Consider the following 115,343-nt stretch of genomic DNA (forward strand, 5'->3'; position numbering starts at 1 on the left):
CCGAAGTAGCCTAATCCCCAGGCAAGAAAAGAAATAATGCTAATGACGGTCGTTCCTTTGAAGAAATCTAACAGGCTTGGTTTGACTTCTCCTATTGTATCAAATGTCGGTGTGATTCCACCCAAATCCGTAAAGGCAACGATCGGCACGAGCACTAGTGCGACAAACATAATCATACCTTGCAGAAAGTCAGTTAGACTGACAGCCAAAAATCCCCCAAACAACGTATAAATCATAACGACTGCAGCTGTTACAATTAAGCCAATTCTATAGTCGAATCCAAATGCCGTTTGAAACATTCGACCACCTGACACCATTCCCGCTGATGTATACAGCGTGAAAAACACGATAATGACGAGGGCTGATGACAGCCGTAAGATTCTTGTTTTATCATTAAAACGGTTTTCAAAAAAGTCAGGAATTGTAATCGCATCATTTGCTACTTCTGTATATGTGCGCAAACGAGGTGCGACAACCAAATAATTGACATAAGCTCCAACTGTCAAACCAATGGCAAGCCAACCGCCGGAAAGACCTGTAGTATACAAGGTTCCCGGTAGACCCATTAACATCCAACCGCTCATATCTGATGCGCCAGCTGATAATGCTGTAACAGCAGGACCAAGACCTCTGCCGCCAAGCATATAGTCATTCAGGTTGGTTGTTTTTCGGTATGAATACCAGCCGATTAACAACATAACGCCAAAATAAATCCCCAAAGCAATTATTATTTCAATTTTCACGTTTCTTATCTCTCCTCTTTACATTAATTTGGCATCACCTCTTTTGGATTTTAATCAACACTGATTTTTTGTGTACGAAGAATAAATGCAGAGCCTCTCTTTAAAAAATCAAGTATTGATAAATTCGGCGCTGCCAATATGGATCGTACTTAGTTACTTAAACTATCAAACAATTGCAAATCGATCAACCGTATAAAATGATTTCTTTTTCTGAAAAAATCTTGAATTTTACGATCAACAATACAATGAAAACGCTTACAATAAAATATAAAGTAAAAATATTCAGAAAATTAGTACATGCCATTTAAGAGAAATTGACTATTTGAAATAGGGTTTATCTACGGTTTTATTGCTTTGCAATGCGGAAATTTGGTATGATCAATATTATATGACTAAGGAAAGAATCATCTTGGAGGTGTTTTTTATGTCGCGTATTTCTATAGAAGAAGTAAAACATGTCGCCCACCTTGCTAGACTTGCGATTACAGATGAGGAGGCGGAAATGTTTACAAAGCAACTCGACAGTATCATTACGTTTGCAGAAGAGCTGAATGAAGTGGATACAGAGAATGTTAAACCAACAACACATGTATTGCAAATGAAAAATATGATGAGAGAAGATGTCCCGGGTAAAGGCCTGCCGGTTGAGGACGTTGTTAAAAACGCACCTGACCATAAAGACGGCTATATTCGAGTACCATCAATTTTGGACTAAAGGAGGGGGCGTAAAACGATGTCACTGTTTGATCACAAAATATCTGAACTTAAAACGCTCATACATAAAAAAGAGATCAGTATCTCAGATTTAGTCAATGAATCTTATCAACGAATTCAAAAAGTGGACGGAAAGGTGCAAGCCTTTTTACAGCTTGATGAAGAAAAAGCTCGCGCATATGCAAAGGAGCTTGATGAGGCGGTAGGCAGTCGAGATGAACATGGTCTGCTTTTCGGATTGCCGATTGGCATTAAGGACAATATTGTCACAAAAGATCTACGGACAACTTGCGCAAGCAAAATTTTACAAAATTTTGATCCGATTTATGATGCAACTGTTGTTCAGCGCCTTCACGAAGCTGAGGCTGTTACAATTGGAAAATTGAATATGGATGAGTTTGCAATGGGGTCTTCTACAGAAAACTCTGGATACCAAAAAACGAAAAACCCTTGGAACTTAGAAACGGTTCCAGGCGGTTCAAGCGGCGGCTCAGCGGCGGCAGTTGCAGCAGGGGAAGTACCATTTTCACTCGGATCAGATACAGGCGGCTCGATCCGTCAGCCGGCATCTTTCTGTGGTGTTGTCGGTTTAAAACCGACATATGGCCGTGTTTCAAGATATGGTCTTGTTGCATTTGCTTCTTCATTAGATCAAATCGGTCCAATTACAAGATCTGTTGAGGATAATGCCTATCTTCTCCAAGCCATTTCCGGGGTTGACGAGATGGACTCGACAAGCGCAAATGTCGAAGTGCCTGATTATCTGTCCGCATTAACAGGTGATATTAAAGGGCTTAAAATCGCAGTTCCGAAAGAATATCTTGGTGAAGGTGTTGGACAAGCTGCCAAGGATTCGGTTCTTGCAGCTTTAAAAGTATTGGAAGGCCTTGGGGCAACTTGGGAAGAAGTGTCTTTGCCGCATAGTAAATATGCGCTTGCCACTTATTATTTGCTCGCATCTTCTGAAGCTTCAGCCAACTTGGCTCGTTTTGACGGTATCCGCTACGGTTATCGAACTGATCGTACCGATAACTTGATTGACCTTTATAAACAGACGCGTGCCGAAGGCTTTGGCAATGAAGTCAAGCGCCGCATTATGCTTGGAACGTTTGCATTAAGTTCAGGATATTATGATGCTTATTATAAAAAAGCACAGAAAGTTAGAACATTGATCAAAAAAGACTTTGAAGATGTATTTGCAAACTATGATGTCATTATCGGACCAACAACGCCTACACCTGCGTTTAAACTTGGAGAAAAAACAAGTGACCCACTAACAATGTATGCGAATGACATTTTGACGATTCCTGTCAACCTTGCTGGTGTACCAGGAATTAGCGTGCCATGCGGTTTTGCTGATGGTTTACCGCTTGGTCTGCAAATCATTGGCAAACATTTTGATGAGAGCACAGTATACCGCGTTGCCCATGCCTATGAACAAGCAACAGACCACCATAAACAAAAACCTGAATTGTAAGGGGTGATAATCCATGAATTTTGAAACGGTAATCGGACTTGAAGTCCATGTAGAATTAAAAACAAAATCAAAAATCTTTTCAAGTTCACCAACACCATTTGGTGCAGAAGCCAATACCCAAACAAGTGTCATCGATTTAGGCTATCCGGGTGTTCTCCCTGTTTTAAATAAAGAAGCAGTCAATTTTGCAATGAAAGCGGCAATGGCTTTAAACTGTGAAATCGCAACAGAGACAAAATTCGACCGAAAAAACTATTTCTACCCAGATAATCCGAAAGCATATCAAATTTCTCAATTTGATAAACCGATCGGTGAAAACGGCTGGATTGAGATTGAAGTTGAAGGAAAAACAAAACGGATCGGTATCACTCGTCTTCATTTAGAAGAAGATGCTGGAAAACTGACACATACAGGTGACGGATACTCTCTTGTTGATTATAACCGTCAAGGAACACCGCTTGTTGAAATTGTCTCAGAACCAGACATCAGAACACCTGAAGAGGCATATGCCTATCTTGAAAAGCTAAAATCGATCATTCAATATACAGGTGTTTCCGACTGTAAGATGGAGGAAGGTTCACTCCGCTGTGATGCCAATATTTCCTTGCGTCCAATTGGTCAGGAACAATTCGGTACAAAAACAGAACTTAAAAATCTAAACTCATTTGCCTTTGTTCAAAAAGGTCTTGAGCATGAAGAAAAACGCCAGGCACAAGTCCTTCTTTCAGGCGGTGTGATTCAACAGGAAACGCGTCGCTATGATGAGGCATCAAAGACAACAATCTTGATGAGGGTTAAAGAAGGTTCTGATGATTACCGTTATTTCCCTGAACCTGATCTTGTAGAGCTTTATATTGATGATGAGTGGAAACAGCGTGTTAAAGACACCATTCCAGAACTTCCTGATGAACGCCGCAAACGTTATATCGAAAAACTTGGATTACCAGCTTATGATGCAAAAGTGCTGACATTAACGAAAGAGATGTCCGATTTCTTTGAAGCTGCTGTTGAAAAAGGTACTGACGCAAAACTTGCCTCCAACTGGCTAATGGGTGAAGTATCTGCTTATTTGAATGCACAGCAGAAAGAACTTGCAGATGTTGCACTGACACCTGAAGGTCTTGCCGGTATGATTAAGCTGATTGAAAAAGGAACGATTTCCTCTAAAATCGCTAAAAAAGTCTTTAAAGAATTAATTGAAAACGGCGGAGATCCAGAGAAAATTGTCAAAGAAAAAGGACTTGTGCAAATTTCTGATGAAGCAACACTAAGAAAACTTGTTACAGATGCACTTGATAACAACCCGCAGTCAATCGAAGACTTTAAAAACGGAAAAGACCGAGCAATCGGCTTCCTTGTGGGACAAATTATGAAAGCTTCAAAAGGCCAGGCAAATCCACCGCTGGTCAATAAGTTCTTGCTTGAAGAAATCAATAAACGTTAAAAAAGCAGCCGCAGGGCTGCTTTTTTAGTGTAATAACTCTATTCAATCAGTAGTACTGCCATCATCAATTGTCCATAAGAAAATGAGAAATCATCTCGAATAGTCCTTGCAAATTCTTTTGTTTTTCTAAGTTTGTCAGCATTCCTTTTATTACAGGTTTTCTGACCACATCTTTTTTCAGTTCTTCTTCAATGACTTCAAGTGTGATGATAATATCTTCTGGAAGTTCAACCTCTTTTTTTAGTTTGTCAATTTCCTGCAATATTTTCATTTGATCTGTGTGATTGTCGCCGTTTCGGTAAGAATAAAAGATATCTAAATTAAGCATTGGTTTCTCACCACTTGTGAGAAGTCCATCAATCATCTCATCGACTCTTCTGACGATGAAACTGGCCAGTTCATCAATATCAATATCAAGTTCGTGAAAGATAAATAAATTTTGATAGGACTGAACAATTCCTTGGACGATAATGGATAGATCAGCAAGATAAGGTTGGCAAGTGTCTCCATATGCTGAGAAAAGGACATCATAATAAGTTTCATGAAACTTATCACTGATCTCTTGAAAATATTCTTTGATTTTGCTGTTCTCTGGGATGCTATGTTCACTGATCATCACTAGAATAAAGTCGCGCTGCTCTTTGCTTTCTTTAAATTGATAAGCAATCTGTTCTTTGAAAATTTCTTTCGGGATTGCATGTTTTTCCTGAATTCTCTTCATATTGTCCATCATTCGATCGATATAATATTTAATGATATCTAATAAAAGTGCGTCTTTAGATTTAAAATGTAGATAAAAAGATCCTTTCGAGATCTCACATTCATTAACGATGTCTTGAACGGTTGTTGAAGCAAACCCTTTTTTTGCGAACAGGCGAAGACCTGCTTTAATAATTTTTTCCTCTTTTTCTGTCATAAAAGTGCCCCTTTTAACTTTAAAATTAGTTAAATTTTAATGGATATCAGTTGACCCTGTTTATCCGTACAGTTTATTATTATCTAGAATGACCAGTCAGTCAAATCTGTATTATTGATTATTTCAAGAAAAAAATGGAGGTTGTAATGAATTCTATCATCAATTTTGTGCTGAAGAACAAGTTCGCTGTATGGCTTTTAACAATCATTGTGACGTTGGCTGGCTTATATGCCGGCTTGAATATGAAACAGGAAACCATTCCAGACATTAATACACCGATCATCACAGTCACGACAACTTACCCTGGGGCAACACCTGACGAAGTAACTGAGAAGGTGACAAAGCCGATTGAACAGGCTGTCCAAAATATGAACGGTGTCGATGTTTATACATCAACTTCATTTGAAAATGCATCATCAGTTCAAATTCAATATGAGTTTGAAAAAGATATGGATGAGGCAAAAGATGAAGTAGCAGAAGCACTCTCTGATTTAAAATTGCCAGATGGTGCAGAAAAACCAAAAATTTCTCGAATGAGTTTTAATGCTTTTCCAATTATGTCACTAAGTGTTTCAAGTGAAAAAGATTCGCTTGAAGATTTAACCACGACCATTGAAAATGATATCGTTCCATCTTTAAAAGGACTTGATGGAGTCGGTACTGTCCAAATTGCTGGTCAGCAGGTAAAAGAAGTTCGTTTATCTTTTAAAGAAGACCAATTAAAAAAATACGGTCTTGATAAAGAAACTGTTAAAAACGTGATCAAAGCTTCTGACATCAAAATGCCTTTAGGTCTGCAAACCTTTGGAAATAAAGAAAAATCCGTAGTCGTTGATGGAAACATTATCAGTTTGAAAGATTTAAAAAACATGCGGATTCCGGTCACTGGGCAACCTTCTGGTGCAGCTCAAGCAGGCCAGGGTGCACAAGCTGGACAAGCAGCACAGACACCAACAAGCGTACCACAAAGTACTACTGGGGTGCCAACAGTTAAACTTTCAAAAATTGCTGATGTGAAGCTTGTCGGTGAAGCAAAATCGATTTCTCGAACAAATGGTAAGGAAAGTATCGGGATTCAAATTGTGAAAGCGGCAGATGCCAATACTGTTGTTGTTGCAGACCATGTGAAAGAAGAACTGAAAAAGTTTGAAAAAGATCATAAAGGCTTAAAATTCAATACAACTTATGATCAGGCTAAACCGATTGAAGAGTCTGTGAGCACGATGTTAAACAAAGCGATTTTTGGTGCATTGTTTGCAATTGCGATCATTCTCTTGTTTTTAAGAAACATCAAATCAACGATAATCTCAGTCGTGTCGATTCCATTATCACTGTTGATCGCGATCTTTATTCTTAATCAGATGGATATTACGCTCAACATTATGACTCTTGGAGCGATGACGGTTGCCATAGGCCGGGTCATTGATGACTCGATAGTGGTTATTGAAAATATTTATAGACGAATGGCTCTGAAAGAAGAAAAACTGAGAGGAAAACAATTAGTCCGCGAAGCAACAAAAGAAATGTTTATGCCTATCATGTCTTCAACAATTGTGACAATTGCGGTCTTTTTACCGCTAGGTTTGGTAGGTGGAATGGTCGGCGAATTATTTATGCCGTTTGCTCTGACAATTGTCTTTGCGTTGCTTGCTTCTCTGTTGATCTCAATTACGCTTGTACCAGCAATGGCGCACAGCCTCTTTAAAAAAGGACTGACAGGCCAAACGAAACTAAAAGAACATAAGCCAAGCAAATTGGCTGATGTTTATAAAAACATTCTCAACTGGACATTGAATCATAAATGGATCACTTCAGGAATCGCAACCTTAATGCTTGTCGGAAGTTTGCTATTGACACCATTTATCGGTGTTAGCTTCTTGCCAAGTGAAAAAGAAAAAACAGCGATGATCACGTATAGTCCTGAACCAGGCCAAACGCGAAGCCAAGCAGAAAAAGAAGTCAAAAAAGCAGAAGAGGTCCTTTTGAAGCGAGATCATGTCAAAAGTGTTCAGCTCTCACTCGGATCTGAAAATCCAATGAACCCGGGCAACACAAATGATGCACTCTTCTTTGTCTCTTATGATGAAGACACACCTAACTTTGATAAAGAAAAAGAGCGCGCTGTGAAAGCGATCCAGGAAAAGGCGAATAAAGGTGAATGGGAATCGCAAAATATGTCATCGTCCGGTGCAAACAATAAAGTCAGTTACTTTATTTATGGCGACAAAATTTCAAGTCTTGAAGGCACTGTAAAAGATGTCGAAAAGATTATGAAAAAAGAATCAGGGCTGAAAAATGTAGATTCCAGTTTAGCAGAGTCTTATGAAGAATTTACATTCAAAGCTGATCAAGAAAAACTCAGCAAACTAGGGCTTACTGCTTCACAAATTGCTGCTGAACTTATGCCTGAACGGAGCCAAACTGCACTGACTCAAATTGAAAAAGATGGAAAAGAACTTGATGTCTATGTTCAGACAGACAAAAAAGATCACAAAAAAATTAGTGATTTAGAGAACAAAATGATTCAAACGCCACTTGGGCAAAAAGTAAAAATTGGTGATGTTGTTGATCTCAAGAAAGGTAAAACGTCTGACACAGTGACAAGACGAGACGGCAAAATTTTCGTTGAAGTCAGCGGTGATTTAACAACAGATGATGTGTCAAAAGTATCGCAAGACATCCAGAAAAAAGTTGATAAACTTGACTTGCCGTCAAATGTTGACATCGATACTGGCGGAGTTACGAAAGATATCGCCGAATCATTTTCCCAACTTGGGCTCGCCATGCTTGCTGCAATCGCGATCGTCTATTTAATTCTTGTCATCACATTCGGTGAAGCATTGGCACCATTTGCTATTCTGTTCTCACTCCCATTTGCAGTAATTGGCGCGCTTGTCGGTCTCTTTATTGCAAAAGAGACGATCAGTTTAAATGCGTTAATCGGAGTATTGATGCTAATCGGAATAGTAGTAACAAATGCGATTGTCTTAATTGACCGAGTCATTCACAAAGAACGCGAAGGACTTTCAACGAGAGAATCCTTGCTTGAAGCAGGAGCAACAAGGCTTCGTCCGATCTTAATGACCGCTTTTGCAACAATTGGCGCACTTTTGCCACTTGCACTAGGATTTGAAGGCGGAAGTCAAATCGTCTCTAAAGGACTTGGTGTTACCGTAATTGGCGGTCTGACAAGCTCAACACTTCTAACACTTGTGATCGTTCCGATCGTTTATGAAGTATTAAGCAAATTCAGACGCAAGAGCCGGAAAACTGAAGAAGAATAAATAACAACAAAGCCTTAGTTCCCCGAATCGGTGGCACTAAGGCTTTTTTTTGAATTGTTCGGATTTACATTGATTTCTAATGACAATTTCTTCCGATCTAATGATGGAATATTACAGGAGTGTATGGATAAAATAAGCAAATCAAAAATGATATGTAAGGAGCAAAACATACTATGAAAAAAACAACAATCATTGCATGTTTTACAGCGCTGATGCTTACACTTCCGAACCTTGCAAACGCCCAATACTACGTAAAAAAGGGTGATACACTCACAGGCATCGCCAAAAAACATCATATGCGCTACGCTGATTTAAAAAGCTTAAACCCCCAATTTACAAATCCTAATTTAATTCGTGTTGGAGATTTTGTCGTTGTTCGCTCTAAAAATAAAGCAAAAGACCTTGTGGAATACGCACGCAGTTTACAGGATGTAACCACATATGTTTATGGAGGAAAGAAACCCCCAACAAAAACAGACTGCAGTGGGTGGGTACAACACGTTTACAAAAAATTCGGAGTGAAATTGCCAAGGACAAGCAGAGACCAAGCCAAAGTAGGTCAGCCAGTCTCCTTTAAACAATTAAAACTCGGTGACTTAATGTTTTTCAGCACAAGAGCTGACAAAGTCATTACACATGTTGGCATTCACATGGGTAAAGAATATTGGATCTCTAATTTAAGCGCTAAACAAGACGTTGAAATTTTAAGCACTTGGGGCAGTTGGACAAAAAAATACTTTCTTTGGGGACAAAGGGTTTTATAAACGTTTAAAGACTCAGAGTTAAGCCTAATCATGAGGACTAATCAGTGCTAACACTTGATGGTCCTCCCATTTTTCTTTAATTTTAACATTTTTCCGAGCAATTCCTTCTTTATGAAATCCGGCTTTTTCTAACACTCGAATCGATGCCAAGTTGTGAGGTATGACTCCAGCTTCAATGCGATGCAGTTTTAAATCAGAAAATGCAAACGCAGTTATTAATTTGACAGCTTCTGTCGTATAGCCTTTGCCATTATGTTTTTGGTCTAAAAAATAGCCGATAAAAGCACTTTGTAAAGAGCCGCGGCAAACTTGAAAAAGATTGATCGTTCCTAGCAGCACATCATTTGCCAACTGGAAAATACCAAATTCATATTGTTCATCATCTTGCCTCATAGTTGAGAACTCTTGAAGTCGTTTCTTTTGTCCTTCGACTGTATAAAAATCAGAAGACCGTTCCATGGAAAACTGTTCAAAAAAATCACGGTTATCCATCTGCAATTTAAGGCATGCTTCAGCATCATTTACAGTTAGTGGTCTGATATAAATGGATTTACCTATTTTCATGTCATTCGTCTCCATATTAGCTTTTTTCATTAATTCTTCCAAATACGCAAAAAACCTCTGTCGATCAACTTGATCAATGACTCTCATGACTCTGCCATCAGGATGTTCTTCTATCGTTCCTTGCCGCGGACTTTCTGTGTGAACAATGGCATTGACACTTTTAAAACGGATCAGATCTGTTGCTTCAAGTGACAATGTAGTGAGGACATCCCAAAGATAGTAAGTCGAATTTGTCTCGTTATGTACAAGCGGCGGACAGATTGCATAACATTGACCGACAAAGTCAATGCCGATATACTTCCGCAAGCTCGCCCAATGCATGCGGATCTCATTTGTTAGGGGCACTTGTCTTGTACTTTCAAGTGTCATCATATTGATTGGAATATTGTGATCAAACACCGTTTCCACACTAGCTGGATCCCAGAAAGCGTTCCATTCCGCCGTCCCGTCGTGTCCAGGTTCTTCCACATTCCCTTTTTTAAGAAAAGTACCACCCATCCAGACCAGCTTGTCAATCTGGGTTACAATCGTCGCATCTTTTCTCAGAGCACGGGCCAAGTCTGTCAATGGACCAGTAAACAGCAAGGTGACTGGCTTAGCACTCATTTTTAACAGGTTGATCAAATGAAGGTGGGCGGGAAGAACAGAAATTGGAGTCCTACCTACACCTTTTTCGTTTAAAATCGGTAGCGCATTAACATAATAGGAGTGCATCCGCCATTCACTTGGGAAAGAGTGCACCCCTCGTGAATTGGAAGCGGAAATTTCCAGAGGATAAGAACCGAAGCGGTCAATGATTTTTCTAGTGGCACCTAAAGCTGGCTCCAAGTAACAATCAGCAGGAATCACAGATGCTCCAATTAATTTAATGTCTTTCATTTGCAAGATGAGAAATAAGGAGACGAGGTCATCTACCCCTCCGTCATGGTTAAAATAAACAATTTTTTTCATAACTTCATCCTCCCTTATTGATATTTTACATTATTTACACTTGAAGGTGTTGGCTTTTTGTTCCAGAAAACAGGGGAGAAATATTTTAATGATTTGTTGCGATTTTTTAAACAACTAGTATAATTAAAGGTTGTTAGTGTGAAAAGATATGGATACTTTAATAGGATGATGAAATGATGAAAAGAGCAAGAATTATTTATAACCCGACCTCTGGTCGTGAGTTATTTAAAAAAAACCTTCCAAAAGTCCTGCAAAAATTTGAACAAGCTGGCTATGAAACATCATGCCATGCAACAACAAGTGAGGGCGATGCTGTTAAGGCAGCAAAAAGTGCTGCCGAGAGACAGTTTGATTTAATTATCGCAGCTGGTGGTGATGGCACTTTAAATGAAGTTGTCAATGGTTTAGCTCCTTTGGAAAAGCGCCCGAGGCTTGGAGTAATACCTGTTGGGACGACAAATGACTTTGCCAGAGCAGTCGGCATCCCAAGAGAGGATATTTTAAAAGCTGTTGACACAATACTAGAGGGTGAAACTCGCTCAATTGATATCGGTCGTGTTAATGAACAATATTTCATTAATATTGCTGGCGGTGGACGTTTGACTGAACTAACATATGACGTCCCAAGCAAATTAAAAACAATGCTCGGTCAACTTGCTTATTATTTAAAAGGGATGGAAATGCTTCCATCACTTCGACCAACTGAGGTTGAAATTGAATATGATGGGAAATTGTTTAGTGGAGAAGTTATGCTGTTTTTAGTCATGCTAACTAATTCAGTTGGCGGCTTTGAAAAACTTGCTCCTGATTCAAGTCTAAATGATGGCATGTTTGATCTCATTATTTTAAAACGGAGTAATCTCGCTGAATTTATCAAAGTTGCCGGGCTCGCGCTTCGTGGTGAACATATTCATCATGAGCATGTCATTTATACAAAAGCAAACCGTGTCAAAGTGACAGTCAAAGATAAAATGCTGTTAAATCTTGATGGTGAATATGGCGGACAATTACCGGGAGAATTTGAAAACCTTTATCATCATCTCGATGTCATTATGTCAAAAGAAAAAGCAGAAAAACTGAACTGAACGAACTTGGTCCAACATTGACCAAGTTTTTCTTCCCGTAGGTGAAAAACATGAAACAAAAAATCCCCGTTGAAAAAAATCAATATTATGATGTTGTCTTTGAAGATTTAACACATGAAGGTGCAGGAGTTGCTAAAGTTGACGGTTTTCCGATTTTTGTCCCCAATGCGCTCCCTGACGAGTCAGGGCAGATCAAGGTAACTCGGGTCAAAAAAGGTTTTGCTTTTGGCCGACTAGTTGACTTGAAAGAAAAAAGCGGATACCGCACAAATGCCCCATGCCCAATCTACAAACAATGCGGCGGTTGCCAGCTACAGCATATCGATTATAAAGGTCAACTCCTCTATAAACAAAAACAGGTCATAGATGTGCTTGAGCGAATTGGAAAGCTTGATCTGAATCAGATTACCGTCCATCCGACACTTGGCATGAAAGACCCATGGCATTATCGGAACAAAGCTCAAGTACCAGTTGCTGAAAGAGAAGGCGGACTTATCGCAGGTTTTTACCAGCAGAGGAGCCATGACATTATTGATATGAACAAATGCTTCATTCAGCAGACGGAAAATGACCGCGCAGTTCAAGTAATTAAGCAAATATGCAATCGCTATCGAATCAAAGCCTATAATGAAGAACGTCACAAAGGCTGGCTCAGGCATATTATGGTCAGGTATGGCGCTGTGAGTGGAGAAATGATGATCGTCTTCATCACAAAAACAAACGAATTTCCACACAAATCAAACATCGTTGAAGAGATGACCACCGCCTTCCCAAACGTCAAATCGATCGTCCAAAACATCAATCCTAAAAAAACAAACGTCATCTTTGGTGATCAAACAAGCGTCATTTGGGGAGAAGAATACATCTACGATTTCATCGGTGATGTTAGATTTGCGATTTCTGCTAGATCGTTTTACCAAGTCAATCCAGAACAAACAAAAGTTCTTTACGATAAAGCGCTTGAATACGCTGAATTAACTGGCGAAGAAACGGTTATTGATGCCTACTGTGGCATTGGTACGATTTCTTTATTTTTGGCAAAACGAGCGAAAAAAGTGTACGGTGTTGAGATCGTACCGGAAGCAATAGAGGACGCAAAGCGGAATGCTGAGTTAAATGGGGTTGCAAACGTTGAATTTGCAGTGGGTGAAGCGGAAACGGTGATCCCAAAGTGGTATGAGGAAGGTGTTAAAGCCGATACACTAGTGGTTGACCCACCTCGCAAAGGCTGTGATGAAGCTTTGTTGCAGACGATTATCGAAATGAAACCAAAGCGGGTTGTCTATGTGTCATGTAACCCTGGAACACTAGCGCGCGATTTGCGGGTGCTTGAGGATGGGGGATATGTAACGCGTGAGGTACAGCCTGTTGACATGTTTCCGCATACGGCACATGTTGAGTGTGTGGTATCGATGACCTTAAAAGTTGGGGGCAATTAAAGCCCCCATTCATTATGTTTTTTTGTTATGTGTCTTCATTAACTTCAATTTTACCCCTTCGGTTGGATTTTTCTCGAATTCACTATGATGAGATCATACGAATAACAGGTGAAGTATGTAAATTATTTAACGATTCATTGTGAAAAAATATAAGATGGGTAGTGAAAAATTGGCCATTTGGAATATAGGAGTACAAATGACGATTTCGATTACTGCGTGATGATAGAACTTGAATTTATTAATATATTTGAACATCATCCTTTAGTTGCAAAAGAAACAGACTATTGTAGACGGGCTATCTATGAGTAATACAACAATCCATTACAAGTAAGGAGATAGTCACTATGAAAATTGTCATAAAAGCAGGACTAATAATTGCATTATGCTTTTATTTGTTAGTTCTTTCAAAATTAATTCTGTTCAAACACATTACGATTCCAGATATCATTGCTCACTTTACATTTAGTAGTGACGAAAGCCAGATCTGGCGCAGTCATAACTATATTCCTTTTAAGACGATCACAAATTATTTATTTGTGGCAAATAATTTACATGTACGGGTTGAAAATCTAGTTGGGAATATAGTCGGGTTTATACCATTTGGATTTTTTCTTCCGTTATTATCAAGGAAGTTTATTAGTATTAAGAGAGTCACGTTAGCAACATGTTGTTTAAGTTTAACTTTCGAGCTGCTCCAACTTATTTTTGGTTTTGGAAGTTTTGATGTTGATGATTTAATTTTAAATACACTTGGCGGAATGATAGGGTATATCCCCATTAAACTGATTGGGATATACATAAACTATAGACAGGGACAACAAAAGAGTGAAGGATTTAATAGATAGCAATTTATGCATGAGAGGGATACTTGATAATGGTATCCCATTTTTGTGTTTAGTTATTCAGAAATGCCGTCTGTTTTATAGCGGAAAAATATAAATCTTTGTCATGAAGAAAAAGTTCAAATACTTTTATTTATAAAAACTTCTGATCCTTAAGATGTTTTAGCATCTGAGAATGGTGAAGCGTTTCATAATGATTTTGGGTAGTTGAATATTGTAATAGAAATCAACCATTCCCATCTAACATAAACGAACATAAATAAACATACCGTGTATTCTGTTATATTTAAACGTTTTATTTAAATTTACGTAAATTTTTTTAAAACAAATAATGATTATAATTGTTCGGTTATGTTGACAATTGTTTTGAATGCGTTTACAATCTAAGTGATATGAACAAAAAAGTCTGAAATAGTGGGGGGATATCATGCTGAAATTACCGGATGATTTTATTTTTGGTGGGGCTACAGCCGCATATCAAGTAGAAGGAGCTACAAAGGAAGGGGGAAAGGGAGCGGTCGCATGGGATGAATTTTTAGAAAAACAAGGCCGATTTAGCCCAGATCCTGCAAGTGATTTTTACCATCAATATGATAAAGATATCGAGTTGTGTGAGAAGTTTGGTGTGAATGGATTACGCTTATCAATAGCATGGAGCCGAATTTTTCCAAATGGAGTAGGAGAAGTTAATCCGGAAGGAGTCGAGTTTTATCACAATGTTTTTGCCGAGTGTAAAAAAAGAAATGTCACTCCATTCGTTACTTTACATCATTTTGATACGCCTAAAGTTCTGTTTGATCAAGGAGATTTTTTGAATCGAGAGAATGTCGAGGCTTTTGTTCAATTTGCTGAATTTTGTTTTAACGAATTTAAGGAAGTGCATTATTGGAGTACTTTTAACGAAATTTATCCGGTTGCTACGAATCAGTATTTGTTAGGGATTTTCCCTCCAGGAATCAAGTACGATTTTCCAAAGATTATTCAATGTTTACACAATATGATGTATGCGCATGCAAGAGTGGTCAATCTCTTTAAAGACAATGGGTATGAAGGTGAAATCGGAGTTGTTCATTCATTAGAAACGAAGTATCCAGCTTCAGAATCTGCTGAAGACAAACATGCAGCTTTTTTGGATGATGCATTGTCGATCCGCTTTTTACTTGATGCCACATATCTTGGCTATTACTCGGAAGAAACCATCAGTGCATTAGATGAAATATGTGCAGCAAATCATGCTACATATGCGTTTTCTGAAGATGATTTTCAAGAGATGAAAAAAGCATCCAAGCGGAACGATTATTTAGGAATTAATCATTACCAATGTCATTTTGTTAAAGCATATGATGGTGAAAATATGATTCATCATAATGGTACAGGAGAAAAGGGCACATCTGTTTACAAAGTCAAAGGGATTGGAGAAAGAATTGATAAAGAAGGAATTCCTCGTACGGATTGGGACTGGTTGATTTATCCAGAAGGGCTGTATGATTTACTTTTAAGAATTAAAGAAGACTATCCACACTACAATAAAATTTATATTACTGAGAATGGTATGGGGTATAAAGATGAATTCGAAGATGGAATCATTACTGATACACCGAGAATTGATTATTTACGAGTTTACTTACAATCTTTAAGTCAAGCAATCTCTAATGGAGTGAATGTTAAAGGATATTTTCTTTGGTCATTAATGGATCTATTTTCTTGGTCTAACGGCTATAACAAGAGGTATGGTTTATTTTATGTTGATTTTAAAACGCAAAAAAGATATCCGAAAGAATCCGCTTATTGGTATAAATTTGTGAGTGAAACAAAAACAATCATTTAATGGGGGAATGAGCAATGGGTAAAGAAGAATTGCAGATGTTGGGGTTTGAAATTGTTGCATATTCTGGTGATGCAAGGAGCACTTTGTTAAAACTTTTGCGAGAAGTTAGACAAGGAAATTTTGAAAATATAGAACAGGGGTTAAAAGAAGCTGATGAAAATTTAACATTAGCACACAATGCTCAAACAAAGGTTCTAACAGAAGAAGCTGGAGGAAAAGACATGGAGCTAGGGTTCATTTTTATCCATGGACAAGATCATTTAATGACAACATTGCTTTTGAGAGATCTCATTCAAGATTTTATTGAATTATATAAAAAAAATAATGACTAGGGGCGTAAAGCGATGGAGGCAATCATTAAACAAATCGAAAAAGGGAAACCGCTCTTTGAAAAGATTTCTCGAAATATTTATTTAGGTGCTGTTCGCGATGGTTTTTTATCGGCTATGCCTGCTATTTTATTTTCCAGTATCTTTATTTTGATTGCTAGCATTCCTGAAATATTTGGTATGAAATTACCTGAAGCAGTGTCCTTGTGGTTATGGAAAGTTTATGGTTATTCAATGGGAGTTGTAGGGCTGCTTGTTGCAGCTACAACTGCTCGTTGTTTGACAGATTCTATGAATCGTAGAATGCCAAAAAACAAATCGATCAATTCTACTTCAGTGATGCTGGCATCGATCGTAAGCTTCTTACTATTAAGTGTATCGCAAATTGATGGTGGCTTCTCAACAGATTTTATGGGAACAAAAGGATTATTAGCTTCTTTTATTGCGGCATTTCTTACCGTTAATGTTTATAAATTTTGTGTGATAAAAGATATTACCATTAAAATGCCTAAAGAGGTACCTGGAACCATTTCGCAAACATTTAGAGATATTTTTCCGTTTTCATTTTCTGTTTTTGCAGCCGTATTGATTGATTTAGTGATTCGCCACTTTGGCGGAATTTCATTTGCTGAAGCTGTCATTAAATTGCTCCAACCTTTATTCACTGCAGCTGATGGCTATTTAGGAATTGCGATTATATGGGGAGCGATGGCTTTATTCTGGTTTGTCGGTGTACATGGGCCATCCATTGTAGAACCAGCCATCGCTGCGATCATCTATGCAAATGTTGAGGCAAATTTACAGCTGTATCATGCAGGTGAACAAGCATCTAAAGTGTTAACTGTAGGGTTGGGGAACTTTGTAGGTACAATGGGGGGGACTGGTGCAACCTTAATTGTCCCGTTTATTTTTCTATTATTCGCAAAATCGAAGCAATTAAAAGCGGTAGGGAAAGCTTCGGTTGTCCCAGTATGTTTTGCGGTTAATGAACCATTGCTATTTGCTGCTCCAATCATTTTGAATCCGTATTTCTTTATTCCGTTTCTGATTACACCGATTATCAATGTTTGGGCTTTTAAATTCTTCGTTGATGTTTTAGGGATGAATAGCTTTATGTATGTATTACCATGGGCTACTCCAGGCCCAGTTGGACTTGTCCTTGGTACCGGAATGGGCTTATTAGCTTTTATTTTAGCAGCCGTTTTAATTGTGCTAGACTTTGCAATTTATTTACCATTCTGTAAAGCATATGATAAAGTGTTGCTCGAAAAAGAAGCTGAAAATACTGAGATGGTGAAAGAAGAAACGACTGATTCGACAGTTTCAGCAACACCTGAAGAAAATGTTACCCGTAAGCTTGATAAAGATATTCATGTACTTGTATTGTGTGCCGGAGCTGGTACTAGTGCGATGTTAGCGAATGCGCTTAAAGATGGTGCTTCACAATATAATGTTCCAATAAGTGCTTCAGCAGGTGCCTATGGATCACATTACGACATCATGAAAGATTTTGATATGATCATTCTTGCGCCGCAAGTCAACTCCTATTATAAAGACATTAAAGAAGATACTGATCGGTTAGGAATTAAACTAGTTGCGACAAAGGGTGTAGAATATATCAATTTGACACGAAATGCTAAAGAAGCCGTTGATTTTGTATCAGGCCAATTTTAATAATATGGAGGGAAGAAGTTGGCGAAAAAAAGAATATTGAGCGTATTTCTAGGTACTTTCTTAAGTCTGAGTGTCATTTTTACAGGTCATGTTTATGCTAGTGATCATTTTATTAGCGGTGCTGATATATCTACTCTGGCAGACATGGAAAAATCAGGTGCGAATTATTATGTTAATGGTAAAAGGAAAGATCCTCTACAAATTTTAAAACAAAGTGGGGTAAATTATATTCGTCTTCGGATATGGAATCATCCTTACGACAGATTGGGCAATCGTTATGGAGCGGGTACAAACGATTTATCGACAACGATTAACTTAGCTAAACGAGCTAAAAAATTAGGAATGAAAGTTTTACTGGATTTTCATTATAGTGACTTTTGGGTCGATCCTGGAAAGCAAAACTTGCCTAAAGCGTGGAAGAATAAGAGTTTTCCACAATTGACAAATGCCCTATATGATTATACTAAAGATGTTTTAAACAACCTGAAGAGACAAAACGCCTATCCTGATATGGTTCAAATTGGGAACGAACTAAATAGTGGGATGTTATGGCCGTATGGGAAAAGTTGGGGAGAAGGCGGTGGAGAATTTGATCGATTATCAACTTTTCTGAAATCTGGAATTAAAGCAGTAAAAGATACACAAATGTCTCATACTCCTATCATGTTGCATCTGGCTGATGGAGGAAATCATGACGTTTTTAAATGGTGGTTTGACGAAATCATGAAAAGAAATGTTGATTTTGATGTGATTGGTATTTCTTATTATCCATACTGGCATGGATCATTGCAAAACCTACAACATAATATGAATACGATAAGCTCCCGTTATAACAAAGATGTGATTGTCGTTGAAACTGCCTATGGTCATACGACAGGAAATGCAGATCATAAGAAAAATGCATTTGGAGAGAAAGAAGCTCAAATTGGCGGATATCCAGCAACTTCTGAAGGGCAAAAGAAATATTTACTTGATTTAATAGCATCAATAAAACAAGTTCCAAACGATAAAGGACAAGGTTTTTTCTATTGGGAACCGCTTTGGTATAATGGAAATGTTTCATGGGCTACACAAGCTGGCATGGATTATTTGAATGTCAAGGACGAGACTGGAAACGAATGGGATAATCAAGCTTTATTTGATTTTAATGGTCATGCCTTGCCTGGTTTACAGGCCTTTAAAACAGGAAAAAAATGAAGATTTCTTCTTTGTCAGCAACATGAAGATGGATGATGACAAAGAGATACCAATCAGGAGGTTTCATTTGCGATCAGCGATAACATTTGACAAAGAAGCAGAGTTAGGATATCTATATGTCTTGCCGCCATCTAGGAAACACAAGATAAAATCTACTGATGAATTAGAAGTTAATGAAGATATTGTGCTTGATATTGACACCGAAGATAGAATTGTGGGAATAGAACTATTCGGTTCTTCTGCAATTTCTGCTTCAAGCCTTGCTGGAGTTAAAAGAATTTACTCAAAATCCATCAATAACGGAAGTCTCATGTATAGCTTTAGGCTATCTGATAAAAAAACAACGAAAACGTTTAGCATTTACGGTATATCCTTTTGTTTCAGTGATGATCATTTTGAAGAATTTGTTGGATTTGATATTGTTGACATTTCAAAATATGATGAAATATTATTAGACAAAATGACAATCAAATAAAGTTATGTAAGGGACTAGCAGAAGTAATGTCATATGTTAGTCTCTTTTTGTTTTTTTTAAGGGTTTTTTGACTTTATGACCTTCCATTTCCGTCCTATCAATTCCTCTTTTATTGACACCATTTCCCCTCCATTATATAATAAGTTCAAACTCAATGAGTGGAGAGTCAACGAAATGACACGTTCAAAAAGACAAATACAAAAGAGTCAAACAAGACAGCAAATTATAGAAGCTGCCATCCATCAATTTGCAAAAGACGGTTTAACTGGTGCGCGAACTTCTGATATTGCATTAAGTGCAAACGTATCACATGGCACGGTGTTTGTGCATTTTCCGACAAGGGAGTTGCTTTTAGATACTGTTATAGAAGAGTTTGGGTTGCGCTTGGCCAAGCGTTTGCATGAACTGGTTGGCGATCATTGCGATATGAAGGATGTTCTTTTTGCTCATATTAGAGGAATTCGTGAGTATGAAACGTTTTACACCAGATTGATTTTAGAAGGTCGTTTTTTAAGTGAAAGCTCCCGTCATTCCTTCATCATGATTCAGTCCACGATTTCATTTCATATGATCCAAATCGCTGAAAAAGACATGCAGAATAACAAAATATGTTCTCAGCCTGTTGATTTATTATTTAACACATGGATTGGTCTCATCCATCATTATTTAATCAATGGTGATTTGTTTGCTCCCAATGGCTCAGTGTTGGAAAAATACGGTGAACAATTGATAGACCACTATTTAAACTTAATCAAAGGAGAATACTAATATGAAAATCTGTATTGCTTGCGGGATGCCTATGAAAAATCGGGAGGATTTTGCAATGGGAGATGAGGAAAAAGATTATTGTGCTTTCTGTGCCCGCTCTGATGGTACGATGCAGTCTTACGAAGAAAAAATAGAATCTATGACAGAGTTCATTGTGAAAACACAAGGTTTTGATAACCATGCAGCCCGTCATCTTGCAAAAGGAATGTTAGCAAAACTTCCGGCTTGGAAGAAACAATAGAATGGAGGTCCATAGATGGAATTTGTGAGCCATTCGTTTCAGACTTTTTTGAATGAAGCCCCAGAGCATGCGAAAGCTTGGCTGGAAGCTGTTGGCAAGCTTGATCAAGCGAGTAGTCTGGATCAAAAAACAGAAGAGATTGCTTATCTTGCCGTAATGGCCACAGTGGGTCTTGAAAGCGGAATCCCATTCCATGTGAAAAGTGCAAAAGCATCCGGTGTGACAAGGAAAGAAATAATCAGTGCAATATTACTTGGATTACCGGCTGTTGGAAATCAAGTTGTGAAAGTCCTGCCCATTGCACTCGCAGCTTTTGATGAGGAATCATCATGAAAAGACTCAGTAAACTTTCTAATATTGGTCATAAACTTGAGAAACGGCTTGCTGCAGTTGGAATTGAAGATGATGAAACTCTCATAAAAATGGGTAGCAAAGCAGCTTTTTCTAAACTCTATTTCTATGAAGGAGATACTTGCTTCAACTGTCTTTGCAGTTTAGAAGGTGCCATTCAAGGAGTTAGATGGCATTCTTTTGAAAGCCATGTAAAAATGGATTTAAAACAGTATTATGACTCAATCATTTAAAAGGGGCTTTTAAACAGCCTCTTTTTTTAATCAGATCAGCAGACGGTCCCCACTTATTGACTGTATGTTATTACCACCAATGACAAACTATGTTAACATCGAGGTGTCAGGTGATAGTAGGAAAAAGAAAGGGGGGATGTGATGAGCAAGGTCGCTTCTGAGGTTGTGGGTGGTATATTAAATGAATTTCATTTAGCTATTAAAATGCATGACATTGAACAGGCAAAAAGTCTCTTTGAGCGGGCGAAATCAACATTTGTTGATATGGAAGAAAATCAGGATGTATTGACTTACTTTTCGTTGCTTGAGGAAAGATATCGGATGATGCTTTATGATGCAAGAGGAGAACGGCCCCCTGACCGATCTTATTTTATTGCGTCGCAAAGCAAGTGTGTTGAAGAGACGAATCAGCTGATTGATTACTATTTTTACTTTTTTGAAGCCATGTATGAGTCTTATTCGAGGAATTTTGACCGGGCAATTAGTCTTTATAAAATTGCAGAGCAGAAATTAGCTGAAATTCCTGACAAAATTGAGAAGGCTGAGTTTTTTATTAAATTGGGTTGGCTGTATATGTCTCTTCGGCAAAATCAGGTCTCCCTCAATTATGCAAAAGATGCCATGACCATATTTAAGAGACATGAGGGTTATGAAAAGAGGTTGGCGGTATCCCTTGTTGTGATGGGTGCTAATTACATGCATATTGAACGTTTCAAAGAGGCGGAACATTATTTCAAAGAGTCTCTTAAGATTTCAGAAAAGATTGGGGATCCATTTTTAGAAGCGATGCTTTACCATGATGTTAGTATTTTTTATTCAACTATGAACAGATCAGAGGAGTGTATACATGCATTACAAAAAGCATTGAGTACTAAAGAATGGTGTGAGTCATGTTACTTTATCAATTCTCTTTATATGTTGACAAGGGAGCTGTTTAAGATTGGAGAAAAAGTAGCAGCAATGACTTCATATCAAAAAGGACAAGTGGAATTGTCTAAAAATGGTAATAATATTTATGAAAAGAAAATAAATATTATTTATGAATTGTATCGCTGTGAAACATCGGACAGTATGGCGATCTGCTTGAGAGATCTTCACGATTTAGAAAAACTTAATGATTTAGACGGTGTTCATGACCTTTGTTTGCTTATATCTGGGTATTATGAAGATAAAGGGCACTATAAGGAAGCGCTTGAATTTGTCAAAATGGCTGTCAAAGCCGAAAATAAAATGAAATCATTAGGGAGTGAAGTGTAATGAAAAAAATGATGATTTGTTTATCTTTAGTAACGATGGTTTTGGGTGGAGCTGCTTTATCTCAACAGCATAATCATATGGCATCAGGGGATATGAAAACAGCAGAATTGCCGGTTGGAGGCTAATGTTATGAAGAAGTCCTTTTATAGGGCTTCTTTTTTTTTGGAAATTTTATTGTTTCTATCGTAGCAAAAATACAGTTCTTATTGGTCATTGTTGCAAAGGAATTATTTGCTTTATAATAAAATATTAACAAAATATAGGGGGATGCTTATGGGTTCAACTCTACAAAATATTGATTATGTTTTAACCGTTTTATTGGCTGTTTTTTTCTCATATCAGTTTATTCAGGAAATAAGGAATAAAAAAAGAGTCTCATTTATCATAATTTTCTTGATCATTGGCGTCTATTTTATCATAAAATCTTTCTTTGTTTTGAGTGATGTGTTCAGATGAATCATTTTAGATGAATTAAGGATGCCTGGGCAACCAGACATCCTTTAAATTACTAAGCCATAAAGACTTCTTCTTTACTATAGTCTTACATATGACTACGACATTCTTGAATACATTCTTCTAAATCTCTTACAGCATGTTCCATTTTAGGTTTTGCTTGATCATGTACTTTGCGCAAGGCATGATTTAAATGAGTTAATGCACTTTCACATTCTGAAATGCATTCTTGAAGATCATTTTTATTCATATGGCAAGCTCCTTTCACTGAGAATGTTTATTATGTAGTGTTTGCTTGTAGCATTTTTTTATGCAAAAGTTTAAAAAAGTAATTTACAATGAACTCCAGATGTAACAGTTTTGAAAGTACTTGATTAAAAAGGGGTTGTCTGAAAAGAGTAAAATTGTTAAAACTTATAATTCAAGATCGAGGCTGTCCTGAAAGTCGTGTGGATGAATAAAAATTGGGGATTTTACTCCCTTTCCGCGAGCCTCCTCGGAGCTGGTTCCTTGCTCCTCTTGGGTCTCGCCTGACTCGCTGTTTCCGCGGGAGTCTCGCAATTCCCCCTGATTTATGTTGAAAAAGGACTTTTTAGACAGCTCCATTTGTTAAACGTGAAAAGGGCGTCCAGTAGTCAAAAATCAACTTACTGGGCAGCCCCTTGTCTTTAATGTTTGACAGAAGAATAAGTTTTCCAACCGCCATCCAAATTAATTGCCTGATATTCATTGCCATTCAAGATTCGAACGGCAAGATAACCCCTTAGCCCAACTTGGCAGGCGACATAGATTGGCTGATCTTTTGGAATTTCCTCAAGTCGATCGCGGATTTCGCTTAATGGAATGTTGAGTGAGCCTTTAATAAAACCTTGTTTTCTCTCATGTGGTTCACGAACATCAATTAAAAATCCGCCATTTTCAACAATTTCATCAATTTCATGCCACTGAACAGTCTCCAATCCATCTTCAAGCATATTTGCAGCAACATAGCCCGCCATGTTGACAGGATCTTTTGCTGATGAAAATGGAGGGGCATAGGCAAGTTCAAGTTCTGTTAGGTCAAATACTGAGAGATTGCCTTTGATTGCAGTTGACAGGATGTCAATTCGTTTATCAGCTCCATCTTTCCCAACTGCTTGTGCACCATAGATTTGTCCGTTGTCAGGGCTGAAGATGATTTTAAGTGCAAGCGGGTGTGCACCTGGATAATAGCCAGCGTGTGAACCAGGATGAACATGGACAACCTCGTAATCAATGCCAAGCCTTTGTAATGTTTTTTCATTACTGCCTGTCACAGCCGCTGTTAAATCAAAAACTTTAGCAATCGATGTTCCCAGTGTACCTTTGTATGCTTCTTTCTTACCGTAAATGTTATTAGCAACAATTCGGCCTTGGCGATTGGCTGGACCAGCTAATGGAATGAAAGCAGGCTGTTGATGGAGATAATCTGCTGCTTCGATCGCATCACCAATCGCATAAATGTGTTTGTCATTTGTTTGCAGAAACTCATTCACTTGAATGCCTCCACGTTTACCGATGTGAAGACCGGCTTCCGCAGCTAATTGATTCTCAGGTGTGACGCCAATTGATAAAATAGTAAAGTCCGTATTGATCATCTTTCCACTTGATAAAATCACTTCTTTTCCGTTGTCACGGAAGGCTTGAACACCGTCTTCTAAAATTAAATTGACACCTTTTTCGATAAGGTGTTTGTGAACAATTGCTGCCATTTCGTAATCTAGCGGTGCCATCACTTGTTTGGCCATTTCCACAAGTGTTACATTGACACCCCGTTCAACTAAATTTTCTGCCATCTCTAAACCGATAAATCCGCCTCCGATCACAACGGCTTCCTTAGGCTGATGATTGTCAACAAAGCCCTTAATCTGATCAGTGTCAGGAATGGTTCTCAACGTAAACACATTGTCTGCCTCAGTTAACCCGGAAATTTGCGGGATGATTGGTTTTGCTCCGGGTGAAAGGATAAGCACATCATAGCTTTCTTCATAGATACGATTTTCAGGTAAATGGTTGACAGTCACCGTCTTGCGGTCACGATTGATTTTAACGACTTCACTAAGGTTTCGAATGTTCAAATTAAACTTTTTGCTCATACCTTCAACAGTTTGAACAAGTAGCTTTTCACGCTTTTTAATCGTTTCACCAATATAGTAAGGAAGTCCACAATTAGCAAAAGAAATATACTCGCCTCTTTCAAACAGGACGATCTGAGATTGTTCATCTAATCTTCTGAGCCGTGCAGCTGCCGATGCACCGCCAGCGACTCCGCCAATAATCACAATTTTTTTGGTCATGTTGTAGTACTCCTTTCTCTTCTCTAAAATACATATACCCCTATACCTATAATAACGAATGTTGATTAAAATTTACATGATAAAAGTTACAGTTTTGTGACAGAAAAAGATGGAAAAGGTTTTATTGCCTTAATTAAATTTAATTGATTTTTTAACATAAGTATAATAAAAGGTGTGAATAGTAAATGCAACAATCTGAAATAATAGAATAAAAGAGGGCTCAGTCTTGAATAAAAAATTATATAGATGTTTAGTATGCGGGTATAAAGGTTTAACAGATAATCTTTTGTATAGGGGAAAGTATTATAAAACATTTGAGATTTGTCGTTGTTGTGGTTTTCAGTTTGGCTACAGTGAAGACCATGACGTGGAATTAGGCTTCATTGTAACACCAAAACATTTAATTGAAGCTACATTTCAATTGTATCGTAAGCAATGGATTGAGTCTGGAATGAAAATACCGCTTCACGAAAATTTCCCAAAGGAATATAGAAATGGTGATTGCTTAAAATTTGAAGTTTTATTGAGACAACTGAAAAGCCTAAAACTTGATTTAGATAATTTTGAGATCAACGGTTTTAATGACTAATATTTCATTACTGAACTGGCAACTGTAGTGAGGCTTGCCAGCAATTTGCTTGTGCAAAACAGCCATCATATTAGAGCTAAAAAGAGGTCTAGCTGAGATGGATTTCTCCTTTAACATGATATAAGTTTTCTCTACATGTTAAATACATCTCCAAAAAAATGTCGCAATTTCTCTGTTTGAATAACATAAAATCTCATCATCCTGCGTTATAATAGATTTTGTGAATAAAAGATTCAATGTTGAAAGAGAGTGGTTACATCATGGGTCGTAAATGGAACAACATAAAAGAAAAGAAAGCGGCAAAGGATGCGAATACAAGTCGGGTCTATTCTAAGTTTGGACGCGAAATTTATGTTGCGGCGAAACAAGGAGAGCCCGATCCTGAGTCAAATCAGGCATTAAAATTCGTGCTTGAGCGAGCAAAAACGTATAATGTCCCAAAAGCCATTATCGAACGGGCGATTGAAAAGGCGAAGGGCGGTGCTGAAGAAAGTTATGATGAACTTCGCTATGAAGGATTTGGTCCGAACGGTTCTATGGTGATCGTTGATGCGCTGACAAACAACGTTAACCGCACAGCGGCTGATGTGCGTTCTACTTTTGGAAAAAACGGCGGTAATATGGGTGTGAGCGGATCTGTTGCCTATATGTTTGATCCAACGGCAGTCATCGGTTTTGAAGGCAAAACAGCTGATGAAGTGCTCGAATTATTAATGGAAGCCGATATTGATGTTCGCGATATTCTTGAAGAAGATGATACAGTCATTGTCTACGCTGAACCTGATCAGTTTCATGCTGTCCAAGAAACACTGCAAAATGTCGGTATTACTGAATTTACTGTCGCAGAGCTGACAATGCTTGCGCAAAATGACGTGACACTGCTAGAGGATGAAAAGGATAAATTTGAAAAACTGATTGATGCTCTCGAAGATTTGGAAGATGTTCAGCAAGTGTATCATAATGTTGATTTAGATGCTTAATATTTAAATGCTCTATGTTTTGATTAAAGATTTTACCTAATCGTCGGTAAAATCTTTTTTTATTAGTAAATTTTAATTTCTTTAAAAAAAGCCGATATAAAAGTTGAATTTTTAATTTTCCTAAAATTGTCCTTGAGCGATTTTTTTAAATCATTTTCGAGTACGCAGGAATCAAATAAATCTTCGCAAATAATGACCAGAGAATCAGGAGGTTTAAGTATGAGTGGAATAGAACATAAAGAAATTCATCCTCTTTTGGACGCATTTGTAAAAGTAGCTCCTTTTTTAAATCAGTTAATTCAAGATGATGTGGCAATTAGCATTTATGATACAGAAAAACTTATCATTCATATTCCAGGAAAAACGTTGTCTTTGACTGCGAATCCCGGTAGTCCTTTGCAAGAAGGAGACGTGATCACCGATGCCATCCGGCAAAATCGGCAAAAAGTTAGTTTAGTGACAAAAGAAAAGTTCGGTATCCCACTTGCTGTAAGAGCGGTTCCACTCCATCATGAAAACGGTCGCGTCATTGGTGGAGTCAGCTTAAGTACAAACTTTGAAAAAGCAGATCAGCTCCATCAGGTCGCTGAGAGTCTGTCTGCAATCGTTGAACAGACTGCTATTTCTATTCAAGAACTTGCAAAATCAGTCAATGGGTTTTCCGGGCAGATGACAGATATTTCGAAACAGGCGAAAGAAGTGAGTGAGAGTGCTGGTGAAATTGAAAAAATTTCAGTCACAGTTAAGGGCATATCAGATCAAAGTAATCTGCTTGGATTGAATGCAGCAATTGAAGCTGCAAGAGCAGGAGAGTCTGGTAAAGGTTTTTCAGTTGTAGCGGATGAGATCAGGAAATTGGCGACACACTCGAAAGAAAATGTCGGACAGATCGATGAAATCACCAAAAAAATCCACGCTTTATTGAAAGGTCTTGAACAATCGATTCAAGTGATTAATGATACAACAGCTCAAGCAGCTAATGTAGAACAAATTTCGCTGACCATGCAAGAAATGAAGAAAAACGTGCAAAACCTTGCCAAAATGGCAGAATATCAGGTAGAAGACTAGGGAGAAGCTAAGGCTTCTCTTGTTTCTTTACAGTTTAGAGTTCGCAAAAGTGTTCGCATTATGAATGATTTTACTATACCTCAGTCTGTCTTTCTCTAAAGGAAATGCACTCAGGTCTAATGTTTTTACATTTCTGTTTGTAAGCGATCACTTGATCCAGGTTGATTATCTTTATGTCCCACCCTAATTCTTCAAGAAATCCCCTGTTCAGTGCCAATTTGGAACTTTTCCCCCAATCGTGTCTGGAGTTAAATGTCAGTTGTCTATTTCAAAACTAATATCTGTATCTTTGAACACATACATCCCCTTTTGGTGGATTGTATGTATTTGCTTTTTACTGCTAAGTCAAGGGGAATTAAATGATTGAATGATACTAGTACCCTTGAAGGTTCCTGCTATATAGAGGTTTTTTCCTGACAAATATAATGGGTCATGTTGGAGTTGAAGAAAACTTTTGTTCTATGATGCCTGTTTTTCAGAAGTGTTATCAGAAATTCGATTATTATCCTTTTAATGAAATAGGGATAGAAACTTGGAAGGAAATTATAATCATCCTAATCCTTGTTCATTAAAGGATGTTTTAGGGTTTCCGTTTGCCTATTCTGAGGCAGAGTTTATGGAAAATACGCATACAAATATCAAGCAGTTGATCTTGATGATAACCGATTTCAATCATGGATAGAGGAAAAAAGTTTATCAACTAAGTTCATTTCTGTTTTTTAGGAATGTAGTCATCAACAAGGAATTTTCCCCAGACAAATCGAAAGTGATGAAAATACTTTCGAAGGGGGTGGGTATATGAATGTTTATACACCAACAAAATTGACCGGCTTATCATTAGGACCCATCAGTTTTTTGCTGATCTTCGTTTTGATTCCAGAGACGGAGTTAGCAGACGCTCCTCGGATCGTTCTTGCTGTAACGGCTTGGACAGCTGTTTGGTGGATCACCGAAGCTGTGCCAATTCCGGCTGCATCTCTACTTCCGATTATCTTGTTGCCGACATTTGGCGGTTTAGATATGGAGATGACAGCTAAGGCATATGGCGATCCGATTGTGTTTATGTATATGGGGGGCTTTATCATTGCGATAGCGATTGAAAAATGGGACCTTCATAAACGGATCCCGTTGCATATTTTAAAACTGATTGGCACGGAAAGCCAACGGATTGTGCTTGGGGTCATGCTGTCGACAGCATGTTTATCAATGTGGATTTCCAATGCTGCTACCGCTTTGATGATGCTTCCCGTTGCACTTGCGGTGATTAAAGAAGTCGAGGAAAAACGCGTTTTAACAGGGGATTCCTTGCAGAAATTCAGCAAAAGTATTTTGTTGGCTGTCGCTTATGCTGCCTCAATCGGCGGTCTCGCCACTTTGGTGGGATCTGTACCGAACGCAGTGTTTGCGGCAATGTCCCGAAAGCTACTTCATCACGAAATCTTGTTTTTTGAATGGTTTTTATTCGGTTTTCCGGTTGCCGTTGTTTTTTTATTGATTCTCTATATTTATTTAACAAAGATTAAATTTAAAGTCAGCGACTTTGCAGAGAAAAAGTCTGGGTTTATCAACCGCGATCTTAAAGAGCTTGGCACCGCGACAAACGAGGAGAAATGGGTATTCAGCGTTTTTTTGTTGACCGCCTGTTTATGGATGTTCAAATTTTTGCTTCCCTTTCACATATCAGATTCATCAATCGCTATTTTAGGAGCTGTTTTGCTGTTCATCACTCCTAGTACAAAAGATGAAAGAATTTTAAACTGGAAAGATCTTGAGAGGTTGCCATGGGGTTTGCTGCTGTTGTTCGGTGGAGGACTGTCGCTTGCATCCGGATTTGCAGAAACCAACTTAACGGGTTGGATAGCCGGTAAGCTTCAGCTATTAGAAGGTCATCGATATCTGTTTGTTTTGATTTTCTTAACAGCGGCGATTTTATTTATGACAGAAATCATGTCCAATACAGCTGTCGCCAATATGGTGATCCCGATGTCTGTCGGCTTGGGGACGGCACTTCACGTAGAACCATCTGGACTGATGGCGGCAGCTGCACTTGCTTCATCTTGCGCATTTATGCTACCCATATCTACTCCACCAAACGCCGCCGTTTTCAGCGCTCAATTACTAGAGATGAAGGATATGATCAGGGCAGGTTTTTGGCTGAATATCACGGGAATTTTCATGATTGTGACTAGTGTTTATCTTTGGCTCCCTGCTGTTTTACAGTGATACTAGTTTTCTTTTCTAAACTGCATTAAAATATAATTATGACATGATGTTAGGATTGGTAGAATACATGAGTATTTTTAAAGCAGAAGGTTTATATAAAACATACGGAGAAAAAACATTATTTGATAATATTTCGTTTCATATTGAAGAAAACGAGCGAATCGGCTTGATTGGACCAAATGGAACGGGAAAAAGTAGTTTATTAAAAGTGATTGCTGGTTTTGAGTCAATGGAAAAAGGCGAGATCACGAAATCAGGCAGTCTGCAAATTGAGTATTTGCCACAAGAGCCGAAGATGGAAGGCTCTGAAACGGTGCTGGAGCATGTTTATTCCGGTGATTCTGTGATGATGCGAACCATGCGGATGTATGAACAAGCCTTGCAGGAGCTCAATATGTCTCCTGAAGATCCACAAAAACAGGAGAATCTTCTTGCGGCTCAAGGTAAAATGGACCAACATGGTGCATGGGATGCCAACACAGCAGCAAAAACGATTTTAACAAAGCTTGGTGTCACTGATCTGACAAAAGAAGTGAGAGCTCTTTCTGGAGGTCAAAAAAAGCGGGTCGCAATTGCCAAAACTTTGATCCAGCCCGCAGATCTTCTCATATTAGATGAGCCGACAAACCACCTTGATAATGAAACAATTGAATGGCTTGAAAGCTATTTAAGCGGATATCCGGGTTCAGTCGTTCTTGTCACACATGACCGTTATTTTCTCAATCGGGTGACAAACCGGATCTATGAACTAAATCGCGGACACCTTTATACGTATAAAGGGAATTATGAAGTATTTTTAGAAAAACGGGCTGAAAGGGAAGCACTTGCTGAGCAAAATGAAACAAAGCGGCAGAACTTATTGAGAAGAGAACTTGCTTGGCTGAGAAGAGGAGCCAGAGCCCGATCTACAAAACAAAAGGCAAGAATTCAGCGAGTCGAAGAGTTGAAAGAGCAGGATGGACTTGAGATGAATTCATCTCTCGATTTTGCAATTGGCTCACACCGTCTTGGTAAGCAAGTAATTGAGGCAGAAGGTGTTACGATCAGCCGCGGCGGAAACCAACTTGTCCGTTCGTTTCATGAACTGATTGTTCCGGGAGATCGAATTGGGATGATTGGGGCAAATGGTATTGGAAAAACGACCCTGTTACATGCACTGGCTGGACGCCTTGAACCTGAAGCAGGTCAAATCACCATTGGACAGACCGTTAGAATCGGTTATTATACACAGGATCACAGTGAAATGGATGAAACCGTGCAACTGATTGAATATATAAAAGAAACAGCGGAAATTGTCAAGACTGTTGATGGACAAGTAATCACCGCTGAACAAATGCTGGAACGGTTTCTGTTTCCGCGCAAGATGCAGCGCACCTATGTCAGGAAGCTATCCGGTGGTGAGAAAAGACGGCTCTATCTCCTCAAAGTGTTAATGGAAGAACCAAATGTTTTGTTTCTTGATGAGCCGACAAATGATCTTGATACTGAAACACTTAGTATTTTAGAAGACTATTTGGAGCAGTTTCCAGGTGTTGTCATCACCGTGTCCCATGATCGTTATTTCCTTGATCGTGTCATTGACCGTTTGCTGGTGTTTGAAGGAAACGGAATCATTTCACGCTTTCAAGGTTCTTACAGCGAATACATGGAGAAACAAAAGGAAATCAATCGCCAGAAACCATCTCAAGGATCGGTCGAAGCCGAACCTATTAAAAAAAAGAAACGAAAGAAACTTTCATATAAAGATCAGTTGGAATGGGAAGGTATTGAAGACAAAATTGCAGAACTCGAAGAAAAACATAAACAGCTTGAAGAGGAAATTGCAAAAGCGGGCAGTGATTTTGCTAAAATCCAGACACTAATGGAAGAACAAAATCAAACAGCCGAAAAGCTTGAAGAAGCGATGGAACGCTGGACAGAGCTATCGCTGATGATTGAAGAGCTTGAACAGTCGTAGATATCTAGGCAAAAGAGAATTTCTTAGTCTCTTTTGTCTTTTTTATTTTAATTGACATATTCATGAAAGAATACTAATATTCTATTTGTAATGTTAACCTAAAAAATAAATAAGTTAACAAATGGAGGGTAAGAGTATTAAGGGAGAAAAATATTACAGCGTCAGAATGAGAGCTTCCCAAAATGGATCTCATGAAGAAGGTGGAAAACATATATCCGGCGGAGAGCGGCTTACAACGTACAGCGGTTTAAAACAGGCCATCAATGCTTTGCTAAATAAAAGCCTTGCACATTCAAGAGGACAACCGGATTATATGCAAATTCAATTTGAAGCCGTAAATCAACCGATCAAATTACTTCATCCTTTACAAGTAAACACAAATCAAGTGAATTCAGTAGAAACAGGAAAGAAATTGGCTGTTGAACTTCTTAAATATGCTGGTGTTCCAAGCGCGGCGATTGAAACAGTACATCAACAAATGCCTGAATATTCAGAAGTAAGAGGTGCTGTTTTAATTGATATTCACTCAGGCAAACGAATTGACGGAAGAAAGGAACAAGGTGTGCGTGTCTCCCGAATCGATTGGTCTGACACTAATTTTCAGACGTGGGCTACAAACCACGACATTCCGCTAAAATCTCGAATAAAAGAGGCGCTAGCTCTTGCAACAAAAGTATGTGATCATCCTGCTGTCATTGCTGAATTTTGTTTTTCAGATGATCCCGATTACATAACCGGCTATGTCGCAGGCAAAAAACTCGGCTATCAACGGGTCACAAGATTGAAAGAGTATGGAGATGAAAACGGCTGTCGAATCTTTTTTGTTGATTCATCGAGAGATTTAGAAAACTGCATCAATGATTTGGAAAAACAGCCTGTTATGATTCACTGGGGGGATCAAGATGCTAATTGAAAAAAGTAAAAAACATCTTTGGCTGCCATTTACACAAATGAAAGACTATGATAAAGATCCATTAATGATTGAGAGTGGAAACGGAATTAAGCTAAAAGATATCAATGGCAAGGAGTATTATGACGGTTTTTCATCAGTATGGCTTAATGTCCATGGACATCGGAAAAAGGAATTAGATGAGGCGATTCAAAAACAACTTGGTAAAATTGCGCATTCAACATTGTTAGGAATGACAAACGTCCCAGCTACAGAATTAGCCGAAACTTTAGTCGATATCAGCCCTCAGCAGTTGACAAGGGTTTTTTATTCAGACAGTGGGGCAGAGGCAATGGAAATTGCTCTAAAAATGGCATTCCAATATTGGAAAAACAAAGGGAAACCAGAGAAAGAAAAGTTTATCGCGATGCAAAACGGCTATCATGGCGATACGATCGGAGCGGTCAGTGTTGGTTCAATTGAGCTGTACCACCATGTATATGGTCCGCTTATGTTTGAAAGTTTCAAAGCGAGGGTTCCTTATGTATATCGCTCTGAAAGTGGTGACGCTGACAAATGTCGTGATGAATGTCTTGCAGAACTCGAACAACTGTTAATCAAGCACCACAGTGAGATTGCTGCATTATCAATTGAATCTATGGTTCAAGGAGCATCAGGCATGATCACGATGCCTGAAGGGTTTTTAGCAGGTGTCCGCCAGCTTTGCACACAATATGATGTGCTCATGATTGTTGATGAAGTGGCAACTGGATTTGGCAGAACCGGGAAAATGTTTGCTTGTGAGCATGAAAATGTTCAACCTGATGTAATGGCAGCAGGAAAAGGTCTTACCGGCGGCTATTTGCCAATTGCGATTACATTAACGACAGAGGATATCTATCAAGCATTTTATGATGACTATCAAACACTAAAAACATTTTTCCATGGCCATTCATACACGGGAAACCAGCTTGGCTGTGCTGTTGCAATTGAGAATTTACGTTTATTTCAATCAGAAAACATCGTTGAACAGGTTGCCGCCAAATCAAAAGTTCTTCATGAACAACTTCATGAGTTAACATCACTCTCACATGTGGGCGATATCCGTCAACTCGGTTTTATGTGCGGGATCGAGCTTGTTCAGTCAAAGGAAACAAAATTAGCATACCCGTCAGAACAACGAGTTGGCTACCAAGTGTCTTTAAAAATGAGAGAACTTGGCATGCTGACAAGGCCGCTCGGTGATGTTGTTGCATTTTTACCGCCACTTTGCAGTACAACAAATGAGCTGGGAGCGATGGTGTCAATCATGAAAGAAGCGATTGATGAGGTTACAAGCCGTGAGTGTTGATGAATGGTTAAGCAAAAGGTTAGAAAGAACGAAAACAGCTGGTCTGTATCGGACATTACCAGCGACAGAACACAATAATCAAGTGTGGGCTTCCAATGATTATATGAATTTGACCCATCATAAACAAGTCATTTTGGCTGCAGAAACGGCATTACATGATGGTGGCACGGGAAGCAGTGGGTCACGATTAACAACAGGCAATACGGAATGGCATGAGAAACTCGAACAGAAACTTGCCAATTTTAAGGAGACAGAAGCGGCTCTCCTATTCTCAAGCGGTTATTTAGCCAACATGGGTGTGCTTCAATCATTACCCGAAAAAGGCGATATCATTTTCAGTGACCAATACAACCATGCTAGTATCATTGATGGCTGCCGCTTGTCAAAAGCTGAGACAGTCATTTATCAGCATATTGATGTTGATGATCTTGAAGAAAAACTAACGACAATAAAGGGTTTTAAACGGCGGTTTATTGTAACAGACGGTGTATTCAGCATGGATGGAACGATTGCACCGCTTGACAAAATCATGCCGCTTGCGAAACGGTTTCAGGCAATTGTAATTGTTGATGACGCCCATGCAACAGGGGTTTTAGGAAAAAACGGCCGGGGGACAAGTGAGTATTTTGGCGTATGTCCAGATATTGTGATCGGTACTTTAAGTAAAGCGATTGGTGCAGAAGGTGGTTTTGTTGCAGGTTCGAAAACGTTAATTGATTTTTTGCGAAACTATGCGAGAACGTTTATCTTTCAAACTGCAATCCCACCAGCAAGCTGTGCAGCAGCTTTTACCGCTTTGGAGCTCATCAAAAACAGCCAAGAAAAACGTCAACATTTGCACTCTATCATTACGACCATGAAAAGTGGTTTAAAGAGACTGGGGTATGCAGTGAAGGGAGATCTTACACCAATTATTCCGGTGATCATTGGTGATCCTCAAAAAACCGTTTTGTTTGCAAAACGCCTTCAGGAAACTGGCATTTATGCGCCAGCCATTCGTCCCCCAACAGTTCCCAAAGGAGAAAGCCGAATTCGGTTGACAGTCACTGCTGACCACAGTTTAACAGAAATAACGGCTTTGCTAGCAGCATTTGATTTTATCGGAAAAGAGTTGAATTTGAACAAATGAAAGGGATTTTTATTACAGGGACTGATACGGGAGTTGGAAAAACGATCATATCGTGCGGCATTGCTGCATTATTAAAAGAGAAAAACATTGATGTTGGAGTGTTTAAACCATTTTTAAGCGGAATATCACGCAACAATTCGCAAAGTGATACAGCTCTATTAAAACAAATGTCACACACATGTTTGACCGATGAAGAAATTACTCCTTTTGAATATAAAGAACCGCTTGCACCATATGTTGCTGCAAAGCAAGAAGGAAAAATGGTTAGCATCAATGAAGTGATCAATCATTGGAACAAAATAAAACAACAGCATGATTTTTTCATTGTCGAAGGGGCTGGAGGTATTGCAGTCCCATTAGGTGAACATTACTTAGTTGCTCATCTAATCAAAGCTTTGCAATTACCTGTTTTGATTGTTGCCAGACCTGATCTTGGAACGATTAACCATACTTTTTTAACGGTTCAATATGCAAAACAACTCGGTCTTCAGATTGCCGGCATTGTCATAAACGGCAGAAGTGACAGACCAAATCTTGATGAAAAAACCAATCCAAATATGATTGAAAAATTATGTGATGTGCCAATTGTCGGGATAACGCCAAAACTGAAAATTTTAACAGAAAAAACAGTTCAACAAATGGTCAAAAACCATATCGATGTTTCTCAACTAATCAAGCAAATGGGGGCAGGAAAATGAATCAGTGGATCGAACTTGCAAACCGAGTGTTGGAAGGAGCGGAAATAACAAACAAACAGGCATTGTCTATCTTGGAAAGTCCAGATGAAGACATTCTGATGCTGATGCATGCCGCTTTTCAAATTAGAAAACGGTATTACGGAAAAAAAGTCAAACTGAATATGATCATGAATGCAAAATCAGGGCTGTGTCCGGAAAATTGCGGTTACTGTTCTCAATCTTCCATCTCCAAAGCACCGATTGATGCTTACCGTATGGTAGATAAACAGACATTACTGCAAGGAGCAAAGCAAGCTCATGATTTACAGATCGGAACATATTGTATCGTAGCTAGTGGAAGAGGTCCATCAAACCGGGAAGTTGATCAAGTTGTTGAAGCTGTCCAAGATATTAAAAATACGTATGGATTGAAAATCTGTGCATGTCTCGGCATTCTCAAACCGGAGCAAGCTAAACGATTAAAAGCTGCAGGAGTTGACCGCTATAATCACAACCTCAATACATCAAAAAGCAATCATGCAAACATTACAACTTCCCATTCATATGATGACCGAGTCCATACAGTGGAGACAGTGAAAAACTCTGGAATGTCTCCGTGTTCTGGTGTCATCATTGGTATGAAAGAGACAAAACAGGATGTCATTGATATGGCAAAAAGTTTAAAAGCACTTGATGCTGACTCAATTCCGGTTAATTTTTTACACGCTATTCCAGGCACTCCATTGGAAGGAGTCCATGAATTAAATCCATTGTATTGTTTGAAAGTATTGGCATTGTTCCGTTTTATAAACCCAACAAAAGAAATTCGTATTTCAGGCGGTCGGGAAGTCAACCTTCGTTCACTTCAACCATTAGGATTATATGCAGCTAATTCTATTTTTGTCGGAGATTACTTAACGACAGCTGGTCAGAAGGAAACAGATGACCATAAAATGCTGACTGATTTAGGTTTTGAAATTGAAACAGCAAAGGAAATGGAAAGTCAGGAGGTATGAGATGACGCCAGATTTAGAGTTGATCAAACCAAGCATGCACACCCACGCAAATTTTTGGCAAAACCCATATTCTTTTTACGAAAAATTGCGAGCGATTGCACCAGTTTGGAAGGGAACAATCTTAAAACAATCCGGTTGGTATGTGACCGGGCATGAAGAAGCGACAATCATTTTAAGTGACAGCAAATTTCAAAATCGCATTCCTCTTCCAATCACATCGACAAAATACGAAGTCCTTAAAAATATACAACATCATATGCTATTATTTCAAAATCAGACTGATCATCGCCGTATCAGAACGTTAGTAAGTCAAGCATTCACATTAAAACAGGTTGAATCTCTTCGTCCGACTATTCGTGCAATCGCAGATGAGTTGCTCAATCAACTGGAAACGAAAAAACAAGTCGATATTGTCTCAGAATTTTCCTTTCCTTTAGCAACTCTTGTGATCGCAAACATATTAGGTGTCCCAAAAGAGGATAGATATCAGTTTAGAGAATGGACGGCAAGCTTAATTGAAACGATCGATTTCACCCGCTCAAGAAAAACGTTAATCAATGGCGGTGCTACTGTCATAAAGTTGACGACATATTTCAGATCCCTGATTGAGAAACGAAAAAAAGAACCAAAAGATGACCTCATCAGTACATTCGTTCATGGAGATTCTTTAACAGAAGAGGAATTATTGGCAACATGTATTTTGCTGATCATTGCCGGACATGAAACGACAGTAAATTTAATCAGTAATGGATTATATTGTTTGATGAACCATCCCAGTCAGCTGATTGCTTTAAGAAAAAATCCAGCCCTGATTGAATCAGCTGTTGAAGAATGTTTGCGTTTTGAGAGTCCCACACAGCTAACAGCTCGAATCGTTTCTGAAGAATATCAGTTGAACGGCAACACCATGAAAAAAGGGGAACAGGTCTACATTCTTTTAGGAGCAGTCAATCGTGATCCGAAAACATTTACAAAACCTCATCTTTTCGACATGACGAGAAAACCGAATCCACATTTAGCTTTTGGTTATGGTTCTCACTTTTGTTTAGGTTCAACATTGGCACGTATTGAAGCACAAGTTGCTCTTTTGACATTAGTAGAACGTTTTCCTGAAATGCGGCTTGTGCAAACAGATATTTCCTACCGTAAGCTATTTGGCTTTAGATCACTTGTAAAACTGCCTGTCACCATCACTTGAGAAGGGCTTGGTTGAATATAACCGAGCCCTTTTTTCATTTCCCGAGAAATTTTTCGTTAACGTTTACGTAAACATTCATTATATAATAGATGTAGAAAAAGACATGGGAGGTAAGTCCATGAACTGGATGAAAATTGACCAAGTGGCGAAACGAAGCGGTTTGACAAAAAGAACGATTCGTTTTTATGAAGAAATCGGTCTGCTTTCTGCACCAAAGCGTACTGATGGCGGAGTCCGTCTATATTCTGAAGACGATTTAGAAGAGCTTCAGAAAGTGGTTATGACAAAAGAGGTACTAGGATTTTCTTTGCAAGAACTGCAACAATTTATCGAAACAAGCAAACAACTTGAGATGAATAAAGAAGGATATTTATTATCTTTAGATAAGAGAGAAAGAAAAGCAAAACTCGAGGAAATTCAAGATATGCTAAGAGAACAAATGTGTATGATTAATAAAAAACTGGAAAACATTCATACATTTAAGCAGCGTCTTGAAGACATGGAAATGAAAGTCGAGAATGCGCTTAAACCGCTTGAGTGAAGAACAAATGGAGCTGTCTAAAAAGTCCTTTTTCAACATAAATCAGGGGGAATTGCGAGACTCCTGCGGAAACAGCGAGCCAGGCGAGATCCAAGAGGAGCAAGGAACGAGCTCCGAGGAGGCTCGCGGATTGCCCGCGGAAAGCGAGCAAATTCCCCAATTTTTAGGACTTTCAGGACAGCCTTATTGTTCAACTATAAAACTTTTGTTGTCCATGATTCACAGTTCCATGTCTCGGTTGCGATATCCATGTAAAACTCCGGTTCATGAGAAATGAGCAAAATCGAGCCTTTATATTCTTTTAGGGCTCTCTTTAATTCGTTTTTCGCCTCAACATCAAGATGATTTGTCGGTTCATCGAGAACGAGCAGATTTGTTTCTGAATTGATAAGCTTACAAAGTCTGACTTTTGCTTTTTCTCCTCCGCTTAATACAGAAATTTTACTTTCAATATGGTTTGTGGTCAGTCCACATTTTGCTAGAGCTGCACGAATTTCATATTGTGTAAACGACGGGAACTCATTCCAGACTTCTTCAATACAAGTATTGTTATTGGTTTGTTTAACTTCTTGTTCAAAATAACCGATATGAAGATACTCACCGCGCTCAACTTCACCTGAAAGTGGAGAAATTTCACCGAGCAGGCTCCTTAGTAAAGTTGTTTTCCCAATTCCATTTGCACCATATAAGGCAATTTTTTGGCCGCGTTCCATTTTCAAGTTTAATGGGCGGGATAGTGGTTCATCATAACCGATGACAAGGTTTTTTGTTTCAAAGATCAGTTTGCCTGATGTTCTTGCTTGTTTAAAGTGAAACTCCGGTTTTGGCTTTTCAGACGGCAGTTCGATCTTCTCCATCTTATCAAGCTTTTTTTGCCTGGACATTGCCATATTGCGCGTACTGACACGGGCTTTATTACGAGCCACGAAATCTTTTAGCTCAGAAATCTCTTGCTGTTGTTTTTTATAAGCTGCTTCAAGCTGTTGTTTTTTCACTTCATAGACTTCGCGGAATTGATCATAATCACCGACATAACGGGTAAGTTCCTGATTTTCAACATGATAAATTAAATTGATCACACTGTTAAGAAACGGGATATCATGAGAAATCAGAATAAACGCATTTTCATATTCTTGCAAATAGCGCTTCAGCCATTCGATATGCTGCTCATCCAAGTAGTTTGTTGGCTCATCAAGCAGAAGGATGTCAGGTTTTTCAAGAAGCAATTTTGCAAGCAGTACTTTTGTCCGCTGACCGCCGCTTAAATCTGTCACATCTCTGTCAAGACCAAGTTCTTGAAGTCCCAGACCACGGGCAATTTCTTCAACCTTTGCATCAATCGCATAAAAATCATTGTTTGTTAAAGCATCCTGAATGATCCCGACTTCCTCAAGCAATTTTTCGAGTTCATCTGCATCGACCTCACCCATTTTTCCGTAAATCGTGTTCATTTCTTCTTCCATCTTAAACAAATAATCAAAAGCATCCCTCAACACATCACGGATCGACCGTCCACGTTCAAGTACTGTATGCTGGTCAAGATAGCCAATACGGACTTTTTTTGACCATGCTACTTTCCCTTCATCAGGTTCTAGTTTTCCTGTAATAATATTCATGAAGGTAGATTTTCCTTCACCATTTGCTCCGATCAAACCGACATGTTCTCCTTTTAGCAGTCGAAAGGAAATATCATGAAAGATCGCCCGGTCACCAAAACCGTGACTTAACTTTGTTACCGATAATAAACTCATGTTTTGCACCTCTAATGTTTTTTGCATTCTCTAAGATTATATCGAACAGTTGGGGGACAATAAAAGAAAAATTGCGCTGCAGCTTTTGTTTTGAGATACTAAGAGCAGAAACAACCTGAGAATAAAGGAGAAAAACATGACAGACAATTGGCCATTTTTAAATAAAGTCCAACCATTTATTAAAACAAATTGGGAAGCAGCAGGTTTTCAGCAACCGACTTCTGTTCAACATCACACAGCCGAGTCGATTTTAAAAGGGTGTGATATCATTGCTGAGTCACCGACCGGAACAGGTAAAACACTTGCCTATGTTTTACCTTTATTGGAAAAGATCAAACCGGATCAAAAACATGTTCAAGCCGTAATCATTGCACCCTCCAGAGAGCTTGTCATGCAAATATTCGATGTGATTGTTGAATGGAAAAAAGGATCTGATCTTAGAGCAGCTTCTTTAATCGGTGGAGCCAACATCAAAAAACAGCAAGAAAAGCTAAAAAAACACCCTCATATTATTGTTGGTACACCTGGGCGTGTATCTGAACTGATCAAAATAAAAAAGCTGAAGATGCATGAAGTCAAAACGATTGTTCTTGATGAGACAGATCACCTACTGACTCCAGAGCATCGCGGTACGATTCAAGGAATTATCAAATCAACCCTCAGAGATCGGCAGCTCCTCTGTTTTTCAGCTACATTAAGGAAAGAAGTCGAACAAGAGCTTAATGATCTGACAAATGAAGCAGAGCTTGTGCGAATAAAACGCACGAATGAAGAATCAACAAAAGTAAAACATCAATTTCTCGTCTGTGATCAGCGTGATAAAATTAAAATTTTGCAAAAGTTCGCCAGGCTAGAGGGCATGCATGCACTCGTCTTTGTCAAAGATATTGGCAATTTAACGGTGTACGCTGAAAAACTCAACTATCATCATGTTAATGTCGGTGTCCTTCATAGCGAAGCCAAAAAAATGGAGCGAGCGAAGATCTTACAAGCATTTGAAGCAGGAGAATTCCCGCTTTTATTGGCAACAGATATTGCAGCACGCGGCATCGACATTCAAGATTTACCATATGTCATCCATGCTGATTTACCAAATGAAGCAGGCTATATTCACCGCTCTGGACGAACAGGGAGAGCTGGAAATGAAGGAATCGTGATTAGCCTTGTCAACCGTGGTGAAGCAGAAAGATTAACAAAACTAGCTAAGAAATTAGATATCAATCTGCAACCGATTGTTTATGAAAGAGGAAAAATGATTGAGAAATAGAAGGCTGCTCCTTAAATAGGGGCAGTTTTTTTGTCATCATTTAGATTGATTTAATCCGATTAATAAGTGGTATTTTATGTTAATGTATAATATGAAAGGAGTTGTTAGAATTTTATGGGATGATATCAAGAGATTGTTAGTTGCTTTTTTCAGTGGCTGAAGCAGTCCATTCTAGTATGGTAAAATTTTATAAATTCATCTGAATCAAAAGAAGGAAGGGATCGTATTGAAAAATAAAAAAAGGACGATCATGGTTTCTACTTTGATTTTAGGTCTTATTTTGAGCTTCAGTACGATTGGTCTCGCATATAGCAAGGGTTACTCCTTTGATCTGGGCTCTGCAATCGCGACAAGGACAGGTTACAATTATAATTTAGACAACAAGTACACGACAATCACAGCTAAAGCAGATTCCTTTAATGTGCGTACTGGTCAACCATCAGCAAACGAACAGCAGTATGCGGTTTATATTGCGAAAAAATGGTCTTTTGAGACTCATAACACTGGTATATTAACAACTGGAAGAAGATACACAAAAAATGTAGGTGGAGTCAGTAGTGGGGACTATAGAGTGCAAGTGGTTAAAAAACTCCCAGCCCCCGATATTCCTGATGTCCATATAATAGGCGGAGGAAATGTTATACAATAAGGTTAATGGAGAGATCATATGAGCGTTATTCTATCAACAAATCAAATAGCCAAGTCTTTTGGTGAGGGTGCTTCGCTATTCTATGCGGTGCACCCTGCTTCAATTGCTATTGAGAATGGGTCTATTAATGTGATCATGGGAAAGAGCGGCTCAGGAAAGTCTACTTTATTGAGTATGCTTGGAGGAATGGAACAACCTACTAAAGGTCAATTATTATTTCAGCAGCAAAGCTTTTATCAACTCCATGATGCGGCCCAAGCTGAAATTAGGGGTCATCATTTTGGTTTTGTCTTTCAAGCTTATCACTTAATTCCTGAACTTTCGGTATTTGATAATCTCATATTGCCACTGATGATGAATAAGAAAAAATTCAATATGTCATATATTCGGGAACTTGCAGAACATTTAGGAATCGAACAAAAACTAACTGCGTTTCCTTATCAGCTATCTGGTGGACAGCAACAAAGAACAGCAATCGCCAGAGCAATGGCAAACGACCCGGAGATCATTTTTGCAGATGAACCAACTGGAAATTTAGATACAAAAAACAGTCAACATGTCATTGATCTGTTGGTGAAGTTATGTAAAGAAAAACATAGAACTTTAGTGGTTGTTACACATGACGAACATTTAGTAGAAGAACCAGATCAGCTGTTTTTAATTGAAGATGGTGTACTAAAAACAAGATGAAGGTGTTGTCTTATGTTTTGGATGAAATTTGCCTTTCAATCATTATTTCAGAGAAAAAAGCTGTTTTTTGTCATACTGCTTGTCATTGCCATTTCGATGATCTTTTTGATTATGGTAAACAGTGCAACAAATGATATAGTGACATTCACAAAAGAAAAGTCCTATGAAAAATACGGAGAACATCATGGGGTCATGAATGGTTTAACTGATAAACAGTTGAACAAGCTGAAGAACAATTCAAGTATAAAGAAAGCTGGGAGTATCTCTTTAGTTGGATATACAAAACAGGTTCATAACTCAAATTTGGGAGCAACGATAGGCTGGATGGATCAGGCTGCTCTTCAATTGGGACATATCGGTCTTTTAAAAGGAAGAATGCCTAAAGATCAACACGAATTAGCGATAGAGTCATATTTACAACAAGCTTTCAATGGAGAAAATCCACTTGGCAAAACAGTTAAACTAAAGATTGAAGGTATAGAAGAATCATTTAAAATAGTCGGCATCATTGAAAATTATTCAGCCAATTGGTCAGCTCCAGCTGATATTCAAAATGGTTATAATACCTACCCAAATATTTTTGTAAACCCAAAAAGTGTTCAAGCGAAATCTAATATACAAAAAAGCCTCATTTTTTCAGTCAAACAACACAAGGTGGAAGAAATCGAGAATAGCTTATATGAAAACTTTGCAAGTCATTTATCAAATATTGAACAGTTATATGCAAATGAAAACCTTTTTGAAGAAGGGTTAAAGAGATCTGAATTAATCGCAATGTTTTGCTTGCTGTTTTCAATCGTCTTAATATTAGGATCGATGCTTTGCTGCTATCAATTGTTTGAAGTGTTTTATCGTGATTATCGCAAAAAAATCGCAATATTAAGAGCTTACGGTGCAAGAAGATATCATTCCTTTCTGCTCATCTTTTATCAAAGTCTTATCATCATACTCATTAGCTTTTTAGTAGCATTTCCAATCGGCATACTTTTCAAGGGACAACTCCATTCTCAAAGATTGACTGATCTAAACGTTTTTTCTTCGATGGCAGAATCAATTCCAATTGTTATCATATGGACGGGCCTTTTATTTTGCTCATTATGTTTTACAGGATGGATGATCATGAGAAAAATAAATCAACATTCGATTGCCCACCATCTGAAAGGAAATCAGTTAACACCTAGAGGTTCTCGTCTATATCAGAAAATCGCCAATTTACCATTCAAATTAAAATCTTTAATGATTCAATTGTTGTTTCATTGGAAATCAACTGTCCTTTTGACGGCAGTTTTGGCAAGTTCAATTTTGATGTTCTTTTTTACACAGTTAATTGCTGGTGAAACACTTGGTCAACATGATAATCAAAAAACGCTTCATTATACCCTTGCTTCAAAACAAATGACGATTCAAGAGCAAGTAAACGGATTTATGATTGAAACGAATCAATCTGTTTCCTTTCATTATCAAACAGCAGATGAACTCCTTCATTTTCCTGGTGTTCTGTATGTTGACAAATACCCGAATACACTTGAAACTACATTGTTGTTAACGAAACAACAGCTTTCACCTTATTTTGTATCTTGGATCAATGACAATAAACAGGATAATACAGACGGCGAAATTTCGGAAATTATGGTAGACAATTTAAATATCCCTAAAAACCTTACCCCCATACCAAAGGTTCAGTTTGTTTTAGTCAATGATCGGGAACTTAGTGATCTTAAAAGTAGCTATCACATTGAAAAAAATGCAGTGGAGAAATTTAAAAAATCGAACACGGCATTCCTATTTCTTCCGAAAGCAGCTTTGAAAAATAGAATTTCCTCGCAAGATAATGTAAAAATCGGCAGAGTTGAGCAGACCAAAAAAAATGAGGAGCTTACATTTAAACATTGGGATTTTAAGGTTGGGAAGGTCATCAACGTACCCTTTCAAATCAAAATGAATCAAGTTCCGATAGAACGCGACGGAATTACAGTTGCCATTTCTGAACGGGTTGCACACAAGCATCACATTTTTTCTGGATATAAACAATTGGTAATTTATGCAGATCTTCATATGTCTAAAGAGAATAAGAAAGCACTTGCGAAAAAAGCGAAACAAATTGTGGCTTCTATTCCTGGTAGCATGTACGATTCAGATGAAGAGCACACCAAAAAATATGAGGTCATTACGAACTTTCTTTCAATTCTTGGAATGATCTTATTTTTGACGACAACACTTTATGCGGCTTTATCATTGGCAGCTGTTATGTATTCGAAAGCCATACAAAGACAGACTGAATATGCAGTATATCGAGCGGTTGGTAAGAGTGTCACATCCATTTTGAAAGATTTGCTAATAGAATTACTTGTTTATTTAATCATCGCGTTTCTCGTCAGCGGTCTGATCATTTGGATGATGATGTTGATAAGTCCTCCTGCTTCTGGTGTTTCTCATTATTTGAGGTACTATTGGTATGCGGTTTTAAGTATTACTAGTTTTGCCGTGCTTGCGCTTCTTGTTCCATACTATAAAATAAAAAGAATGAGTATTTCTAACTCGTTAAAAATTGATGAATAATACAAAAAGGTGTGAATGGTGTGGCTTCAATGATTAATTTAGGGAAGGTCGGTTTTGTATTTGTCTTGCTTTATTTTGTATATGATTTGATTAAACATCGAAAACAGACAAGCTTTATTAGAAAAGTCTTTTTTGCGAGCTTTTTGATTTTTATTTGTGGTGTTTTTCATTACACAATCGGTGGCATTTATTTTCCTCGGCAGAAAGAATTTGCACAATTCATTGTGCAGTTGATTCCTTTTTATTTTGTGAGTGACTGGGTCAAGATGTATCAGCAAGGGGGAGTTGATTTCTTTTTTTGGAACGCTGTTAAACTTACAGCACTCAATGTTTTGCTGCTTTTTCCATTAGGAGTTTATCTTCGAATTCTCTGGAAAGAAATAACTTTTAAAAAAGCGCTACTACTGTCTTTTCTGATGAGTTTGATCATTGAAAGCTTACAGCTTGGACTCTCCGCATTAGGTTTTATTGAGGGAAGATCTTTTGATGTTGATGATTTGATTTTAAATACAATTGGCAGTATGTTTGGCTTTAGCCTTTGCCGTTATGTGCTAAGTTTATTGCCAAAAAAACGTTCTTATCATACGTCTTCACGCTGGTAAAAACTAAAACTGTGTTTTAGCTCATAATGATTTGGCAATAGATCAAAACTAACCGTACCTATTTGAAAATGGCGGTGAAAAAAATGAAGATGATGCCTTTAACATCTGTCAAAAGCGGGGTTATGGAAGAGTATGCAAACGATGTTTACGGATTAACGGTTCAAATTGTCAATGTTTATTTTATTTTTAATCGTGATTCACGAGAAGTGGTGTTAATCGATGCGGGAATGCCAAAGTCTGCATCTTCCATACTTGAAGAAGCAGAAAGACAGTTTGGTGATTTCAAGCTGAAAGCGATTGTTCTGACACATGGACACTTTGACCATGTCGGGGCTTTGAAAGAGTTGTTGGATATATCGTCTGTTCCTGTATTCGCCCATCCGAAAGAGTTACCTTATTTAACTAAGAAAGCCGATTATCCGCCAGCAAAACCACAAATAAAAGATGGTCTTGTTGCCAAACTTTCACCATTATTTCCACGACATTCAATCGATATTTCAGCCAATGTTAAGCCTCTGCCTGAAGATGGATCTGTTCCGTTTCTTAATGGATGGAAATGGTTAGGGACACCTGGTCATACACCAGGCCATATCTCGCTGTTTAGACAGTCAGACAGAACGTTAATCGCAGGAGATGCTGTGACAACAGTTGAACAAGAATCTCTCTTTGAAGTGGCTATTCAAAAGCAAGAACTCAACGGTCCACCAGCCTATTTCACCATGGATTTCATGGAAGCAGCAGATTCAATCAGAAAGCTTGCCGAGTTACAACCCGCATCTTTATTAACAGGCCATGGTGTCCCAATGACAGGCGACAACTTTTCACAGGAATTGTTCGATCTTTCAAATCGGCTTCCTGTTTCATAGTCTAAAACATTCAGTCTGCTGAATGTTTTTTTAATCTGCAGAGTGATTGATTCGTGCCAAAATGTCAAAAGTGCAAAATTGGTTTATCAGGTAGTGTGGATAAATAAAAATTTGGGAATTTGTTCGCTTTCCGCGGGCGATTGGCGAGCCTCCTCAGAGCTCGTTCCTTGCTCCTGTGGGGTCTTGCCGGGCTTGCTGTTCCCGCAGGAGTCTCGCAATTCCTCCTGATTTATGTTGAAAAAGGATTTTTTAGACAGCTCCCTAGTTGAAAGGCGTAAGACAAAGTTTAGGGAATCTGAAGACCGACCCGTCAACAGCCGGAGTTAAACCTGAATCTGTAGATCTAAATCTTAAAAATGAAACTTTTTATTGTTATTTTTAGGTTTTAAAATAAGCTTGAGATAGATACAATGATACAGCGGAAGGAGAGATTGTGGTGGATGAACAGCAAAAAGTTTGGAATGAAGCCAGTACCTTTATTGAAGCATACTGCGGGGAACTGAATAAATCTGCTGAGGAGAAGCAAGCGCGATTACAGAATGTTAAAAACGAAATCATCGAAACCGGTAGTTACACCCATACGAAAGAAGAGTTAGAGCATGGAGCGAGAATGGCTTGGAGAAACAGTAGCCGCTGTATTGGCCGGTTGTTTTGGAACTGTCTTTCAGTCATTGACAAACGGGATGTTCTGACAGAAGAAGATGTGCGCGAGGCGTTATTTTACCATATTCAAGTTGCGACAAATGGCGGAAAAATTAAGCCATTTATTACGATTTTCCCCCCTAACAAGGTGAAGATTTGGAACCAACAGTTGATTAAATATGCTGGATATGAGACAGAAAATGGTGTAATTGGTGACCCAGCTACAATTGAGTTGACAAAGATGTGTGAGGCGCTTGGTTGGAGAGGGGAAAAAACGCCTTTTGATCTGCTTCCACTTGTTTTTCAAGTTGATGGTAACGGTCCTGTTTTGTATGAATTGCCAAGGTCGATCGTCCAAGAGGTTCACATTACACATCCTGAAATCGCTGCTTTTCAATGTTTAGAGCTGAAATGGTATGCTGTGCCAATCATTGCTGATATGAAGCTAGAAATCGGGGGGATACAATATCAAACTGCTCCCTTTAACGGCTGGTATATGGCAACAGAAATTGGTGCGCGTAATTTTGCAGATACAGATCGATATAATATGCTCGAAAAAGTGGCGGCAATCATGGGGCTTGATACAACACAAACCACTTCATTATGGAAAGACAGGGCTCTTGTTGAATTAAACAGGGCTGTTCTTTATTCATACAAAAAAGCAGGTGTTAGTATTGTTGATCACCATACAGCAGCAAGTCAATTTAAGCGGTTTGAAGAGCAAGAAGCGGAAGCGGGCCGTGAGTTAGCTGCCAGCTGGACTTGGCTGATTCCTCCGTTATCACCGGCAGCAACGCATATTTTTCATCAATATTATCAAAATAAGATTCTCAAACCTAATTTTTTTAAATAGAATGATCAAAATGTTTTCTAATAGAAGTGGGGATGAGGACTGTTCTGCAGCTGGAAAGCCAAAAGCCGTTTTAATGTGTTGATTCCTTTTTTTTTTTGAGCCATTTTTGCATTTTTACTTGAAGTGCATCAGGCATATTTACTTCCTCAACCGCAATGGGGCTGTCCTGAAAGTCGTGTGGATGAATAAAAATTGGGGAATTTGCTCGCTTTCCGCAGGAGTCTCGCCCTTCCCCCTGATTTATGTTGAAAAAGGACTTTTTAGACAGCTCCTTGATAGGCAACTTCTAAATAATCTAGAGCAAAATTGATAAAATTAATCATTCAAGATTGCTAATATATCAGTGTTTATTAACGTGAAAAAGGTGCCCAATAGTCAAAAATGGACTTACTGGACAGCCTTTGTTTACTTTTTATGAAAACCCATTTCTTGTCGATATAAAACATAAGAATAAACATAAGGAGCAAAAACGGTTATTAAAATTAAAGCCACTATGGCTATATTTGCATTTTCACCAATTGGGAACAAACCGTTTATTGCAATGAGAATTCCTGCAATTGTAAACATCTTTGAAGCAAATCTGTGGGTTTTTTTCCAAACTGTATCACTGCTTAATGTCCAAGGATTTTTAATACCGACAAAGAAATTGGAACGCACTCTTGGGAGGTAATTTCCAATGACGATCAAAATCGCTCCTACCAGTACTGGGACAAAGCTTCTCATTGGAACATGATATCCAAGTCCAGTCAGGACGAGCAACAAATTGAGTACAGAAAATAACAGCAGCATGGCATTTACGATAATGTGATATGTTTTTGAAAAGAGTGCTAAATTTTTTTTGCGTGGTTCTAATTTAGGCGTTAAAATCATCACCGCATATACAAATATAAGCAATCCCAACATTAATAACATCGCTTCTGCTTTTGTCGCATATTGATCAACCTCACCTGAGAATGACCAATGGATCGGAATATGGTTAGAAAGATAAGGGTATGAAAATCCCCACAATAGTATATTCATGAAAATAATTAATAGTGAAACGATATGCTTTTTCATTTTTGCTCCCCCGCATCTTGATTGTTTTGTTCAGTAAAACTCAATGCCCAGCCCATGATCTCTTGAAACATTGTTGTATTCAGTGAGTAAATGATGTATTGTCCCTTTTTTTCATCTTGAATGAGTTCAGCTAATTTTAAAATTTTCAAATGTTGAGAGATACTTGGCTTTGACATTTGAAAATGTGCTGAAATCTCACCAGCGGTCAAATCTTTGTCTTTCAGGAGTTTTAATATCTTTCTCCTTGTTGGATCAGCTAATGCTTTAAATGTCTGGTTCATTGTCAACATCCTTAACTTAAGTATTTAGTTAATTAGTTATTTAACTAAATACTATCCTGAAAAAGATAATATGTCAAGAGCGTTAAAAACCGCCATTGTTGGCGGCGGTCTTTAATAGCTGATCTTAAATTTTTGGTATCCCTCTGCTTGTTTTGTCTCGACTTGAATATTTGTTACATTTGAAAATGGGTTGCCTTGTTTCACTGTTTTTAGAAAAGATTTTAAGCTTTCTTCAGGTCCTTCTGCACAGATTTCAACGGTGCCGTTATCATGATTTCGAACCCAGCCTGTTAATTTGTGTTTATCTGCTTCCATTTGCACGAAATAGCGGAAGCCGACACCTTGGACGCGTCCATCAACAATCATTCGATATTGAAGCATAGAGAACACCCCTTTTCCTCTATGCTATCATATTTCCCATTTTAATCGCACGGTCTAGACATGAAGAGTTGAAAAACGTCGGCACAAACAAGAATGCCGAATTGAAGACAAGGCGGGTTTCGGAGGAGGAGCTGACTAAAGAGTCCTTGTTCACATGAATCAGGGGGAAGGGCGAGACTCCTGCGGAAAGCGAGCAAATTTCCCGATTTTTATTCATCCACAAAACACCCCTGTCTGGCTTCAGAAGTGTGTCGTTTATCTCCGAGAAGAGTATTGCAACCTTATTTCATTGGTAAGATCGATACCTTATCAGCTGGTTGAAGAGCTTGGTAAGTGCCTAAAAAAGCCGTGCCTGTCATCGGCACGGCGAAATCATTATTTTTTTACACTGTTCAATAAGTTAGCTAAAAAATGTGTTTTATAGCTTTGAAGCTTTCTTCCTTCATACTTCGTCATCCCAAGCTTTTTCAGTTCTTCCACATACCAGCCTTTGCTTCCGTAATGCATGTCAGAAAACCCCTTTCTATTACTCATTTGTAAGGGCATTCTAACATCAATCGAATAGGGTTAAAAGAGGAAATCAGACATTTGTTAAAACTGAGTCTTTAGTCTCTTCTTCAGCTATGTCATATGAATGATTTTAGTCCGATGACTTTCCGTTTACAGCTGTGTTAAAATAATTGGTTTATCTTTTGTAATGACTATCGTATGTTCAATCTGTGCGACAAAGCTTCCATCAGGTGTTTTGAACGTCCATCCGTCTCCAGCTTCTATAATATGTTCGGCTTTTGTTGAAATGAACGGTTCCAAGGCAATCACAGTTCCGTTCTTAAAAAGTGCATCATCAAATGGGTCATAGTAATTTAAAATATGATTTGGTGCTTCATGAAGGCTTTTTCCGATGCCATGACCGGTTAAGTTTTTAATAACAGTAAATCCGTTTGCTTTTGCTTCATTGAAAACAGCTCTACCAATTTGATTTTGTTTTTTTCCAGCGCGTGCCTGTAATAGCCCTTTTTGAAATGCGCTTTCTGCAGATTGACAGAGTTTGTGCAAGGTGTCATCACCTTGACCAACAATAAATGAAATACCCGTATCTGAATAAAAGCCACCCAATTCGGCAGAAATATCAATGTTAATGAGGTCTCCTTCATGTAATATTGAGGAATTGCTGGGGATTCCATGAGCTACTTCTTCATTAACACTGATGCATGTTGTTCCAGGGAAGTCATATTCTTTTTCTGGAGCTGATGTAGCCCCATGAGATTCGAGTACCTGTTTTCCTATCAAATCAAGCTCTTTTGTACTCATGCCTGGAGTTGCTTGTTTTTTCATTTCCTCCCTTGCCAAAGCAACAATTCTGCCGATAGTTTTGAGCCCCTCAAGCTCTTGATCATTTGTTACAATCACGATGCATTCCCGCTTTCTTTTTTATATTCCAAAATAAGCTTACCATATCTAATCCTAAAAAAGGAACAGCACCCGCATTTCCAAATGGAGAGCGGGTGCTGTTCCTTTTATCTTTTATTATTCAGAGTCAGAATTCTTTGGTGATGTAGTATGTGATTCTGACGTTTTTGGATGATGATTTGTGTAGTCATAGTCGCTCGGATTGATCGCTTTAAATCCTTTCGGTTTATAGAAGCGAAGCAAATCGCCATCGACAATTTTATCTGACATTTCTAGTTCTTTCTTAACTGATTCTTCTACATTTGGATCAACGCTTTTTTCCTCAAGAAGCGTTCCTGTTCTCATATCATAGTAGTTTCCATTCGCTTTCATGAACTTCGGTGAAACGAAGTCGCCATTTCGGAATGGAATAACTTCACGGTGTTCAGGAGAAAGAAGGTCAGATCCGCTCATCAAGTAGTCTTTTGTGTTCACACCCATCAAATGGAGGAGAGTAGGCATAACATCGACATCGCCGCCATATTTATGCGATTTTTCTCCGTTCACTCCAGGAACGTGGATGAACAGAGGAACACGTTGTAATTTTGCATTTTCATGCGGTGTTACCTCTTTGCCAATCACTTTGGCCATTGCATCATTATGATTTTCTGAAATTCCATAGTGATCACCGTACATAACAATAATCGTATCGTCATATAAACCGGCTTTTTTCAGATCGTTGAAAAACTGTTCAAGCGATTGATCCATATAGTTAGCCGATTGGAAATAATGGTCGACAACACTGTCGCCAGTTTCACCGGCTGGAAAGTCTGTATCGCCTTCATCCATTTCAAATGGAAAATGGTTTGAGAGCGTAATGAATTTCGTATAGAACGGCTGTTTCAAACTTTTTAACAGCGGCATTGATTCCTCAAAAAACGGCTTATCTTTTAGACCGTAGTTTTTCGTTTTTTCTTCGCTCATATCGTAATACGTAGCATCGAAGAACTTATCGTATCCGATGGCTTTATACATTTCATTGCGATTCCAGAATGTTTTATAGTTGCCGTGGAAAGCGGCTGAGGTATAGCCTTGGGATTTCAATATTGCTGGTGCTGACTGCAGTGTGTTTTGTGCTTTATTAATGAACACTGATCCTTGTGCTAAAGGATAAAGCGAGTTGTCCATCATAAATTCGGCATCAGATGTTTTACCTTGTCCAGTTTGGTGGAAAAAGTTGTCGAAATAAAATGTTTGATTATCATGAGCCAGTGAGTTTAAGAATGGTGTGACTTCTTTACCATTTAGTTTATAGTCAATTGCGAACGTCTGTAGTGATTCAAGTGAAATGTAAATCACGTTCTTGCCCTTCGCTTTTCCGAAGTATTTGGCATTTGGTTTATCATGATTGGCTTTGATATAGTTTTCAACTTCCGTTACATCGCTGGAACTTGCAAGAGCACGCTGGCTGTTTGTTTTAATATTTTGAACGGCATCATAAATTGTGAAGTTATAAGCTCCTAAATATTTCACAAGATAGTTGCGGTCAAATGAACGGGTAAGCAATTCCGGACGATCAATCTCCGCAACCGCAAGATTCGCGAGAAAGACGAGGATACTTGCCCCCATTACGATTTTAAACGGACGTTTTGTAGTTGTTTCTGCTGGTCTGTTATAAAAAATCGCAAGTGCAATCAAAATGATTGTATCGATAAAGTAAAAAATGTCGAGGGGATTAATTAATGAAAGAGCGCTGTCACCAAGCTGTCCCCCGTTTGTTTTTGCCTGCATAATGGTAGGAAGTGTGATAAAATCACTAAAAAATCTGTAGTATACGATATTTGCATAAAGTAAAAAAGACATTAAAAAATGAATCACTATAATTGCTGTCTGCTGTATTTTTTTCTTGAAAAGCAATCCTATTCCAAGAAAGAACAAGCTAGAGCTAATCGGATTCACAAAAAGCAAAATCTGTTGAACTGTGTTGTTTATTCCTAAATTAAATTCAATGACATAAGCAGCATAAGTTTTAAGCCATAATAGTACAGCGGCTATGAGAAAAAAGGCAAGACCTTTTTCTTTAATAAATCTTTTCAATTGTTACACTCCTTTTTTCCGGATCAGCATAAAACCATCGGAACGAAAGAAAAACGAATGTATAAAATATACCATGAAATAATGAATTAGAAAAGTAGAAACTATAATTGGTAAAAAAATTGGTTAGCTGCTGATTATGATTGATGTCAAACTAATTATATCATATGAAAGAAAAGGTGAATAAGACCATGGATATCTTTAATTTAATCGCCGAGGATAAGATCAAAAGAGCAATCAAAGAGGGAGAATTTGCTGGACTTCCTGGAATGGGCAAACCACTCAAAAAAGATGAAGCAGCTCACATTCCAGAACAGCTTCGGATGGCATATCGAGTCATGAAGAATGCGGGGCTGGCTGGAGATGAAGAGGCATTAAAAAAAGAACGAATGACCATTGAAGACTTAATTTCCCAGTGCACTGATGAACATGAACGTGAACAGCTTTTGCTGCGAAAAACAGAAAATGAGCTAAGACTTGATAAGCTTGTAAGTAAGAAAGGAATGTTTTCAAAACCGGCATCTGCATTTTATAAAGAAAGAGTATATGAACGGTTGGGACGCAAGCGGTGAGCTGGAAAATTGGCAGTTGTAGGATTTTCGCTGGAAACACTGTAAAATAAGTGGTATAATAGTCATAATTATTCAAAAAGTCCAAAAAATGATTTAGAGGTTTAAGTATTGCTTATGGGTGGTAAAGTTTCAAAAAACAAAAAAGGGTGATGAGATGCAACATTTACTAGACTGGGTAAAATTGATTTCTGATTGGCTCTGGGGACCGCCTTTGATTATTTTACTAACAGGAACAGGGATATATTTTACGGTCCTGCTAAAATTCTTTCAGTTTCGATATCCTCTATATATTTTTAAACAGACGATAGGCAGCGTGAGAAAAAAGCCGAAGGGAGAAGGGACACTCACTCCACTGCAGGCATTGACATCAGCGCTTAGCTCGACAGTCGGAGCAGCTAATATCGTCGGTGTACCGGCAGCAATTATGTTTGGCGGTCCTGGAGCAGTTTTTTGGATGTGGTTGATCGCATTGTTTGCAATGGCGATTAAGTTTGCTGAAAGCGTGCTAGCTGTTCATTATAGGGAAAAAAATGACCAAGGTGAATATGTCGGGGGACCGATGTATTACATGACAAAAGGATTGCGGATGAAATGGCTTGGCGTTCTTTTTTCTATTGCGTTGATTATTGAGCTTGTCCCAAGTATTATGGTCCAAGGGAATGCAGCATCTGTCTCATTAGCACAAACTTTTTCTTTTAATGAAGTTTATGCTGGAATTGGTATTGCAATTTTAATTGGTTTAGTTGTCATTGGAGGAATTAAGCGGATTGGAAAAGTGACGGAGTTGGTTGTACCGCTTATGGCGGGAGCATATGTGGGAGCTGGTCTTCTCATTATGTTGATGAACCTTCCAGCAGTTCCAGAATTTTTCTCTCTCATCTTTTCGAATGCGTTTACCTCATCTTCAGCTACTGGCGGGTTTGCAGGGGCTGTTTTTGCCGAAACGATCCGCTGGGGATTTGCGCGAGGACTCTATTCCAATGAAGCAGGAATGGGAACGGCACCGATCGCACATGCAGCCGCAATGACTGATCACCCGGTAAGGCAAGGGTTTTGGGCTGTCATTGGAATTGTCGTTGATACGCTGATCATCTGTACTACCACAGCTTTTGTCGTTCTCTCCTCAGGTGTCTGGACAGCTGAAAATGCTCTTAAAGATCCTGCAGCACTAAGTGCAAAAGCGTTTAGCAGTTATTTTGGAAATGCAGGAGGATATTTCGTATCGATCTCACTAGCGTTCTTCGTCGTCTCAACGATAACAGTTGTTATCTTTTATGGCGTGAAACAAGCTGAATTTCTGTTTGGACAAATGTCTGGGCATGTCTTAAAAGTAGTCTATTTAGTGGCGATAATCATCGGAGCTGCAGGCGGAGCGAAAGTGATTTGGGGTTTCTTAGACTTAGCACTGTCGTTTATCCTCATCCCGAATATTGTTGCATTAATATTATTAAGTAAAAAGGTAAAAGCGTTATACAACGAATTCTTTACCTCTGAAAAGTATTATTTAAAAGATGTTGAACAGGAAAACCATGGTAATGATAAAAAAGTAAAGAACTTTTGATTGGAATCGTGTATACACAATGATTTAATGTAAGGAGAGTTTGTTAGATCATGAGAATAACATATAGACATTTTCATTTTGCCTATATTTACCTTGTTATAACGCTTATCCTTTTTTCAACTGCTTTTTTATCTCATGAACACGCCGTATTTGTAACCATTACATTTTTACTATTCGTTAACATGACTTGTTTTTCTAACGAGTACGTAGTCATTCGCTATTATCAACAAAACAAACAAAAAAATCATAACAAAGGGTATGCCTTATTCGTTATGATTCAAGTACTATTTACTTTGTTCATATTCTTTCTTTTTAAGCTGCATTTTTAATTGAGTACCTTGTATATGCAAAGTTCAGCTTGTAAAGAATTCTATTTTATAAAATGATTTGTTAGTTTACAGAGCTGTCTAAAAAGTCCTTTTTCAACATAAATCAGGGGAATTGCGAGACTCCTGCGGAAACAGCGAGCCAGGCGAGACCCCGCGGATCGCCCGCGGAAAGCGAGCAAATTCCCCAATTTTTATTCATCCATAAGACTTTTAGGACAGCCCCGTAGCAATACCTTCCATATTATAACGAGCAGCTGTGAGAGAACTTGTTCTTCCACAGTTTGCTTACCTCTCAACAGATCAAAATCACAGTATCTCAGTAGTCACTTAGGAAGTATGAATAAAACCAAACTATTTTGGCTTATTGTCAAATCCACATGAGAGTACGGATTAACCCGATAATTTTTGCTTATTTGGCACTTTATTGCCGTCCTTTGTGATGGAATATTCGGGTGCTGGATGACCTTCATTCACTTGTTTTTCCTCTATTTTTTGTCCAAGAGCTTAAGAGCTGACCAAATTCTATTAAACCATTTGTGACTTCTTTATTTTTTCATTATAAATTTCTTATTAAGCCTCAAGAATAAAATCTTAAAGTATATTTCTTGAATTTTATGTAATAAATATAAAGAACAAAAACAAGTATACAGCATAAAGGAGGTATAAACATCATGAAAAAAGCTCATTTATTATTATTTTCTGTACTCACTCTAGTGGTGATTGTTGGTTGTGGACAAGATGAAGCTAACAATTCCGATACTGATAGTGAAAACAAAAAGGCAGTCACTGAAAATAATTCAAAGGAATCAAAAGATGTTTATTTTAAAGAGAACAAAGCAAAATTGAATGACTTAAAAATTGAAATTACTAAAACAAAAGTTATTCCTGCTGGAAAAACGGGAAATGAGCATGGTGAAAAACCAATATTTGCGATTTGGTATAAAGCAACTAATTTAAGTGAAAAAGATATTGACCCGACAACTGCATGGATGGCAGTATTTGAAGCAGTACAAGACAATAATCCAAATTCAGTTAATAAGCTTGAAGTTGCTGGACTCCCCGATGATCGATTTCTTGATTCTCAATTAGAAACAATAAAGCAAAATGGGACAGTAGAAAATGCAGTAGCCTATGAATTGGACGATTTAAAAACACCGGTAACATTAATTGCAACACAAGGTGTTGGTGGAGATAAGTTAGGTGAACAAAGTTATCATATTAAATAAATTGTTTCTACTACAGCAAAAAATTAATGATTTTGAAAATAAAAGTAAGAAAATTATATAACTTTCCAAGTGTAAAAGGCTGTCCAATAGTCATAAATTGACTTACTGGATAGCCTCTTTTTTTTAAAATAATGTAAACGCTAAAAAAACATTGACTACATGTATATACATGATTACAATATACCTATAACATGTATATACACGTTTAAATGAAAGCGTTTCCTTGGGAGGGAATAACATGGAGGATTTCAAACAATCTGCAGAACGAATTCTTCAGGCAATCGGCGGCAAAGAAAATATCGTATCGGCAACACATTGTGTGACCCGTTTGCGGCTGGTCTTAGTCGATGAGAAAGAAGTAGATAAAGAAGTACTCGAAAACATTGATGTTGTCAAAGGGTCATTTTCAGTAAATGGTCAGTTTCAAGTCATTATTGGTCAGGGGCTTGTTGAAAAAGTATTTAAACAGTTCACAGCGTTAGCCGGTGTAGCTGAATCTTCAAAAGAAGCTACAAAAGAGGTAGCTGCCAAAAAACTGCATCCTCTTCAGCGTGCTGTGAAAACGCTTGCTGATATATTTATTCCGATTTTGCCAGCTATCGTCACCGCTGGTTTATTAATGGGGATCAACAACATCATGACCGCACAAAATATTTTTTACACTGGCAAATCATTTATTGATGTACACCAGAATTGGGCTGATTTAGCAAGTATCATTAATTTGATCGCAAACACAGCCTTCGTATTTCTGCCAGGGTTAATCGGCTGGAGTGCCGTGAACCGTTTCGGTGGAAGTCCATTATTAGGAATTGTTTTGGGGCTAATGCTAGTCCATCCTGATCTGTTAAATGCATGGGGATATGGAAACGCTCAGCAGGAAGGCGCAATACCAACTTGGCATCTATTCGGTTTGGACATTGAAAAAGTGGGCTACCAAGGACAGGTTTTACCGGTTCTTGCTGCATCATATTTGTTGGCACAGATTGAAATGTTTTTAAAAAAGCGAATTCCCGATGCTTTTCAGCTGTTAACGGTAGCACCAATTGCTTTGCTAGTGACTGGATTTATCTCATTTATTATCATTGGACCTATTACATTTATGATCGGAAACTGGATCACAGATGGAGTTGTCGGGATTTTTAAAGCTGTTCCTGCATTAGGAGGTCTCATTTATGGTGGTGTATACGGTCCACTTGTTATTACCGGAATGCACCATACATTCCTTGCCGTTGATTTACAGTTGATCGGTTCTACCGGAACAACTTTCCTATGGCCGATGCTTGCACTCTCTAATATTGCCCAAGGATCAGCAGCGTTTGCCATGATGTTTATAAATAGAAGAGATGAAAAGTTAAAAGGTTTGGCATTGACAACTTCAATTTCTGCTTGGCTTGGCATTACAGAGCCAGCAATGTTCGGAGTCAACTTGCGTTATAAATATCCGTTTATCTCAGCCATTATCGGTTCAAGCATCGCTGGGATGTTCATTACGATAAACAAGGTAAAAGCGCTGTCAGTTGGGGTGGGGGGACTACCTGCTTTTTTCTCGATTGTGACAGAAAATTGGGGTCCTTTCTTTATTGGAGTGGCGATAGCACTTATGATTCCGTTTGTGCTGACGCTAATATTTGCTAAATTTAAACGTCAAGCTTAAAGACGTACTCATCAATATCCACGGTATCTATTAGAAAATCGAAAAAGCAGGTGTGATTGAAGAATGAAACAACCTTGGTGGAAAAAAGCAACAGTGTATCAAATTTATCCGAAAAGCTTTAAAGATACAACAGGAAGCGGTGTTGGTGATATTCAAGGCATTATCGAAAAACTTGATTATATAAAAGAACTGGCCTGTGATGTCATTTGGTTGACACCAATTTATCAATCTCCGCAAAATGATAACGGCTATGATATTAGTGATTATTATCAGATTCATGAAGATTATGGAACTTTAGCTGATTTTGAACGTCTGTTACAGGAAGCACACAAACGCGGTTTAAAGGTGATCATGGATCTTGTTGTCAACCATACTTCAACAGAGCATCGCTGGTTTAAGGAAGCAGTGTCTGGTAAAAACAATCCTTACCGCAATTTTTACATTTGGAAGGACGGGAAACGAGATGGTTCTCGACCAACGAACTGGGAGTCTAAATTCGGGGGTTCTGCTTGGCGGTTCGATAACAAAACCGGTCAGTATTATCTACATCTTTATGATGTGACACAGGCTGATTTGAACTGGGAAAATGAAAAGGTCAGACAAAATGTTTATGAGATGATGCATTATTGGTTTGATAAGGGTATTGACGGATTTAGACTTGATGTTATTAATGTCATTTCCAAAGATCAGCGTTTTCTTGACGACCATGAGGGAGACGGGCGAAGATTTTATACAGACGGTCCAAGGGTTCACGAGTATTTACAAGAAATGAACAGGGAAGTCTTTTCAAAATATGACAGCATGACAGTCGGTGAAATGTCGTCAACTACCATTGCAGATTGTATTCAATATACAAATCCCGAAAACAAAGAGCTTGACATGGTCTTTAATTTTCATCACTTAAAAACTGATTATGCAAATGGTGAAAAATGGACAGTTAGCAAATTTGATTTTCTTGAATTAAAAAAAATCCTTTCTGACTGGCAGGTTAAGATGTATAATGGCGGCGGTTGGAACGCACTGTTTTGGTGTAACCACGATCAGCCTAGAATCGTTTCACGCTATGGTGATGACGGAAAGTATCGAAAAAAGTCTGCTAAAATGTTGGCTACTGCCATTCATATGTTGCAGGGAACGCCGTTTATTTATCAAGGTGAAGAATTCGGAATGATCAACCCGAAGTTTCATGATATTTCCTTTTATCGGGATGTTGAATCATTAAATATGTATGAACTCATGAAAGAAAAAGGAATTCCGGAAAAAGAAATCATTGAGATTCTAAAAGAGAAATCCCGTGATAATTCGCGGACACCTGTCCAATGGAATCAAGAGAAAAACGCTGGCTTTACAACGGGGACACCGTGGATTCCAGTGCCTGATCATTATAAAAATATGAATGCTGAAGAAGCACTGCAGGACTCTGATTCGATTTTTTATCACTATAAAAAATTGAATCAGTTACGAAAACAATACGATCTCATAACGACTGGCAATTATCAACTTATTCTTGAGGAACATCCACAGCTGTATGCATATTTGCGAAACGGGATAAATGAAAAACTGTTGGTTATCAACAACTTTTATGGTAGAGAAACCGAGTTTCATTTGCCTGAGAATGTCAAGTATGAAGGCTATACTGCCAAGGTTCTCATTGCCAATGATGATGAAATTCCAGAGAATTTTACAAACTTTAAGGTAAGACCTTACCAATCAATAGTTTATCATCTTGCCAAACCGTGCTAAACTAAGCAGGGTGGTAAAAAATGAAAGTGAATAAATATGTTTGGATTTACAAAGAAATTGCAGAACAAATCGATCAACGGATACTGAACGAAGGTGATATCATCTCATCGGAAAATGACTTAACGATTCAGTATGAAACATCAAGAGAAACTGTCCGAAAAGCGTTAAATATGCTCGCGCAAAACGGCTATATTCAAAAAATTAAAGGAAAAGGGTCGGTTGTGTTAAACAGGGAAAAAATGAGGTTCCCGGTTTCTGGTTTGGTCAGTTTTAAAGAGTTATTTGAGATGATAGGTAAAGAGACAAGCACGACAGTACATGAGTTCGGCTTAGTCAGTCCGAGCGATTTTATCCAAAAGCAGCTTCGAATCACTGAAGATGAAGACGTATGGAGGGTTGTCCGTTCCCGAAAAATTGATGGGGAGCATGTCATTTTGGACAAAGATTATTTTATTCATCGACATGTATCACGGTTGACAAAAGAAATATGCGAGGATTCGATTTATCAATATATTGAGGGAGAACTTGGGCTTGGTATCAGTTATGCTCATAAGGAAATCGTTGTTGAACCGTGTACAGAAATGGATCAAAAATATTTGGATTTAAACGGTTATGAGCACATCGTTGTTGTTAAAAACTTTGTCTTTTTAGATGATACATCATTGTTTCAATATACGGAAAGCAGACATCGACTGGATAAATTCCGGTTTGTCGATTTTGCTAGAAGAGTGAAGTAGCACGGTCCGCTTGGGTAGCGACCGTGTTTTTTTTGTGGAAAAGAAATTCAGCCGCAGAGAAAAAAAGCTTCCTTCTCAACATGCATCAGAGGGAATTGTGAAACTCCTGCAGAAAGTGAGCAAATTTCTCAATTTTTATTCATCCATACTTTTAGGACACTCCCGATTATTTATCATTTCTTTTTTGGATTGAATATGATGAAGGAGGAAAAAGATTGGAGGCTTTAATAAATGGTTCATGAAACTGTAAAACTAGGCAAAAATGTCAGATTAGGAGACTATGTGGTGATCGAAGAACATGTCACAATTGGTGATGATTCAGAGATAGGTCATCATACTATCATTAAAAAAAATACACAGATTGGAAACAGAGTGAAGATTGGTGACCTAACTGTTCTTGGAAAAGGAACAGCTTCCAATAAAAAAATGGCGCGCGAACCGGGAAAGGGCGGTAGTCCTTTAATCATTGAAGATGACGTAGTGATCGGTTCAGGAGTCGTAATGTATTGGGATGTTCAATTGAAAACAGGTGTGTTTGTAGGGGATCTTGCAAGCATTCGCGAAAATGTAACGGTTGGAAGAGATAGTATTATAGGGCGTAACGCTATGGTTGAAAATCATACAAACATTGGTAGTCGTGTAACAATTCAAACGGGGTGTTATATTACGGCTGATATGGAAATAGAAGATGACGTGTTTATCGGTCCTTGCTGTTCAACATCAAATGATAAATATATGGGAATGGGTCATGGAGAATATCAAGGTCCAATGATAAAAAAAGGGGCGAAAATTGGCAATAATGCAACTTTATTGCCAGCGGTTGTTATCGGTCAACATGCGATCATTGGTGCGGGAGCTGTTATTACGAAGGATGTTCCTGCTGGGAAAACAGTTGTGGGGAATCCGGGGCGGGTGATGAAGTGAAATGCAAAAGGGAAAATAGGGAGTCTATTCCAAGTTAAATAACGTGGCTAGTTCAAAAAGACAAACATATGATAATGAGCATCACCTGAAACAAAGTGAAGCTTATACCATAATATGATCGGAGGTTAAATGGAAAAATGTCTATCCGAAATTTAGTGGTGAACGGTGGCTTTGAATCAGGAATCCTCTTTCCTTGGAGTGGAGGAAATTCATCTGTAATCAACCAATCTTCCCATTCGGGTTTTTCCTCAGCCAGGTTGTTAGGGGGAACGGCAAATTCATTCATCACTCAGTCTGTTCCGATTGAACCAGGAGAAGGGGGAGAGTTTCTCGTATCTCTAGCAAAATCCGAATCGATTACTGCCCCTTCAGTGGTCATCCAGATTACTTATTTTGACAATGGATTTAATTTTCTTGGATTTGGACTATTTACGACTATACCTTCAAGTAGAATACCTGTATCAGAAAACGGGACATGGCTTGAAACATATCAAACGGTAGAGCCGGCTCCGGAAGGAACCACACAAGCTTCTATTTTGATTGCCAACCTTCCACAAGTTGGAACTGCAAATATCTTAATAGACGATGTTGCATTGTTAATTTCAGATGGAAATGGGGGTCCAACCGGTCCAACCGGCCCAACCGGAGCAACAGGTCCAACCGGAGCAACAGGTCCAACAGGCCCGACCGGAGCAACGGGATCAACCGGCCCGACCGGAGCAACGGGAGCAACGGGTCCAACAGGAACAACCGGTCCGACCGGAGCAACGGGAGTGACAGGTCCAACAGGAGCAACAGGAGCGACCGGAGCAACGGGAGCAACGGGTCCAACCGGCCCAACCGGCCCAACCGGAGCAACGGGATCAACCGGCCCGACCGGAGCAACGGGACCGACCGGAGCAACAGGATCAACGGGAGCAACGGGCCCGACCGGAGCAACCGGTCCAACAGGAGCAACGGGAGTGACAGGTGCAACCGGTCCAACGGGAGCGACTGGAGCAACAGGCCCAACGGGGCCAACGGGACCAACCGGTGCAACGGGTCCAACCGGTGCAACGGGTCCAACAGGATCAACCGGTCCGACCGGATCAACGGGAGCAACAGGCCCGACCGGAGCAACGGGAGCAACGGGACCGACCGGAGCAACGGGACCGACCGGAGCAACAGGACCAACGGGAGCAACAGGATCAACCGGTGCAACCGGCCCAACAGGTCCAACGGGATCAACCGGTCCAACAGGAGCAACGGGTTCAACAGGATCAACCGGTCCGACCGGAGCAACAGGAGCAACAGGCCCGACCGGTCCAACGGGACCAGGTAGTATATTAGCTGAACCTTCTCAATCAAACTCAGCTCTATCATTAATAGTCGGCAATGAGTTGTCGGTTTTAGCAACACAAGTAAATGTATCAGAAGGGCAAAGTGTTAAGCTCGATTCAATGGCTGAAGTAGATGTAATAATTGGTCCATCTTCATTATTTCAATACAGTATTATTTTTAGTATTTACCGAAATGGTGAAGTCATTGCACAAGTAACTGAAGATAACCAAGGTGAAAAGTCAACAGGATCAGTTCGCGTATATAGTGATATTCCAAATTTAACATGGATTGATACTCCAGAAGCAGGAATAAACACTTACGAACTAAGGATTGAAATGATTGGTAGTAATATTCTTACCGCTTCAGTAAATACACGTTCGTTAACGGCTTTAATTTACGGATAATTTTTATAAGAAGTAAGCTTATGAAAACATTTGAAAAGTCTATTTGATTCCGAAAGTGATATCCTCTTTTCCAATTTTAAGTGGTCTCTATTGGAAAGGGGGATTTTATTACTTGCAAGTACCAAACTATTAAAAGGATTTTGTTCATACATGTGTTAAATAACGTGACCGTCCCAGTTTATTAAACATAATATATGTTAGCTTCTATAGAGTAGAGAAGCTATTTCGAAGAAAAAGGAGGTTTAAATCTCTAGATGTCAATACGTAATGTAGTAGTTAATGGTAGTTTTGAAACAGGGACACTAGCACCTTGGGTTGGTCAGAATGCAATTGCTACAACTCAATTTTCCCACTCAGGTTTTTGGTCGGCTAGGTTATTAGGGGGCAATGTAGTTTCATTTATAGCCCAATTTGTTCCTGTAGATGAGGGAGAACAATTTGAGTTCCTTGTTTCATTGGCGAAATCAGGATTTTTACCATCACCTCATGTGCACATTCAAGTTTCTTATTTTGATAGCATGTTTAATCATTTAGGGCAAGGACTCTTTGTTGATATTCCATTTAATAGATTACCAGTTGTGGAAAATAACACTTGGCTTGAAGTCTATCGAACGACTGAAGCGGCTCCAGCAGGCGCTACAATGGCATTTATTTTAATTAATACTTTACCGCAACTGGGAACAGCGAACGTTATAGTAGATGATGTTGCTCTATTAGATATTGAGGTTAGTGCTCCAACAGGAGCAACGGGACCAACGGGGCCAACAGGACCAACAGGACCAACGGGACCGACGGGAGCAACAGGACCGACCGGACCAACGGGACCAACGGGACCAACCGGACCGACCGGACCAACGGGACCAACGGGACCAACGGGACCAACAGGACCAACGGGACCGACCGGACCAACGGGACCAACAGGACCGACCGGACCAACGGGACCAACAGGACCGACCGGACCAACGGGATCAACAGGACCGACCGGACCAACGGGACCAACAGGACCGACCGGACCAACGGGACCAACCGGACCAACGGGGCCAACGGGGCCAACAGGACCAACGGGACCAACCGGACCGACCGGACCGACGGGACCAACAGGACCAACGGGACCAACCGGACCGACCGGACCGACGGGACCAACGGGACCAACAGGACCAACCGGACCGACGGGACCAACGGGGCCAACAGGACCAACGGGACCAACCGGACCAACCGGACCGACCGGACCAACCGGACCGACGGGACCAACGGGGCCAACAGGACCAACAGGACCAACAGGACCGACCGGACCAACGGGACCAACAGGACCAACGGGACCGACCGGACCAACGGGAGCAACAGGACCAACCGGACCAACGGGGCCAACGGGGCCAACAGGACCAACGGGACCAACAGGACCGACCGGACCGACGGGACCAACAGGACCAACGGGACCAACAGGACCGACCGGACCGACGGGACCAACGGGACCAACAGGACCAACCGGACCGACGGGACCAACGGGGCCAACAGGACCAACGGGACCAACAGGACCAACCGGACCGACCGGACCAACCGGACCGACGGGACCAACGGGGCCAACAGGACCAACAGGACCAACCGGACCGACCGGACCAACGGGACCAACAGGACCGACCGGACCGACCGGACCAACGGGACCAACGGGACCAACAGGACCAACGGGACCGACCGGACCAACGGGACCAACAGGACCGACCGGACCAACCGGACCAACGGGGCCAACGGGGCCAACAGGACCAACAGGGCCAACAGGACCAACAGGACCGACGGGACCAACGGGACCAACGGGACCAACGGGACCGACCGGACCAACCGGACCAACCGCAGGGGCCGGAGGATTGGTTCAACTACGCCAGTTTCTTAACCAATAGATCTCTATTAATATGATTAACTTCTAATGAAGTGGGAAGGGGTGCATGAAGTTCGCTTTTTTCATGTACCTCCTTTTAAAAAAGATAAAGGGACTGTTGATAAGCCTGAGCTTAGAACAGTCCCTTCTTTATTTATGACATCAATCTTCTTTAGTTTAACACTTGGTTTAATTCTTCTTTTATGTGATTGATACTATTCAAATAAGTTTCTCCTCCGGATGTGAGACTTAGATTAAAATAGTATTGCATTTTTTCAATCAGAGGCTGAACACACTTTTTTTTCGCTTCTTGATCAAGGTGGCGTGTAAAGCCGTTATCTTGATACTCTATTGCAGTATCTGAATAAACTTTTCCAATGATAAAATATTTTAATGCTTTTTGTTGGGTTTCTTTCAGTTCGTTCCATTTAATATAAGGTAAATAAACTTCTTCCCTGAAATGCTCAATAATATACTCCATCACATAAATGATTGAAGGAATCCTCTTGTCAATGTCATAAGTAAAACTATTTTGATGACGGCGATAACAATAAACCGGTTTGTTTAAATAATGAATATTCCAACCTCTTTTAATATTAACAATACTGTTCAATGTATCTCCAGCATAGAGATTTTTAGAATCGGCTATCCAGGAATAGTTATGATTGCGGTAAAATGACAATTTGAACAATCCGACCATTGGAAAAACACCTGAACCTTTTCTTTCAAATATGCGACAGATCACCTCATCTTCTGTATAAGATTTATATGTCCATTTGCCAATTGTTTTTCCATCAGAGTTAACTAATAAAAAATCACCGTAAACATAATCTAAATCTTCTTGATCGACAAAACACTCCATAAAATCATAGAGCACGCTGTCGTGTGCCAAAAAATCATCAGCACTTACTGGTAAAACATATTCCCCGCTCGCTTTTTCAAAAATTTCGGCAAAGGCTGCATCTGCCATACCGCTATTTTTTTGATGATATATCGCTTTTATATGTGGGTAATTTTCCTGATATGCTTCGATTTTTTTGATGGAGTCATCTGAAGAGTGATCATCAACAATGATAATTTCAATATTTGGATAAGCTTGATTCAAAACAGATTGAAGGCATTGGTCTAAAAAGCGACCGTAATTATAATTAACAATTCCAACTGTAATTTTAGGAAGACTTAAATTATTTTTCTTTTTAGTCGTTTTAATAAAGTACTGAACGAGATGATTTATTTTCTCCATCTGCTTTTTATATGAATAATGTTCATCAATAAAATTGCGGTACTGTTTGGATGAATAATGATTTTCAGTGATCATGTCGACCAGTTCATCAATGGTGTTCCATACAAACGCATGATTATAAATTTTCTTCGCTCCATAAAAATTATGAATCAGGGGCTTAATTCCTTTTGCCATTGCTTCCATGATTGACATTTGCTGGCTTTCTAACAGACTCGTTGAAATGAGATAGTCTTTATCTTCTAAGTATTGGTTCATATCATTTTGCCAGCCATCCAAATAGACGTTTTCTGTTATATTTAGCTCTTCGATCATTTGTTTAAAATATAATTGATAGCGTATATCTTGATAGCGGCCGGCAATAAAAAGTTTATATCTAGGATCTCTGTCATAAATGGTCTTGAATGCTTGTAGTAAAAGCATGGGGCCCTTTTTATAATTAATATAACCGACATAAGCGATATGGAATCCCTTTTCGCGCTGTCTAAATGTATACTGATCTAAATCAACGCCATTAGCAATTGTGATCGTTTGTTCTTCCTGAAGGCTTTTAACCTGATCTAATACATATTCTTTTATATGTTCTCCATCAAAAATGAGTTTGTCTACACAATTCCACTGAACATGATATATATATGAAGTAAAAGCTTCATAGCTATGAAGTTTGCAAATAATAGTTTTTTTATCGGAAAATGGCAACTTACTTCCGTAAATCAGAAGATTATCACACCATTCAAACCAGCAAATATCTGCCCACTTCATTCCATCGTCAATTTGCTTCAAGTCTGTAATGATTAATTTCAACGTTCTGCAGGAGTTTGAAAAATATTCTATGACTGGATTTAAAAATGTATCCAAATTTGGTTTTACAAAAAAAACAATTTTGGGACGAGTTTCTGTGTATGTTTCGAAAAGGTGGTGTTTTTCGCGAATCAGTTTTTCTTTTTGTAAGAGATTCATAAACAATGTAGCGTCATCATATGCTTCACAAGCTTTTTGAAATAATTTCTTTTTTTCGTATATATAACCTAAACTGATGAGTATGGCGGGTTCAAAAGGGGAAGTAACCCGTTTGATCTGAAGCAGCTGTTCAGCTTCTCCCAAATTCTCTTCAGAAATAAACTGAATCCATTCATCTTCATTCCATTCTAATTCCAAGATCATAAACAAAGACTCCAATTCTTGTTTGGGGCTCATGAAAATCCTCCTGTCACGTAAAAGTTACTGTTCATATTTATATTCAGTATAGAGGGGGAAGTTTACTCATAGGATTTAAGTCAGAGGCACAAACAAGAAGGACGATTCACTCATAATCTAATGTTAGCACTAATCATTTATTTGAGAAAACGGGGAGTGAACGAATTGGTCACGATCAGTCTTTGCATGATTGTTAAAAATGAAGAAGAAGTATTAGCAAGATGTCTTGATACTGTAAAGGATATTGTAGATGAAATTAATATCGTTGATACAGGCTCTACTGATAAAACGGTGGAAATTGCCAAACAATACACAGATCGTGTTTTTTTCTTTGAATGGATCGGCAATTTTGCGGCAGCCAGAAATGAGTCGTTTAAGCATGCTACTAAAGACTATATTCTTTATTTAGATGCAGATGATGTTTTACGTGAAGAAGATCAAGAAAAGTTAAAAAAATTAAAAGAAACACTTGATCCAGCAGTTGATTCAGTCTCAATGTACTATGATGCTGGAACAGATGAATATGAAAATGTAACGTTAAGATATCGCCGCAACCGCTTAGTGAAAAGGGAGAAAAACTTTAAATGGAAAGGTGATTGTCATCAATACTTGGATGTTCACGGTCATATTATCAATGCTGATATTTCAGTGACACATAAAAAAATCCGCCACTCTGTGGGGCGGAATCTCAATATTTATCAACAAAAAATTGATCGTGGTGATGCTTTTTCTCCAAGGGACTATTTTTATTATGGAAATGAATTAAGAGAGAACAGACATTATGACAAAGCAATAGAAAACTACAATAAGAATATTGAAATGAAAGAAGGATGGATTGAAGATAAACTATATGCATGTATTTATAAGGCGGATTGTTATCGTTATCTCGATGATCCTGAAAACGAATTGAAAGCGCTGTTCCAATCATTCGAGTTTTCAAAAATACCGCGTGCCGAAACATGTAGTAGAATTGGTTACCATTTTCAACGTAAGCGGGAATATCATCCAGCCATCTATTGGTATGACCAAGCGACAAAGCTTGTTCCAGATCAGAACAAATGGAGTTTTAGTTATCCTGCTTATTACACTTGGTATCCGCACTTGCAAATGTGTGTCTGTTACTATAATTTAGGTGAATTTGAGAAATCCTATCAACATAATGAAAAGGCTCGGGAATATCGTCCAAAAGATCAATCCGTTGTTTATAATAAACAGTTATTAGAGAAGAAGTTGGGGATTAATCAGTATTCAGAAACTGGGGAAAAAGGAGAAGAAGTCAAGTAAGCAGTTATTTCTTTTTATGATGATGTCGTACTGCATAAAAAATAGCAATCCCCCAACCAATTAATAGAATAATAAAAACATTTACAGTCCATATGTTGTTAATAGACCAAGGAAGAAACAGTGTCCGAACATTTGTTAAGATAATAATTCCTCCGACAAGAACACCAAGTAAATAAGCAGGCAGTATCCGGACCAGCCATGCAGCAATTGGTGCGGCAACAACTCCTCCCAACATGAGAGTAATCGCCCAAGTCCAGTTCACTTCTTCTGGTCCCAATGAAATTAAGAATCCAGCACTGGCAGAGACTGCGATAGCAAATTCACTTGTATCCACTGTCCCGATAATCTTTCTGACTGATGCTCCTTTCCTAGTTAACAAAACCGGGGTCGTTATTGGCCCCCATCCTCCTCCACCAGTTGAGTCAGCAAATCCGGAAATAAACCCCAATAAAATGGACTTTTTTCTAGATAAATCAATCGATTTTTTCTGATTATCAGGATTGAAGTTGAATAAAAATCGAAATAACACATAGATTCCTAAACACAATAAAAATATTGAAATAATAGGCTTGATCACATCACCTGGAAGCTGGCTCAAAAAACATGCTCCTGTAAAAGCTCCAATAGATCCAGGGATGACTAATTTATATAATGTTGGCCGATCAACATTACCAAACTTCATATGGGAAACTCCTGATGCGGCAGTTGTCACAATTTCTGAAAGATGAATGGTTGCTGAAACAGCTGCCGGAGCAATTCCAAATGTTAATAAAAGTGATGATGAAGTGACACCATAAGCCATTCCTAATGCCCCGTCAATCAGTTGAGCAAAAAAACCTATAAAAGCAAAAATAACCAGTTTTCTCATAGCCATCCCCCTAGTAAAAAACTTCGCTTTTTATTTCTTTCTTGAAGTGCAAAACTATTTTTAAGATATTCTATGTTTTAGAAAGTTCTTCTGTATAGTGAAACAGTACGGTTTTCAGTTCATTTAATAAAGCTGACGGGGTGATGTATACTCAAAAAATAAGCTGAAGCATAAGATGTTAGAAAGAATGCTGGGAGGGATCTTTCTAATGCTACATTATGATTTTCTTAGTTTTCGTGAGAATAGCAAAATGATTATAAAACAGCAGTTCAATGAAATGAAAAATACATTTACAATCGAATTTTGGGCAAAACCGGATGTTGAAGTAAAAGAGCGGCGATATGTGATTACCCCTGCTTCAAGTGAAAAAATGGATTCTTCTCAGGCAAGTGTTGGTGTATCTCTTGGAAAAAATAACATCACAGTTTATGAACATGATGTCCCACTGCCAATCGCTTTAACATTTAACTTTCCTTCGCCTTTACATGAATGGACCCATATCGCGATCGTTTACCTAGAAAGACGACCATTGCTGTATATCAATGGACAGTTAGTTGCAAAAGGAGAGGTCGGGTTAGCTCAGACGGTTGTTCCTTCAGGAATTTTTGGGGGAGATGGTTCAAATAGTTATGTTGGAAAGCTTGCAGACATTAGGATTTGGAATGTAGCAAAAACACAATCAGAAATATGTGAACAGATAAACTGTAAACTGACAGGGAATGAACCTGACCTGTTTGGTTATTGGAAATTAAATGAGGGTACTGGCATGGTTGCCTACGATCTTACGAAAAATAAGCATGATGGAGTGATTGATGGAGCCATCTGGGATAAAAAACGTTTGAATATCCTCTTTACTTTTTTTGTCCCAAGTGGAGGAGTGGAAACATTAAACAGGCAGCGTTTGTACGCACTTAAACAATCTGGGGTGAAATGCGATTTTTTATATTTGCAAGAAGGAACAGGCTTACAAAATAAAGTTGATACTTCAATTTATGTGACAAATGACATAGAGGAAATCCAAAAAATAATCTCATTCCAAAACTACGATGCCATTGTGATCAGTTCAGATCTGTTGCTGATGAAAACAATTAAAGAATTTGGATATGAAGGCCTCTTAATCTATGAAGTTCAAGGATTGGGGAATAACAAACAATATGTTGATGAATTTTTAAAAGTACATGCATATTCTATTATCAATCAATATTGTGATGCGATTTTATATCCACAAACGCCCCATTTACAGCAAGCATTTAAAAAGTATTTTCCTACAAAGAAACAATTTTGTTTTCATAATTGTTTTAATACAAAAAACTTTAAATATCGAGCACTTCCTAAACAGAAACAAACGATTATTGGCTGGGTTGGAAGACTTGAAGAAAATAAAAATTGGAGAGATTTTTTATCTATAGGGGCAAAATTAATTGAAGAAAATCCTTCCGTCCGCCTGTGGATGTTTGAAGATAGTACATTAGCGAAGGAATCAGAAAGAAACGCTTTTGAAGAAAAAATAGCTAAACTAAATATAAGACCGTATTTAACGGTATATGCCAATCAACCACATCAAAAAATGGCTGACTTTTTTTCAATGATTGGTGATTCAGGTGGTTTTTTATGTTCAACATCGAAGGTAGAAGGGTTTGGATATGCAGTACTTGAGGCAATGGCATGTAAATGCCCAGTCCTTTCAACTGATTCTGATGGGGTCCGCAGTTTTATCAAACACAATGTTACAGGGAAGTTTTTTGAACTCGGAAAGATCAATCAAGCTGTTCAAGAAGGGAAAGAATTAATTTCAAATGTTGCATTAAGAGAAAAGATCAGACTAAATGCTGTTCAACATATTGAAACACAATTTGCACCAGATCTATACGCAAAAAAATTTTTAAATATGATTGATGATCTTAAAGGCAATAACTAAATTAAAAAATCCCTTTGAGTTAAGTATTCAAAGGGATTTTTCGGGAATTTACCAACTGCTATCTTTCTCGTACCCTAACCTAATCAAAAACTCTCCAGCAATTTCTTTAAACGCCTCTTTATGACTTGCATTAAATTCTTCTTTCCAATCCCCGATACTTCCTTTTCTGAATGTATCGGAAGTACTTTGATTAATATTGTGTTTCATATTTTGCAATAATTGCTGTTTAGATATATTTAGTGATTGAAGATCATTCCATAAGTAATCAATGATTTTCATGATTGTTTGATTTTGGGAGCTTTCATTTCGAACTAAATCTTCAAAAGTAACAATACAAATCCCGGATACTTCAGCCCATCTTATAAAATTCTTAGTGAAATCATGTATATTTGGAAGCATGCCTATTCCGTATTTAGCCTGTTCTTCTTTGTTTAGAACCGTTCCTTTGATCATGGCCATCAGTCGATCTTCGTGGTTTTTTAAACCGTTCTTTAAATAAGGATTCCATGGATGGTTATATTTGTTGATCATCACAAAATGGACCAGTGAGACCGCTATATCTCTTAAATCTCTATAAATAAAAATCGTTTTAATATCTGAATCATTTAACATTTTCTCGCGATTTTGTGAATAGGCAAAGTGTCCTGTTGCTACATATCCAGTTTTAAGATTTTTTAAGTGCTTTTCTTCAAAAACCCAAAAATCAGTTCTTCTCATTCCAGGTATACCGAGAATAATTTGTAATAGTAAATGTGTACCACTTTTCGGCACTGAATTCACTAATATTTTTGGTAACTTCATTTTTTGATGTTGTTCCAGTAAATTGCTCTTTAATATTTCAGTCTGATATAGCTCACCGTATTCATAATCTTCACCAAGTAAAACAGAACGAGTACTTACACGCTGATGTGCCTGATCAATAACTGCAAAAGGAAGCCGTTCTGATAGCTCTTTCATTTGGTGTCCTTTAATAATCATATTATATAAAACGAGTGTTGAAGAAGGAAATGGTCCTTTGCCATAAATGAGTGTAAAAGGTGTGTCGGCCCCCAGCAGCCCTTTGCAAACAGCCTCTTTTTCTGATGCATCTGGTAAGTGGATCAAAGCAACCCTTGGATCTTCGATATGTTGAAGGGTTTGAATAGCGGATTGATCTAGTGTTCGATCGACGATAAGCAACTTATAATTGCTATAGGACTGTTCTAATAATTGTTCCAATTTACCAACTGTTTCTTCAGATCCATCTTTGACAGGGTAAATAACAGTTAGATTAAAAGGAATGTTTCTTCGTTGTCTTGCCTGATGTCTAGCAAGATTAAAAGCGTATCTCCATCTGCGGTGCTGAATTTTTGAATTTCTTAATCGAGCAGATACACTCATCGGTGAATGGGTACGATAATTCATCAGGATCTCTTCTATAAACACGATATCGCAAACTTCTGTTAAGCGCAGCCAGTATTCATAATCTTCAACAGGTTCTAGATGATATCCGTCAATCATTGCTGCGAACCGTTTTTTATACATAAAGGATACCCCAATAAAACAAACATCAAGAAGGTTCTCTTTCGGCTGGTTTTGGTATTTGTAAAATTCTTCTATTGACGGTTGGTGTAAGTGTAAAAATTCACCATTAGCATCAATATGTCGAAAACTGCTAAAAGCAAGACCAACATTTTCTGGGGCAGTTTCCAGTGCATTTCGAAGCTTTTCGGTGAAATCAGGATAATAAAAGTTATCACTGGAAACCCATGTGAAATATTTTACTTCTTCAATATCCAGTAAGTAATCAAACCCGATGTTTAATGTTTTTGCGACGCCTTCATTTTTCTCCTTAAGAATCAAATGTACACGGTCGTCTTCTTTTGTAACATATTGAATGATGTCAATCGTTTCAGGAGGTGCACCATCAGAAACAATCACAAAATGAAAGTTTTGATAAGTTTGCTTTAAAATTGACCGTAGTGCTATCTCTAAATACTCAGGGGTTTGCTTATAAACAGGCATAACAATCCCTACATCTTTCATTTGTATCCACCTTTCAAAATGAAAAGATTTACTCATGATAACGACGATAAAAATTCAAAATATCTGCCAGTGATGTTTTAAACGGAATATTCGGTTCCCATTCTAATTCCCTAACTTTTGCAGGATTCAAATCAAGTTTAGTTTCGATCTTTTCATCTGTCTTTGTTTTGACTTTGAAATCTATGGCTGTTAGCTTTTGATAACCACTGATCACTTCTTGAAGCGAGTGAAGCGTACCTGACGCAATTTCATAATTCTCTCCCGGTTTTCCTTTTGAGAATAGGATTTCATAGGCGCGGACAACGTCTCTTACATCTAAGAAATCGCGGACAACATTTGGATTATCCACTTTGAGCACCCTTTCAGCATGATGATTCTCCATATCGACTATTTGTTTGGCGAAAATGGCGCAGACGCCTTGAGAAAATCCTGGTCCAATTAGATTCGAAGGCTTTGCAATAATGATTTGCATCTGATATAAGGTTTCCCAAGCTTGAGCAACAAATGTTTGCATTGTTTTACTTAAACTATATGGGTGCGGAAGAGTTGATAAATCATTGAGATCAAATTGTAAAACTGAGCCGGCGATACAAATTTTACATTCCGGGTTTTCGTGACGAAGTGCTTCAATTAAATACAAAGTGGGTAAAAGATTATTTTCCAAAGATGAAACAGGGTCAATCCATGATTGTCCAACATGATTTTGCCCAGCTAAATGGAGGAGATATTGAGGTTTTGTCTTTTGGATTAGTCGAATTACAGCTTCTTGGTCTGTCAAATCGCAAAACTCAAGTTTTACGCCATCATCCGGCAAATTTGATCTTGTAACGGCTGTTACATCAAAACCTGATTCTGCAAAGTGGCGGCATGCATGCTTACCCGTAAATCCGCCTGCTCCCGTGATTAATAGTCTTGAATGCTGATCATTCACTGATCTTGCATCCTATCTCTATAAAGGGAGAAAATCCAGTTGTTTGCATGGTAGCATCCTACCTTTCTATTCATGTCATTTTTTTCTCTAATATATTATGTCTTTCTTTTTTTATTGCTATAGGCATGATAATGGTTTCCTTAGTCGTAGCAAACAATCCAATGACATCATAAGTTATCTTTAGGATGTTGCCGAATAAGGAGGAAACTTCATGATCCCATTAATTCATTTGAAAAAGCAGTTTCAAGCAGTAAAAAAAGAGGTTTTAAAGGAATTGGAAGAAGTTTTAGACAGCGGACAATATATATTGGGTCCAAAAGTGAAAGAGTTAGAGAAAAGAATTGCTCAAAAACTTGGCGTACAAGAAGCGGTTGCTGTCGCCAACGGCACTGATGCTTTAGTACTCACACTTATAGCTTATGGGATTGGAAAGGGGGATGAAGTCATTACGACACCATTCACTTTTTTTGCAAGTGCTGAAGCGATATCAAGAGTTGGAGCGACACCTGTATTTGTAGATGTTGATCCACTCACATACAATCTTGATCCTAAAAAAGTAGAAGAGAAAGTCACAACGGCGACAAAAGCCATCATTCCTGTTCATATTTTCGGCCAACCTGCAGATATGGATGACATCATGGCAATTGCTAAAAAATACGGGCTGCTTGTGATTGAAGATGCATGTCAAGCATTTGGTGCTGAATATAGAGGTCGTCAAGTTGGCAGTCTTGGAGATGCGGCTTGTTTTTCATTTTTTCCGACCAAAAACTTGGGCACTTTAGGTGATGGCGGAATGGTCGTCATGTCAGATCCTGATCTTGCTGATCAGATTAGACAGCTCAGAACCCATGGAACAAACAAAAAATATTTTCATGACAAAATCGGTTTTAACAGCAGGCTTGATGAATTACATGCTGCCATCTTACTGATTCTTCTTGAGAACATCGATGGCTGGAATGAACAAAGACGAGAAATCGCAAAACGTTACAAGGAATCATTGGCTATAGCTCAACATCTCACACTACCGCAGGAAAAAGCAGACCGTACACATATTTATCATCTTTATTGTATCGGTACGAAAAATCGCAGCGATATGATGAAATTACTTGAGAAACAGCAGATTCATTCAGGTGTTTACTATCCATGCTGTCTTCACTTACAAAACATTTATGCTTCATTACCATATAAAAAGGGAGATTTTCCGGTAGCCGAATCTTTATCAGCGACACTTTTTGCCATTCCAATGAGTCCTTTTCTATCAAGGGAGGAACAGGATCAGGTGATTTCTGTTTTACTTGAAAGTGGGGCAGGGGATAGATGACGATCCATTTTGGTTTAATCGGTTGCGGGTATATGTCGAAAAAACATCTTGCTGCATTGGGTAAGTGTCAGGATGCGATTCTTTTAGCTGTTAGTGATATAGAGAAAAAAAGAATGAGAGAAGCTGTCGGTTGTCATCCTAGCACCTCCCATTATCAGGATTATACTGAGTTGCTTTGCGATCCTCAAATAGATGCAGTCATCATTGCGGTCATTTCTGGACTCCATGCTGAAATCGCTAAACAATCTTTATTGGCAGGTAAACATGTCATTTTAGAAAAACCGATGACACTATCATTAAAAGATGCCAATGATATTATTCAATTAGCAGAGCAAAAAAACTTAAAACTGATGGTATGCCATCAAATGCGGCACCGTCCAATTATGAAAAAGATGAAAGAAACGATAGATCAAGGAAAATTAGGGAATCTCTACTTGGGTGCGGTATCACTACGTCTCAACCGGTCCCCTGCTTATTTTGAAGCGGCTTCTTGGCGCGGAAATTGGGAACAGGATGGGGGGATGCTTGTTAATCAAGGAATCCATTTGCTCGATCTCATGCAATGGTTTTTAGGAGGTGTCAGCTATGTATATGGCGACATGCTCACAACAACATCAAAAAAAGAAACAGAAGATGTAGCTGTCGGTGTTCTAACGTTTGAAAACGGGGCGAAAGGAGTCATTGAAGCCAACATTGTGACCCAACCGAATAATCTGGGCAACTCACTTTCGATTTTTGGAGAAAATGGAACGATTTCTCTGGAAGGTTCTTCTTTAAATCGAATCAGTCGTTGGTTTGTTGCTGGAGAAGACAAACGAGAAGAGATGGCAAAACTGATTGATGTTCAGGATGAACAGATTTTCATGTATAAAAATTTTATCAACGCTGTTCAATGTGATGAATCACTTTTGATTGATGGATATGAAGGGAAAAAAGCACTGGAAACGATATTTGCAATCTACCAATCCGCATTGACAAAACAGCCTGTGAGATTACCTTTAGCATCATTTGAAACAACGGCTTTGAAAAAGAAATAAGTGAAAAATGGTAGATCGTCCCTATCAAAAAAATAACCAAAACATACTTTATTAAAGGAATGAACCTGAAGGGGCGATTTTATGATGCACAAACAAAATCCGCAACAAACGATCGCAATAATAGGTTTAGGGTTTGTTGGTTTGCCCTTGGCTATGTTATTAATTTCCAAAGAAATGTCAGTGATCGGCATTGATTTGGCTGAAGAAAAAATCAAATCTCTACATGCAGGAAATAGCTATATTTCTGATATAAAAGGGGAAACGGTGAAGAAGGGAATTGACAGCGGTCTTTTTCGAGTTTCTTCAAATTATCAGCTCATCAAAGAAGCTGATGCGGTCATTATATGTGTGCCAACTCCACTAAACAACAACTCAGAGCCTAATTTAGACGATGTGAAAAGCGCGTCTCAGTCAATTAGTCAATATTTACAAAAAGGTCAACTTGTTGTGTTGGAAAGTTCAACATATCCTGGTACGACGAGAGATATCGTTAAGCCGATCCTAGAAAAAAGCGGTTTGACTTGTGGAAGGGATTTTTATTTGGCTTATTCACCTGAACGGGTCGACCCGGGAAACCAGTTTCCGATTGAGGTCGTTCCAAAAGTAGTTGGGGGTACATCAGAAGGGTGCCTGAAAAAGGTGTATGATTTGTACAGCTGTATCTATCAAGAAGTTGTTCCTGTCACATCACCAGAAACTGCTGAACTTACAAAACTACTAGAAAATACGTATCGCTTTATTAATATTTCCTTTATAAATGAGTTTGCTATGATTTGCGAGCAACTCGGCATAAACGTTTGGGAAGTGATTCATGCAGCAAACACAAAACCATACGGATTTGCTGCATTTTATCCTGGCCCAGGAATCGGTGGCCACTGTATACCGGTCGACCCATTATATTTACAATTTATTATTAAAAAAAGCGGCTTAATGAGTGACTTTATTCAGCTATCAGAAGAGACAAATGAAAAAATCGTCCGCTATATCGCGGAACGATCATTACAATTAGCGGGAACAGAAAACCCAACTGAGGCAAATATTTTAATTTACGGTGTCACTTATAAACGCAATGTTGCAGATGTCCGTGAATCTCGATCATTAAATATTATACAAAGACTGATAGAGATGGGTGCCAAGGTATCCTATCATGACCCGCATATTCCTGAGCTCTATATTGATGAAAAAAAGCTTTTCAGCACTTTAATTGATGCTAAATCATTGGAAAAATACGATTGTGTTGTACTCCTAACCGATCATGCTGAATTACCGAAAGAACGACTATTACAACATGCTACAGTGATTTTTGACACGAGAGGGATTTTGACAGAGACTTCAGGCAATGCGAAAGTTGCCCAGCTTGGAAATGGTTTGTCCCATCCTCTATTTACTCAGTAATTAATTTGTAAATAAAAAATAACGGATAAATCATTAAAAAAAGATTAAATGACCACCAAGCCGGATCGAAATCTTGATTGAACACCCAAAATGAAATGGCCTGCAGTCCGGAACAAAACGTTAAGACTAGAGAAGCAAGGGCAACGTTTTTCCATAACGCCTGCCCTTTTTTATGTAAGTATAAACTCCACAGACCTGTGATGGATATCAGTATATCTAACGGAAAAAAAGACCAATTCCAAGATATCATAATCGGATTATCATAGTCTTTAAATGCCGCACTCACAGGGATGAGATGAAAAAAAGTAACGAACCAATATAAAATAAATCCAATATCAGTAATCATGAAGAATGGTTTTAAATGCCTCACAGTTTTCCCCCTGTTTCAATTTGTGGAAGATGATTGATGGTATTTAACATCACGACTCCAGCTATAATCAAAGTGATAGCTACCACTTTAAGGAGACTAATGCTTTCGTTAAAATATAAAAAACCGATTATTGAAATAAAGACAATTCCCATACCAGACCATACTGCATAGGCAATAGAAATATCCATTGTTTTTAATGTAAGTGTCAAAAATATCAAACTTGCAACATAAAAAACAAGTAACAAGATGCTTGGAAAAAGCTTTGAAAATCCATTAGAGAGTTTCATACTAATCGTTCCCGCTGTTTCAAAAAGAATCGCTAAAAATAAATAGAGCCACTGCATAAGATGTTTTCTCCTTTAATGATGTTTAATAACAATACCGTGTAAGAGAATATCGACAACAGATTTTAAAATCGCTCCAATTGTGTCCTGATTCTTGAGTGATGATGAGGGATCATAAATCTGATTCAGACTACCTGTGTATATTTGAATGAATAAGGGTAATGGGATGTTTTTGATAATTCCGTCGGCTTTTCCTAGTTCAAATAGTTCTTCAACAATGGACCAGTCTTCTTTTAAAAACAAATCAAGCTTTGCCCATTGTTTGTAATGAAATTTCTTTAACTCTGTCAATAAACGAACATCCATTAATTCAAATTCTGTCGGTAAGCTTATTAAAATTTGTTCAATCTTTTCTATTAAACTAAGCTGTGCATTAGCTGAGATTGCTTTCTCTTTTTCTTTGATTTGAAAAATGAAATGATCAATGACATGATCAACTAGTTCATCTTTGGATGAGAAGTGCTCGTAAATTGTTCGCTTGCTGATCGCTAATTGTTTGGCTAAATCGCTCATTGTAAAGGTAAATCCTTTTTGTTGCATCATGCTAATCGTTTCTTTGATCATTCGTTCTTTCATTGATGTTACCTCCTTTTTGGTACTGAAAATAATGTATTGGTACCAATGGTATCGTACACCAATAAGAAGACATTTGTAAAATATTTTGAATGTCTCACATTGAAAAGAAAGAAGAATACAATGCGAAAAAGGGCCTAAAGGGTGAGAAGTGTGTGGATCGGAATTTTGTTCATCATCTTAGGATTAGGGATTACCATATTTGCCGTTAGCTTAATTGTCAGTTATTTGTTTGTGTTGCCCAGCCGCAAAAGTTATGAACAAACATTTTGTGACGGGATTCAAAACGGTGAAATCATGGTTGATATGTTTGAAGCACATCAAAAGGAAGAACTGTTTATTACGTCTAATGATGGCTGTTCGCTTCATGCGATCCTTTTCCCTGTACCGGAAAGTCGGAAAGCCATTCTCATAGCTCACGGTATGAAATGGTCATTATTAGGAGGATGCAAATATGTCGAACTGTTTCAATCACTCGGTTATCATGTGTTGCTTTGTGACAACAGGTGCCACGGGCTAAGCGGTGGCTCACATGTTTCATACGGATTTTATGAAAAGAATGACTTAGCAATGTGGACGGATGAACTTGAGAAAAGACTTGGCAAAAATATGTGGATCGGTGTGCTTGGTGAATCACTGGGAGCGGCGGCAGCCATTGAATTGATGAAACAAGACCGCAGAATTCGATTTTGTATTGCTGATTCATGTTTTAGCGATTTGACCGAGCTTTGCCGCTTTCAACTGAAAACGGCTGTCAGAATGGCTGTGCCCTTTTTGATTCCGTTGACTAGCACGCTGATAAAGCGAAGGCATGGCTGGAGTCTTTCTGATATTTCTCCAGTCAAGCATCTTGAACAAAATGATACACCATTCTTTATTATTCATGGAACAGAAGATCAACTTGTTCCTTTCAAAATGGCAAAAGTGTTGTATGAGCGGAAAAAAGGCTTCAAACAACTGTATTTAATTGAAGGAGCAGGACATGTCGGCGGATTTCACCAAAACCAAGAGGAATACGTCAAAAAGATAACGGATTTCTTAGTGAAGGTGGAACCAACCAACTAATCATGCTACACCTTTTCCACAGCTGATTTTTTTCTGATGTTATTGATTGTAGAGGCGTGTACCTTTCCCCAGTTCATCATTTGGTTAATAATCGGTACAAGTGTTTCACCGAAATCAGTTAAACTGTATTCGACTTTAGGCGGTACCTGTTTATAAATTTTGCGGTGAACAATCCCATCACGTTCAAGTTCACGAAGCTGGAGAGTCAGCATGCGCTGTGTAACGCTTGGCATTAAACGCCGCAATTCATTGAAACGTTTTTTCTCATCAATTAAATGAAATAAAATAATACTCTTCCATTTACCGCCGATGATGTCAATCGTCGCTTCTACTGGACATGAATATCCTTCTAGGATCGTGCAGTTTGCAGAATGATCTTCCATATTCACTCTCTCCTTAGTATAAAAAATGATACTATCTAACAAAAATGTGCGTACTTTTATCTTTTATTATAACGGCTAAAATGGAACTTGAGAAAGAAATATAAACTGAAGAAAAGGGGAGAAGCATTATGCCAGATCAATTTAAAAAACAGGACATTCTTAACGCCTTTGAATTTAGACATGCTACTAAAGAGTTCGATCCAAAGAAAAAAGTTTCAAAAGAAGATTTTCAGTTTATATTAGAGACCGGTCGATTATCTCCGAGTTCTATCGGTCTTGAACCTTGGAAGTTTCTTGTCATTCAAAATCAAGACTTACGGGAAAAGCTGCGCAAAGTATCATGGGGAGCCCAAGGACAGCTGCCAACCGCCAGTCATTTCGTTGTGCTGCTCGGCCGAACTGCGCAAGATATGAGATATGATTCTGACTATGTCACACATCAATTAAGAGATGTAAAAAAATGGCCGGAAGATATGATTGAAAGTGGAGTAAAAGGTGGAATCATTAAGAGTTTTCAAGATGATGATTTTCATTTGCTAGAGAGTGACAGAGCGATGTTTGACTGGGTGTCCAAACAAACTTATATCGCCCTTGCAAATATGATGACAGCGGCCGCAATGATTGGTATTGACTCATGTCCAATCGAAGGATTTAATTATGATGCTGTTCATAAGCTTCTTGAAAATGAAGGGCTGCTTGAAAACGGTCAGTTTGATATTTCTGTCATGGTTGCATTCGGATACCGGATGAAAGAACCGCGTCCTAAAACAAGAAAGCCAATGGATCAAGTGGTGGAATGGGTGGAATAAATCACTTCTATTGAAAAGGGGCTGTCCAGTAAGTCAATTTTTGACGATTGGACACCCTTTTCATATTTAACAAGCGCTAGTATATCAGCAATCTTCAATGATAATTTTTTTAATTTTGCTCTTTTGGGCAAGTACTTTTAAGGTTTGTCATATCATTTATTCCCATCTCTCTTTTTGTATATGATAGTTTTCTTCAGTTATCATGATCTTCTGAAAAGGTGCTGGACAGATTTTATTATACTTACGAATTTGAACGTTGATTTCCTCTAGTTGCTTGAAAGATTTGAGATTGTTTAACGCATCAGAGATCTTTTTTTGGAGTTTGATCCATTCTGGCAGGTATCCAGCATTTCGGGCTATTTTTTGAAAATGCTGGTATGTGTCACCGCTGAAAAACTCCTCAGGTAGTGGCTTACCTTTACCAGGCAAATCTTTAGACTGATCAGATTGTTTGAGAATGTCTCCGATCGGGTCCCGATATTCCATCATTCATTCCTCCTTATTTAATACGTAGGGTTTTTCTCCCCTTCAATATAAAAATGATTTTTGGAAGGTAAAAAGGTCATCATACATAAAATGACTGTAATGAATAACATGACAAATGAACCTGCAATGAACACTGGTTTTACGGTAAAAAGATTTGCTGTCAATCCTACTAAAAGAGTTACAAAAATGTTAAGGATAGCTTGGAATAAACTATAGATGCTTGTGATTCTCCCCATCATCTTCACATCGACATTTTTTTGATAAAAGGTTAAAAAACCAGTGTTAGCAAAAGCAAGAAAAAATGCAAGTATGAAAAATCCAAGTGCAGTAACAGTCACTGTTGTCGAAAGTGAAAACATGACATAACCACTAGCAAATAAAATCGTGCCGAATCCAATTAATAGATTGATCGAAAAGTATTTAACTGCAATAGAGTTGAATAATGAACCGGTTAATATTCCTGCTCCAGACACACTCACTAAAAATCCGTATTGGCTATCAGTTAAATGAAGAACATCTTTAGCGAAGACCGTTTCTTGGGCATCAAGAGCCCCTGCAATTAAAAGTGAACCATGATAAAGAAAATAGATTGTCATCGTATATAAAGCGTTTTTACTAAAATGATAAACTTCAATCCAGTCTTGACGAATAATAGACCAACTCATTTTAGCTGTTGCGGCTTGATGTTCAGTTTTTTCGAGTTTAGGCATCCAAATCATGATCAGACCTGAAAATAGAAATGATCCAGCATTACAGTAGATCGCTAAAATAGGAGATCCAACCATAAATAATACGCCTGCTGCAGCTGGACCGATTAAGAAAGCTCCAGAATTCACTAAACTAAGAAGAGAGTTAAAGCGTTTTCGCTTTTTTTCTGGAATGAGCTTTGTGATATATGTCATCGAACTCGGACTAAAAATAGAACTAGCCATATTGATTAAGAAAATGATGATATAGATGAAAGAAAGTGAGGTCGACAGTGGAATGAACAAAAGAAGTCCAAACCTTATCATGTCCATCGTTATCATGATGTTCCTTTTGTTGAACCTATCAATGATACTCCCTGACCAAAAGTTGGTGACCAACATTGCAATTGGTTTGATAATGTAGATAGTTGCTACAGCTGTAGGCGAGTCTGTCATATCATAGATTAATAATGATAATGCGATTAAATAAATCCAATCACCAATATTGGAGATACCGATCCCAAATAATAATAGAATTGTCCATTTGATCTCTTCTAATTTAAACTTCATCGTATAGATCTTTACCCCTTGTTTATTTGATGCTCATGAACCTGACATCGGGCAAGTAAATAAGAACTTTATTGCAAATGAACATTTTTGTGATTGCATTGTTCAACAGGTTTGACCGCGTGTCCATTTTCATCTGTGCACCAAGATTGAGATTGGAAAGCGAGAAAAATGGCTACCCATCTGTTTTCTTGTTCAAAGTGGATTAAGATGCCTCCATCTTGCCAGATTCCATTGTCATTTTTCCACCGTTCCAAATTTCCCTGGTTCATATGAATATCATGGATACCGTTTCCAGGTAAAAAATCAAAATAACGATCTGGTGTGTTTTCTTCTGGTCCCCAACGATCTCCGAAAGCATAGATGGTAGCTGATTGATCAATCGCTTGCTGAACATAATATTGAATTTTTTCATTTAAGTCATTATCGATCCCATCCAGATCTGGCGGTAAAGGAATCATCTTACTGGAATCTAATAAATTTCCACGGATAAAATCAAGGCCGATATCTGGACAATTATTTCGGATAGAAGTAAAACCGAAATCTAAATCTGGTAACTTGATGATGTCCTCTGAATGAAAATGTTCATCAACCATATACAATACTTCTGAAGGATGTGCTTGGGATTTAATATTAATCGCAATTCGATATTGTATATCTTGCTCATCTTGAATCAATACTTGAAAATGAGGCTTTTCACCACTTCCTAGCATCGTTTTAACTGCTTTACCTTTTAAAACTCCATAATTTTTTACAGGCATCATCATGTCCTCCTTAAGCAGATTTTTGCCAAACACTCTGATCTGGTAAAACAACTTCTTTTATTCTATTTTCAATAGTTGGTGCTACTACATCAGATTGTGCCAGCTGTTCAATAAATACTTCATAGTCTGTAATGCCCAAACTGACTTTATTTTTTGCTTTTTTAAAGACATTGTAGCCGTCCCCGCCGCTAGCAATGAAGTGAGTTGTGGCGACTCGATAAGTTTGCTTTAGATCGAGTGGTTCTGATTCACCTATTTTATTGCTGAGTTTTACATCCAGAACCCGGTTTCCTTCTGATTTATTTCGTGTAAAAGTAAATGTTAAGCCAGCCACATGAGGAAACGCACCACCGCCTTCTTCAATTTGACTGACACCATGTTCAAGTGCCTTGACAATTTGAGCTCCTGTTAAGTCTGCAGTATAAATCGTCTTGCTAAATGGCATGACATGGAGAACATCACTAAAGGTAATCACACCTTGAGGTATCCCATTTCTAATACTACCGCCATTGATGATTGCCAAGTCGGCAGTGCCAGATTGTTTTGCCTTGTTTAACATGCTGTCAGCAATCAGATTTCCCAGATTTGTCTCTTTTGAACGGACATGCTCTCGTTTTCCATCAAGCGGAACAGCAGTAAATCCAACTTTTTTTGTTTTTAATTGATTAAGCTCCTGTTTAAATTTCTCAAGCTTTTTCTTTACTGTTGGCTCTTCCTGTATCTTTTCATCAATTGTGATCGCCTGAAAACAGGATTTTTTGGTTTGCACGATTCCGCTCCTATCAAACACGAGATCAACTCTGCCTAAAAATTGACCATAGTCTTTGACTTGGGCAACGATTGTCGGCTCTTTGTTTGGAACAACTTTCAATTGGTCCACTAGTGTATGCGTATGACCGCCGATAATCAAGTCGATTCCTTTCACTTTTTTGGCAAGCTCCAAATCGCGGTTGTAGCCAAGATGGGTCAGGGCGATCACTTTATTGATGTTTTCGGTTTTAGTGATTTTTTTGACAGTTTTTTTTGCGGACTGATAAGCGTTTTTGAATGTTATATTTGGGCCTGGGCTTGATGTATATCTTGTAGTTTCTGTCGTCAATCCAAAAACAGCGACCTTTTCTCCATTGATATCAAGCACAATGTAAGGGTAAATTCCACTTTGTTTATTTTGGGTTGTTTTAAAGACCATCGGTTTTTTATGCCATATATTGAGGACGGGGTCCTTTGAAACATCGATATTTGAACTAACGATTGGGAAGGTTGGTGCTTCAAACAAATGCCGGTTATCAGGATCAACAGCCAGACCATTTCCACTCAGAAAGTCAGCAAGTCCTTTTGGTCCTTTATCAAATTCATGGTTGCCGAGAGTCATCGCATCATAACCGACCATGTTCATCATTTTTAGATCGGCGAGCCCGTTCCATTTTGTAAAATAAAGATCTCCGGAGAACACATCTCCAGCATCAAGCAAGATGTTGTTTGCCGTTTCATCGCGGATTTCATTGATTTTTGTGGCTCGTCTTGCGGTATGTTCAAGATGGGCATGCGTATCATTTGTATGCATCACTGTTACTGTCCAGTTCTTTTCAGATTCCGGTGGCTTAGTCTCGTCAAAAGTTAATTTATAAACACCATATCCTTGATTTGCTGATTCTCTTACAAAATCGATACTTTTCAATTTTTCAGCAAAAGGTTTTGCTAGTAAAGATGATTCAAAGATAATTTTTGGTCCTCTGACAGGTTTGATTGACCAGTTATTGTCTGCTTTCGGGTTAATAGTGCCTTTTGCCATGATATAGTTCATCAGCACCTGCCGATTTTCATCAGCTGCCATATAAACAACTTTCTCCTTTGACAAATGAGGGAAGCCTCCACCTCCGAATGCACGGTAATTATTGGTGACGATCAGAAATTCCTGTTCATCTTTGACTGGTTTTCCGTTGTATGCTAAATGTTTAATGCGGTTCGCTTGCGGGTTTTTTAGTGTTCCTGATCGATCATATTTTGTAGGCTCTGTAATGTCGATCTCATATGTCACACCATCAATCACATCATAATTATATGACCTAAAGTCTTGATGAAGCAGAGCCTGTTCCTCAGTGTTGGAAGGGTCAATTTGATTAAACTGTCCCGCTGACATCTCAAGCCAATCCTTCACTTCACTTCCTGTCAGTTTGACGATATAAAGCGTATTATCATACAAATACAGATCGCCGATATGTTTAATCGCCAAATCACCGGCACGAATATTTGTATAGTAATCAGGTCCATTGCGGCCGCCTGCTTTAAATGGAGCGCTTGCTGAGAGAATGGGCAAGTAGTCATATTTGGTGTCTTTTATCACATCTCTGGCGTACCATTTCTGTGCATCAGCGACGATCTGAATAGATGGATCATCGACAACTTGCGAGAAAAAGCTGTTAATATCAACTTCAGTTTTGCCAATTGGTTTGCGGACAAATTGTAATGTTTTTTCATGAGTACTTTTGATCGACTCAGTCACCGTTTGATGTGGTGAAGTAACACTCTCAATTGCTTCTGTTTTTGCATCATTGTCTTTAACTGTCCATTTTCCATCATTTTGCACAAGCTGCAGATTGATGATGCCTAAATGACTGCCCCAGTTTTTCGGCATGACGACAGGAATTCCGTTAATTGTGCCTTTTTGAATGTCAATTTTAGCATTCCCTTGATAGTCAGGGCTTGGAAATAGATTATGCTGATGACCCGAAATTATAGCATCGATTCCAGAGGTTTTGAGAGCTAAATCAAATACAGCATTTTCAGCGCCTTTTGGCTGTTGTTTCGTTTCAATACCAGAATGCGCGAGAGCGATAATCAAGTCTGCTCCTTCTGCTTTCATTTTCGGAATCATTTCCTGGGCTGATTCAGTTATATCTTGCACAGTTATTTTTCCCTCAAGATGCTTATTATCCCAGGTTAATATTTGTGGAGGGGTAAACCCAATATAACCTATTTTAAGCTGCTGGTTTTGTCCCTTGTCATCGACAAATGTTCGTTCTTCGATATGGAATGGTCGATATTTGTGTTTTCCTTCCTTTGTTTTAATATTGGCGTTAACGATGGGGAATTTTGCGCCTTTTATTGTTCCATCTAGAAATTCTAGTCCATAGTTAAATTCATGATTTCCTAATGTACCGGCATCATAGTTCAGTTTGTTCATGACATCAATGATTGGATGAATTTTTGCTCTGGATATGATCTGTTCCCGTTCATGTTTGAAGACGTATTCTCCAAGAGGATTTCCTTGAATAAGATCACCATTATCGACAAGCAGTGTATTTGGTTGTTTACTGCGATGCTCTTCAATCAGCTGTGCCGTTCGAGCAAGTCCAAACTGGGTTGTCTGTTTGTCAGCATAATAATCATAATCCAACATATGGGCATGAACATCGGTTGTCGCTAAAATACTTAGATTGACTAACGGATCTTTGGTTTGTTCTTTCGCATGAATTTGTGTGTGAGAAAAAAGTAAGTGATGAACCATTGCTGACGGAATTAGGATACGGAAAATGTTTTTCCTCGAAAACCATCTGTTCTGTACTCCCACTATTTCTCCACCTTTCAAATGATGATAACTCTATTGTAAAAATTTCATGTAAAATTATGAAGAGGATATTGTAAAAAATATACAAAGAGATTTGTTAATGGTTTAGTTTGACCAGCTAATAGAGGATTTATGTACAAGGCGGATCAACTGGAAGATCCGCCATATAACGATGATTACTTGCGCAATGCTGCCAATTCCTCGGCAATCGCTCGCATTTCACTTGGGCTGAAAGTTTTCTTTTTCATAATCATTTGATGCAAATATTCTAGATCTTCAAGCTTTTCATCGCTGAAGTCTTCAGCTTTTATCACACCAATATTCAGCATGTTCAATTTTTGTGAGATCTCATCAATCATTTTATTCAGATCAGACAATGAAGCACTTCCTTTCTAGAAAATGTAGGAGCTTCTATTGTAACAAAATTTCACTATGCGGAAAGATTATTTTGTTTCGCCTGTTTTTCCGCTTTGATTTTAGCAACGACTTGTTTTGATTCATAGACAACAATTCCTGTTAACCCGATGAGCCCGATTAAGTTCGGAATAGCCATCAAGCCGTTTAACATATCAGCAAGAGCCCAGACGAAGCTGTCTTTAAAAATCGCTCCAAAAAATACGGCAATCACAAAAATCATCCGATAGAAAAATGCATATTTTTCATTGACTAGGTAAGTAAAACATTTTTCTCCATAATAAGACCACCCAAGTATTGTTGAATAGGCGAATAACAGTAAGCCGACTGCGACAATTGTTGACCCGGCCGGTCCTAGAAAATGTCCGAAAGTTAACGATGTCAAGGCATCATTTTTTTCTGAGGTATACATGTCACCCATAATAATTGAAATACCTGTAATCGAGCAGACAACCAGTGTATCAATGAATACTTGAGTCATGGACACAAGCGCTTGTCGAGCAGGCATATCAGTTTTTGCAGCCGCCGCAGCAATTGGTGCAGAGCCAAGACCGGCTTCATTTGAAAACACACCTCTTGCAACACCCCAGCGAATGACGGTTCCAATTGCACCTCCAGCTACTGCCTGACCGGTAAAGGCGTCAGAAAAAATCAAACTGATTGCACCGGGGACAAGCTCAAAGTTTGAAATAATAATGATCAGACCGGAGATGACATAAAATAAGGCCATGATCGGTACAAACAAAGAAGTGACTTTTCCGATGGATTTAATTCCTCCAAGAATAACGAGGGCAGTAAATACTGTCACAATAATACCCGTTACCCACGTTGGTACAGAGAATGTGGATTCCATAACACCTGAAACAGAATTGGCTTGAACCATATTTCCGATTCCGAAAGCCGCAAACGCCCCAAATATGGCAAATAGCACGCCTAGCCACTTTTGTTTTAGCCCGTGTTCCAGATAATACATTGGACCACCTGACATTTCACCGTTTTTACCTTTGATTCGAAACCTGACAGCAAGAACGGCTTCAGCATATTTTGTAGCCATCCCAAAAAATGCGGCTAACCACATCCAAAAAATAGCGCCGGGTCCTCCGGCAATAACCGCAGAAGCAACACCAACAATATTTCCAGTTCCAACGGTTGCAGCAAGAGCGGTCATTAAAGCCTGAAAGTGAGAGATATCACCTTCAGAAGATTTATCCTGATTTTTGGAAAAGGCAAGTTTTAAGGAATAAGGCAACAGCCTAATAGGTAAGAATATCAGCCTAAATGTTAAAAAAATACCTGTTCCAACGATGAGGATCAAAAGCGGAGGTCCCCATAAAAAGCCATTGATTTGATCAACGAGATTTGAAATATAACTCATAGGTGAAAAATCCCCCTTTTTGATATGTCTAACTAGAATATTCTGAAAGTTCGTGAGATTTGTCAATAGAATTGTCATATTTTTTTTCGAAAGTTGAAAAATAACAAAACCTAATAAAGATGTTTTTCTTTCTGGATAAGGGGAAAAGATGGTAAAAGGGGAGAGATCTGTTATGAAGTTGATCGTATGATTATTAGAAATATTCTGTTGGGATGCATCTGTCGGTGTCACCATGTCACTCACTCATAAGTCAACAAGAAAAGCCCGTGCTTTAAACCTATACAGACAAAGTCCGCCGCTTCCAAAATCAACTCACCAATTGTATAAAGCAGAAAATCAGATCGGTTTCAGATGAAATCAACAAATAAAAGAATTGAAAGAAGTAATCCCAAAGATGATCAAATGAATCGAAGAAACAAGAGATCATGTCTCTAAAAGAAACAGACAGCGTTTGGAGTGAGGAAAAGTGATCAATTTTTTAAAAGAGCTTACAGGACGATTTCTATTTCATGAAGGACCGAGCAAATCAGCTGAACTTGCTTATTTCTTTCTTCTGTCTCTTTTTCCATTCATGATATTCTTAATTACATTAGTAGGTTATTTACCAGTTCAAAAGGAGGACATCATTGCCGTATTTAAGCAATACGCCCCGAAAGGGACCATGCCTGTCATCAATGAGACTTTGAACACCGGGAACAGAGGATTGCTTTCTTTTGGGATTATTGCGGCATTATGGTCGGCTTCAAATGGAATAGGTGCAATTGTCGGTGCATTTAATCATGCGTATGAAGTGAAGGAAAACCGCTCTTTTCTTATGATTCGTCTGACATCGCTCCTTCTGACTGTTGCAATGGTCATTACCATATTAATTGCTTTGCTTTTACCGGTATTCGGAAGGGCAATCGGTGATTTTATTGCCAGTATTGACGGTACACCTGCCATGTTTTTGACGGCTTGGTCAGCGCTTCGCTGGATTATCAGCCCGCTTATTTTGTTCATTGTGTTTACGGCTCTATATTTTTTTGCTCCAAATGAACGGTTGTCGTTTAAATTTGTCTTTCCAGGCGCGTGTGCGGCAACGGTTGGCTGGATTGTCGTCAGTATATTGTTTTCGTACTATGTCAGTGAAATTGCCAATTATAGTGCTACTTATGGAAGCCTCGGCGGAATCATTGTCTTAATGATCTGGTTTTATTTAAGTGGGATGATGATCATTCTAGGGGGAGAGATCAATGCGCTGTTACATAAAAATTCGGCCCATCGTGCATCCTAAACAAGAACTTTAAAGTTCAGATGGAGGGATTATCATGACAAAGCATACGAAAAAAGGCGGAAGCCACAATAAACAAAATTCAAAACAAAGTTCTAATCATAAAACGAGCGGAAGTGCCAACGGTCAAAATGGATATCACTAAGGCATTCTGACATAATAGAGTCGTTTGTCATTTAGACAGACGACTCTATTTGGTTTGCCGCGTTTTTTTGCTCATTTCTCTTCCCAATAAAAACCCCACTCCAGATTAAAATCATCACAAATGTAATAAAAAATAAAAGGTTGCCGTTTTCAAATGTTTGCATATACCAACCACCTAAAGTTGGACCAAAAATACTACCGAAGCTAAATGTAATTCCGCACATGAGGTTGCCGGCAGGAAGAAGGTGCTTTGGCAACAAATCGGCCATAAAGCTAATACCGAGTGAAAAAGTCGATCCGACTGCCATTCCCGCTATAAAAAAACATGCAGCGATAACTAGAATGGAGTCAGTGAAACCTGCAATGAAAAAACTTCCTGCTCCAATTGCCAAAATGATGAGAAGAACCTTTCCGCGGCCGAACTTATCACTGATGATGCCAAGTGGATATTGAAAAACAATTGTACCAATTGCAAAGGCAGGTAAAATAATGGATACACCTTCGACAGTAATCCCTGACCTGAGTGCATATACAGGGAAGTTTCCGTTCAACACCGTTTCTAAAACCCCATAACCAAACGTCGGTAAGAAAGCAACCCAGCCAAGCAAAAAGGCTTGGTAAAATCGCTTTAAACTGTTGTCAGTTCTGCTTTCAGAGCCACTATTTTCGGGGAAATCATTTTTTAAAAAAAAGACAAACAACCAGGCGAACAGACTAAACGCACCAGAAATGATAAATGGCAGTGACGGCATCATGTTAATAAGCGGTGTTAAAGCAGGTCCTGCTGCAAATCCTAAGCTAAAGGACAGACCATATAACGAAATATTCCGCCCGCGGTTTTTTTTAGATGATAAGGTCGTGACCCATGTTTGTGTTGAAAAATGAAGCATATGATCACCGATGCCAATGATAAGCCGTAAAAAGAACCATACTAAATAAGACTTAAACAACACAAAACTAAATAAACTGGCAACCACAATCATTCCGCCGAACATGATGAGCGGTTTAAATCCGAGCTTTCGCAGCGGTGCCTCCATAAATGGCGATGCGACCAAAACGCCAATATAAAGACCTGTCGCATGAATGCCATTTAAAGTTGCCGAATGACCCTCCTGTTCAAAAATAATCGAGATGACTGGTAAAAGCATCCCTTGAGAAAATCCAGAAATACTGACAATCAACACAAGTATGAAAAAGTGAAATCTAGACATGCTCATTCTCCTTATCCAGTTCCTCCATTGATCGTATAACGTTATCAAGTTGACAGGCAAGATGTTTTTTATATTGAAAATATGTAAGTGGTTGAAAAAAGTTGGATAAAGGGACTAACTACAGTAAACACTAAAGAAAAAGATATAGAAAGAGTGATCGTATGAAAAAGCTTTTGTATTTTACGCTTATTGCGTTTTTATCCTTTAGTTTTTTCGCTGTACAGGAAGCTGTTGCAGCCAAGGCAATGAAAGTACCAAACTCTGTCACCAATATTTCTAAAGAAAACACATATCCCAATGCTTCTCAGGATCAGCCGAGATTGCAGCCGAGCGAATTGGCAAAAGAGCTTCTCGAAACATCTGATACAGCGATTGAGAATCCACATCTGATTAAAATGCTAAATGAATCAAGCATATCAGGGACTCCGCTTGCGATTGGGTATAGAGCGACAATATATTTAGGAAGATGGGCGCTGAGTTATACTTCTAATGAGACTGTTGCCAACTGGGAATACCAAAAAATTAATATGAATCGCTATGACAACAGGAGTGGAAAATCAACTGCCGAAATTACCTATTCACAAGAAAAAACAAGCAAAATTAAAGGCGGATTAACAGCAAAAGTGCCAAAAGCTGAAGATGTGAAAAACATGATGATGCTTAAAGCAATGGAAAAAACGAAACTGCCACTCGCTTTTGAAACAGTTGTGGGGGCGGGAACAAAACGCGATCAAACTTATAAAGTATCACCGAAAAAACTTGGGGTCTTGAATGCCTTTGCTCCTGCTGTTAATGAAAAAGGGAAAGTCACATATGGGGAAGTCTATCTTGTCTTAAAAGGCAATAAACGAAAACTTGTCGTTAAAAATATTACATCACAGGGGATCGGGGCTTGGATTCCTGTTCAGGATCATTTGACAATGGGTTTTAAACTGAATCAATCTCGATAGAGAAAAGGGCAGTCCTGAAAGTCGTGTGGATGAATAAAAATTGGGGAATTTGCTCGCTTTCCGCGGGCGATCCGCGAGCCTCCTCGGAGCTCGTTCCTTGCTCCTCTTGGGTCTCGCCTGGCTCGCTGTTTCCGCAGGAGTCTCGCAATTCCCCCTGATTTATGTTGAAAAAGGACTTTTTAGACAGCTCCTTTTTTCCCTATATTCTCGCTTTTCGAGAAGAAAAATCAATATCTTGGTAATAGCTGTTTTTAACCAATACATTAGGTCCGAGACATCTGACGCTTGAACAATGGCAGTTCAGACATTTAGCAAGCTCTGTTTTTCTCCATTTCGCATATGCACTCATCAGGCTGTCTGTTTGAATATTGCCTAGTGGTGGTGTATCACCGAAATCAGTCACAATAATATGACCATCAAAGATATTAATATTGAGACGGGAACGTCCGTCAGGATCATTTCTGACAGTGACATTTTCCGTTTCATACAACCTTTTTAAAAGAAGTTGGTCTTCATAATCAGGACTGCATGCATAAAACGGCAATGTACCGAACAACATCCATGTGTGTTGATCCCGTACATCAAGAAGATGGTGGATTGCGTTTCTCAATTCTTTTAAACTTAACACTTCTAGGTTACTTGCGAAATCGCTTGGGTACATAGGGTGTACTTCATGGCGCTGACACTTCATATCGTGAACAATCTGCTTATGAATATGTTCTATATGAGGGAGTGTTCGTTTATTTAGCATTGTTTCTGCTGACACCATGACGCCTTCATCAACCAATGACCGGCTGTTTTCAATCATTTTTTCAAAATATCGTGCTCTTTGGGCAAAAGTCGGTTTTTTCTCCATCATTGCAAAGCCGATTTCGGCAAAGTCTTCAATTGTTCCCCAATTATGGGAAATGTGAAGAACATCTAAGTATGGGATGATCCACTCATAGCGGTTGATATCAAGGGTCAAATTAGAATTGATCTGTGTCCTGATCCCACGCTCATGTGCATATCTTAATAAAGGTACGACATATTGCTTCACAGATGTTAACGAAAGCATCGGTTCACCGCCAGTTAAGCTTAAGGTACGGAGATGTGGAATTTCATCAAGCCGTCTTAAAAGCAAGCTGAGAGGCAGAGGATTTGGATCTTTCGGCCGAAGTGTATATCCGACAGCACAATGTTCGCAACGCATATTACAAAGAGTTGTCGTTGTCAATTCGATATTCGTCAGCTCTATATCTCCATATTCATCCACATCCAAATACGCTTCCCACGGATCATAATCAGGAGTGATTGGACGGACTTTTAATTTTTGTTTCATGACATATCTAACTCCTTTATCGTTAGCACATATTAAATATAGCCCAACTATTAATTTTAGACCTTAACTGGTAAAAGCCGCAAGTGATGATCATTAACAAATACCGCTTCGTTGACTATGATATAAAAGGAGGATAATGATGGAGAATACTCTAAGTAAATGACTTGAAAAGCAGGTTAGATATATTTATGTCTATTATTGATTCTTTAGATCCAGAAGTGACGGATATTGAAGATATTGACAAACTGATCTGTATGTTTGATGAACTGGAGGCTAAATACAAACGCTATAAAAAAGATTGGAAGCGAGGAGCTGTCTAAAAAGTCCTTTTTCAACATAAATCAGGGGGAATTGCTAGACTCCTGCGGAAAGCGAGCAAAATCCCCAATTTTTATTCATTCACACGACTTTCACGACAGCCCCTTTTTTTGTTTTTCCAGGTGTTACATGGTATGAAAAACAAAGCTCTTTTAAAAAATAAGAAAAAACTAAACTGGGAGCGATACCATGAACCGAATCTGTACTATATGTTGCGGGTTGCTCATGATGCTGGCTTTTACAAGTCATGCTGAAGCGATCTCCAATAAGGCGATTCACTGGGGATTTTCCAAAAGCAAACACCATCAGCCAGCTGATGCGGGAAAAGAACTAAACCATCTTTTAAATCGCTATAATGCGATATATTTAGGTGACACAAAAGAAAAAGCTGTCTATTTAACGTTTGATAACGGTTATGAAAATGGATACACACAACAGATACTTGATGTATTGAAAAAGCAAAACGTTAAAGCTGTTTTTTTTGTAACAGGACATTTTGTCAAAGATCAACCTGAACTTGTCAAACGAATGGCTGAGGAAGGCCATATTGTTGGCAACCATTCGTTTCACCATCCAGATTTAACAACGAAATCAAGTGACATGATTAAAGAAGAATTGGACTCGGTTACTGAAGAAGTTTTTAAAATTACAGGTAAACATGACAACCTTTACTTACGACCGCCGCGTGGAATTTTTAGTGAAAGGGTTCTGAATGAGACGAATAAGCTTGGTTATCAAACGGTTTTTTGGTCAGCTGCTTTTGTAGATTGGAAAATCAATAAGCAAAAAGGTTGGAAATATGCCTATGATCACATCATCAAACAAGTTCACCCTGGAGCGATCTATTTGCTTCATACAGTATCAAAAGACAATGCGGAAGCTCTTGATCGAGCGATCACTAACTTAAAAAAAGAAGGGTATCGATTTAAAAGCCTCGATGATCTGATGTTTGAAAAACATATGATTCTAAAGACACTTTAATGTAAACCCCGGTCATTTTACGGGGTTTTTGTATTGTTAAATTTTTACTAGATTTAAAAGGAAAATAGGGTTATCATGTTAATTGAAGGGGGAATTACCATGGGTAATTTAGTAAGATCGGTTACATCACCAAAAAAATTTATTACGGGAAAACAACTGCTGGCAAATTTGAATGATTATATTTCAGACTTTGGTGATAAGGCATATGTTATTTGTGACGAGTTTATTTTAGAACGAGCACAAAAAGAGGCCGGTGAGTCAATTGAAAAAGCCGGTAATCAAGCGGTCTTTGAAAAATTTAATTATGAATGCACACAAGAAGAAATCGATCGCAACCGTGAGCTTGCTCGTAAGTCAGGTGCAAACATCATCATTGGGATTGGTGGTGGAAAAACACTTGATACGGCAAAAGCTACTGCTTATTATGAAAAACTGCCGGTTGCCATTTTTCCAACGATCGCTTCCACAGATGCTCCTTGTACAGCATTAGCGGTCATTTATAAAAAATCTGGGGAATTTGACCGCTATTTATTTTTGCCAACAAATCCTGATGTTGTACTTGCTGATATTGACATTTTATCAGGAGCTCCAGCACGTTTTTTTGCAGCTGGAATTGGTGACGCTTTAGCTACATATTTTGAAGCTCGTGCTTGCTTTAAAGCAAATGGGGACAACCTTGTATTGATGAAACCTTCAACAACAGCTCTGGGGCTTGCCCGCCTTTGTTATGATACCCTTTTAGAAAACGGGGTGAAAGCTATGGAGGCTGTTAAAAAAGGGGTAGCAACACGTGCTGTTGAAGATACGATTGAAGCCACCATTTATTTAAGTGGTGTTGGTGCAGAATCAGGTGGACTCGCTGCAGCACACGCCATTCACAACGCTATGACAGCTGTTCCTGCATTACATAAGGTCCAACATGGTGAAAAAGTCACTTTCGGTCTAATGGCTCAGCTTATTTTAGAAAATGTACCGACAGAAGAATTAGAAACAGTTATTGGCTTTGTTAAAGGAGTCGGTCTCCCGCTTACATTAAAAGATTTGGGAGTCGAAGAATTTGTTGAGGAAGAGTGGCGAAAGGTTGCAGAGATGGCTTGTGCAGAGGATGATACAATGGGCAATATGCCATTTCCTGTTACACCTGAAGATGTCTATAATGCAATTGTTGCTGCAAATGCGATTCTTGAGACTTATCAAGATTGATGACAATACGGAAAGCCAATGGAGTTTTTCTTCATTGGCTTTATTTTATGGACTATTTAAAAATATGAAACCAACCTTTGTAACGGAACCACATGATCATGCCGACAACAATAATGGTCATGAATCCGAGGATAAAATAATACCCATAATGCCAATGAAGTTCCGGCATGTTTTCAAAATTCATTCCATAAACACCAACGATAAATGTCAGCGGGATAAAAATTGTTGATACAATCGTTAGGGTCATCATAATGGCATTCATCCGATTGGAGTTTAATGTTTGATAGCTATCTCGTAAATCAGCTGTCATGTCCCGGTTATTTTCAACGATTTCTGTGAGTTTCAGAAGGTGGTCATAAATATCGCTGTAATAAGCTTTGCGTTCCCGGTTTTCTTTTAAAGGTTCAATGTTTAAAACCCGATATAGCAAGTCACGCATTGGAATAATCGTTCTCCTCAGCTTGAGAAGATCGCTTCTAATTTCAAACACTTCATTGATCAGTGTCCCAAACGTTTTTCGACTATCACTTTCAGCGATTTCATTGAGCCGGTCTTCAATTTGATAGAGGATTGGAAAATACTCGTCTACCAGCTGATCCATCACCATATAGGCGATATGGTTTGGACCCTTAGTCCACAAATCTTGATTTTCTAAAACTTGTTTTCTCACCTTTTCTATACCTCGTGATGCGTGAAGGTGAAACGTAACAATAAAACGGTCTCCAACAAATAAGTCAACTTCTTCAGAAGCTAATGTTTTTTGATTTAAAGCGTGAATCACAAAAAATGCATAATGTTCATACTGGTCAAGCTTTGGTCGTTGTAAATGGTGAAAACAATCTTCAATTGATAATGGATGAAAATGAAAATGGCTATGTAATAATAAAGCTTCTACATCTGTTGCCTGATCAAAGTCTGTCCAATACCATTCGATATCTTCAGCTGTCAGCCTTTCTGTGGGAACATCTAATAGAAGCTGTCCGTCTTTTGTTATGGCAATATGTTTATACATTGGCAACCCTCCACCCTTATCATAGCATGCTGCTGCTAAAGAAAAATGATTCGTTTTATAAATGAAAAGTAAACATGGTATACTGTGGACAAACAAGAAAGGGAATGGAAAGCAATGTGGAAAGAAACTGTAAGTGTGTCACCCCCTTATCACTTCGATCGTGTGTTAGAGAGGCTGTCTCTTGACCCTCTTCATGCAGTGGATCTTGAAAAGCGGGAAGTCAAACTGCCGCTTCGCAATGAAGAGAAACAACCTTGTATCATTACGGTTCAAGCAACTGGAACGGTAGACCATCCGGAATTTCTCGTCAGTGGTCATGGAGAGCAGAAAGCAATGCTAAAAGAAGTGAACCGGATTTTCAGGTGGGAAGAAAGTCTTCAACCTGTTATGCATCATTTTTCAAAAACAAGTTTGTCGGTATTGTTTAAAGAACATAGAGGAACACCAATTGTTCTTGATTTTCAATTATATCACTGTCTCATGAAATGCATCATACATCAACAGTTAAATCTGGCATTCGCTTATCGATTAACGGAACGATTTGTGCATGCCTTTGGTGAACAACAGGATGGTATCTGGTTTTATCCGCTTCCTGAAACAATTGCAAAGCTTGATTACAACGACTTGCGAGAACTCCAGTTTAGTATGCGAAAATCGGAATATGTGATTGATACATCAAGAATGATCGCTGCAGGGGAGTTAAATCTAGATGAATTTCCTCTATTATCAGATGAAGAAATCATGGAAAAGCTGGTGAAGATCAGAGGGATCGGTCCTTGGACTGTGCAAAACGTTCTGTTGTTCGGACTTGGTCGCCCCAACCTGTTTCCATTAGCAGATATCGGAATCCAAAGGGCGATCAAACATCATTTTGGTTTACAAACTAAGCCATCAAAAGAAGATATGCTTACTTTGAGTAAAGAATGGCAGCCTTATTTAAGTTATGCTTCGATGTATTTGTGGAGAAGCATTGAGTAGAAATGGAGAGAATATGAGTGAAACGTGAAAGTAATGGATCGGCAGAATTAAAAGTTGGACAGCAATTTCCCCTTACAATTAAACGCCTCGGCATTAATGGCGAAGGAGTCGGCTATTTTAAAAGGAAGGTTGTATTTGTTCCTGGAGCTCTGCCAGGTGAAGAAGTCGTTGTCGAAGCGACAAAAGTTCATCCGAAATTTTCTGAAGGACGGGTGAAGAACATTCGCAAACGCTCAGAACACCGTGTCAAACCGCCTTGTACCATTTATGAGCAGTGTGGCGGCTGTCAGCTGCAGCATCTCGCTTATGATCAGCAACTAAAAGAAAAACGCGATATCGTCATGCAAGCGCTTGAGCGCCACACTCGTTTTCAGGTGGATCAATTGGAGATTAGACCAACGATCGGAATGGAAAATCCGTGGCACTACAGGAATAAAAGCCAATTCCAGCTCGGATTAAAAAAGGGAAAAATGATTGCCGGTCTATACGGACTCGACTCGCACCACCTTGTTCCCATTTCAGAATGTATTGTCCAGCATTCAGCGACAAACAAAACAACTCAAACAGTTAAACAAATTCTCGAAGACTTTGGTATTACCGTCTATCATGAGCGTAAACGAACAGGAGATGTACGTACGATTGTGACAAGAACCGGCTTTGAGACAGGAGAAGTCCAAGTTGTGCTCGTCACTGCTAAAGAGAATTTACCACGCAAACAGCTAATTGCTGAAGAAATTAAAAAACGTCTACCTGAAGTAACCTCAGTCATTCAAAACGTTAACAAAGCGAAGACATCGGTTATCTTTGGGGATGATACAAAACTTTTAGCAGGCAGCACAGTGATCCAGGAAGTGCTTGGAGATATTTCATTTGAGCTAAGTGCCCGCGCTTTCTTTCAGCTTAATCCAATTCAAACAGTCAAACTTTATGATGAAGTGAAAAAAGCCGCTCAACTAACAGGCAGTGAAAAAGTCGTTGACGCTTACTGCGGTGTCGGCACAATCGGTATGTGGATCGCAGAGGGAGCAGGAGAAATCCGCGGCATGGACGTTATTAAAGAATCGATCGCCGACGCTATGAAAAATGCTAAAAAACACGGCATCGAAAATGCTCACTATGTCACAGGCACAGCCGAACACTGGTTGCCCAAATGGACAAACGAAGGCTTCAAACCCGATGTTGTCATCGTTGATCCACCAAGAACCGGATGTGACCGCACCTTTTTAGACACCATCAAACAAGTGAAGCCAAAGCGGTTCGTATACGTCTCATGCAATCCATCGACACTTGCAAAGGATTTGCAGTATTTGGCGAAGGATTACCATGTCAAATACATTCAGCCTGTTGATATGTTTCCGCAGACGGCGCATGTGGAGTGCGTGGCGTTGATGTCAAGGGTGGATAATTAGTAGGGCTGAGATTGCTCATAAAACAAAAGGTTTCCTGACATTGAATTTTTCTCGCGGCTGCTTAGCGGGAGGTGGCAATGTTGGGAAACCCTTATTTTTATTGTTTGAGGTAACATATCATCTGTCCTGAAGATGATAGGGTTGTTTAGATAATGCTTTTTTTATAGGGTATGAGGAGACGGGTTAGATGTGAACTATATATCATCAATGATCCTCATTGTTTTCTATCTCTTTTAAAGATAGCCCACCTTCCGTTTTCCAATCTTTAAGACCGTTGACATGTCCACCAATGACAAATGCGGCAGCGTATGATGGGCTACGGAGTAAGATATCTTCCTGCAAAATTCCGTTTGCATCTATGTTTGCTTTTTGTCTGCGTTCCTTAATTCCAGGCGGAATACTGTCAGAGTCAATAGTCTCTATACGACTGCCTTTCAAGACAACGAAACCTTCATCAGTTTGTTTACAGCTAGCCTCAATTACAAGTCCACTTTTTCGGCTTTTCCGCTTCATAAAGAGAAGTAAGTCCTCTTCTTGAGATTCTAATGCTACAGCCGGCTTAGGTTTACCTGTTAACGGTTCAAATAATTTGTGTCCGAGAGTACCTATGATAATTTTGGCATAATCAATGAACTCTTCAAGCTCACTTTCTTTTTCCTCTGTTATGTTCCCATGAGTAGGATCGTTTCCGTTTTTAACTAAATATCGGTTTGCATCTATAGCAAGTCTGCAGAATCGGTTTTCAAGGTAACTTATCTCTGTAGGACCAAATGAATTATTAGATGTAGTAAATACAACAGCTTCTGTCCAATAATCTTTGTCTGGATTTCTTTGAGATTGTCCAATATATACCACATTGTCATCAGTTTGATCTGATGTGCCAAATAAAAAATATACACCACTCTGGGATAGATCGTCGCGTCCTTTGCACTTATCAAGTTCTGTGCGCGGGATTTTGTAAGCTACACCTGTCCAATTCGCCAAAGTGCACTTGATTCTGCCATTAGGTTTGCCATCCATCAAAAATAGATTTATACTTTTTCCTCGTGTAGCCACTTTTCTTACACTCCCGTCGAATCTGGTTATACCAGACCAAAATACTTATGAATAATGCCATTAGCTTTTCAATGACACTTTGCTTTTTAGCTACGTGAACGCCGCCTCTACCGCCAAAACGTGAAACGGGAGGCAGAATTTTATCAATATCTGTACCGGTAGTTTTCAAGGCACCATCTCTTAATGAACCTGCTACAAACTTTCGTGTAGACAAGTCATTTTCTTTTTGCTCTAAAACGAACTTACGCCAATCATCATCTCTTGTGTATAAGTATTGATTTGGTTTATGAATCTTTCGGTAAGTTCTTTCTCAATGCGAAGCTTAATACTTGAATTATAATTGTTCTAAGGATACTTTAGCACAGTTTGATTCATGATATTTTGCTACCAGTATTAAAAATATAATCAATATTGACTTCGATCTGTTTAATTAATTACATTTCAAAAACGATATCATCATTTATGTTTTCTTTGTCCTTTCTGAAATAATGGTATAAATCTATATAAATGCTTTGGTAGTCTTAAAAATCCTGTTCGCTTAATATTTCATTGCCTTCAAAATCATCAAATGCAGTTAGGATATTTTTCATCCTTAAGAGTTGTACCAAAAAGTTTTATGAAGTCTTTCTGAGCGCCTTCACCTGGTTGTCCTAGTGGATATAATGATTGAAGTGATTCTATTAATTCAGAATAACCGGAAGGTTTCCATCTTCATCATAGCCATTGTAGTAATCAGCATAAGTTTTAAGTAGGACAATTCCGCTAGCTTCTTTGTCTCCACGAGCTTTAAGGCAGTTGAAGGTTGATCTACCGCAAATACAAAGATGAAGAAGCAGCAAAGTATGCTAGCTACCGTGACATATACAAGCAGAGCCTCATCTCATCACATCATTTTCTTTCCGGCTCATACTGCAAATATACCAGTTGGGAAGTGGGTACAGATAACAAGGTATCTTTTGATATTAGTAAACAATTGAATTTCGTTTTTAAATCAAGAGAAGATTATACGTTAGCTTATAGGTTGACCATAGTTATTCTATAGAAAATAAAGATAAAAGATTTATTGACTCTGTCGATTCTATAGGGGCAGCTGTGGATCTTGACCTTTAGTTTATAGCTGATGGAAACATAAGACTACAAAATAATGAAGGGGCTGTCTAAAGAGTCCTTTTTCAACATAAATCAGGGGATATTGGGGGTTTGCGAGACCCCGCAGGAGCAAGCAATGAGCTCCGAGGAGGCTCGCGGATCGCCCGTGGAAAGCGAGCAAATTCCCCAATTTTTATTCATCCACACTACTTTCAGGACAGCTCTTTGAACGATTAAACTTCCCCTTCGCTAAAGTCATCATATAATTGGCTGTTCAAGCGTTCCAATTGAATGTTTTGGGAATGAGGAAATCCATCTTTTTTTGTCTTTTGGGAACACATCCAGCATGAACAATGAACTTTCCCTTTTGCGAAATATCCAGTAATGCGAGGTTGCCAACCTAAATGTTTGACTATCTTTATCTTACGTTGTATCACTCTTTTTCGATGATGCCGAAAATAGGCACGACTACGATTTTTTTGATGTGGTTTCATTTGCCATCACACTCCTTGGGAAATGGCTTAGCCTGTAAAAGTCCCCCAAAGGAAAACTTAGACCTTTACAGGCAGAGCCTTTTGATGGCAAGAAATGTGGTGAGAAGGTCCAAGTAAATCACCTCTTGTTGATATTTTTTCTTAATTATACAGCAAATAGATCATTTGAATAACTTATCAATCTGTTCTCGGTCATAGTCTAAAATCCAATCATTTAGTTCTTTATAAAGTGAATGTAAATCTTCTTTGTTTGAGGTGATAACATCACAGCCTCGATCATCATACAGGTGGTAAATTATTTTCTTTGTAACATTGACAAAATAAATGTCAATACCAGCGTGGTAGAACCCTTTTAAAATTTGGGATGGATGTTGAAAATCCTCATAACTAATAGCAGTTAACAGCGGTTTATAACGAATGTCGCTCTTTTGACAGGACAGAGCAAATCGGTGCGTGACCATTTCTTCATAATCTTCACCGTCTTCAACTTCTAAGAAAACACTTGGTAACACCCTATGTTGCAGTTTTCGCCTTAATTCCTTGTCTTTTATATATTTTTGATAGACCTTTGTTGGTCTCTTTTGTAAAAAGGTATCGTGCTTCTCACAATGAATGTCAGTGACCAGTAACATTTCATCGGTATCATGAAAAACTTTATTGAATATACCATTAATTCTTTCTTCGATTTGCTGAAGATTGTGTACCCAGGGTTTAGAAATTTCAAAACGGATACCGTATTCCCATAAATAAAACAGGGGCGGTCTTAAGGGTAAATTACCAAAATGCTCTTTCATGAATTGGGATAGAATATTTATCATATTGCTCCTTCAAATCATCTATGGCCAATAATTGTATTTAAGGTAATAGAGGTTAGCGGCTTTTATAAATTGTAAAATTATCCATATGTATTTCGGAAATACCATTTGTAAATGGGGAATTGCCTAAAAGTACAACGAAAAAAATTTGATTTGCTTTATTATTATTTTATTTATAATAAAGAAGAAATACAAATAAAAAGCTATGATTATTTTGTGGAGAAGGACGAAAAGGTATTGGGAAAGCAGCATAGACAACTATTTTGATGTTTAAAACACTGCGTACCAAGTTTGGGTCAACAGATGTTGCTTAGATTCATGAAATAAGAACAATCTTGTTCCCCTCGATGGTGAGGGAAATGATTTTTTTATCAAATATGTGAGGATGTTTTGAATAGAAGGGTTAGAAATGTCTTATCACGATAGAGATTGTTAAACGATAGGGTTTCCACCATATAAGGCTTTAACTATTATGAACGTGAATAAAGGGAGAGATTAGGTTGAAACGTGAAAAGTGTCCTTGTTGTGGCTTTCCAACAATCGAAGAACGTAGAATATTTGAAATATGCGAACTTTGTAATTGGGAAGATGATGGACAGGATGACCCAAATGCGGATGAAGTGTGGGGAGGTCAAATGGTGATTATTCCCTTACAGAAGCAAGAAAAAATTTTAAAGAACACCTCATTATGTATTGAGATAGTAGAAATACAGAAGAACAAACCGATAAAGAGGTTGAAGTAAAAAAGTCTTTAATAAGTATGTTTGTTGAATTAGATAAATGCAAACCTGACTTTACAGGAAGATAAAATCATACGAAATTAATGGATATTTCTAGTTAGAAATATTATCTAAAAAGTGGGTGTCATGTTGGACAATATGATCGATTTAGTATCTTTACTAAGAATGAAAAAAGTAAGAGTGATAGAAATCCCTAAGTGGGGGACATATCTACGAAAGCAATGGGAAGATAACTTTGTCAATCATCTTAGTGATCAAGAAAAGAATTCTATTAATCTTTATGATGAAGATGGTTTGTGTGGCTACCTGTGGCATGTATTTAGTTATGAAAGAAGAAAGCATTTAAAGGAGAGACAAGCTGATATAGCTTTTAACGAACAATCAAAACAATCTTGCTATGTTTTTTATCAGCATACCGATGATGCTTTGATCCTTGAAAATGCTTCACCTTTAACAGCCGAGGACTTTGGAAATGAAGAAGATGTTTACGTAGTAGATAAGGAGTTTAATTGGACTTATGTAAAAACTCATGAAACAGGTTACTGCGGTCCATATTTCAGTCGAAAATTGGATTGATTAGCAGGTCAATCGTGATGACATTGATAGTAAAATTAACGAATATGATCACCAAGTTCTTTGTTAACAGAAACGTATGAAAAAGTACTTGAATACCATAGCTCGTACTTCTTAGACCTTCCAGCTATTTTTGCCGAATTCACTGCTTTGACCAACTTACCCATAATGAAGATATAGAGGTAGATCATGTCATTGATACCAACACCGATTAAATGAAGTGGGCAACTCTGCTCACTTTGATGATAGAGGAGAGGAAATAGATTGAAGGTTATATTTTCGATATTAACCATTTTTTGTGTTGCCATTACTATGGTAGCTTGTCAAACACAACAAGCAGAAACAATGGTTCTTCTAGATGAAAAAATCTCACAAATTAAAATTTCAAAGTCTAATGGAACAGGAGAAATGAATGAGGAAATGCTTTTATCCATTAGAGATAAGGAATCCTTAGATGTTTTTGAAAAGGCGATAACGACCGCTGTTAAGCAATCAGGTAAGGTTGATAAATCTAAACCTGATTACGATGTAGTGGTGGAATACGAAGGAGATGAAGGGGGACTGCCTCCACATGGAATTCATTTATGGTTAGGACAAGAAAATGAGAAGAGTACGTTTATGTATATTACCGATGATTCAATTTATCTTACATCTCCACAAATGACAAAGGAGTTAAGAAGATTGATACTTTCGGAATGATTCTCATTTACCGAAACAGGAAATAATGTGTAAGATATCATATTGACAGACTTCTGCTACAAATAAATGAGAATTTGCAGAAACCATTCCCTTATTTGTGTATGGTACTTCCATAATGAAAGAGAAGGGATGCTAGACTAAAAAATAGACACAGATTGTTATCATAAAGATATTCACTATAATGGAGTGTGTCTGTTTGGCACAAGGTAGACGGTACAAAGAGGAATTTGAAATTAAAACCGTAAAGTATATTAAGCCGGTAGCCCAAGTATTGATGTACACCACAAATACGGTTGAAAAAGTGACTAAAAAAGGAGCATATCCCCATGAGAATACCCCCTTCTAAATACGGGCAAAAGAACTTGAAAACAAATGGGAAGGTTGCCGTTTAATTCATGACAACATGAAGCAGCGTGGGTTGAAATATTTAGAATAACTTACACACTTTTTTTGACAAACCCTATTTAGGCCCATTTCTTAGTGTTCCCACCCAAACATCCCCGACATTTACCTTATAAAGTGTGTCATTATGATAGTTCTCAGTTTTATAAGATTTATTTATAATTCCACGTACTTCATTTTCTGTCATAAAGCCTAAATCGATATCTTCTTTTAAATACTCAGCCCAATACATATCGGCATCAATACATGCTTTCCATTCAAAAAGAGTTAATTTATCTTTTATTGATTTGTATTTATGAAAAGGAAAACGCTTTTTAGTTGTGTTTGGATCAAAGACACTATCGTAATAACTAAGACAATTCTTGTATGAAACAACAATTTGGGAACTTATAAAATCTGGTTCATATAACCAAATTTTTAGATAAAAATCTTCATCTTCTTTAACCATTTGTTTATACCAATTTAAATATACATTTATCATTTCAATTAATAATAGACGATTATACCAAGTTGGAGGATTTGTACGAACTAGTGCATAAAATGGATGAATCCATAACTTTGCGTAATCCCTTTGGTTCTCTCGAATATAATCCATATCTAATTCGATTACATTGTGTTTCCACCTTGCTATCTTTCTTTTATGGCGTTTCCATCCGCGAATTTTCTTTTTTTTAGAGTGATAAAATTCTTTCACTGGTACACGTCCTTTTATTGATTCAATATTTTTGTTCCCCCGTCAAATTAGTATACTAAAATACGGGAAAAATTAGAGCAATGAGGCAAAGAATAAGGCTTCTATAAGTTTTCATGTATAATGTGACATGATCTTAAAGGTTAAAGAGAGCAAGAAAAGGGCATAGTTGAAAAAATCCTTACCGCCTCCCAGTTAAATTATCTGAAGGGTCATTTTCACGTAGAATTTCGATCTACAGTTACTACTCACTGAATGGAGATTTCAAATGAACAAAACCAAAACTGATAGATTATGGAGTGATCTTCAAGCCAAATTCGGAGTATCTCTTGATGATGATAATCTAGCTAAAGTAAGGGCAATTTTCCATCCAAGAACCATGAAGAAAAATGATTTCTTCATCAGAGAGGGTGAGAAATCAACTGAAATAGGATTGATCATGAAAGGGGCATTCCGCTCATTCTATATTAATGAACAGGGTCATGATATGACGAAATATTTCTATGTAGAGGGGGATCTGATTCTTTCATATTTAGCTTATATATCGCAGAAAAAATCGGCATATTCTATACAGGCGCTTGAGAATAGTGAGATTTTTGTGGCTTCAATTCATGATTGGGAGAAGATTGTTGATGAAAATTATCAATTGCTATCATTTTATAAGAGGATGGTTGATACTGTCCTTGTGATGAAGGAGGAGCATGCAACCAGTTTTAAATTATGGAACAGTACGGAACGATACAATAATTTTTGCGCTTCTTATCCGGAACTAAATCAACGAATAAAACAATGTCATCTGGCATCATATTTAGGAATCACTCCAGTATCACTTAGCAGAATAAGAACAAAACAGAATCTTAACAAATGATAATGAGACGAACCTCTATGTGATATATAATAAATCACATTCTATCCATGGGGGTTTTTTTAGTGAAAAATCAAACAGTTGTACTTATTACTGGATGTTCGAGTGGTATTGGCAAGGAGCTTTGTGAGATTTTATATGACCAAGGATACACGGTTGTAGCAACAGCAAGAAATATAGAGACAATAAAGACTCTGAAAGCTTCCTTGAAATTATCGTTGGATGTAACCAAAAGAGAATTCATTACAGGAGCTGTCCGCGAAGTATTATCAAGATATCGGAAAATTGATGTTCTTGTGAATAATGCAGGTTATTCGGTGAGGGGAGCTTTAGAGGAGGTTGATGTTTCTGATGTGAAAACGATGTATGATGTGAATGTATTTGGGATGATCCAGATGATTCAAACAGTTGTACCAATTATGCGCAATCAGCAGTCTGGCAAGATCATCAACATTGGTTCAATCTCAGGGCAGTTTGCACAGGCAATTAACGGTGCTTATTGCTCATCAAAATTTGCAGTTGAAGCATTGAATGAGGCGCTACGACTGGAATTGTACCAATATCATATCCAATCAACAGTGATCGAACCTGGGGCTATCAAAACAAATTTTTTTAAAACACTTGCCCAAAATTCGGCTGACCTTATGTCAAATCTAAACTCCCCCTATGCTAGACACTATGAATCAGATACTAGACAACGAAGTACCCAGAAAAGGGCTGAAGCGAAAGAAGTAGCACGGATCATTGCAAAGATTATGGCTAAAAGCCGGTTGAAGGTCCGGTACAAGGTAGCGGTTCCGCTAAAGTTTCGCTTAGTTGCAGCACTTCCAGATTCACTGAAGGAGAAGCTGTTAAGAAGACGTTAACAAACTCGACACCTTAACCCTGAGTACTACATAACGAAGAATTGTGACCGGTAATGAAGGTAGTTATTTGATAATTTGTACTTTATCGTTTCCACTGAGAATCTACCACTATGGAGATTCTGGCTTCAAACAGCATTCTCAAGCTAATGAAGAGATTCCAATTTCATGTTCAGGATGATATACCCATACAAAAAAGCACTTGATTACCAGTGCTTTTTTTGTAGATAGTATTTATGCTATTCTCCAAACAAACCACAAAAACATCAAATAGAAAATACTAGTTCAATGGGTCCGTTTTTGACTGTTTTTTAGAGACTCTTCCTTTCATTATTTACCCCCATTACCTTTTGTAACTTTTTTTTCTTTTTTTAATACTTACTCGTCTTCATTGGTCAAGCTATAATCATAAATGTAAGCGCATAACATGAGGAGGTGATAAACACGATGTTTAGTAGGCGAATGGTCAATATTGTTAATTATTTATCTAAGTGTAAAAAAACGAGTTATAAAGACATAGCAAATACCCTAGACATAAAAGAAAGACATGTTAGATATGATATTTATCGAATAAATGATGAGTTAATGTCACACAATTATCCTCCCATAGAAAAAAGATCAAAAGGAATTCTAATTTTCCCAGATCAAATTGATTTGTCGGTTTTTTCAGGAGTTGATGATTATCTTTTTGTTCAAGAAGATAGAGTATCTATCATTAGACTTACTTTGTTATTAAATAGTAGTTTGTTAAATTTAAATCAATTAGCGAATGAATTACAAGTTTCTCGATCGACTATAAAAAATGATTTAAATGTAATAGAAGATGAATTTGATTCTTATCATATTAAAATTACTTATTCACAAGGGTTTATCCTGGAGGGGGAAATCGAAAACTTTCTATTGTTGCTTTATAGAGAGTTTAAAAGGTATTGTTGTTTATTCTTTGATGACACCGTTGTATACACGTCATTTGAGTTGAAAATTAAAAATATTATTCGGCAATCCTTCAATCATATTGATTTAGATCACATCATTCACATCGTAATAAGTGATTTATCAAGCAGAGAAAAAGTGTTATCAGATCATTCATTTGAATGGTATTTATCAAATATATTGATTACAATCTGGTCGACTATTTATCAAAAAGAAAATGTGATTCATTTTAGTGATTTCGAACTAGTTGAAAGTTTAGATTGTAAGGAACTGATTAGTAAGTTAGAAAAAGAATGCCAAATACAATTTTCTAACAAGCAAAAGGAGTTTATTTCACGGTTACTGAATTACACTAGTTACCATGTCAATGAAAGTGAAGAAGATGTGATGCAGGCTGAAGCGATCACTTTTCAACTGATTGATGAGATGAGCGAGAAGATGGATCTTGATTTCAAATCAGATGAGATTCTCATTAGAGGTTTAACAAATCATATTGCGCCATTAATCAGAAGAATAGGAAATAATCTTGATATTCATGAAAATATTATGCCGATGCTATCGTCAAGTGATATTGAAATTTATGAAATCGTCAGTCAGGTGATTTCAAATGTTGATATCCTGAAAAAATTAAGAAATCAGTCAGAAATCACTTATTTAACGATCCATTTTATCGCTAGCATTAGACGGATAAGAGAGGAAGCACCAAAACGAGTTCTGTTAGTATGCGGTTTTGGTTATGGGACAACAACCATGTTGAAAGAGTCCCTCATAAACGAATTCCAATTACAGGTTACTGAAGTATTGCCTTTATATCGGTTATCAAATTATCAACAATGGGATCATGTCGATTTGGTGATCACAACAACTGAACTTGATAAAATGCCGATTAAAAAACCAATTGTGGTCGTTACGCCTATCCTTACAGATCAAGATATAAGGAACATTATTGAAGCAGGCATACCTAGAAAAAAAGTTTTGACTCATTATTTTTCAATTAATAGAAACTTAGAATTTTTAAATGATCAGAACCGTTTACAAGTGTTGCAAGTCATTAGAAATCAGTTTGGTTATCCTTTAACAAATAAAAAAAGCAGAATTGAAAATTTCTCAGACATGTTATCTGACGAAAGAATCTCTATTATTGACGGATGCGATTCATGGGTTCAAACGGTTAGGCTTTGTACGGATTTGTTAGCGGAATATGGTTATGTTGATGAAGAATATGGTGAAGAAATCATTGCTAGTATTAATAAGTTAGGCTACTACTCTATCTCAGATGATCATTTTGCTTTGTTACATGGAAAGCCAGGTGCCTATGTAAAAAGAAGTGGGATGAGCCTTATTCTTAGTAAGAAACCGATAAGATTTGGAGAAAAACAGGTAAATATTATGATTTGTTTAGCTAGCAAAGATAACTCTGAACACATTCCTGCCTTAATTTCATTAGTTCGAATGGTGAAAGAATATAACTTGATGACACAAATTAAAACAGCAAAGTCTTCTCATGAAATAATGGAAATCATAAAACATAAAGAGAAAGAGAGTTTAAAAAATGGCTGAAATTCTTAGTAAACAATGCATCATTTTAAATATTGATGGAAGTGACAAAAATGAGGTAATTAAGAAATTGGTTGATAAGTTAAGTGATGCAGGCAGTATTAAAGACAGAGCTGCATTTCTTAAAGATGTCTATGATAGAGAAATGATCCATCCGACATATATTGGCTATCATATTGGAATGCCTCATGGAAGGACAGAGAATGTAATAAGAACTGCTATTTGTTATGGAAGATTGTCACAACCGATACAATGGGGCCATGATCATGATGAAAAAGTAAACACTGTCGTTTTAATTGCTGCTCCAAAAGAAGATAACGATGGACATTTAAAAATCATCTCCCAATTAGCTAGAAATTTAATGCATGAAGATTTTAGAAATAAATTACTGGAATCAAATGAAGATGAAGTATATACAACGATAAATTCAGTTATTGCATTCGACGCATAATCAATTTCACTCTTTGTATGTCTCCAAGAAGAATACTGATGAAAAAAAGGAGAGTAGAAGATGAAAAAACAATTAAGTCAAGTAAAAAAGCATCTGTTAACTGGAACATCTCATATGATTCCATTTATTGTTGCTGGAGGTATTTTATTCTCAATTTCTGTCATGTTAAATAGTACGCCTTCAACACCAACAGATGGATGGTTAGCAGGTCTTGCACAAATTGGATTAGGTGGTTTGACACTTTTTATTCCGATTTTAGGTGGGTATATAGCTTATTCAATTGCTGATAAACCTGGCTTGGCTCCGGGGGTAATTGGTGCATATCTCGCTAGCCAAGTAGGTGCTGGGTTTTTAGGCGGGATTTTGGCCGGTTTTTTGGCGGGGATCATTGTATTTCAATTAAAGAAAATTAAATTACCAATTGCATTGAAATCATTAGGTTCTATTTTTCTTTATCCATTGGTCGGGACATTTTTAACAGGGGCTATTATTGTCTGGGTAATAGGTGCTCCAATTGAATCTGTGATGAAAGGCTTAACAAATTGGTTAAATAATATGGGTGAAACAGGAAAATTGCCTTTAGGTGCTATATTAGGTGGAATGACAGCTTTTGATATGGGAGGACCTATCAACAAAGTAGCTACTTTATTTGCACAAACTCAAGTAGACAAAGTTCCATGGCTAATGGGTGGTGTTGGGGTAGCGATCTGTGTTCCGCCAATTGGTATGGGGATTGCTACATTCTTGAGTCCTAAAAAATATAATACTGAGGAAAAAGAAGCTGGTAAAGCAGCTATTCTTATGGGATGCGTAGGTATTACAGAAGGCGCTATTCCGTTTGCAGCAAATGATCCATTGCGAGTCATTCCATCAATTGTTTTAGGTGGTATTGTAGGCAATATTGTTCCTTTTTTAATGGGTGTCGTGAATCATGCTCCTTGGGGAGGAATTATTGTATTGCCAGTTGTTGAAGGGAAGTTCGGTTATATTTTAGGCATCATTGCAGGAGCTTTAACAACAGCTCTAGTTGTTAATCTCCTTAAGAAGAAAAACCATGATGAAGTGACTAAAGATGATAATCATGAAGAATTTGAACTGGATCTAGTAAACATTTAAGAGGAGGAAATAGCAATGAAAATTGTTGGAGTTACAGCATGTCCATCAGGAGTAGCGCACACTTATATGGCTGCAGAGGCATTGAAACTAGCTGGAGAAAAATATGATGTTAAGGTTTTAATTGAAACACAAGGAGGATCTGGTACAGAGAATCCATTAGATCCAACAGATATTGCAGAGGCTGATTGTGTCATCATTAGCAACGATATTGATATTAAAGGGATCGAAAGGTTTAAAGGAAAGCCTTGTTTGAAAAAAGGTGTGTCAGTTTTAATCAAACAATCTGATCAAATTATAAAAGCATTGAAGGATAAATTTGAATAGGTTCATTTTTGGGAGCAAAGCAACAATCTTTACTGAGTTTGTTGCTTTGCTCCTCTTTTATGTGAAAACATGATTATCGATACCGCTATCAGCTTTAGTTTTGAACAAAAAATAAGAAACAAGCGGTTATATTCGTCAATAACCACTAAGGAATTTGAATCTAGTTCTGGTATATACAGATTCTTGTGGTAGGAGTCACTTGGTCTGTTCTCCTTATTATGTTATATTTCCCTATTGACAGTCCAGCAGTTTTGTTACAAGGTAATCATATAGCAATGATAGGAGGGTTTCTAGGTGCAATTGGTTGACGAATATATTGCCAGCTTGACAGGTCCAAAAAAAGAGTGGATCGAACAGTTTGTAGGATTTTTCAGAGAAATATTCCCCAATCTCGAGGAAACATTTGATCATAAAATGCCAACATATAAGGGTGACGGTTTTTATATCGCATTTGCTGCACAAAAAAACTATTTTTCTTTTTACACGGATGACAAGCGGGTATTACCATTGATCAAAGATTTAATCCCTCCAGCATTTATGGGAAAAAGCTGTGCAAGAATCAAATACAGTCATGAATATGCTATAGAAGAATTGATGGATGTTTGCAAGGAGATTGTTGATTATCATAACAGAAAGCGATCCTCTGTCATTACTGATATGACAGGTTTGAAAAAGTGGTCATCAATACCTTCTAAAACACAGCAGATGCTGTTAAGTAACGTATTTTGCTCAACATGCGGTGTAACGACAATGGTCAATTACAGTGTTCAGAATGATCGGCTTGGCTTAGTTTTAAAAGGAAAATGTTCAACATGCGGCGGCAATGTAGCGAGATTCATTGAGAATGAATGACCGGGCATATGAATGAGCAAT

106 protein-coding genes and 1 pseudogene (1 of these 107 cut by a window edge) are annotated in these 115,343 nt (G+C 38.2%); 72 read left to right on the forward strand and 35 right to left on the reverse strand.

Annotated features, from left to right (window positions below):
* Nucleotides 1-743: the 5' portion of a sodium/proline symporter PutP gene (putP, locus tag HOO54_RS05855; RefSeq protein ID WP_172293330.1), read on the reverse strand. Its footprint begins 742 nt before the window's first position; only the first 743 of its 1,485 coding nucleotides appear in the window; the start codon lies at nucleotides 741-743; the stop codon falls past the left edge of the window.
* A 424-nt stretch (nucleotides 744-1,167) separates the two neighbouring features.
* Here putP and gatC point away from each other — a divergent pair, with 424 nt between their 5' ends.
* From gatC to gatB, 3 genes are read left to right on the forward strand one after another with little or no spacing between them, the layout of a single operon-like run.
* A complete protein-coding gene (gatC, locus tag HOO54_RS05860; RefSeq protein WP_172293333.1) occupies nucleotides 1,168-1,458 on the forward strand; it encodes an Asp-tRNA(Asn)/Glu-tRNA(Gln) amidotransferase subunit GatC in 291 nt (96 codons plus the stop codon).
* A gap of 18 nt (nucleotides 1,459-1,476) precedes the next feature.
* Nucleotides 1,477-2,934: an Asp-tRNA(Asn)/Glu-tRNA(Gln) amidotransferase subunit GatA gene (gatA, locus tag HOO54_RS05865; protein WP_172293335.1), complete on the forward strand. Its 1,458-nt coding sequence runs from the start codon at nucleotides 1,477-1,479 to the stop codon at nucleotides 2,932-2,934.
* A gap of 13 nt (nucleotides 2,935-2,947) precedes the next feature.
* Entirely contained in the window at nucleotides 2,948-4,378 is a 1,431-nt protein-coding gene (gene gatB / locus HOO54_RS05870; protein ID WP_172293337.1) for an Asp-tRNA(Asn)/Glu-tRNA(Gln) amidotransferase subunit GatB, read from the forward strand.
* Between the two features lie 64 nt (nucleotides 4,379-4,442).
* Here the strand turns inward: gatB and HOO54_RS05875 are convergent, their stop codons facing one another.
* Nucleotides 4,443-5,294, reverse strand: coding sequence for a TetR/AcrR family transcriptional regulator (locus tag HOO54_RS05875; RefSeq protein ID WP_172293339.1), 852 nt, complete (start codon nucleotides 5,292-5,294; stop codon nucleotides 4,443-4,445).
* Nucleotides 5,295-5,440: 146 nt separating this feature from the next.
* On the opposite strand from HOO54_RS05875, the gene HOO54_RS05880 reads away from it, so the two are divergent.
* The gene (locus tag HOO54_RS05880) at nucleotides 5,441-8,578 is read left to right on the forward strand and encodes an efflux RND transporter permease subunit (RefSeq protein ID WP_172293341.1); all 3,138 of its coding nucleotides are present in this window, start codon (nucleotides 5,441-5,443) and stop codon (nucleotides 8,576-8,578) included.
* A gap of 173 nt (nucleotides 8,579-8,751) precedes the next feature.
* Entirely contained in the window at nucleotides 8,752-9,342 is a 591-nt protein-coding gene (locus HOO54_RS05885; RefSeq protein WP_172293343.1) for a C40 family peptidase, read from the forward strand.
* A gap of 24 nt (nucleotides 9,343-9,366) precedes the next feature.
* Here the strand turns inward: HOO54_RS05885 and HOO54_RS24120 are convergent, their stop codons facing one another.
* Together HOO54_RS24120 and HOO54_RS24125 are read right to left on the reverse strand one after the other, a co-directional pair.
* Entirely contained in the window at nucleotides 9,367-9,936 is a 570-nt protein-coding gene (locus HOO54_RS24120; RefSeq protein WP_309244899.1) for a GNAT family N-acetyltransferase, read from the reverse strand.
* Nucleotides 9,922-10,857, reverse strand: a pseudogene (locus tag HOO54_RS24125) (nucleoside hydrolase); the annotation flags it as partial. The pseudogene HOO54_RS24125 and the gene HOO54_RS24120, both read right to left, overlap by 15 nt.
* A 176-nt stretch (nucleotides 10,858-11,033) precedes the next feature.
* Here HOO54_RS24125 and HOO54_RS05900 point away from each other — a divergent pair.
* The 14 genes from HOO54_RS05900 to HOO54_RS05965 all read left to right on the forward strand — a co-directional run bounded on the left by HOO54_RS05900 (nucleotide 11,034) and on the right by HOO54_RS05965 (nucleotide 22,701).
* Nucleotides 11,034-11,942, forward strand: coding sequence for a diacylglycerol kinase (locus tag HOO54_RS05900; protein WP_172293345.1), 909 nt, complete (start codon nucleotides 11,034-11,036; stop codon nucleotides 11,940-11,942).
* A 50-nt stretch (nucleotides 11,943-11,992) separates the two neighbouring features.
* Nucleotides 11,993-13,381 carry a 23S rRNA (uracil(1939)-C(5))-methyltransferase RlmD gene (gene rlmD / locus HOO54_RS05905; RefSeq protein ID WP_172293347.1) on the forward strand — a complete coding sequence of 463 codons (1,389 nt, stop codon included), beginning with the start codon at nucleotides 11,993-11,995 and terminating at the stop codon, nucleotides 13,379-13,381.
* A gap of 344 nt (nucleotides 13,382-13,725) precedes the next feature.
* Nucleotides 13,726-14,226, forward strand: a complete 501-nt coding sequence (locus HOO54_RS05910; RefSeq protein WP_172293349.1) for a VanZ family protein — start codon at nucleotides 13,726-13,728, stop codon at nucleotides 14,224-14,226.
* Between the two features lie 424 nt (nucleotides 14,227-14,650).
* Nucleotides 14,651-16,051, forward strand: coding sequence for a 6-phospho-beta-galactosidase (gene lacG, locus HOO54_RS05915; protein ID WP_172293351.1), 1,401 nt, complete (start codon nucleotides 14,651-14,653; stop codon nucleotides 16,049-16,051).
* 14 nt (nucleotides 16,052-16,065) lie between these two features.
* On the forward strand, nucleotides 16,066-16,383 hold the full coding sequence (locus HOO54_RS05920; RefSeq protein ID WP_172293353.1) for a PTS sugar transporter subunit IIA: 318 nt from the start codon (nucleotides 16,066-16,068) through the stop codon (nucleotides 16,381-16,383).
* Nucleotides 16,384-16,395: 12 nt separating this feature from the next.
* Nucleotides 16,396-18,054, forward strand: coding sequence for a PTS lactose transporter subunit IIBC (locus HOO54_RS05925; RefSeq protein WP_172293355.1), 1,659 nt, complete (start codon nucleotides 16,396-16,398; stop codon nucleotides 18,052-18,054).
* 18 nt (nucleotides 18,055-18,072) lie between these two features.
* Nucleotides 18,073-19,251, forward strand: a complete 1,179-nt coding sequence (locus tag HOO54_RS05930) for a glycoside hydrolase family 53 protein (protein WP_172293357.1) — start codon at nucleotides 18,073-18,075, stop codon at nucleotides 19,249-19,251.
* Between the two features lie 67 nt (nucleotides 19,252-19,318).
* Complete coding sequence (locus HOO54_RS05935) at nucleotides 19,319-19,726, forward strand: DUF2283 domain-containing protein (RefSeq protein ID WP_172293359.1); 408 nt, start codon at nucleotides 19,319-19,321, stop codon at nucleotides 19,724-19,726.
* A gap of 174 nt (nucleotides 19,727-19,900) precedes the next feature.
* Nucleotides 19,901-20,494 carry a TetR/AcrR family transcriptional regulator gene (locus HOO54_RS05940; RefSeq protein ID WP_172293361.1) on the forward strand — a complete coding sequence of 198 codons (594 nt, stop codon included), beginning with the start codon at nucleotides 19,901-19,903 and terminating at the stop codon, nucleotides 20,492-20,494.
* A 1-nt stretch (nucleotide 20,495) separates the two neighbouring features.
* Nucleotides 20,496-20,735 (forward strand): zinc ribbon domain-containing protein, encoded by a 240-nt coding sequence (locus tag HOO54_RS05945; RefSeq protein ID WP_172293363.1) that lies wholly within the window; start codon nucleotides 20,496-20,498, stop codon nucleotides 20,733-20,735.
* Between the two features lie 15 nt (nucleotides 20,736-20,750).
* Nucleotides 20,751-21,068: a carboxymuconolactone decarboxylase family protein gene (locus HOO54_RS05950; RefSeq protein WP_172293365.1), complete on the forward strand. Its 318-nt coding sequence runs from the start codon at nucleotides 20,751-20,753 to the stop codon at nucleotides 21,066-21,068.
* Nucleotides 21,065-21,319, forward strand: a complete 255-nt coding sequence (locus HOO54_RS05955; protein ID WP_172293367.1) for a TfoX/Sxy family DNA transformation protein — start codon at nucleotides 21,065-21,067, stop codon at nucleotides 21,317-21,319. The genes HOO54_RS05950 and HOO54_RS05955 overlap by 4 nt, the downstream gene beginning before the upstream one ends.
* 141 nt (nucleotides 21,320-21,460) lie before the next feature.
* Nucleotides 21,461-22,576: a Rap family tetratricopeptide repeat protein gene (locus HOO54_RS05960; protein WP_172293369.1), complete on the forward strand. Its 1,116-nt coding sequence runs from the start codon at nucleotides 21,461-21,463 to the stop codon at nucleotides 22,574-22,576.
* Nucleotides 22,576-22,701 (forward strand): PhrK family phosphatase-inhibitory pheromone, encoded by a 126-nt coding sequence (locus HOO54_RS05965; protein ID WP_172293371.1) that lies wholly within the window; start codon nucleotides 22,576-22,578, stop codon nucleotides 22,699-22,701. Before HOO54_RS05960 ends, HOO54_RS05965 begins: the two co-directional genes overlap by 1 nt.
* Before the next feature lie 416 nt (nucleotides 22,702-23,117).
* On the opposite strand, the gene HOO54_RS05970 is transcribed toward HOO54_RS05965, so the two are convergent.
* Nucleotides 23,118-23,279, reverse strand: a complete 162-nt coding sequence (locus tag HOO54_RS05970) for a hypothetical protein (protein ID WP_172293373.1) — start codon at nucleotides 23,277-23,279, stop codon at nucleotides 23,118-23,120.
* 418 nt (nucleotides 23,280-23,697) lie between these two features.
* Nucleotides 23,698-25,344, reverse strand: a complete 1,647-nt coding sequence (locus tag HOO54_RS05975) for a CoA-disulfide reductase (RefSeq protein ID WP_172293375.1) — start codon at nucleotides 25,342-25,344, stop codon at nucleotides 23,698-23,700.
* Nucleotides 25,345-25,570: 226 nt separating this feature from the next.
* On the opposite strand from HOO54_RS05975, the gene HOO54_RS05980 reads away from it, so the two are divergent.
* From HOO54_RS05980 to HOO54_RS06040, 13 genes are all read left to right on the forward strand, one after another.
* A complete protein-coding gene (locus tag HOO54_RS05980) occupies nucleotides 25,571-25,933 on the forward strand; it encodes a hypothetical protein (RefSeq protein WP_172293377.1) in 363 nt (120 codons plus the stop codon).
* Between the two features lie 260 nt (nucleotides 25,934-26,193).
* Complete coding sequence (locus HOO54_RS05985) at nucleotides 26,194-26,913, forward strand: YebC/PmpR family DNA-binding transcriptional regulator (protein WP_172293379.1); 720 nt, start codon at nucleotides 26,194-26,196, stop codon at nucleotides 26,911-26,913.
* A 669-nt stretch (nucleotides 26,914-27,582) separates the two neighbouring features.
* Entirely contained in the window at nucleotides 27,583-27,981 is a 399-nt protein-coding gene (locus tag HOO54_RS25125; protein WP_253907759.1) for a methyl-accepting chemotaxis protein, read from the forward strand.
* A gap of 532 nt (nucleotides 27,982-28,513) precedes the next feature.
* Nucleotides 28,514-28,663 (forward strand): hypothetical protein, encoded by a 150-nt coding sequence (locus HOO54_RS05995; RefSeq protein WP_172293383.1) that lies wholly within the window; start codon nucleotides 28,514-28,516, stop codon nucleotides 28,661-28,663.
* Between the two features lie 116 nt (nucleotides 28,664-28,779).
* Nucleotides 28,780-30,204 (forward strand): SLC13 family permease, encoded by a 1,425-nt coding sequence (locus HOO54_RS06000; RefSeq protein WP_172293385.1) that lies wholly within the window; start codon nucleotides 28,780-28,782, stop codon nucleotides 30,202-30,204.
* Nucleotides 30,205-30,271: 67 nt separating this feature from the next.
* Nucleotides 30,272-32,161, forward strand: coding sequence for an ABC-F family ATP-binding cassette domain-containing protein (locus tag HOO54_RS06005; RefSeq protein ID WP_172293388.1), 1,890 nt, complete (start codon nucleotides 30,272-30,274; stop codon nucleotides 32,159-32,161).
* A 136-nt stretch (nucleotides 32,162-32,297) separates the two neighbouring features.
* Nucleotides 32,298-33,074 carry a 6-carboxyhexanoate--CoA ligase gene (bioW, locus tag HOO54_RS06010; RefSeq protein WP_172299385.1) on the forward strand — a complete coding sequence of 259 codons (777 nt, stop codon included), beginning with the start codon at nucleotides 32,298-32,300 and terminating at the stop codon, nucleotides 33,072-33,074.
* Nucleotides 33,064-34,401 carry an adenosylmethionine--8-amino-7-oxononanoate transaminase gene (gene bioA / locus HOO54_RS06015; RefSeq protein WP_172293390.1) on the forward strand — a complete coding sequence of 446 codons (1,338 nt, stop codon included), beginning with the start codon at nucleotides 33,064-33,066 and terminating at the stop codon, nucleotides 34,399-34,401. Before bioW ends, bioA begins: the two co-directional genes overlap by 11 nt.
* Nucleotides 34,391-35,530, forward strand: a complete 1,140-nt coding sequence (bioF, locus tag HOO54_RS06020) for an 8-amino-7-oxononanoate synthase (protein WP_172293392.1) — start codon at nucleotides 34,391-34,393, stop codon at nucleotides 35,528-35,530. The genes bioA and bioF overlap by 11 nt, the downstream gene beginning before the upstream one ends.
* On the forward strand, nucleotides 35,527-36,228 hold the full coding sequence (bioD, locus tag HOO54_RS06025) for a dethiobiotin synthase (protein WP_172293394.1): 702 nt from the start codon (nucleotides 35,527-35,529) through the stop codon (nucleotides 36,226-36,228). Before bioF ends, bioD begins: the two co-directional genes overlap by 4 nt.
* Nucleotides 36,225-37,223, forward strand: a complete 999-nt coding sequence (gene bioB, locus HOO54_RS06030) for a biotin synthase BioB (RefSeq protein WP_172293396.1) — start codon at nucleotides 36,225-36,227, stop codon at nucleotides 37,221-37,223. The genes bioD and bioB overlap by 4 nt, the downstream gene beginning before the upstream one ends.
* Nucleotide 37,224: 1 nt before the next feature.
* A complete protein-coding gene (locus HOO54_RS06035; RefSeq protein WP_172293398.1) occupies nucleotides 37,225-38,421 on the forward strand; it encodes a cytochrome P450 in 1,197 nt (398 codons plus the stop codon).
* A gap of 118 nt (nucleotides 38,422-38,539) precedes the next feature.
* A complete protein-coding gene (locus tag HOO54_RS06040; RefSeq protein ID WP_172293400.1) occupies nucleotides 38,540-38,962 on the forward strand; it encodes a MerR family transcriptional regulator in 423 nt (140 codons plus the stop codon).
* A gap of 194 nt (nucleotides 38,963-39,156) precedes the next feature.
* Here HOO54_RS06040 and HOO54_RS06045 read toward each other — a convergent pair whose 3' ends face one another.
* On the reverse strand, nucleotides 39,157-40,713 hold the full coding sequence (locus HOO54_RS06045) for an ABC-F family ATP-binding cassette domain-containing protein (protein WP_172293402.1): 1,557 nt from the start codon (nucleotides 40,711-40,713) through the stop codon (nucleotides 39,157-39,159).
* A 136-nt stretch (nucleotides 40,714-40,849) separates the two neighbouring features.
* On the opposite strand from HOO54_RS06045, the gene HOO54_RS06050 reads away from it, so the two are divergent.
* The 7 genes from HOO54_RS06050 to HOO54_RS06080 all read left to right on the forward strand — a co-directional run bounded on the left by HOO54_RS06050 (nucleotide 40,850) and on the right by HOO54_RS06080 (nucleotide 48,841).
* Nucleotides 40,850-41,980: a DEAD/DEAH box helicase gene (locus HOO54_RS06050; RefSeq protein WP_172293404.1), complete on the forward strand. Its 1,131-nt coding sequence runs from the start codon at nucleotides 40,850-40,852 to the stop codon at nucleotides 41,978-41,980.
* A gap of 226 nt (nucleotides 41,981-42,206) precedes the next feature.
* Nucleotides 42,207-42,629, forward strand: coding sequence for a hypothetical protein (locus HOO54_RS06055; protein ID WP_172293406.1), 423 nt, complete (start codon nucleotides 42,207-42,209; stop codon nucleotides 42,627-42,629).
* A gap of 18 nt (nucleotides 42,630-42,647) precedes the next feature.
* On the forward strand, nucleotides 42,648-43,319 hold the full coding sequence (locus HOO54_RS06060; RefSeq protein WP_172293408.1) for an ABC transporter ATP-binding protein: 672 nt from the start codon (nucleotides 42,648-42,650) through the stop codon (nucleotides 43,317-43,319).
* Nucleotides 43,320-43,331: 12 nt separating this feature from the next.
* Complete coding sequence (locus HOO54_RS06065; RefSeq protein WP_172293410.1) at nucleotides 43,332-45,878, forward strand: ABC transporter permease; 2,547 nt, start codon at nucleotides 43,332-43,334, stop codon at nucleotides 45,876-45,878.
* A gap of 29 nt (nucleotides 45,879-45,907) precedes the next feature.
* Entirely contained in the window at nucleotides 45,908-46,480 is a 573-nt protein-coding gene (locus HOO54_RS06070; protein ID WP_172299387.1) for a VanZ family protein, read from the forward strand.
* Between the two features lie 92 nt (nucleotides 46,481-46,572).
* Nucleotides 46,573-47,346 (forward strand): MBL fold metallo-hydrolase, encoded by a 774-nt coding sequence (locus tag HOO54_RS06075; protein WP_172299389.1) that lies wholly within the window; start codon nucleotides 46,573-46,575, stop codon nucleotides 47,344-47,346.
* 436 nt (nucleotides 47,347-47,782) lie between these two features.
* A complete protein-coding gene (locus HOO54_RS06080) occupies nucleotides 47,783-48,841 on the forward strand; it encodes a nitric oxide synthase oxygenase (protein ID WP_172293412.1) in 1,059 nt (352 codons plus the stop codon).
* Nucleotides 48,842-49,246: 405 nt separating this feature from the next.
* On the opposite strand, the gene HOO54_RS06085 is transcribed toward HOO54_RS06080, so the two are convergent.
* From HOO54_RS06085 to ltaS, 6 genes are all read right to left on the reverse strand, one after another.
* Nucleotides 49,247-49,897: an SdpI family protein gene (locus HOO54_RS06085; RefSeq protein WP_172293414.1), complete on the reverse strand. Its 651-nt coding sequence runs from the start codon at nucleotides 49,895-49,897 to the stop codon at nucleotides 49,247-49,249.
* Complete coding sequence (locus tag HOO54_RS06090) at nucleotides 49,894-50,178, reverse strand: autorepressor SdpR family transcription factor (protein ID WP_172293416.1); 285 nt, start codon at nucleotides 50,176-50,178, stop codon at nucleotides 49,894-49,896. The genes HOO54_RS06085 and HOO54_RS06090 overlap by 4 nt, the downstream gene beginning before the upstream one ends.
* A gap of 111 nt (nucleotides 50,179-50,289) precedes the next feature.
* On the reverse strand, nucleotides 50,290-50,559 hold the full coding sequence (locus HOO54_RS06095) for an acylphosphatase (RefSeq protein WP_172293418.1): 270 nt from the start codon (nucleotides 50,557-50,559) through the stop codon (nucleotides 50,290-50,292).
* Between the two features lie 375 nt (nucleotides 50,560-50,934).
* Nucleotides 50,935-51,066: a YflJ family protein gene (locus HOO54_RS06100; RefSeq protein ID WP_172293420.1), complete on the reverse strand. Its 132-nt coding sequence runs from the start codon at nucleotides 51,064-51,066 to the stop codon at nucleotides 50,935-50,937.
* Nucleotides 51,067-51,219: 153 nt separating this feature from the next.
* Complete coding sequence (gene map, locus HOO54_RS06105) at nucleotides 51,220-51,969, reverse strand: type I methionyl aminopeptidase (protein ID WP_172293422.1); 750 nt, start codon at nucleotides 51,967-51,969, stop codon at nucleotides 51,220-51,222.
* Nucleotides 51,970-52,086: 117 nt separating this feature from the next.
* On the reverse strand, nucleotides 52,087-54,045 hold the full coding sequence (ltaS, locus tag HOO54_RS06110; RefSeq protein WP_172293424.1) for a lipoteichoic acid synthase: 1,959 nt from the start codon (nucleotides 54,043-54,045) through the stop codon (nucleotides 52,087-52,089).
* A 188-nt stretch (nucleotides 54,046-54,233) separates the two neighbouring features.
* On the opposite strand from ltaS, the gene HOO54_RS06115 reads away from it, so the two are divergent.
* The 9 genes from HOO54_RS06115 (at nucleotide 54,234) to HOO54_RS06155 (ending at nucleotide 66,407) form a co-directional block, all read left to right on the forward strand.
* On the forward strand, nucleotides 54,234-54,614 hold the full coding sequence (locus HOO54_RS06115; RefSeq protein WP_172293426.1) for a DnaJ family domain-containing protein: 381 nt from the start codon (nucleotides 54,234-54,236) through the stop codon (nucleotides 54,612-54,614).
* A 154-nt stretch (nucleotides 54,615-54,768) separates the two neighbouring features.
* Nucleotides 54,769-56,175, forward strand: coding sequence for an alanine/glycine:cation symporter family protein (locus HOO54_RS06120; protein WP_172293428.1), 1,407 nt, complete (start codon nucleotides 54,769-54,771; stop codon nucleotides 56,173-56,175).
* 1,000 nt (nucleotides 56,176-57,175) lie between these two features.
* Nucleotides 57,176-57,730, forward strand: coding sequence for a DUF5067 domain-containing protein (locus HOO54_RS06125; protein ID WP_216664720.1), 555 nt, complete (start codon nucleotides 57,176-57,178; stop codon nucleotides 57,728-57,730).
* A 238-nt stretch (nucleotides 57,731-57,968) separates the two neighbouring features.
* Nucleotides 57,969-59,384 (forward strand): PTS system trehalose-specific EIIBC component, encoded by a 1,416-nt coding sequence (treP, locus tag HOO54_RS06130; protein ID WP_172293430.1) that lies wholly within the window; start codon nucleotides 57,969-57,971, stop codon nucleotides 59,382-59,384.
* Between the two features lie 63 nt (nucleotides 59,385-59,447).
* Nucleotides 59,448-61,127, forward strand: coding sequence for an alpha,alpha-phosphotrehalase (treC, locus tag HOO54_RS06135; RefSeq protein WP_172293432.1), 1,680 nt, complete (start codon nucleotides 59,448-59,450; stop codon nucleotides 61,125-61,127).
* A 20-nt stretch (nucleotides 61,128-61,147) separates the two neighbouring features.
* Complete coding sequence (treR, locus tag HOO54_RS06140) at nucleotides 61,148-61,864, forward strand: trehalose operon repressor (RefSeq protein ID WP_172293434.1); 717 nt, start codon at nucleotides 61,148-61,150, stop codon at nucleotides 61,862-61,864.
* A 231-nt stretch (nucleotides 61,865-62,095) separates the two neighbouring features.
* Complete coding sequence (locus HOO54_RS06145) at nucleotides 62,096-62,788, forward strand: N-acetyltransferase (RefSeq protein ID WP_172293436.1); 693 nt, start codon at nucleotides 62,096-62,098, stop codon at nucleotides 62,786-62,788.
* Nucleotides 62,789-62,925: 137 nt separating this feature from the next.
* Complete coding sequence (locus HOO54_RS06150) at nucleotides 62,926-64,512, forward strand: NTTRR-F1 domain (RefSeq protein ID WP_216664721.1); 1,587 nt, start codon at nucleotides 62,926-62,928, stop codon at nucleotides 64,510-64,512.
* A gap of 254 nt (nucleotides 64,513-64,766) precedes the next feature.
* Nucleotides 64,767-66,407 carry an NTTRR-F1 domain gene (locus tag HOO54_RS06155; RefSeq protein ID WP_216664722.1) on the forward strand — a complete coding sequence of 547 codons (1,641 nt, stop codon included), beginning with the start codon at nucleotides 64,767-64,769 and terminating at the stop codon, nucleotides 66,405-66,407.
* Nucleotides 66,408-66,557: 150 nt separating this feature from the next.
* Here HOO54_RS06155 and HOO54_RS06160 read toward each other — a convergent pair whose 3' ends face one another.
* Complete coding sequence (locus tag HOO54_RS06160) at nucleotides 66,558-68,822, reverse strand: glycosyltransferase (RefSeq protein WP_172293438.1); 2,265 nt, start codon at nucleotides 68,820-68,822, stop codon at nucleotides 66,558-66,560.
* 165 nt (nucleotides 68,823-68,987) lie between these two features.
* On the opposite strand from HOO54_RS06160, the gene HOO54_RS06165 reads away from it, so the two are divergent.
* Entirely contained in the window at nucleotides 68,988-70,106 is a 1,119-nt protein-coding gene (locus HOO54_RS06165) for a glycosyltransferase (RefSeq protein ID WP_172293440.1), read from the forward strand.
* Nucleotides 70,107-70,110: 4 nt separating this feature from the next.
* Here the strand turns inward: HOO54_RS06165 and HOO54_RS06170 are convergent, their stop codons facing one another.
* On the reverse strand, nucleotides 70,111-70,974 hold the full coding sequence (locus HOO54_RS06170; protein WP_172293442.1) for a sulfite exporter TauE/SafE family protein: 864 nt from the start codon (nucleotides 70,972-70,974) through the stop codon (nucleotides 70,111-70,113).
* A gap of 208 nt (nucleotides 70,975-71,182) precedes the next feature.
* Here HOO54_RS06170 and HOO54_RS06175 point away from each other — a divergent pair, with 208 nt between their 5' ends.
* Nucleotides 71,183-72,892, forward strand: a complete 1,710-nt coding sequence (locus HOO54_RS06175; RefSeq protein ID WP_172293444.1) for a glycosyltransferase — start codon at nucleotides 71,183-71,185, stop codon at nucleotides 72,890-72,892.
* A 48-nt stretch (nucleotides 72,893-72,940) separates the two neighbouring features.
* Here HOO54_RS06175 and HOO54_RS06180 read toward each other — a convergent pair whose 3' ends face one another.
* The gene (locus tag HOO54_RS06180) at nucleotides 72,941-74,917 is read right to left on the reverse strand and encodes a glycosyltransferase (RefSeq protein ID WP_172293446.1); all 1,977 of its coding nucleotides are present in this window, start codon (nucleotides 74,915-74,917) and stop codon (nucleotides 72,941-72,943) included.
* Nucleotides 74,918-74,945: 28 nt separating this feature from the next.
* Nucleotides 74,946-75,848: an NAD-dependent epimerase/dehydratase family protein gene (locus HOO54_RS06185; protein WP_172293448.1), complete on the reverse strand. Its 903-nt coding sequence runs from the start codon at nucleotides 75,846-75,848 to the stop codon at nucleotides 74,946-74,948.
* Between the two features lie 211 nt (nucleotides 75,849-76,059).
* Here HOO54_RS06185 and HOO54_RS06190 point away from each other — a divergent pair, with 211 nt between their 5' ends.
* The 3 genes from HOO54_RS06190 (at nucleotide 76,060) to HOO54_RS06200 (ending at nucleotide 79,601) form a co-directional block, all read left to right on the forward strand.
* Nucleotides 76,060-77,169 carry a DegT/DnrJ/EryC1/StrS family aminotransferase gene (locus HOO54_RS06190; RefSeq protein ID WP_172293450.1) on the forward strand — a complete coding sequence of 370 codons (1,110 nt, stop codon included), beginning with the start codon at nucleotides 76,060-76,062 and terminating at the stop codon, nucleotides 77,167-77,169.
* Nucleotides 77,166-78,206 carry a Gfo/Idh/MocA family protein gene (locus HOO54_RS06195; protein ID WP_172293452.1) on the forward strand — a complete coding sequence of 347 codons (1,041 nt, stop codon included), beginning with the start codon at nucleotides 77,166-77,168 and terminating at the stop codon, nucleotides 78,204-78,206. The genes HOO54_RS06190 and HOO54_RS06195 overlap by 4 nt, the downstream gene beginning before the upstream one ends.
* 81 nt (nucleotides 78,207-78,287) lie before the next feature.
* The gene (locus HOO54_RS06200; RefSeq protein WP_172293455.1) at nucleotides 78,288-79,601 is read left to right on the forward strand and encodes a nucleotide sugar dehydrogenase; all 1,314 of its coding nucleotides are present in this window, start codon (nucleotides 78,288-78,290) and stop codon (nucleotides 79,599-79,601) included.
* Here the strand turns inward: HOO54_RS06200 and HOO54_RS06205 are convergent.
* Genes HOO54_RS06205 through HOO54_RS06215 form a run of 3 tightly spaced genes read right to left on the reverse strand, consistent with a single transcriptional unit; the run spans nucleotide 79,591 to nucleotide 80,891 of the window.
* Nucleotides 79,591-79,947, reverse strand: coding sequence for a YvaD family protein (locus tag HOO54_RS06205; RefSeq protein ID WP_172299393.1), 357 nt, complete (start codon nucleotides 79,945-79,947; stop codon nucleotides 79,591-79,593). The two genes, HOO54_RS06200 and HOO54_RS06205, sit on opposite strands and share 11 nt — an antisense overlap.
* A 20-nt stretch (nucleotides 79,948-79,967) precedes the next feature.
* Nucleotides 79,968-80,315 (reverse strand): DMT family transporter, encoded by a 348-nt coding sequence (locus HOO54_RS06210; RefSeq protein ID WP_172293457.1) that lies wholly within the window; start codon nucleotides 80,313-80,315, stop codon nucleotides 79,968-79,970.
* Between the two features lie 15 nt (nucleotides 80,316-80,330).
* Nucleotides 80,331-80,891, reverse strand: coding sequence for a TetR/AcrR family transcriptional regulator (locus HOO54_RS06215; protein ID WP_172293459.1), 561 nt, complete (start codon nucleotides 80,889-80,891; stop codon nucleotides 80,331-80,333).
* Between the two features lie 150 nt (nucleotides 80,892-81,041).
* Here HOO54_RS06215 and HOO54_RS06220 point away from each other — a divergent pair, with 150 nt between their 5' ends.
* Entirely contained in the window at nucleotides 81,042-81,953 is a 912-nt protein-coding gene (locus HOO54_RS06220) for an alpha/beta hydrolase (protein WP_172293461.1), read from the forward strand.
* Between the two features lie 5 nt (nucleotides 81,954-81,958).
* Here HOO54_RS06220 and HOO54_RS06225 read toward each other — a convergent pair whose 3' ends face one another.
* Nucleotides 81,959-82,336: a winged helix-turn-helix transcriptional regulator gene (locus HOO54_RS06225; protein WP_172293463.1), complete on the reverse strand. Its 378-nt coding sequence runs from the start codon at nucleotides 82,334-82,336 to the stop codon at nucleotides 81,959-81,961.
* A gap of 128 nt (nucleotides 82,337-82,464) precedes the next feature.
* Here HOO54_RS06225 and HOO54_RS06230 point away from each other — a divergent pair, with 128 nt between their 5' ends.
* Nucleotides 82,465-83,145, forward strand: a complete 681-nt coding sequence (locus HOO54_RS06230; RefSeq protein WP_172293465.1) for an NAD(P)H-dependent oxidoreductase — start codon at nucleotides 82,465-82,467, stop codon at nucleotides 83,143-83,145.
* Between the two features lie 156 nt (nucleotides 83,146-83,301).
* Here the strand turns inward: HOO54_RS06230 and HOO54_RS06235 are convergent, their stop codons facing one another.
* The 6 genes from HOO54_RS06235 to HOO54_RS06260 all read right to left on the reverse strand — a co-directional run bounded on the left by HOO54_RS06235 (nucleotide 83,302) and on the right by HOO54_RS06260 (nucleotide 91,005).
* Nucleotides 83,302-83,634 (reverse strand): DnaJ family domain-containing protein, encoded by a 333-nt coding sequence (locus HOO54_RS06235; protein ID WP_253907625.1) that lies wholly within the window; start codon nucleotides 83,632-83,634, stop codon nucleotides 83,302-83,304.
* A gap of 14 nt (nucleotides 83,635-83,648) precedes the next feature.
* Nucleotides 83,649-84,887, reverse strand: coding sequence for an MFS transporter (locus HOO54_RS06240; protein ID WP_172293467.1), 1,239 nt, complete (start codon nucleotides 84,885-84,887; stop codon nucleotides 83,649-83,651).
* A 68-nt stretch (nucleotides 84,888-84,955) separates the two neighbouring features.
* Nucleotides 84,956-85,645 carry a YukJ family protein gene (locus HOO54_RS06245; protein WP_172293469.1) on the reverse strand — a complete coding sequence of 230 codons (690 nt, stop codon included), beginning with the start codon at nucleotides 85,643-85,645 and terminating at the stop codon, nucleotides 84,956-84,958.
* Between the two features lie 13 nt (nucleotides 85,646-85,658).
* A complete protein-coding gene (locus HOO54_RS06250; protein ID WP_375335797.1) occupies nucleotides 85,659-89,219 on the reverse strand; it encodes a bifunctional 2',3'-cyclic-nucleotide 2'-phosphodiesterase/3'-nucleotidase in 3,561 nt (1,186 codons plus the stop codon).
* 173 nt (nucleotides 89,220-89,392) lie between these two features.
* Nucleotides 89,393-89,593: a DUF1128 domain-containing protein gene (locus HOO54_RS06255; RefSeq protein ID WP_271340548.1), complete on the reverse strand. Its 201-nt coding sequence runs from the start codon at nucleotides 89,591-89,593 to the stop codon at nucleotides 89,393-89,395.
* A 53-nt stretch (nucleotides 89,594-89,646) separates the two neighbouring features.
* Entirely contained in the window at nucleotides 89,647-91,005 is a 1,359-nt protein-coding gene (locus tag HOO54_RS06260; RefSeq protein ID WP_172293471.1) for an alanine/glycine:cation symporter family protein, read from the reverse strand.
* A 469-nt stretch (nucleotides 91,006-91,474) separates the two neighbouring features.
* Here HOO54_RS06260 and HOO54_RS06265 point away from each other — a divergent pair, with 469 nt between their 5' ends.
* Nucleotides 91,475-92,278: a YihY/virulence factor BrkB family protein gene (locus HOO54_RS06265; protein ID WP_172299401.1), complete on the forward strand. Its 804-nt coding sequence runs from the start codon at nucleotides 91,475-91,477 to the stop codon at nucleotides 92,276-92,278.
* Between the two features lie 173 nt (nucleotides 92,279-92,451).
* Here HOO54_RS06265 and HOO54_RS06270 read toward each other — a convergent pair whose 3' ends face one another.
* On the reverse strand, nucleotides 92,452-93,630 hold the full coding sequence (locus HOO54_RS06270) for an MFS transporter (RefSeq protein WP_253907626.1): 1,179 nt from the start codon (nucleotides 93,628-93,630) through the stop codon (nucleotides 92,452-92,454).
* A 161-nt stretch (nucleotides 93,631-93,791) separates the two neighbouring features.
* Between HOO54_RS06270 and HOO54_RS06275 the strand changes: the two genes are divergently transcribed.
* The gene (locus HOO54_RS06275; RefSeq protein WP_172293475.1) at nucleotides 93,792-94,580 is read left to right on the forward strand and encodes a YfkD famly protein; all 789 of its coding nucleotides are present in this window, start codon (nucleotides 93,792-93,794) and stop codon (nucleotides 94,578-94,580) included.
* 199 nt (nucleotides 94,581-94,779) lie between these two features.
* Here the strand turns inward: HOO54_RS06275 and yfkAB are convergent, their stop codons facing one another.
* Nucleotides 94,780-95,901, reverse strand: a complete 1,122-nt coding sequence (gene yfkAB / locus HOO54_RS06280) for a radical SAM/CxCxxxxC motif protein YfkAB (RefSeq protein WP_172293477.1) — start codon at nucleotides 95,899-95,901, stop codon at nucleotides 94,780-94,782.
* Between the two features lie 164 nt (nucleotides 95,902-96,065).
* Between yfkAB and HOO54_RS24135 the strand changes: the two genes are divergently transcribed.
* The 3 genes from HOO54_RS24135 (at nucleotide 96,066) to HOO54_RS06290 (ending at nucleotide 98,403) form a co-directional block, all read left to right on the forward strand.
* Entirely contained in the window at nucleotides 96,066-96,221 is a 156-nt protein-coding gene (locus HOO54_RS24135; RefSeq protein ID WP_253907627.1) for an SE1561 family protein, read from the forward strand.
* A gap of 187 nt (nucleotides 96,222-96,408) precedes the next feature.
* The gene (pdaA, locus tag HOO54_RS06285) at nucleotides 96,409-97,200 is read left to right on the forward strand and encodes a delta-lactam-biosynthetic de-N-acetylase (RefSeq protein WP_172293479.1); all 792 of its coding nucleotides are present in this window, start codon (nucleotides 96,409-96,411) and stop codon (nucleotides 97,198-97,200) included.
* Between the two features lie 99 nt (nucleotides 97,201-97,299).
* Nucleotides 97,300-98,403 (forward strand): glycerol dehydrogenase, encoded by a 1,104-nt coding sequence (locus tag HOO54_RS06290; RefSeq protein WP_172293481.1) that lies wholly within the window; start codon nucleotides 97,300-97,302, stop codon nucleotides 98,401-98,403.
* Nucleotides 98,404-98,455: 52 nt separating this feature from the next.
* On the opposite strand, the gene corA is transcribed toward HOO54_RS06290, so the two are convergent.
* Entirely contained in the window at nucleotides 98,456-99,415 is a 960-nt protein-coding gene (gene corA, locus HOO54_RS06295) for a magnesium/cobalt transporter CorA (RefSeq protein WP_172293483.1), read from the reverse strand.
* A 114-nt stretch (nucleotides 99,416-99,529) separates the two neighbouring features.
* On the opposite strand from corA, the gene HOO54_RS06300 reads away from it, so the two are divergent.
* Together HOO54_RS06300 and rlmD (HOO54_RS06305) are read left to right on the forward strand one after the other, a co-directional pair.
* A complete protein-coding gene (locus HOO54_RS06300) occupies nucleotides 99,530-100,393 on the forward strand; it encodes a DNA-3-methyladenine glycosylase family protein (RefSeq protein WP_172293485.1) in 864 nt (287 codons plus the stop codon).
* Between the two features lie 17 nt (nucleotides 100,394-100,410).
* Complete coding sequence (gene rlmD / locus HOO54_RS06305; protein ID WP_172293487.1) at nucleotides 100,411-101,802, forward strand: 23S rRNA (uracil(1939)-C(5))-methyltransferase RlmD; 1,392 nt, start codon at nucleotides 100,411-100,413, stop codon at nucleotides 101,800-101,802.
* A gap of 204 nt (nucleotides 101,803-102,006) precedes the next feature.
* Here the strand turns inward: rlmD (HOO54_RS06305) and HOO54_RS06310 are convergent, their stop codons facing one another.
* The 4 genes from HOO54_RS06310 to HOO54_RS06325 all read right to left on the reverse strand — a co-directional run bounded on the left by HOO54_RS06310 (nucleotide 102,007) and on the right by HOO54_RS06325 (nucleotide 105,259).
* Complete coding sequence (locus HOO54_RS06310) at nucleotides 102,007-102,858, reverse strand: GIY-YIG nuclease family protein (protein WP_172293489.1); 852 nt, start codon at nucleotides 102,856-102,858, stop codon at nucleotides 102,007-102,009.
* Entirely contained in the window at nucleotides 102,806-103,072 is a 267-nt protein-coding gene (locus HOO54_RS23830) for a hypothetical protein (protein WP_216664723.1), read from the reverse strand. Before HOO54_RS23830 ends, HOO54_RS06310 begins: the two co-directional genes overlap by 53 nt.
* Nucleotides 103,073-104,180: 1,108 nt before the next feature.
* Nucleotides 104,181-104,441 (reverse strand): hypothetical protein, encoded by a 261-nt coding sequence (locus tag HOO54_RS06320; protein ID WP_216664724.1) that lies wholly within the window; start codon nucleotides 104,439-104,441, stop codon nucleotides 104,181-104,183.
* Between the two features lie 161 nt (nucleotides 104,442-104,602).
* Nucleotides 104,603-105,259 carry a DUF3885 domain-containing protein gene (locus tag HOO54_RS06325; protein ID WP_172293491.1) on the reverse strand — a complete coding sequence of 219 codons (657 nt, stop codon included), beginning with the start codon at nucleotides 105,257-105,259 and terminating at the stop codon, nucleotides 104,603-104,605.
* A 497-nt stretch (nucleotides 105,260-105,756) separates the two neighbouring features.
* Between HOO54_RS06325 and HOO54_RS23835 the strand changes: the two genes are divergently transcribed.
* The 3 genes from HOO54_RS23835 to HOO54_RS06340 all read left to right on the forward strand — a co-directional run bounded on the left by HOO54_RS23835 (nucleotide 105,757) and on the right by HOO54_RS06340 (nucleotide 107,268).
* On the forward strand, nucleotides 105,757-105,999 hold the full coding sequence (locus HOO54_RS23835) for a CPCC family cysteine-rich protein (RefSeq protein ID WP_253907628.1): 243 nt from the start codon (nucleotides 105,757-105,759) through the stop codon (nucleotides 105,997-105,999).
* Nucleotides 106,000-106,137: 138 nt separating this feature from the next.
* Complete coding sequence (locus HOO54_RS06335; protein WP_172299403.1) at nucleotides 106,138-106,572, forward strand: DUF4275 family protein; 435 nt, start codon at nucleotides 106,138-106,140, stop codon at nucleotides 106,570-106,572.
* Between the two features lie 261 nt (nucleotides 106,573-106,833).
* Complete coding sequence (locus HOO54_RS06340) at nucleotides 106,834-107,268, forward strand: YhfM domain-containing protein (protein WP_172293493.1); 435 nt, start codon at nucleotides 106,834-106,836, stop codon at nucleotides 107,266-107,268.
* Between the two features lie 460 nt (nucleotides 107,269-107,728).
* On the opposite strand, the gene HOO54_RS06345 is transcribed toward HOO54_RS06340, so the two are convergent.
* A complete protein-coding gene (locus tag HOO54_RS06345; RefSeq protein ID WP_172293495.1) occupies nucleotides 107,729-108,364 on the reverse strand; it encodes a hypothetical protein in 636 nt (211 codons plus the stop codon).
* Between the two features lie 265 nt (nucleotides 108,365-108,629).
* On the opposite strand from HOO54_RS06345, the gene HOO54_RS06350 reads away from it, so the two are divergent.
* From HOO54_RS06350 to HOO54_RS06380, 7 genes are all read left to right on the forward strand, one after another.
* Complete coding sequence (locus HOO54_RS06350) at nucleotides 108,630-109,229, forward strand: Crp/Fnr family transcriptional regulator (protein WP_172293497.1); 600 nt, start codon at nucleotides 108,630-108,632, stop codon at nucleotides 109,227-109,229.
* A gap of 62 nt (nucleotides 109,230-109,291) precedes the next feature.
* Complete coding sequence (locus HOO54_RS06355; protein ID WP_172293499.1) at nucleotides 109,292-110,092, forward strand: SDR family oxidoreductase; 801 nt, start codon at nucleotides 109,292-109,294, stop codon at nucleotides 110,090-110,092.
* 444 nt (nucleotides 110,093-110,536) lie between these two features.
* A complete protein-coding gene (locus tag HOO54_RS06360; RefSeq protein ID WP_172293501.1) occupies nucleotides 110,537-112,582 on the forward strand; it encodes a BglG family transcription antiterminator in 2,046 nt (681 codons plus the stop codon).
* The gene (locus HOO54_RS06365) at nucleotides 112,575-113,030 is read left to right on the forward strand and encodes a PTS sugar transporter subunit IIA (protein WP_172293503.1); all 456 of its coding nucleotides are present in this window, start codon (nucleotides 112,575-112,577) and stop codon (nucleotides 113,028-113,030) included. Before HOO54_RS06360 ends, HOO54_RS06365 begins: the two co-directional genes overlap by 8 nt.
* A gap of 60 nt (nucleotides 113,031-113,090) precedes the next feature.
* The gene (locus HOO54_RS06370) at nucleotides 113,091-114,146 is read left to right on the forward strand and encodes a PTS fructose transporter subunit EIIC (protein ID WP_172293505.1); all 1,056 of its coding nucleotides are present in this window, start codon (nucleotides 113,091-113,093) and stop codon (nucleotides 114,144-114,146) included.
* Nucleotides 114,147-114,161: 15 nt separating this feature from the next.
* Entirely contained in the window at nucleotides 114,162-114,470 is a 309-nt protein-coding gene (locus HOO54_RS06375; RefSeq protein ID WP_172293507.1) for a PTS fructose transporter subunit IIB, read from the forward strand.
* A gap of 294 nt (nucleotides 114,471-114,764) precedes the next feature.
* On the forward strand, nucleotides 114,765-115,322 hold the full coding sequence (locus HOO54_RS06380) for an iron chaperone (RefSeq protein ID WP_172293509.1): 558 nt from the start codon (nucleotides 114,765-114,767) through the stop codon (nucleotides 115,320-115,322).
* Nucleotides 115,323-115,343: the final 21 nt, after the last annotated feature.

It is taken from the genome of Bacillus sp. WMMC1349 (assembly GCF_013155385.1).
GTDB lineage: Bacteria > Bacillota > Bacilli > Bacillales > Bacillaceae > Bacillus.

Bases quoted from the DNA above. Each gene is read 5' to 3' on its own strand.
- gatC (WP_172293333.1), top strand. From the start codon at position 1,168: ATGTCGCGTATTTCTATAGAAGAAGTAAAACATGTCGCCCACCTTGCT.
- gatA (WP_172293335.1), top strand. From the start codon at position 1,477: ATGTCACTGTTTGATCACAAAATATCTGAACTTAAAACGCTCATACAT.
- gatB (WP_172293337.1), top strand. From the start codon at position 2,948: ATGAATTTTGAAACGGTAATCGGACTTGAAGTCCATGTAGAATTAAAA.
- HOO54_RS05875 (WP_172293339.1), bottom strand. From the start codon at position 5,294: ATGACAGAAAAAGAGGAAAAAATTATTAAAGCAGGTCTTCGCCTGTTC.
- HOO54_RS05880 (WP_172293341.1), top strand. From the start codon at position 5,441: ATGAATTCTATCATCAATTTTGTGCTGAAGAACAAGTTCGCTGTATGG.
- HOO54_RS05885 (WP_172293343.1), top strand. From the start codon at position 8,752: ATGAAAAAAACAACAATCATTGCATGTTTTACAGCGCTGATGCTTACA.
- HOO54_RS24120 (WP_309244899.1), bottom strand. From the start codon at position 9,936: ATGAAAAAAGCTAATATGGAGACGAATGACATGAAAATAGGTAAATCC.
- HOO54_RS05900 (WP_172293345.1), top strand. From the start codon at position 11,034: ATGAAAAGAGCAAGAATTATTTATAACCCGACCTCTGGTCGTGAGTTA.
- rlmD (WP_172293347.1), top strand. From the start codon at position 11,993: ATGAAACAAAAAATCCCCGTTGAAAAAAATCAATATTATGATGTTGTC.
- HOO54_RS05910 (WP_172293349.1), top strand. From the start codon at position 13,726: ATGAAAATTGTCATAAAAGCAGGACTAATAATTGCATTATGCTTTTAT.
- lacG (WP_172293351.1), top strand. From the start codon at position 14,651: ATGCTGAAATTACCGGATGATTTTATTTTTGGTGGGGCTACAGCCGCA.
- HOO54_RS05920 (WP_172293353.1), top strand. From the start codon at position 16,066: ATGGGTAAAGAAGAATTGCAGATGTTGGGGTTTGAAATTGTTGCATAT.
- HOO54_RS05925 (WP_172293355.1), top strand. From the start codon at position 16,396: ATGGAGGCAATCATTAAACAAATCGAAAAAGGGAAACCGCTCTTTGAA.
- HOO54_RS05940 (WP_172293361.1), top strand. From the start codon at position 19,901: ATGACACGTTCAAAAAGACAAATACAAAAGAGTCAAACAAGACAGCAA.
- HOO54_RS05945 (WP_172293363.1), top strand. From the start codon at position 20,496: ATGAAAATCTGTATTGCTTGCGGGATGCCTATGAAAAATCGGGAGGAT.
- HOO54_RS05950 (WP_172293365.1), top strand. From the start codon at position 20,751: ATGGAATTTGTGAGCCATTCGTTTCAGACTTTTTTGAATGAAGCCCCA.
- HOO54_RS05955 (WP_172293367.1), top strand. From the start codon at position 21,065: ATGAAAAGACTCAGTAAACTTTCTAATATTGGTCATAAACTTGAGAAA.
- HOO54_RS05960 (WP_172293369.1), top strand. From the start codon at position 21,461: ATGAGCAAGGTCGCTTCTGAGGTTGTGGGTGGTATATTAAATGAATTT.
- HOO54_RS05965 (WP_172293371.1), top strand. From the start codon at position 22,576: ATGAAAAAAATGATGATTTGTTTATCTTTAGTAACGATGGTTTTGGGT.
- HOO54_RS05970 (WP_172293373.1), bottom strand. From the start codon at position 23,279: ATGAATAAAAATGATCTTCAAGAATGCATTTCAGAATGTGAAAGTGCA.
- HOO54_RS05975 (WP_172293375.1), bottom strand. From the start codon at position 25,344: ATGACCAAAAAAATTGTGATTATTGGCGGAGTCGCTGGCGGTGCATCG.
- HOO54_RS05985 (WP_172293379.1), top strand. From the start codon at position 26,194: ATGGGTCGTAAATGGAACAACATAAAAGAAAAGAAAGCGGCAAAGGAT.
- HOO54_RS25125 (WP_253907759.1), top strand. From the start codon at position 27,583: ATGACAGATATTTCGAAACAGGCGAAAGAAGTGAGTGAGAGTGCTGGT.
- HOO54_RS06000 (WP_172293385.1), top strand. From the start codon at position 28,780: ATGAATGTTTATACACCAACAAAATTGACCGGCTTATCATTAGGACCC.
- HOO54_RS06005 (WP_172293388.1), top strand. From the start codon at position 30,272: ATGAGTATTTTTAAAGCAGAAGGTTTATATAAAACATACGGAGAAAAA.
- bioA (WP_172293390.1), top strand. From the start codon at position 33,064: ATGCTAATTGAAAAAAGTAAAAAACATCTTTGGCTGCCATTTACACAA.
- bioD (WP_172293394.1), top strand. From the start codon at position 35,527: ATGAAAGGGATTTTTATTACAGGGACTGATACGGGAGTTGGAAAAACG.
- bioB (WP_172293396.1), top strand. From the start codon at position 36,225: ATGAATCAGTGGATCGAACTTGCAAACCGAGTGTTGGAAGGAGCGGAA.
- HOO54_RS06035 (WP_172293398.1), top strand. From the start codon at position 37,225: ATGACGCCAGATTTAGAGTTGATCAAACCAAGCATGCACACCCACGCA.
- HOO54_RS06040 (WP_172293400.1), top strand. From the start codon at position 38,540: ATGAACTGGATGAAAATTGACCAAGTGGCGAAACGAAGCGGTTTGACA.
- HOO54_RS06045 (WP_172293402.1), bottom strand. From the start codon at position 40,713: ATGAGTTTATTATCGGTAACAAAGTTAAGTCACGGTTTTGGTGACCGG.
- HOO54_RS06050 (WP_172293404.1), top strand. From the start codon at position 40,850: ATGACAGACAATTGGCCATTTTTAAATAAAGTCCAACCATTTATTAAA.
- HOO54_RS06060 (WP_172293408.1), top strand. From the start codon at position 42,648: ATGAGCGTTATTCTATCAACAAATCAAATAGCCAAGTCTTTTGGTGAG.
- HOO54_RS06065 (WP_172293410.1), top strand. From the start codon at position 43,332: ATGTTTTGGATGAAATTTGCCTTTCAATCATTATTTCAGAGAAAAAAG.
- HOO54_RS06070 (WP_172299387.1), top strand. From the start codon at position 45,908: ATGATTAATTTAGGGAAGGTCGGTTTTGTATTTGTCTTGCTTTATTTT.
- HOO54_RS06075 (WP_172299389.1), top strand. From the start codon at position 46,573: ATGCCTTTAACATCTGTCAAAAGCGGGGTTATGGAAGAGTATGCAAAC.
- HOO54_RS06085 (WP_172293414.1), bottom strand. From the start codon at position 49,897: ATGAAAAAGCATATCGTTTCACTATTAATTATTTTCATGAATATACTA.
- HOO54_RS06090 (WP_172293416.1), bottom strand. From the start codon at position 50,178: ATGAACCAGACATTTAAAGCATTAGCTGATCCAACAAGGAGAAAGATA.
- HOO54_RS06095 (WP_172293418.1), bottom strand. From the start codon at position 50,559: ATGCTTCAATATCGAATGATTGTTGATGGACGCGTCCAAGGTGTCGGC.
- HOO54_RS06100 (WP_172293420.1), bottom strand. From the start codon at position 51,066: ATGCATTACGGAAGCAAAGGCTGGTATGTGGAAGAACTGAAAAAGCTT.
- HOO54_RS06115 (WP_172293426.1), top strand. From the start codon at position 54,234: ATGGATATCTTTAATTTAATCGCCGAGGATAAGATCAAAAGAGCAATC.
- HOO54_RS06120 (WP_172293428.1), top strand. From the start codon at position 54,769: ATGCAACATTTACTAGACTGGGTAAAATTGATTTCTGATTGGCTCTGG.
- HOO54_RS06125 (WP_216664720.1), top strand. From the start codon at position 57,176: ATGAAAAAAGCTCATTTATTATTATTTTCTGTACTCACTCTAGTGGTG.
- treP (WP_172293430.1), top strand. From the start codon at position 57,969: ATGGAGGATTTCAAACAATCTGCAGAACGAATTCTTCAGGCAATCGGC.
- treC (WP_172293432.1), top strand. From the start codon at position 59,448: ATGAAACAACCTTGGTGGAAAAAAGCAACAGTGTATCAAATTTATCCG.
- treR (WP_172293434.1), top strand. From the start codon at position 61,148: ATGAAAGTGAATAAATATGTTTGGATTTACAAAGAAATTGCAGAACAA.
- HOO54_RS06145 (WP_172293436.1), top strand. From the start codon at position 62,096: ATGGTTCATGAAACTGTAAAACTAGGCAAAAATGTCAGATTAGGAGAC.
- HOO54_RS06150 (WP_216664721.1), top strand. From the start codon at position 62,926: ATGTCTATCCGAAATTTAGTGGTGAACGGTGGCTTTGAATCAGGAATC.
- HOO54_RS06155 (WP_216664722.1), top strand. From the start codon at position 64,767: ATGTCAATACGTAATGTAGTAGTTAATGGTAGTTTTGAAACAGGGACA.
- HOO54_RS06160 (WP_172293438.1), bottom strand. From the start codon at position 68,822: ATGAGCCCCAAACAAGAATTGGAGTCTTTGTTTATGATCTTGGAATTA.
- HOO54_RS06170 (WP_172293442.1), bottom strand. From the start codon at position 70,974: ATGAGAAAACTGGTTATTTTTGCTTTTATAGGTTTTTTTGCTCAACTG.
- HOO54_RS06175 (WP_172293444.1), top strand. From the start codon at position 71,183: ATGCTACATTATGATTTTCTTAGTTTTCGTGAGAATAGCAAAATGATT.
- HOO54_RS06180 (WP_172293446.1), bottom strand. From the start codon at position 74,917: ATGAAAGATGTAGGGATTGTTATGCCTGTTTATAAGCAAACCCCTGAG.
- HOO54_RS06190 (WP_172293450.1), top strand. From the start codon at position 76,060: ATGATCCCATTAATTCATTTGAAAAAGCAGTTTCAAGCAGTAAAAAAA.
- HOO54_RS06195 (WP_172293452.1), top strand. From the start codon at position 77,166: ATGACGATCCATTTTGGTTTAATCGGTTGCGGGTATATGTCGAAAAAA.
- HOO54_RS06200 (WP_172293455.1), top strand. From the start codon at position 78,288: ATGATGCACAAACAAAATCCGCAACAAACGATCGCAATAATAGGTTTA.
- HOO54_RS06205 (WP_172299393.1), bottom strand. From the start codon at position 79,947: ATGATTACTGATATTGGATTTATTTTATATTGGTTCGTTACTTTTTTT.
- HOO54_RS06210 (WP_172293457.1), bottom strand. From the start codon at position 80,315: ATGCAGTGGCTCTATTTATTTTTAGCGATTCTTTTTGAAACAGCGGGA.
- HOO54_RS06215 (WP_172293459.1), bottom strand. From the start codon at position 80,891: ATGAAAGAACGAATGATCAAAGAAACGATTAGCATGATGCAACAAAAA.
- HOO54_RS06225 (WP_172293463.1), bottom strand. From the start codon at position 82,336: ATGGAAGATCATTCTGCAAACTGCACGATCCTAGAAGGATATTCATGT.
- HOO54_RS06230 (WP_172293465.1), top strand. From the start codon at position 82,465: ATGCCAGATCAATTTAAAAAACAGGACATTCTTAACGCCTTTGAATTT.
- HOO54_RS06235 (WP_253907625.1), bottom strand. From the start codon at position 83,634: ATGATGGAATATCGGGACCCGATCGGAGACATTCTCAAACAATCTGAT.
- HOO54_RS06240 (WP_172293467.1), bottom strand. From the start codon at position 84,887: ATGAAGTTTAAATTAGAAGAGATCAAATGGACAATTCTATTATTATTT.
- HOO54_RS06245 (WP_172293469.1), bottom strand. From the start codon at position 85,645: ATGCCTGTAAAAAATTATGGAGTTTTAAAAGGTAAAGCAGTTAAAACG.
- HOO54_RS06260 (WP_172293471.1), bottom strand. From the start codon at position 91,005: ATGAGTTATATTTCAAATCTCGTTGATCAAATCAATGGCTTTTTATGG.
- HOO54_RS06270 (WP_253907626.1), bottom strand. From the start codon at position 93,630: ATGTCTAGATTTCACTTTTTCATACTTGTGTTGATTGTCAGTATTTCT.
- HOO54_RS06275 (WP_172293475.1), top strand. From the start codon at position 93,792: ATGAAAAAGCTTTTGTATTTTACGCTTATTGCGTTTTTATCCTTTAGT.
- yfkAB (WP_172293477.1), bottom strand. From the start codon at position 95,901: ATGAAACAAAAATTAAAAGTCCGTCCAATCACTCCTGATTATGATCCG.
- pdaA (WP_172293479.1), top strand. From the start codon at position 96,409: ATGAACCGAATCTGTACTATATGTTGCGGGTTGCTCATGATGCTGGCT.
- HOO54_RS06290 (WP_172293481.1), top strand. From the start codon at position 97,300: ATGGGTAATTTAGTAAGATCGGTTACATCACCAAAAAAATTTATTACG.
- corA (WP_172293483.1), bottom strand. From the start codon at position 99,415: ATGTATAAACATATTGCCATAACAAAAGACGGACAGCTTCTATTAGAT.
- HOO54_RS06300 (WP_172293485.1), top strand. From the start codon at position 99,530: ATGTGGAAAGAAACTGTAAGTGTGTCACCCCCTTATCACTTCGATCGT.
- HOO54_RS06320 (WP_216664724.1), bottom strand. From the start codon at position 104,441: ATGAAACCACATCAAAAAAATCGTAGTCGTGCCTATTTTCGGCATCAT.
- HOO54_RS06325 (WP_172293491.1), bottom strand. From the start codon at position 105,259: ATGATAAATATTCTATCCCAATTCATGAAAGAGCATTTTGGTAATTTA.
- HOO54_RS06350 (WP_172293497.1), top strand. From the start codon at position 108,630: ATGAACAAAACCAAAACTGATAGATTATGGAGTGATCTTCAAGCCAAA.
- HOO54_RS06360 (WP_172293501.1), top strand. From the start codon at position 110,537: ATGTTTAGTAGGCGAATGGTCAATATTGTTAATTATTTATCTAAGTGT.
- HOO54_RS06365 (WP_172293503.1), top strand. From the start codon at position 112,575: ATGGCTGAAATTCTTAGTAAACAATGCATCATTTTAAATATTGATGGA.
- HOO54_RS06370 (WP_172293505.1), top strand. From the start codon at position 113,091: ATGAAAAAACAATTAAGTCAAGTAAAAAAGCATCTGTTAACTGGAACA.
- HOO54_RS06375 (WP_172293507.1), top strand. From the start codon at position 114,162: ATGAAAATTGTTGGAGTTACAGCATGTCCATCAGGAGTAGCGCACACT.